Origin of the sequence: Sphingobium sp. KCTC 72723, assembly GCF_014280435.1 — a bacterium.
In the GTDB taxonomy this organism is placed as follows: domain Bacteria; phylum Pseudomonadota; class Alphaproteobacteria; order Sphingomonadales; family Sphingomonadaceae; genus Sphingobium.
Map to the genome: position 1 here is coordinate 4,246,864 of NZ_CP060388.1, position 110,343 is coordinate 4,357,206.

Consider the following 110,343-nt stretch of genomic DNA (forward strand, 5'->3'; position numbering starts at 1 on the left):
CCCGACGACCGGAATAGAATCCGGCGTGCCGCGATTCGTCCAATGGTATCGCGACTATCACAAGAATGGATGAAGTCCGTGTTGCGGCGCACAAGAAGCGCGGCAGGAAGGCGTAAAGGCGCGTCTTTGGCTTTGCGCCTGCTATCCCGACATTCGCGACGATGCGAAGCAATTGCACGTTGGAAACATTTCCGCACTTGCAAAATGGTTTGCCATAAGTAGCTGAAACAGCGTAGACAGACGCCCGTGCTGGTTTGGTAAACTGGTTAAGGGGTCGCGGAACAAGGGACGTTACGACGCACCGTTTACGGTGCTTCGTCACCGTGCAAGGCAACCGGATATCCGGTGCTGGCGTGCGGAAAAAAGGGCAAGCGCGTGTCGACACTAGCATCGAAAATCGTCCCGTTCGGATCGGGGGGACGGATCATCCAAACTGCATGTCGCAGCCTTTCCGTGGCGGCATCAGGTCTCAATGCGCTGGAAGCGCAATTTGCCGATCGCGATTTTTCCGCCACTTTCCTGCGTTTGATCGGCATATTCATCAATGTGCGCGGCCGCGTGATCGTGACCGGCATCGGCAAGAGCGGCATCGTCGCGCGTAAGATGACGGCGACGCTGACCTCCACCGGCACGCCTGCCATTTTCCTGCATCCCGCCGACGCGGGGCATGGCGATCTGGGCATGGTGACGCCGGACGATGTCGTGTTGATGCTGTCCCATTCGGGCGAGTCCACCGAACTTGGGCCGATCATCCAATATTGCAAGCGCTTCGCCATCCCGTTGCTGGCGATGACGGCGCAGGCCAACAGCACCGTGGCGACCGCTGCCGATGTGTGCATGTTGATGCCCGACGTGCCGGAAGCCTGCCCCGCAACGATGGCCCCCACCACGTCCACCACGGTGCAGATGGCATTCGGCGATGCGCTGGCCATTTCGCTGATGGAAATGCGCGGATTTTCCGCCGATGATTTCCACAAATTCCATCCCAACGGCAAATTGGGCGCGCAACTGATCAAGGTGCGCGAATTGATGGCCAAGGGCGATGCTGTGCCAAGCGTGGGCGAGGAGGCTTCGCTGCTGGACGCGACCATCGAAATGACGCGCGCCCGGCTGGGCGGCACGGCGGTGGTCGATTCCACCGGCGCGCTGATCGGCGCGTTCACGGACGGCGACCTGCGCCGTGCGGTGACGGGCAAGCAGAACCTGACCGAAGCGGTGGGCCGGTTCATGACGCCGACGCCGCTGGCGGTCGGGCCGGAAGAACTGGCGCAGGAAGCGTTGCTGTTGATGCACGAACGCAATGTCATGCTGTTGTTCGTGTGCGATCGCGGGCGGCTGGTCGGGGCGGTCCATATGCATGATTTGTTGCACGCCGGGGTCGCCTGAGCCTTCTGGTCGTCATTCCCGCGCGGGCCGGGTCGTCCCGCCTGCCGCGCAAGCCGCTGCGGTCGATCGCCGGGCGCACGCTGCTCCATCGCACCATTGCCATGGCACGCGCGGCCATTGGTGCGCGTGACGGCGTGGCGTTGACCGTAGCGACGGATGATGACGAAATTGCCGATCATGTTCGTGCGGTCGGGTGCGAGGCAGTGATGACCGACAGCGCGATTGCGACCGGGTCCGGGCGGGCGCTGGCCGCCGCGCTGGCGCAGGACGTCGTGCCGCAATTTATCGTGAATTTGCAGGGGGATTCGCCCTTTCAGCCGACCGGGGCGCTGGGGGCGGTGATCGCTGCGCTGGAAGCGGGCGCGCCAGTTGCGACGCCGGTGATCGCGCTCGACTGGCGCGCGCTCGATGCGTTGCGCGATCATAAGACGCGCTCGCCGTTCAGCGGCACCACCTGCGCCCGCGCGCCCGATGGCAGGGCGCTGTGGTTTTCGAAAAACATCATTCCCGCGATTCGGGGCGAGGACGCCCTGCGCGCCAGCCAGCCACGGTCGCCGGTGTGGCGGCATGTCGGCCTTTATGGCTATGCGCTCGATGCGTTGCGCGCGTTCGAGGCAGCGCCGCCGACCGTGCTGGAGGAATTGGAGGGGCTGGAGCAGTTGCGGCTGCTGGAACTGGGCATCCCGGTGATGACGGTGCCGGTCGATCCGCCATCCTTCGATAGCAGCGGCATCGATACCGAGGCGGACATTACCCGTGTCGAGGCGCTGATCGCGCTGCATGGCGACCCCACGCCGCCGCTGTGATGCGCCGCATCTTCATCATTCGCCATGGCAATACATTTGCTCCCGGCGAGCCTGCGCGCCGGGTGGGCGCGCGCACCGACATTCCGCTGGTGGAAAGCGGGCGGGCGCAGGCGCAGCGGCTGGGCGCGTGGTTCGCGGGGGAGGGGGTGCCGGTCGCGCGGCTGCTGACCAGCCCGCTGCTGCGCGCGCGCGAAACGGCGCAGGCGATTGCGCAAGCGTGCGATCATGCGCCCGACGGCACGCGCGACTGGCTGGGCGAAATCGACCATGGGCCGGACGAGAATCGCGTCGAGGCCGATGTGGTCGCGCGGATCGGCGCGCAGGCGATTGCCGACTGGGACGAACGCGGCATCGCGCCCGATGGCTGGCTGGTCGATGCCGATACCCGCATCGCGGCGTGGCGGGCGTTCTTTGCGGAGGATGGCACGGGCGCGGACCTGCTGGTGACGAGCAACGGCGCGGCGCGATTCGCGCTGCTGGCGGCGGGGCGGCCGCTGGCCTCGCTCAAGCTGCGGACCGGCGCGTTCGGGGAGCTGGTGGTGGAGAAGGGCGCGGTGCGGGTGGTGCGGTGGGACGTGCGGCCATAGGGGGGAGCGCTCTGACTCGTCATGCCAGCGCAGGCTGGCATCTCAGGCGGTAGCGTGCGCGCAATGCCTGTTCGCCCTTCTCAAGCCTCATCCTGCTATCGCCTGAGACCCCAGCTTTCGCTGGGGTAACGGTATAAGGGGTGGGGAGTGGACGCCCCCTCTCCGTCATGCCAGCGTAGGCTGGCATCTCAGGCGAAGGTGCGCAACAATAGGGCATGGCGCGAGGCGGCTTCACTTACATCATGACCAATAAGGCAAGGGGCGTCCTGTATATCGGCGTCACGGCAGACCTTGCCGCGCGGGTCGAACAACATCGCACTGGCACGGGTTCTGCCTTCTGCAAGAAATATGGCCTGACGCGCCTTGTCCTTGCCGAACCGCATGATGACATCATATTCGCCATTGCCCGTGAGAAAGCACTCAAGGCATGGAAGCGTGCATGGAAAATCCGGCTCATTGAGGAGAGCAATCCCGAATGGCGTGACCTCTCAGACCTTATCATGTGACCGCCTGAGACCCCAGCCTGCGCTGGGGTGACGGAGAAGGGGCATCCGTTCCCAGGCAGAGAAGCGAAAAGGTGCAATGACCCCAAATGGTCGTTTTTTGCCATCCTCCCCTCGCAGGAGAGGATTTTTATTCCCTGCACATCTCGTAACCAACCAACGTCAATTCCTCCGCTGCGGCACCGTGAACGTCCCCGTCACGCGCCCGCCGCCGCTACCCACGGCACCCGGCGCGCCGCCCGATGCGCGACCATCGACCGTGGAGCGCCCGGTGTTGAGGTCCATGACCAGCCGTCCGCCGGTCAACCGGTTGGCCCCTTGCGTCAGCGACACATTGCCCAGCATGGTGATCAGCTTGCTGTTGAGGTCGTAGATGGCGACATTGCCGCGTGCGGTCTGGTCCGCCTTGGTCACGACGACATTGCCCGATGCGTCGATGCGGTCGATGTCCACGCCATTGGTGCCGCCGCTTGGCTGCTTGCTGTAGGCGACGGTCATGCGCGCGGCGTTGAGCGTCATGCCGGCCTGCGTCACTTCGACATTGCCGGACACGACGACGCGGTCGGCGCGGTCCTGTACCTCGATCCGGTCGGCGTTGAAATTGACCGGGGCGTTGCTGTCATGGTTGCGCATCACCTGCGCATCGGCACCAGCGAACATGGCACTGGCGAACATCAGGCCAGCGGCACCCACGGCACCGATCGGCAGGAGGAATATGGAGGCTTTCATCACTTCCGCCCTTTGAGGCCATTTTGTTCGATGCGCAAGCTGGCCCGGCCATTCAGGGTCACCGTGCGCGCGGCCATGTCCGCTTCCAGATGGTCGCCGCTGAACGTGCCAATGGGGATGCGCCCGTCGACCCGGCCCGCGCTGCGCATCCGCCGGGTTTTGAGGTCAATGCCCACGTCGCGCGTGGTCAGGCGATATCCGCCCGCCGCTTCGAATTGCACCGGGCCTTCTATGCCCACCCGCTCGGTTTCCATGTCGTAGCGGCCCTTTTGCGCGGTGAGCGTGGCGGGGCCATCGGACAGGAGGATGCGCGCGGACATGCTGTTCAAATCCACGACCGGCTCGCGCGAGCTTTTCTGCACGGCCGATCCCGCGCGCAGGGAAAAGGGCTGCCCCTTGCTGTCCTGCCCGCGATAGAGCGCTTCGGTCACGCGCATCCGTTCCTTGGCCACTTCGACCTTATTCTTGTCGAGGACGAAGCTGACCTTGTCGCCGCCGGTGAAGGGCGCGGTGGCCAGCAGCGCGCTCAGCACGCCGACCGCCACGGGCAGCCAGTTTTTGAGCGTGCCGACCAGACGGTCATGGCTGCCCCCCGGCTGCGCCCATTGACGGCGCACATCGCGTTGCTGATCGGCCTGAACGGACATGATGGCGAGCGCTCGCTTCCCTTACATATGCGCGAAAATGTCGATCTCCGGCCAACCGGCCAGGTCGAGCGCGGCGCGGTGCGGCAGGAAATCGAAACAGGCCTGCGCCAGTTCCATGCGGCCTTCGCGGATCAGGCGCTTGTCGAGTTCGGTGCGCAGCGCGTGGAGGAAGCGCACGTCCGACGCGGCATAATCTTTTTGCGCGTCCGACAGATTGGGGTTGCCCCAGTCGCTCGACTGCTGCTGCTTGCTGATGTCCTGGCCCAGCAGTTCGCGGACCAGTTCTTTCAGTCCGTGGCGATCGGTATAGGTGCGAATCAGGCGCGATGCGATCTTGGTGCAATAGACAGGCGCTGCGACCACGCCCAGATAATGCTGGATCGCGGCAATATCGAACCGGCCGAAATGATAGAGTTTCAACCGTTCCGGGTCGGCCAGCACGGCGCGCAGGTTGGGCGCGGCATAATCGCTGCCCGCGCTGAACCGCACCAGATGTTCATCGCCCTTGCCATCGCTGATCTGGACCACGCACAGGCGGTCGCGCGGGGTGATAAGCCCCATGGTTTCGGTGTCTACGGCGATCGGGCCGGGGGCAAGCACGCCTGCGGGCAGATCTTCTTCATGGAAATGGACGGTCATGCCACCCCCCTATGCGTAAAGCGGCGCGCTCGCAATCGGCGCGTTCGGTCGGGGTTCGCGCGGCGCGATATATCGCGTTAAAAACACAAGGTGACGTGATCGGTGAAAATCATTCGCGCTGTCCCGAAAAGTTGATATAGTGATTCCCAAACCCGCCTTACGCGGTGGATTGTGCATGTCATTCGCCCGACATGTTTTGTCCGATTGGTCTTGGGGCGAAGCGAAAGTGACTAACAGGGCATGAGTTTTGACAGAGGTCGCCGCGGCGGGCGCGGCAAGGATAAGCGCGACGGTTTCGGCGACGACAACTTTTACGACCAGGGCGCTGGCGGCGGTGGCGGTGGTCGCGGCGGTTTTGGCGGCGGCTTCGGCGGCGGTGATCGCTTCGGCGGCGGTGGCGGCGGTGGCTTCGGCGGCGGTGATCGCTTCGGCGGCGGCGGCGGCGGTGGTGATCGCGGCGGCTTCGGCGGCGGCGCGCCCCGTGGCGGCGGCTTCGGCGGCGGCGGCGGTGGTGGTTTCGGCGGCGGCGGTGGTCGCGGCGGAATGCCGGCCCAGGTCGTTGGCGAAGGCACTGGCGTCGTTAAATTCTTCAACGGGCAAAAGGGCTTCGGCTTTGTCGTGCGTGATGATGGCGGCGAAGACGTGTTCGTACACATCAGCGCAGTCGAGCAGGCTGGCCTGACCGGCCTGGCCGAAGGTCAGCAGCTTGGTTTCACGCTGGTCGATCGTGGTGGCAAGGTGTCGGCGACTGACCTGAAGATCGAAGGCGAACCGCTCCCCGTCACCGATCGCGGTCCGCCGCGTGAACCGCGCGAACCGCGCGCCGGTGGTTTCGGTGCAGCGCCCGGCGGCTTTGGCGGCGGTGCGGACCGTGGTGGCCCGCAGCGTCAGCTGACCGGCGAACGCTCCAGCGGCACGGTGAAGTTCTTCAACGCGATGAAGGGCTTCGGCTTCATTCAGCGCGATGACGGCCAGCCCGACGCATTCGTCCACATCAGCGCCGTCGAACGCGCTGGCATGGCCGCCCTCAATGAAGGCGACCGTCTGGACTTCGAACTGGAAGTCGATCGTCGCGGCAAATATGCTGCGGTGAATCTCCAGTCGAAGGCCGACTGAGCCAGCGACGGATCATCCCTGTCCGCAGGGAGAGAGATAAAGAAGGGTCGTCCGAAAGGGCGGCCCTTTTTTTGCGTTCGAGGGTCGGGGATGGGATCCCCCGGTCCGCTGCCGAGGACCGATGTTTTAAGATGGCGGAACTTGCGCCGGTATGACTGCGTATGGATTTGGGCGCAGGGCCAAAAGCGCCCTTCCTTTGCGATGCAGGGGCGGCTTCCATGTGCTGCAATCGCGAACAAAGCCTGTCCGCAAGCATCCTGCTTCGTAAGAAAATGTTGCTTTATCGGGCTATTCGCCGCGTACGCACGCCTGCTGCGGCACAGCAATATTATCTTACATCCCGGCCACGCATCCATCTTGCCGACTTCCTAGTTTGGATGAACGCAACACAGGATGGAGTGCATAGTCATGAATCAGTCGGACAATAAGGATCGTCGCACGCTGATCGAGAAGGCGGCAGGATCGCTCATGCTGCTTTGCTTCGGTCTGGGCAGCCTGGCCTTTCTGATCGCGATCGACCGGGCCGAATGGTTTGCGGTGCGTCCCGCTTCGGGCGTTGCTTTGGCGATGGCCAATGCGTCGGATAAATATGCCGATAATGCGACGGAAGCAGCCAGCGCGGCGTCCACCGGCGCGTTTCGCGCGACGCAGGGCGCTGCTGTCGGCGCGAACTGACGCGGTGTATTTGCCCCGTCAGCTTCGTCCAATTCGGCAACAGGCCATATCATGATCGTCACCGCGACTCCGGGCATCAAGCAGATCATCCGCGAGGTATGGAAGCCGCTGGCGCTGCTGTTCGTGTGGGACGTGATCGTCACGGTCACCTATTTCCTCATGCCCTTCACCGCGCCGTCGCTGCCTTTGACTCTGTTCGGCTCCGCGCTGGTGCTGTTTTTGGGGTTCCGCAGCAATTCGGCCTATCAGCGCTGGTGGGAAGGGCGCGGGCTGTGGGGGCTGATGATCAACGCCAGCCGCAATCTGGCGCGGCAGGCGCGTAATTTCCTGCCCGAGGAGGCGCGGACAGAAAAGCGCGGACTGGTCAAGCGCCAGATCGCCTATGTCCACGCGCTGCGGTGCCAGTTGCGGCGGCAAAAGCCCGATAGTGACGTGGCGCGATTTCTGTCGAAGGGTGACGCGGATCTGGCGCTGGCGCGCGTGAATGTCGCCAACGGCATATTGGACGGCACCGGGCGGCGCATTGACGAGGCGCGGCAGCGCGGCTGGATCGACACGATTCAGCAGGCGGCGATGGAAGCGGTGCTGGTGGACATCGCCAATGCGCAGGGCGGGATGGAGCGGCTGAAGAACACGCCGTTGCCGGTGCAATATCGTTTCTTTCCGACGCTGTTCACCCATTTGATGTGCATCTTGCTGCCGATCGGGCTGGTCGAGACGATGGGACTGGCGACGCCGCTGGGGTCCACGCTGGCGGGCCTGATGTTCCTGGCGGTGCTGGCGATCGGCGATGATCTGGTCGATCCGTTCGACAATAGTCCGCATGATTTGCCGCTGAGCGCCATGTGCCGGACGATCGAGATCGACCTGCTTCAGGCGATTGGCGACGATGCGCCCCCGCCAATGCGGCCCGACAAGGAAGGGATATTGTGGTGAGGCGCGTCCGTCACACCCGCCGGAACGGGAAGGGCGCGGCCGTCCGTTCATAACTGTGCAGGTCCAGCGCGCGGGTGACGGGCGGCAGGGCGCGGTCGGGGCAGGCGCGGCGTTCGCACAGGTGACAGGTCGGGCCGACCTCCGTTGCTTCATCCTTGTCCATGTCGATGCCGTCGGCATGGGCGATGCGCCCGCCATGCTTGGCCTCGCACCCCAGCGCGATCACGGATCGACTGCGTGCGTCCGGCGCGTTGCGGGGCAGCGCCATTGCCAGTGTGACGAAGCGGCGGCCGTCCAGCGTCTCGATCAGTTGCGATTCGACCCGGTCCACCGTGCGGGCGTCCTGCGCGTCCCAGCGGGGGCAGGGGCTGCCGTAGCGGGCGAAGGGCCAGGCTTCGCCATCGAACCGTTTGGACACGATGCCCGCCCGGTCCATCTTGACCATGAAGAAGGGGATGCCGCGCGCGCCGGTGCGATTGAGGCTGGTCAGGCGATGGGCCAGTTGTTCGGTCGACACGCCGAAGCGGTCGCGCAGCAGCGGCAGGTCGTGGCGGCTGTGTTCGGCGGCCTGGCGGAAACGGTCATAGGGCATGACCAATGCGGCGGCGGCATAGTTGGTCAGCGCGATGGTGGCGAGGCGGCGGCTGTCCTCGTCCGGCGGACTGGCGCGCGCGACCTGCGCGGCGATGGCTTCGGCCAGTTCCTGCGCGCACAGATGATAGGCGATGGCGAACAGCCGCCCGGACGCAGGCAGCCGTTCGCTAAGCATCAGGCGGCGGCGGTGCATGTCATAATGGCGCAGCGTTCCGGCCAATATGTCGGCGCGCACGACCTGAACGGCCATGCCATGCCGGTCCTTCAAGCGGGCGCGCAATTCGGCCTGGAGCAGGGCGGGGTCGTCGCTCATGGATGCAGCGATGCTTTCCGCGCCTGCGTCGATTTCCGCGAAATGATTGCCCGCGCGCGCGATGGCTTCGCGCAGCCAGTCGACCGGGGCAACCAGCGGGGCGGGACCACGATCCCCCGCCAGCGATTCGCCGGGCAGGCGGCGCAGGTCGGCCAGCGCGCGGTAGAAACGGGCAATCGCTTCGCTGACGCCGGGATAATTTTCGGCGACTTCCAGCACTTCGTCGCGGGCAATGCCGATGTCGCGCACCAGCGCGTCGGACAATATTTCGCCCAGTTCATGGGCGCCGCCCTCCACCGGGGACGCGGTGAAGTCACGAATGTCGATGTCATAGGTATTGGCCAAGCGCAGCAGCATCTGCGCGGTCAATGGCCGCTGGTTGCGCTCCAGATGGTTGAGATAGCTGGGGGAAACGCCCAGCTCCTCGGCCATGCGGGTCTGGTTCAGGCCCAGTTCGCGGCGCAGCACGCGCAGCTTGGGGCCAAGATAGAGTTTGCGGTCGGTCAGCTCTGCCATATAGTCATAATGTCATAGAATGACAGTTATACCAAATCCTATCATGACATGCGGCCACCAATCGTCCTTCGCAAACGCGAATCTATGTCTATGTCGGTGTCTATCAGCCGCACCGACGGCGCAACGAAAGGACAGGATCATGACCACCCAGACCATGGATGACACCACCGGCCATCCCCAGCCCGCCCGTTCGCGCGCGGTGTTCTCGCCCGAAGATTTCGGCCTGATCCGCACGGCCATTGCCCATTATCTGCGCGAGGTTCAGGACCAGCCTGAATCGGTCAAATATGCCAATCTCTATCACCGCCTCGGCCGGGTGGCGTAATCTGGCTTCAGCATAACTGAAGCAAGCCCGCACCGGCCCTTTCCCCACCCGACCGCCCACAGAATATCCTGAATAGGCGGTCGGGTGGGGGAGAGGGCCGGTGCGGGCCTTCCGATCAAAAAAGAAGAGTCAGCCAGTAAAAGCCTGCGCCGATCGCGGCGGCGGCGGGCAGAGTGACGACCCAGGCGACGACGATGCTGGATGCGACGTTCCACCGCACCGCCGACAGTCGCCGTGACGCGCCCACGCCCACGATCGCGCCAGTGATGGTGTGGGTGGTGGACACCGGAATGCCCAGATGGGTCGCCAGGAACAGGGTGATCGCGCCGCCGGTTTCCGCGCAGAAGCCCTGCGCCGGGGTCAGCCGGGTGATTTTCGACCCCATGGTGTGGACGATTTTCCACCCGCCCAGCAAGGTGCCGACGCCCATTGCCGCCTGACAGGACAGCACGACCCAGAAGGGAACGTGAAACTCCCCCTGCAACATGCCCTGCGAATAGAGCAGCACCGCGATGATCCCCATCGTCTTTTGTGCGTCATTGCCGCCATGGCCCAGCGAATAAAGCGACGCGGACACCAGTTGCAGCTTGCGGAATACCCGGTCCGCGCCCTGCGGCGTGAAGCGGCGGAAGATCCAGCTGATCAACAATACCAAAAGCAGCGCCAGCATGAGGCCGATGGCGGGCGACATGACGATCGCCGCGCTGGTCTTGAACACGCCGCTCCATACCACCGCGCCAAGCCCCGCCTTGGCCGTGCCTGCGCCCAGCAGGCCGCCGATCAGCGCGTGGCTGGACGAGGACGGGATGCCCAGCCCCCAGGTGATGAGGTTCCAGACGATTGCCCCCATCAGCGCGCCGAATATGACTTGGGGCGTGATGATGCTGGCTTCGACAATGCCCTTCCCCACGGTTTCGGCGACATGCAGGCCAAAGAAGAGGAAGGCGATGAAGTTGAAGAAGGCGGCCCAGGCGACCGCATATTGCGGTTTCAGCACGCGCGTCGACACGATCGTGGCGATGGAGTTCGCCGCGTCGTGCAGGCCGTTGAGAAAATCGAAGGCCAGCGCGACGCCGATCAGTGCGACCAGCAGCGGAAAGGCGATATGGGCTTCCATGGGATCTATCCGGTTCCGGCAGGATCAGGCGTGGTCGATGACCAGGCCGGAAATTTCGTTGGCGACATCCTCGAACCGGTCAGTGACCTTTTCCAGATGGGAATAGATTTCGTTGCCGACGATGAAGTCCATCGGATTGCCCAGCCGCGCCTGCGCATAGAGCGCCTTCAGCCCCGATTCGTGCAGCGTGTCGGCATGACCTTCCAGCTTCACCAGCCGCTCGGTCAATTCATGCAGCCGCGTGGCGTTGAGGTTAAGCGAGCGCAGCAGCGGCATGGCTTCGGCGGTGATGCGCGCACATTCCACGATGATGGCGCTCATATCCTGCATCTGCGCTGAAAATTCGGTGACTTCGAACAGGGCGATCGCCTTGGCGGTCTGGTTCATCTGGTCGATGGCGTCGTCCATCACACCGATCAGGCCAGTGATGGCACTGCGGTCGAAGGGGGTGACGAAGATGCGGCGCACGTCCTGCAACACTTCGCGGATGATGTCGTCCGCCTCATGTTCGCGGTCCGAAATGGTCTTGATATGGTCGGCCATGTCGGGACCGCCCTTGAGCAGGCGGGCGAGCGCGTCGGCACCGGCCACCAATGTGACAGTGTGCGCTTCGAACTGTTCGAAAAAGCGGCCCTGTTTGGGCATCAGCGCATGAAACCAGCTGAACATAGCCGTCCTTTCATTTTGTTTATCTCTGAACCACAGCAGCATCGCAATGAACCGACCCGGCTGGCGGGGCGGTTCGCGGAAGGCGGCTATGATGGCCTGAAGATCGGGTTCGTCGACCGCGCTTGCAGCGTCGCGCACGGAAAACCAGCGCAATTCCCGCTGCCCCTTTTCGGGCCAGTGCGCCAACTGGCCCGTGACCGCGAGCGGGAATACTTCCACCGTGGCTTCGCGGGCGTTGCCGTTGCGCTTGCGCTTGTCGTAACGGTAGCGGCCAAGGGACGCGGGGCAGGCAATGCCGTGGATGCCCGCTTCCTCATAGGCTTCCAGTTCGGCGGCGCGGTGGCCCGACAGCCCCTTGATCCGGTTGCCCTTGGGAATCACCCAGCGGCCGGTATCGCGCGATGTGATCAGCAGGATCTGCATCGCGCCATCGGCACTGGTGGTATAGGGCAGGGCGGCGATCTGACGCATCGCTGCACCCTGTAACGATATTGTCACAATGTGCAATCGGGGCGGTATCGCACCGCCCCCGATCCGAGTCGCATTCTGTTTTGGAAGCACGGTTCCGGCCCGCTCCCCCGCCCAGCCACCCGACAGTATGACTCTGGATCGGGTGGTTGGGCGAGGAAGCGCGCCGGAACGTCCCGTTACAGCGAAAAGCGCGCCGTTACGCGGATGTCGCGGCCCGCTAGCGGGGCGAAGTCCTTGAGGACGCTGGCATGACGGCGGGCGTCCACGTCGAAGATATTATTGGCCGACAGCATCAATGTGGTGCGGTCATTGCCCCTGAACGGCTTGATCGAGAGGGATGCGTTGACCATCGTATAGCCATTGGTCGTGGTTTCCGACGCGGCGATGCGATCCTGATCGAACACATGCTCCACTTCGCCGCGCAGGCTCAGCCGGTCGCCCTGCGCTTCCAGTCCGCCCAGCAGACGCAGCGGCGGGATGCGCGGCGCAGGGCCGCTGCCCTTGATCGTGGCGCGGACATAATCGGCCACGCCGTCGAAATTGATCGCATAGCTGCCGACCTGCGCCAGCTTGAGCGTGGCTTCCGCCTCGAACCCGTAATAGCGTGCGTCCGCCTGCGCATAGGCGTAGCAGGGAAATTCCAGGTCCGCGCCGCCATTGGCCCCCTGACACACGCTGTCGGCGACGATCGCGTCGTAGATATAGCCGTTGAACCAGTTGTGATAGGCGGCCAGGCTGATGCTGTACCCTTCGCCCTTGCCGCGCAGCGTGGCTTCGACGCCCCAGCTTTTTTCCTTGGTAAAATCGGGATCGCCCAGTTCGAACGCCTGCGTTCCGGCATGATTGCCGCGCGCGAACAATTCTTCCGCCGATGGCGCGCGTTCGCTGCGTGAGGCGTTCAGGCCGATGCGCCAGCCCGGCACGACCGCCTGGCTGATGCCGAGCGACCCGGACAGCGCGTTGAAGCTGCGCCGCGCCCCTCCGGTGAACAGGTCCGCATCGGCATTGGCCGACAGGTCGGTATGTTCGTAACGCGCGCCAGCCTCTAGCCGGATGTCGCCCAGATCCAGCGATTGCAGAGTGAACAGGCCCAACTGGTTGGTTTCATTCTTGGGCAGGAATTTCTCTTCCCCGATCGCCTGAAAGCGGCGGGTGAAAAATTGCGCGCCGAACGCGCCGTCCCATCCGCCCCGGCGGGACTGGATGAATTCCAGCCGGCTTTCCATCGACTGGTTGTAGAAGGTGGTGCCGACTTCGCCCGATGGTTCGATTTCCTGATGCTGGTAATCGGCCCAGCCCGCGCGCAGGCGGATGGTGTCGAGGAAGCCGCCATTGGTCGCGATTTCGCCGCGCAGGTCGGCGCGGGTCTGGCGCATGGCCAGCGTTACATCCTCATGGCTGTGGCCTTCCTCTTCCCCCGCATGATCGTCCGACAGGTCGAAGCGTGCTGGCACGCCATAGCGATTGTCGGTGTGGGAGACGGAGATGCCCAGGCTGCCGCGATCGTTGATATAGGCAAAGCCGCCCGCGACTTCCCATGTCTCCGCCGCCGTATTGGGCAGCTTGCCTTTCAACTGGCCGTCCGCCCGCACTTCGGCGTCGTCCGACGCAGCGGCGATGGCGCGCAGCGGTTTGGACAGGATATAGCTGCCGGTGCGCTGGTCGTCGCTGCGGTTGTAGCTGCCGTCCAGATGGATGACGAAATTCTCGCTCAAGGGCGCTTCGATTTCGCCGCCGACGGTGCGTTCGTTCGCGGCGCTGCCATAGGTGGCGATGCCTTCGACATGGATGGGTTCGTCCGGCACGCGGCGCGGGATGCGGCTGTCGATGACATTGACCACGCCGCCGATGGCGGACGATCCATAAAGTAGGGCGGCAGGGCCACGCAGCACTTCGATCCGGTCGGCAGTCAGCGGGTTGATGGCGACGGCATGATCGACCGAGGTGTTCGACACGTCGAAGCTGCCGATACCGTCGGTCAGGATGCGGACCCGCTCCCCCTGAAAGCCGCGCAATATGGGGCGCGATGCGTTGGGACCGAAGGAGGTAGAGGAAACGCCGGGCTGCCGCGCCAGCGTTTCGCCGATGGTGGAGCGCAGTTCGCGCGTCAGCTTGTCCCCGGTGACGACGGTGGTGCCGGATAATATGTCGCCCTGCCGCCGGGGGATGAGCGCAGTGACGACGATGTCGGCGCGATTGTCATGATAGGCGCTCTGGTCGGCCTCGTCGGCAGGTGCCGTCTGGGCCATGACGGGCAGGGCGATGGAGAGCGCACACAGGGCGCAACCGGCGCGAAGCGACAGCGAGAGAGACATAGGTGGCGGATACCCTGAAATGATGCGAATGAGACTGTGTAACACGATGTTACATCATATCAACTTCCGTTCGTCGCTTTTTTGCCGCGCTGCGTCATAAAAGGGCGATTAGAGGAACAGAAATTTCGCCAATGCCTCGACTGCGGGGGTTTCTGCCGCGCGGGGGCCAAGCGCCTGCCGGATTTCGACGGCGGGCAGCGGCATGTCGAGCGCCAGCCGCCTGATACCATCCATCCGCCCCAGATCGCGCGCCAGCGGGCCGAAGGCTGCAAAGATGCCTGCGCCTTCGCGCAGTGCGGCAAGAATCGCGAACATATTGTCGCTTTCCAGTGCGACGGGACCAGTGTCGGCGCGGCCCCGGACGAGGGCAGCTTCAATGATGGCGCGCATGGCATTGCTGCGGTCCAGCGCGAGGGCGGGCGTGATGGCAATGTCGGCGCGCGATACGACGTCGGCGCGGGCAAGCGGATGATTGGTCCCGGCATAGAGGCTGACAGGTTCCGACCAGCCATAGCGGGACGGGAGGTCGGCCGGTTCCTCCAGCGCGTAGAAATAGGCGATGTCGGCACGGCCGGACTGCAAGGCGCGCGCCGCATCCGCTGATGAAAGGACGTGCAGGTCGAGCGCGATAGCGATGTCGTCATTTGCAGCTTCGAACGTAGACAGTGCGTCCTGCACCTGGCCGAATACCTGGGCGGGGGCGGCCAGGGTGATCGTCTGGCGCGGGGATGCGGGGGCAGGTACGGGGACCGGCAGGGTAGGGGGATCGACCTGGACCGCGTCCCAATCTTCCGGTGCGTCCTGCGACAACAGCGTCATCGCCTGCGCCGTCTTGCGCCCGGCAGGGGTCAGCCGCGCCGCGCCGGTCAGATCGTCGAACAGACGATAGCCCAGTCGCATTTCCAGCGAGGCCATATCGCGCGCGATCTGATCTACCGACACGCCCATGTCACTGGCGCAGCGCGTGATGCTGCCTGCCGCCACCATCTGCGCGAATATGTCCAGCTGGCGCAGGGAGGGGGTATCCATCCCGGCGTGATAGAGGAAATGCGGGGCCGGGTTAAGGGGCGATCTTCGCGCGTTATCGGCGAGTGGCGACGATCGCATAGCCCAGGCTGTCGTCTTTGGAACCAAGCCCAAGCGCCATGCTGAGATGGGCCATCAGCAGGAAGACAAGAGTGACGGGGAGCAACGGCAGCAGCAGCGGCCATTGGACGAGCATGTAGCGCGATGGTCGCACCATGCGCATGGCCAGCACGATCAGCTTGTTGGCGATGACGGCAATGTCGTTGCCGCGCTCCGTGATTTGGACGTTGGCGAATGTGCCGAACATCCGCGCCAGCGCGTAGCGGGAGAAGCGGTGGAAATCATAGGGCGCGTAATGCACTCGCGCGGAAAAGGGGACAGTCGCGATCAGGGTGCCGCCCGGTTTCAGCACCCGCTCCATTTCCGCGATCAGCGCGGCAGGTTCGGGCGCATGTTCCAGCACTTCGGTACACAGGACCGTATCGAAACTGGCGTCGGGGAAGGGAATATATGCGCCGTCGAAGGGAACGACTTCTGCATTGCCCGCCATGCTGAAGGCGCTGGCCTGCGGCACGTCTATGCCGGTGTAGCGCACCGATGGCGGCAGCAGGCGGCGATAGGGCATTTCGCCGCACCCCACGTCGAGCAGGTCGCCGCGCAGCGGGGCAAGGCGGGGTTTGAGGAAGGACCAGATGGTGCCGAGTTGCAGGTCGATGAGGCAGCGCAGGGCAAAGAGGATGCGCGAGAGCATGGACGCATCGAACCGCACCGGGATCGGGCGGAAATGTTCGCTGTCGGTCGATGCGGTCATGCGCCGCACTTCCATCGCGATAGAGGGGCAGGCACTGCGATCACAGCGGCTTGAAACCCCAGCTCATATAATTGCCGACATTGACGGACAATTTGCGGCTGTCGAGCCATGATCCACGCAGGGCGCGGGTCAGGCGTTGTTTCAGCGAGTCGGGCATCGGCATCAGGCGCAGCCAATAGCTGGGGCGGTAGCGGTTGCGGAAACTGGCCCCGCCGACGGCGTTATAGCCATGCTGCTGCAACAGGCGCCGGGCGCTTTGGGCCGAGAAAAGCTGCATATGTTCGATATCGACGATCGGCGAGCGTCGCCCCAGCAGGCGGTTGAGCCATGCGCGCCGGTCATGGGTGACGCCCACGAACACGCCGCCGGGTTTGAGCAGGCGATGGGCCGCCGCCACCAGTGCGCCGGGATCCTGCACATGTTCCAGCGTCATGAAGCAGCAGATGAGGTCGAGGCTTTCGGGCGCGACATCGGCGTCCTCGAAAATGCCTTCGTAAATCCAGGGGCGGCGATGGGCAGGGGCAGCGGCGATCGCGGCGCTCGACGGTTCGATGCCGATCAGTCGGGTGAAGCCTGCGTCGCCCAGCCGCTCAAGGAAAGCGCCGGTTCCGGTGCCGATTTCCAGTGCCGAAACGCGGCTGTTCAGCAGCGCCAGCACCGGGCGAACCGCAACGGCATAGGCGTCGGCGGCATCCTCCGCTTCCTCCGCGCTGTCATAGTCGGCGGCATGATAGCTGGCGGCGAGCGTGGCGACGGCGGGTGGCCGATCGACATAGGCCAGGTCGCAGGCGCGGCACCGGACCATGGCGTGGCTCATATATTCCGGCACCTTGCGCGAGGCAAAGCTGGATGCGCTGACCCGGCTTTCGTCGCGCGTGTCGGACAGGAAGGGTTCGGCCTGATCCGGCCCTGCGCCGCAAAGGGGGCAAGCGCGGGCAGCGATGATGGGTGCGTGCTTCATGCGCATGGCCTAGCCGAACATGGTTGATGAAATCTTAACCATATCTGCCGAAGGTGCAGGCATGAACGACACAGATTTTATCGCGGCCGCGCCACAGGACACACGGTTGCTGGCGCAGCGAATCCGGTGTCAGGCGCTGCGCATGGTGACGCGGGCGAAGGCTTCGCATATCGGATCGGCGCTTTCGATAACCGACATCATGGCCGTGCTTTATGGCGGGGCGCTGCGAGTCAGCGCCACTACGCCGGACCATCCTGACCGCGACCGTTTCATCCTGTCCAAAGGTCATGCCTGCGTCGCGGTCTATGCCGCGCTGGCCGAAACCGGGTTCATCGATCGCACGCTGCTGGACAGCTATGGCACTGACGGGTCGATGCTGATGGCGCATATCAGCCATAAGGTGCCGGGGTCGGAATTTTCCACCGGCGCGCTGGGGCATGGATTGCCGTTCGGCACCGGCAAGGCGCTGGCGGCCAAGCGGCGCGGCATGGGGTGGCGCACGGTCGTTTTGACCAGTGATGGCGAATGGGGCGAGGGCAGCAATTGGGAAGCGGCGCTGTTCGCTGCGCATCATGGTCTGGATAACCTGTTGTGCATATTGGATTATAACAAGTTGCAGAGCCTGCGCAGCGTGGACGAAACGCTGCGGCTGGAACCGCTCCATTCCAAATTCGCGGCCTTTGGCTGGGCCGTGCGCGAGGTGGACGGGCATGATCATGACGCGCTGGCGCAGGCAATGACGGGCGCTGCGTGGGATCCGGGCAAGCCGATGATGCTGATCGCCCATACGACCAAGGGCAAGGGGGTCAGCTTCATGGAAAACAAGGTGGAATGGCATTACCGCAACCCGACGCCGCAACTGCTGGAAGCGGCACTGGCCGAAATTGAAGGCGAAGGCCGGGAGGCGCAGGTTCATGCGTAATGCCTTTATCGACGAACTGGTGACGCTGGCGCAGGCGCATGACCATATCGCCCTGATCGTCGGCGACCTGGGCTATAATGTGATCGAGCCATTTGCCGATCGCTTCCCCGACCGTTTCGTCAATGCCGGCGTCGCCGAACAGAATATGACCGGGCTGGCCGCCGGGATGGCCAGCGAAGGCTATCATGTCTTTACCTATTCGATTGCCAATTTCCCGACATTCCGTTGCGCCGAGCAGATCAGGAACGATGTCGACCATCACCGCCTGCCCGTGACCGTGGTCGCGGTGGGGGGCGGGGTGTCCTATGGCGCGCTGGGCTATTCCCATCATGCGGTGCAGGATTATGCGCTGATGCGGTCGATGCCCAATATGGTCATTGCAGCGCCCGGCGATCCGATGGAAACGCGCGCCTGCCTGCGCTGGCTGGTCGCCAATCCCGGCCCGTCCTATCTGCGGCTGGGCAAGGCGGGCGAACCGCAATTTCATGACGCTGTGCCAGATGTTGCGCCGGGCCGCTGGGTCAGCGTGCGCGACGGCGGGCAGGCCGATGTCATGCTGTCCACCGGCGGGGCGCTGGGCGCGGCGATCGGGCGGGCGGATGGCCGGGCCGTCTGGTCGCTGCCGCTGTGGGGCATGGCGGCCAAGCCGTTGCAGCCCGACCAGATCGCCCGCCATGGCAGCGTGACGACGCTGGAGGATCATCTGGCCGATGGCGGCTTTGGTTCCTGGCTGACCGAAGCGGTAGCTGGCACCCCTGCCGCCGCCTGCATCCGCCCCATCGCGCTGTCGGCGGAGATTTGCGACATGGTGGCCGGTCAATCGACGCTCAACCGGGTCGGCGGGCTGACCCTTTAACGGGCGCTTTAACCCTTTCTTCACCACGCCTGTTCATAGCTGGGTCCATGAAAGCGATCATCCTTGCAGGGGGCTTAGGCACCCGTCTGGCCGAAGAAACATCGGTCCGGCCCAAGCCCATGGTGGAGATCGGCGGCAAGCCGATCCTGTGGCATATCATGAAGATATACGCCCAGCATGGCGTGACCGAATTCATCGTGTGCCTTGGCTACAAGGGATACATGATCAAGGAATATTTCTTCAACTACGCGCTCCACATGTCGGACGTGACCATCGACCTGCGCACCGGCACGACGAATGTGCATCGCAATGCGTGCGAGGACTGGAAGATTTCGCTGATCGACACCGGCGCGGAAACGATGACCGGCGGTCGGCTGCGGCAGGCGATGCAATATCTGGGCGATGACCAGGATTTCTGCCTGACCTATGGCGATGGCGTCAGCGACGTGGACATAGGCGCCGCGATCGCCTTCCATCGCGGGCATGGCCGCAAGGCGACCGTTACGGCGGTGCGCCCGGCCAGCCGTTATGGCCTGCTGGATCTGGATGGGGACCGGGTTGCGGCCTTTGCCGAAAAGCCAGTGGAAGAAGGCGGCTGGATCAATGGCGGCTTCTTCGTCCTGAACCGGGAAATCGAAAACTATCTCGATAAATCAGATGGTTGCACTTGGGAGCGCGAGCCGCTCGAAGGGCTTGCCGCTGACGGGGAGCTTCGGTCTTTCTTCCATAACGGCTTTTGGCAGCCAATGGACACGCTGCGCGACCGGCAGATGCTCGAAGGCATGTGGGAGCGGCACGAGGCACCATGGAAAAGCTGGCACTGACATACGGATCGCATCCCGCTGCGCCCGACCCGGCTTTCTGGGCGGGGCGGCGCGTGCTGGTGACGGGCCATACCGGCTTCAAGGGCAGCTGGCTGCTCGTCCTGCTCGACCTGCTGGGTGCGCGAGTCACGGGCCTGGCGCTGGAACCCGATACCGATCCGTCGATGTTCACCCTGATAAAGGGCGCGTCGCTATGCGACCATCATATCGCGGACATTCGCGATGGCGATGCAGTCGCGGCGATCGTCGCGCGCGCGCAACCGGACATCGTGCTGCATCTGGCGGCGCAGCCGCTGGTGCGCCTGTCCTATGCCGATCCGATCGGCACCTTTGCGTCCAACGTCATGGGGACGGCCCATGTGCTGGAAGCGTGTCGCAACACGCCATCGGTGCGCACGATCATTTCGGTCACGACCGACAAATGCTATGCCAATGACGGCCGGGTGGAAGGTTATCGCGAAGATGCGCCGCTGGGCGGGCATGACCCCTATTCCAACAGCAAGGCGTGCGCCGAACTGGTGAGCGCGTGTTGGCGCGACAGTTTCTTTGCCGCGCAGAGCGTCGGACTGGCCACCGCGCGGGCGGGCAATGTCATCGGCGGGGGTGACTGGTCCGCCGACCGGCTGGTCCCCGACGCGATCCGTGCCTTTTCCGCCGGACGCCCGCTCCAAATTCGCAATCCCGACGCGGTGCGCCCGTGGCAGCATGTGCTGGAACCGCTGACCGGCTATCTGCTGCTGGCGGAGCAGCTGGCACGCGACCCTGTTCGATTTGCGCGCGGCTGGAACTTCGGTCCGGCCCCTGCACATATGGCCAGCGTGCGCGATGTCATCGACAGGCTGGCGGACCAATGGGGCGCGACGCATCCGTGGGAAAGACAGCCGGGCGACCATCCGCATGAAGCGGCCATGCTGACGCTGGATTCGACCGCTGCCGCCGATGCGCTGGGCTGGCGTTCGCGCCTGTCGCTCGAACGTGCGCTGGCGATGACTGCCGACTGGTATCGGGCGGACGACAAGCGCCGGGCGACCCGCGCTCAGGCGGATGATTTCATCGCTCTGGTGTCGGCATGAGCCGCATCCTTGTCACTGGAGCGAGTGGCTTCGTCGGTGCCGCGGTTGCCGATCTTGCCGCGCGGGAAGGGCATGACGTTACCCTATTGGTCCGCAACCCTGATGCCCCGCGCGTCGTGGCGCTTGCCCGCAGTTGCGCCATAGCGGTCGCCGATCTGGCTGATCGCGCGGCGGTGCGTGATGCCATGCAGGCGCGGCCCGATATCGTGATCCATTCCGCCTGGGAAGGCGTGGGCGGTCCCAACCGGGCAGGCGATGTGCAACTCGACAATATCCGCACGACCGTAGCGCTGCTGGACGAAGCGATCGCGGCGGGAGCCAGCCGCTTCATCGGCATCGGCAGCCAGGCCGAATATGGCCGCCACGACCGGCGCATCGACGAAGATGCAGCGACGACGCCCTTCCTGCTCTATGGGGCGGCCAAATTATCCGCTTTCCACCTGACGCGGCAGCGCGCGGCGGAGGCGGGGATCGGCTTTGCCTGGCTGCGGCTGTTTTCACCCTATGGTCCCGGTGACAATGCCAACTGGCTGATCCCGTCCGTCGCCGCGCAGATCATTGCGGGCCGGACGCCGCGCACCAGCGCGGGGACGCAGAAGTGGGATTATCTGCACATTGACGACACGGCGCGCGGCATATTGGCCGCTGCGCTGACAGATGGCGCGCAGGGCGTGTTCAACCTGTCGAGCGGGCGGGCGGTGACGGTGCGCTCCATCGTCGAACGGATCCGCGACATTGCGCATCCGGGCCTGCCGCTGACATTTGGCGAGATCCCCTTTGTTCCCAACCAGATCATGCATCTGGAAGGGGATAACAGCCGCCTGACCGCCGCGACCGGATGGACGCCGGGCATCGGAATCGAGGACGGCCTCATCACGGTGGTCGATGCGTTGAGGCAGGCGGCATGATGGCCCTGACGCGCGATCGCCGTTTCTGGGGTTATCTGGTCGCGGGGGGCGTCAACACGCTGTTCGGCTATGGCGCCTATAGCGTGCTGGTGCTGCTGGGCGTGCTGCCCCATGTCGCGGTCGTGCTGGGTGGACTGGCGGGGATCGCGTTCAATTTCCTGACCACCAGCGTCGTTTTCCGGTCGCATGATGTCCGCCGCCTGCCCCGCTTTCTGCTGGTCTATGCGGTGATGTTCGGCCTCAACATCCTGTTGCTCGACATGCTGATGCGCGCGGGGCTTGGGCCGTTGGCGGCGCAGGCGCTCGTGCTGCCCATTTTTACGCTTACTTTCCTTGTCATGCGCCGCTTCGTCTTTGCGGCCTTGCCGGAGCAGACCCCATGAAAACCATCTCCATCGTGACGCCCTGCTTCAACGAGGCGGATAATGTCGAGGCGTGCCATGGCGCAGTCGCCGCGCTGTTCGCGCCGGGCGCGCCGCTGGAAGGCTATGGCCGCGAACATATATTCGCCGACAATGACAGCAGCGATGGCACGCAGGATATATTGCGCGCGTTGGCGGCGAGCGATCGTTCGGTCAAGATCATCCTGAACGCGCGCAATTACGGCCCGTTCCGGTCCAATTTCAACGCCCTGCGCGCCGCGACCGGGGATGCGGTCGTCGTGTTCCTGCCCGCCGACCTGCAAGACCCGGCGGAAATGATCCCCGAATTTGTGGCGCTGTGGGAAAGCGGCGTGGAAGTGGTCGCGGGCGCGCGGGTCAACCGGCAGGAAAGCCTGACGCTGCGGGCGTGCCGCGCCATATTCTATCGCACCGTGCGTCATTTGAGCGATATCGACATTCCATTGAATGTCGGCGAATTTCAACTGCTGGACCGCAAGGTTTGGGAAGCGGTGGTCAGCCATGACGACCATTATCCCTATATTCGCGGCATCATCGCGTCGGTCGGTTTTCGCCGCGTCATCGTCCCCTACACATGGGCGGCGCGCAGCGCGGGCATATCCAAGAATAACCTGCCGCGCCTGATCGACCAGGCGCTCAATGGCATTTTCAGCTTTACCAACGTGCCGATGCGCCTTTGCACCTTTGCCGGGGTCGTCATGTCGGCGCTGTGCCTGCTTTATGCGGTGGCGTCGGTTGGCCTGTACATGATCTGGCCGACGATGGCCCCGCGCGGCATGATGACGCTGATCGTCGCTCTCTTCTTCCTGTCGGGCGTGCAACTCGCCTTTCTGGGGATATTGGGCGAATATGTGACGTCGATCCATGCACAGGTGCGCAAGCGCCCGCTGGTGGTGGAGCGCGAGCGGATCAATATGGACGAGGCCGTTGCCGCCGCCGACCTTCCCGTCGTGGATAATCCCGTCCACGCCCTTCAGCGCAAGCTGGACGCAGAGGCGGCGTGACACCGTCGCCGGGGCAGATCGCATCGGTCGACGCCCATCCTGACCCACGCGCATCTGTGTCCCTGCGCACGCTGACGGCGGCGCTGGTCGCTCTGTTCGCGTTTGACAATATCGCGCTGCTAGCGCTGTTGGGCCTGTCGCCGCCGGTCGTCGCGGCGCTAGCGCTGGTTTTGCCCGGTGCGTTGGCCTTTTTGTGCTGGAAAGCCATGCCTGGCGTGGCGCGGGTCAGTTTGCGCACGCTGCTGTTCTGCCTTGCGATCGCATTTGTCCTGTTGATGCTGGGGGGGGAGGGGCGTCTTTTCTATGCTCCGCCCGACTGGCAGATTCGCGATGCGGTGCTGGCCGACATGGGCAATCATCGCTGGCCCTTTGCCTATGGGATCGATGGGAAAGAGCAGCTTTTGCGCGCGCCGGTCGGCATCTATCTGGTCCCCGCGCTGTTGGGCGGGGCCAGCCAGATGGGGCGCGACTGGACGCTGCTGGCGCATAACGGGCTGATCCTTGGCCTGTTGCTGGCGCAGGGGGCGGTCCTGTTCGACGGCGCGCGCGCGCGGCTGATCGCGCTGGTCATATTCGTGATGTTCAGCGGGTTCGACATATTGGGCGTGGTTCTGGCAGAGGCGGCGACCGGGGACGCGAACTGGAACCATATCGAACGCTGGGCCAGCAATTATCAGTATAGCGCCCATATCACCCAGCTTTTCTGGGCGCCGCAACATGCGCTGGCGGGATGGACCGTGGCGCTATTCTATCTGTTGTGGCGCACCGGGCGCGCGCCGGTCGGCCTGTTCGCCGCCAGCCTGCCGCTGGTCGCGCTCTGGTCGCCGCTCATCCTGTTCGGCGCGCTGCCCTTTGCGGTGTTCGCGGCCATTCGCGTGCTGGCGACGCAGGACTGGCGCGCGCGCGATGTGCTGATCGCCATGTTCGCCGCGCTGCTGGCGGTTCCCGCGCTGGTCTATCTGTCCGTGGACGCAGCGGCCATCGGCGCGCATCTGCGCCCGCCTACGCTGCTGGGCTATATCCTCATCCTGCTGTTCGAAATACTGCCCTTCCTCCTGCCGTTGCTGAGTGATCGGACCGGCGGCACCGACCGGGTGACGATCCTGATCGCGGGGCTGTGCCTGTTGCTCATGCCGCTATGGACCATGGGCATCAGCAATGATTTCCAGATGCGTGGTTCCATCATGCCGCTGGCGCTGGTCGCTATCGCCTTTGCCCAATGGGCGGGGCGGGTGGACGTGCGGGGGCAGAAGATGGCCGTGGTGGCGATCATGGCGTTGGGTTCGGTGACGGGCATCGTTGAAATCTCGCACGCTTTCCGCTTCGCCGCGTCGCCCCCGCCGCTCTGTTCGCTGGCGGGCGCGTGGCAGCGGCAGGCGATCAGCGGCGTGCCTTACGCATCCTATCTGGCGGCGCGCGATGCTTTTCCGGTCGGCATCCTTCCCAGGGACCGCGTCGGCGGCGCAACGCCAGCGACCTGCTGGGACCGGCGATGGGACATGGCGGGGGCGCGGCCATGACATCGTCGCTGACCCTGATCGCGCTCTATGGCCTGCTGCTGGCGACCGTGCTGCTGACGCCCTATGCGTCGCTTTGCCTTGGCGCGCGGCTGGAACGGCACTGGTCGCCGGTCTGGATCGGGATATGTGCGGTGATGATGGCGGGTGCGCTGGCGCTGACGATCGCGCGCGATGGCAAGGTGCTGCTGCTCTGCGCCTTCCTGTTGTTGCCGCTCATCGGCCTTGGCATGGGCGCGCTGCTGGGCGGGATGGCGGCGATATTGCTGTTCGTCACGGTGACATGGTGGACGGCCGACCTGCAACTGGGTCCGGTGGCGGGCAGCATCTTTGTCCTGCTGGCGCTGTGGGCCGGGCTGCTGGCACGGCGGGGCGGGCGGCCTTCGCCCGATATTGCCCTGCGCTGGCCGGTGCTGCTGTGCGTCCTCATCGGCCTTGGCGCCGGGCTTTTGACGGCGCCGTTCGAATCGACCGACCCGATCCTGTCGGCCTGGCATCACTGGAGCGCCTATCTGTCGCCGGTGGAAGCATGGCGGGGCGGGGGCGTTCCTTATCGCGACTTTCCGATTCAATATGGGCTTGGCCCGACCGCTTTGCTGAAAGCGGCGTGCGGCAATGATTGCTGGCGCGGGCTATATTGGACGGCGATCAGCGCCAATGCGCTCTATTTCGCGGTGCTTGCCGGGTGCGTGCTGATCCTGACCATCGGGGCGTCGCGCGGGCTGCGGTGGCTGGGGCTGGTCGCGCTGTTTTGCGCCTGCTTCATCTGGACCGGCTATCCCGTGCAATTTGCCGGGCCAGCAATGACGCCGTCGGTCGCGGGGCTGCGCTTCATGTCGATCGCTGCCTTGTTGCTGCACATTCTGCGGGCCGAACATCGTGATGCGCCGCGTGACCGGGTGGGGCATGGCATCTGGCTGATCAGCCTGTTCTGGTCGGTCGAAGCGGGTCTGTTCGCCACGATATTATGGTGGCCCTATCTTGCGTTGCGTGCTGCCGGGGCGGCGCAGGGCGGGCGTGGCATCATGGTCGCACTGTTGCGCATCGTGGCGCAGGGGGCGTGTGCGCTGGCGATCGGGGTGTCGGCGCTTGTCCTGACATTATGGCTGGTGTCGGAAGGCGGCATCACCGCAACGGACTTTTTCGCCTATGTCCAGCATCCGCCCGGAACACGGCCGGTCAATGGCACAGGCACGATCTGGATCGCGCTGGCGTCGGTCGCGCTGGCGCTGCCGTTGCTGGCGCGACAGGGATATTCGGCGCGCGGCCGGTCGCTTTATGCCTGCATCACTGCCTTCGTCGTGGCCGGAACCTATTATATCAGCCGCAGCCACGACAATAATATCCTCAATCTCTTTCCGCTGCTGGTCCTGCTGCTGCTGGCGATCGCCGCGAACCGGAAGGACAGTGGTGATGCTTCGCCCGGTTTTGCGGGCGGTTTCGTCATCGTCACGCTGGCGGCCATGGTCGCGTTCGTGGCGACATTCAATTTCGGGCCTTGGCGCGAAGGCATTGCGCGGACCGGATTGCTGACGGTCGGGCCGGATCGGCTGCTGGCGCATCTGACGCCCCGGCGGGGCGACATTCCCGTCGTGACGCCACCCGATGGCGTCGCGGGCCTGGACTATCTGCGCGCGCGCAATGCGGGGATGGTGGTCCTGTTCGACAGCCGCAACGTCATGCCCAGGGGACCGGGCGGGACGGCATGGACCGGGGTCAACAGCATCGCCAATTTCGCGCCTTTGCCGCGCCCAATGATCCTGCACTATATGGCACGCGGAGCCACGGCCTATCGTCGGCCGGGCTGGATATTGGCCGACGCGGCGCATCGCGACTGGGTGCGCGATTTCCAGAGCGTCTATGCCATCGGGGAGCAGCACCGCTTTGGCAGCTATACCGCTTATTATATGGTGCCGCGCTAAAACGGATTGCGATTGCCCTGCGGCACCGACGCGCCAAAATCCGCACGCACCATGTTGACGACGCGGCCATCGTCGTGGCATTGGGCGAGCGTCCGATAGGCCGGAAGCGCAAAACGCCCGGTCGAATATCAGGCTCTACGGCACCAGGCCGTTGAAATGCGGGTATAGCTCAATGGTAGAGCACTAGCCTTCCAAGCTTGTGATGCGGGTTCGATCCCCGCTACCCGCTCCAGCCCTCACCACGACCCAGGCTATTCACACCGGCCCGGAACTGCCGCGTTCGATCAGGGTGAACAGGAATTCGGGCGCTTCGATCGGGCCGTTGGCCAGCGCGTCGATGACGGATCGGCCCATATCCTCCAACGGCTGGCGCACGGTCGTCAGCGGGGGCCAGGATGTGGGGCTGGCGGGGGTGTCGTCAAAGCCGACCACGGACAGATCGTCCGGCACGCGCAGGCCGATGCGATGCGCCAGCGTCAGCACGCCCAACGCCATGTCGTCATTGGTGGCAAAGATGGCGCTGGGGGGATGAGGCAAGGCCAGCAGCGCTTCGCCAGCGGTGATGCCCGACGCGAAATCGAAGTCGCCACCCACGAAATATTGTTCGTCGATCGCGATCTGCGCGGCGGTCAGTCCGTCGCGAAACCCCTCCACCCGGCGCAGCGCGGCGCGGTGGGAGGCGGGCGGGGTGATGACGCCGATGCGACGGTGGCCAAGGCCCAGCAGATGATCGGCGACCATGCGCCCGGCGGCGCGTTCGGGCGTGTGGATGGTAAAGCCCGCCGCGACCACCGACCCGGCGATGCGCGCGCAGGGCAGGCCAAGCTGTGCGATGCGCGCCAGCAGCGCTTCGTCATCGGCCAGCGGTGGCACCAGCAATATGCCGTCGGGGCGCAGCGCCGCGACCAGTCGGTCCAGCACTTCGAAACATTCCTCGCCACTCGGCGATATGGGTTCGACCACCAGATGATAGCCAAGGTCGCGGCAACGCGCCGCTGCGCCGCACTGGATGCCGCTGGTATAGCCGGGTGCGGGATTGCTGTAGAGATAGGCGATCATGAAGGACCGCCCGCCCGCCAGCCGCCGTGCCGACTGGTTGGGGCGATACCCCAATTGGTCGATCGCCGCCTGCACCCGGCCGCGCAGGTCGGGGCTGACATTGCTTGCCTTGTTGACGACGCGCGATACCGTCTTGATCGAAACCTGGGCCAGGGCAGCGACGTCGTGGATGCTCGTCATGGGGTGGATCGGCTCGCAACTAAGGGGACAGGGCTGTCATGGGAGGGGAAGGCGGCGCTTGGCAAGACGCCATTGTCGCAATTATGAAGCAATGATCGGGCGGGATGGACAGGGAAGGGCAGGCAAATGGGTGATGTCGTCAATTTGACGCAAGCGCGCAAGGCCAGGGGCAGGGCGGACAAGGCACGCATGGCGGACGCCAATCGCGCTAAATTCGGGCGCAGCAAGACGCAGCGTCTGGCCGATGAAGCGGCGAAGGAAAAGCAGGCTTTGATCGTCGATGGGGCTTTCCGGGAAAGTCGCGGTGAAGATGATCGGCAGCCTGAATAAGAAATTATGGCGCTATCTGTAAATATGACATTCATCTGAAAATGAATGATCATTAATCTTGATCGTTCCATCGCTCCTTGCCAACCATTCGTCGCGAAATATGACAAGGTGTTGCAGTCGATTGACCAGTTCGACTGTTGATCCTTCACTATGACTGAACATATTCGCAATATCCGCCCCGCCAGGGCCGCGATCGCCGCTGTTCTGGCTTTGAGTGCAACCCCTGTGCTGGCGCAGGTCGCCGCGCCGCCCACGATAGCGCCGACCATCGCGCCCGCCGTGCCGGATACGCCCGCGCCGACGGTCGCATCGCCGACGGCACCTGCGTTCGCGGTTAGCCAGCCGGTCGTGCAGCAGACGGCTTCGGTCGAAGACCGCCGCGCCGCATCCATTGCAGCGGCAGAGGCCGAAGCAGCCACGAAAGCGGCTGCGCCTGTAGCGCCCCGCGTCGTCCGCCCCCGTGCCGTCGAACGCATGGCTGCGCCCGTTGCAGCCGTTGCCGCACCGATTGCAGCGATGCCCGTGACGCCGTCACCCGTTGTTGCGCCCGAACCTGTCGTCGCGCCAGCACCCGCCGTGACGGAAGCTGCACCCGCGCCGGTAAGTCAGGCGGTCGCACGCACCGACGATGCCCTGCTGTGGGCCATGGGTGGATCGGCGCTGCTGCTGCTGGGCCTTGGCGGCGCTGCCATGGCGCGCCGCCGCCGTCCGACAGAAGCGATCGAGGAACGCGAAACCTTCATCGAACCCGCAGTTGCACCTGTCGGAGTTACGCCCGTCGTAGCTGCGCCCGTGGTGGTTCCGGTTGCGCGCCCCGCCTTTGCTACCGCTCCGTCCGCGTCGCATGAAGATGCCACGCTGGCCGCAATGGTCGCTGCGCCGCCGAGCGAGGATAATCCGTTCCTCACCCATGCCAAGCGTCTGCGCCGCGCCCGCATATTGCTGGCGCAGCGGGAGGCCGGTCATGCGCCGGTGATGACGCAGGCGCAAAGTCAGGCACAAATTGCAACGCCCGCGCCCGCGATGGACCGCAGCCAGACCGTCTACCGCTTCGGCGGGGAAGTCGCCCGTCCGGGCCTGTTGCGTCCACGCACCAGCTAGGCCGCTGCGCAATCCGCGCCCAATGACTCCGAAGGGGACGCAAGCCTTGGTGCCTGCGTCCCCTTCTTGTCGGGACATCCGGCTTCTTGCGCTGATCCGGTTGCGCTTTTACCCCCTGACTGATACCGGCGCGCGCATATCCGCGCCCTCACCTTGCGAAAGAGTCGCTTCATCATGTCAGACAAGATCAACCGCATCGTCCTTGCCTTTTCCGGTGGCCTCGACACCAGCGTGATCCTGAAATGGCTGCAACAAACCTATCAGTGCGAAGTCGTGACCTTCACGGCCGATCTGGGGCAGGGTGAAGAACTGGAACCCGCACGGGCCAAGGCGCGGCTGATGGGGGTCAAGGAAGAACATATCTTCATCGACGACCTGCGCGAAGAATTCGTGAAGGACTATGTATTCCCGATGATGCGCAGCAATGCGCTGTATGAAGGGCTGTATCTGCTCGGCACGTCGATCGCCCGGCCGCTGATCGCCAAGCGCCAGATCGAAATCGCGAAAATGGTAGGGGCCGACGCCGTATCGCACGGCGCGACTGGCAAGGGGAATGATCAGGTCCGCTTCGAATTGGGCTATTATGCCCTGTCACCCGACATCAAGGTGATTGCGCCCTGGCGCGAATGGGATCTGACCAGCCGCACCCGACTGATCGAATTTGCCGAACAAAACCAGATTCCCATCGCCAAGGACAAGCGCGGCGAATCGCCTTTCTCGACCGATGCGAACATGCTGCACACCTCGTCCGAGGGCAAAGTGCTGGAAGATCCGTGGGATGAAGTCCCCGACTATGTCTATTCGCGCACCGTCAACCCGGAGGACGCGCCCGACGCGCCCGAATATATCACCATCGATTTCGAACGCGGCGATGGCGTGGCGATCAATGGCGTGGGCATGTCGCCCGCGACGTTGCTCGAAACGCTCAACGAATATGGCCGCAAACATGGCATTGGCCGGCTCGATCTGGTCGAAAACCGCTTCGTGGGCATGAAGTCGCGCGGCATGTATGAAACGCCGGGCGGCACCATCTATCATCTGGCCCATCGCGGCATCGAGCAGGTGACGCTGGATCGCGGCGCGGCGCATCTGAAGGATGAACTGGCTCCCAAATATGCCGAGCTGATCTACAACGGCTTCTGGTTCTCGCCAGAGCGCGAGATGTTGCAGGCCGCGATCGACCATAGCCAGGAAAAGGTCACCGGCACGGTCCGGCTCAAGCTGTACAAAGGCGGAGTCTATATCGTCGGGCGCAAATCGCCTTATTCGCTCTACAGCGAAAAGGTCGTGACGTTCGAGGATGACGCCGGTGCCTATGACCAGCGCGACGCGGCAGGCTTCATCAAACTGAATGCCCTGCGCCTGCGGTTGCTGGGGCGGCGGGATCGGTAAGCCCCATCCGTCATGCCAGCATTCGCTGGCATGACGGATGCAGGTTACAAATTGCGACAGTTTCCCCGTTGCGCTGACACAGTTGCAGGACAAGTCTGGCCGATAAGCATCTTCAAGGACGGCGACGCCGTTCGTGACAGACACTTGGAAGGAAACAGGACATGATCCGCAAATTTTTCGGCACGGTGGCGCTGGGTTCGTTGTTCGTCGGTGGCCTTGCCGCATCGCACCTCGCCTTTGCCCAGCCCGGTCCCGGCGCTGCTCCCGGCCCGCGTGGCGGCATGATGCAACAGGCCGACACGAACCAGGACGGCAAGATCAGCAAGGCGGAACTGACCGCCGCGCTCGAAGGCCGCTTTGCGAAGATGGACGTCGACAAGGACGGCAAGCTGACCCAGCAGGATCGCGATGCGATGAAGGCTCAGCGGATGGACAATCGCTTTGCCAGGCTGGACGCCGACAAAAATGGTCAGGTCAGCAAAACGGAGTTCACAGCCGCCCATGAAGCCCGCGCCGACAAGCGCGCCGAACGCCGCGCCGAAGCGGGCAAGCCCGGTGAGCGCGAAGGGCGCGGCTGGGGCGGACGTCGCCATCATCGCGGTCCCGGCAAGGGCGGCATGATGATGGGCGGTCCGCGCGGCGAAGCGAACAAGGACGGCACCGTCACCAAGGCCGAGTTCATGGCCGGACCGCTGGCGATGTTTGCCAAGGCCGACACCAACAAGGATGGCAGCGTGAGCGCCGAGGAAATGAAGGCAGGCCGTGAAGCGATGCGCGGCGCGTGGAAGGACCGCAAGGCTCCCCCGCCGCCCGCAGGTTGATCCTGCTCTCCCGTTCGCGGCCCGGCCCGATCATCCCCCCGATCCCTGAACCGGGCCGCGCATAACTGGAAGGGCGAAGGCTGCCCCCTTGCCTTCGCCCTTCCAACCTTTCTTCAGCCGTGACAGACAGGCGCAATGAGCGATAAACCCCATCTCCTGCTCGTCGATGACGAGCGTTCGATCCGCGAGCCGCTGGCGCAGTATCTCTCCCGCAACGGCTTTCGCGTGACTGCCGTGGACAGTGCGGCGGATGCGCGGGTGCGGCTGAACGCCAATGCGATCGACATGGTGATCCTCGACATCATGATGCCGGGCGAGGACGGGCTGTCGCTGTGCCGCCATATCCGCGAAACGAGCGAGATTCCGGTCATCCTGCTGACCGCCCGCACCGAAGAAACCGACCGCATCGTCGGGCTTGAAATGGGCGCGGACGATTATGTGCTGAAACCCTTTTCTCCGCGCGAACTGGTCGCCCGTATCAAGGTGATCTTCCGCCGCGTCGCGACTGGCGGTCAGCGCGTCACCGCGCCCGATGGCGCGAATTACAGCTTTGCCGGCTGGCTCCTCAAGACGCAGGAACGCACGCTGGTGGACTCAGAGGGCGTGTCGCTGCCGCTGTCGACCGCCGAATATAATCTGATGCTGGCCTTTGCCACGCGCCCCAATTCGGTGTTGAGCCGCGACCAGTTGCTCGACATCACGCAGGGGCGCGAAGCCAATGCGTTCGACCGGGCGATCGACAACCAGATCAGCCGTTTGCGCAAGAAGATCGAGCCGGACCCCAAGAACCCGACGCTGATCAAGACCGTGTGGGGCGGCGGCTACACATTGTCGGCGGAAGTCCGCAAACTGTGAAGCGGTTTCGCTTGTGGCCGCAAAGCCTGGTCGGCCAGATCATCCTGCTCGTCGCGCTGGCGCTGTTCGTGGCGCAGGCGATCAATTTCGCTCTGCTCTATCGCGAACGGGTCCGGCTGGAGCTGACGGCCCAGACCGCGCCTGCGGTCTATCGCGTGGTCGATGCGCTCGACAACCGCCCCGACCGCCCCGGTCCCGACCGGATGCGCGCGCGCTTCGTGCAGGGCGCGCCCCCGCTCGAAGGACAGCCGCGCCCGGACATCGAAAAGCGCGCGACGGCCATGTTCGAGGATATCGGCCTCACCATCCTGACCGTGCGCGTGGTGCAGCAGGATGCGGTGATGCCCATGCGCCGCTGGGAAAGGATGCGGATTCGCGCCGATGGCGCACGGCCCCATGACCATCGCGTCGCGGCGCTCACGCTGGCGGCGGAATATGAAACGGGCAAATGGGTGGTGGCGCAGGCGCGCACCGGCAACCGCGCGCCGCGCTATGGCGGCTGGCTGATCGGCCAGACGCTGATCCTCTATGTCATCGTATTGTTGCCGCTGTTGTGGGTCGGGCGGCGGCTGGCGCGGCCATTGAAGCAACTGACCGGGTCGGCGCAGCAATTTGCCCGCACCGGCGCGGCCGATGCGGTGGACGAACGCGGGCCGGGCGACGTGCGTGACCTCACCATGGCGTTCAACGCCATGCGCGCGCGCATCATCGCGATGCTGGATGAGAAAGACCGGATGCTGGGCGCGATCGGCCACGACCTGCGCACGCCGCTGGCGTCGTTGCGGGTGCGCGCCGAATCGGTCGAGGATGATGCAGAGCGCGCGCGCATGTCCGAAACGATCGACGAAATGAACCGGATGCTGGAGGATATCCTCTCGCTCGCCCGCGCCGGGCGCAGCACGGAAGCGGCACAGAAGGTCGATCTGGCGAGCCTGGCCGACGCGGTGGTGGAAGATTTCATCGAACTGGGGTCGCCCGTCGACATGACCGACAGCGACCGCGCCGTCGCCTTCGTCCGCCCCCAGCAGATCCGCCGCGCGGTGCGCAACCTCATCGAAAACGCCGTCGTCTATGGCGATCGGGCGCATGTGTCGGTGGTGCATGGCGACGGCACGATCCGCATCATCGTGGCCGATGACGGGCCGGGCATTGCGCAGGACCGGATGGCCGAAATGCTCGAACCCTTCACGCGCCTGGAAGGATCACGCAATCGTGAGACGGGCGGGGCGGGCCTTGGCCTTGCGCTCGTCCGCGCGATCATGGCCGAACATCAGGGCGAACTGCGCCTGACGAACCGCCCGGAAGGCGGACTGGAAGCGAGCCTCGTGCTGCCGGTGTGAAGGGCGTGGTTGTTCCCCCTCCCGTTTACGGGAGGGGGTTAGGGGGTGGGCCGGACGGTGCGATTGCCCACCCCGCTGCGACTAATGCGCTGCGCGCATAAGTCTCGCTGCCCCTCCCGCTCGCGAGAGGGGAAACACCCACTCAATGCTTGCCGGGCTTGGCCGACGTGCCTTTCGCGCCGGGATTGAGCAGCTCCACGCCGGAGGGCAGGCCGGTGCCGCCCATGTCGAGCGCCTTGGCTTCGGACCGGGCCACATGCATCGGGTCGTCGCGTTCCCTGATCGCGGCCTTGGTTTCGGCGTCGTCGCCTTCATCCTCGCCGCTGCTGCCGCCACGGGTCCAGCCCAGGATGATCGACATGCGCCGGTTGCGCGGATCGTAACTGTCACCCTTGATGAACGGTTCGCGGTCGGCCACGCCCTCGATCCGGGCAAAGCGGGCGTTGCCGATGCCGGATTGGCTCAGCGCCTGTCGCGTCGCTTCGGCGCGGGTGGACGATAGCAGCCAGTTGTTCATGGTCCGCCCCGACGCATAGGGCAGGCCATCGGTATGGCCCCGCACGATCAGCGGGTTGGGCATGGTTTGCAGCACGGTGGCGACTTCGCCGATCAGCGCGCGGGCCTGCGGCACCAGCCGGTCGGTCCCCATCGCGAACATCGCGAAATCCGCTTCGTCGATCAGGTCGATGCGCAACCCTTCACGGGTTTCGGTGAAGCGCACATTCTTGCGCAGCTTCGCCATCCCCTTTTGCCGCGCCATGCGGGCTTCCAGTTCCTTCTTGATCGATTCGAATTTCTGGCGGTCGGCGGCTTTCATCGCCTTGCCGCCCTGATCCTTCGTCCCGCTGGAATCGCGCGGAATGGTGATGGCCAGATTGCCCTGACCACCCGTGGTCGGATAGCTTTCCTTCGCCATCATGCTGTCGCCACCGAACAGGCCGTTCGACCCGGCGGAGTTTTCCTTCATCTGCACTAAAGTGGGCGTGAAATAGTCGGCCAGCCCCTTGCGCTGCTTTTCGGTGGTCGCACCCAGCAGCCACATCAGCAGGAAGAAGGCCATCATTGCCGTCACGAAATCGGCATAGGCGACTTTCCAGGCGCCGCCATGATGGCCGCCATGCCCTTCGACGATGATTTTCTTGACGATGATGGGCCGGGGTTCCGGCTCGTTCCCGCCGCGCTTTTTTTCCGCCATGGCTTATTTGCCCCGCATACCGTCGAACACTTCGGCGAAGGCGGGCTGGTTGGCATGGATCAGGCCGGACCGCGCGGCTTCGATCACCAGCGGCTGCGGGTGGCCGTGGAGCGATGCGATGATGATCTGCTTGACGACATGATAGATTGCGCCGTCCGCCTCGATCACGCTGCGGCACCGGGTGGCGAAGGGGTTGACCATGCCATAGGCCAGCAGAATGCCAAGGAAGGTGCCGACCAGTGCGGAGCCGATCATCGCACCCAGCACGGCTGGCGGCTGGTCGATCGACCCCATGGTCTTGACCACGCCCAGAACCGCCGCGACGATGCCGAGCGCGGGCAGCGCGTCGGCCAGTCCTTGCAGATTGTCGGCAGGCTTGATCGCTTCGTGGTGATGGGTCTTGAGGCTGTTGTCCATCACCTCCTCCACCGCGTGCGGGTCCAGCGTGCCGGACGACACGACAACCAGACGCAGCGTATCGCTGATCAGGTGGATCAGCGTCTTGTCCTTCATCAGCTTGGGATATTCGGTAAAGATGGTCGAACTGGCCGGATCCTCGATATGGGGTTCCAATGCCACTGGCCCTTCGACTCGCAACGTCTTCATCAGTTTCGACACCAGAAAGATGCAGTCCAGAAAGTCCTGCTTCTTATATTGTGCGCCCTTGAACACTTTGGCGAAGCCGCCGCCCAGCGCCTTGAGGTCGGAACCGCTGTTGCCGATGACGAGCGCGCCTACGGCCGCGCCGCCGATGATCAGCATTTCGTGGGGCAAAGCGTGCAGCACGGGGCCAAGATCGCCGCCGGTAAAGGCGAATCCGCCAAATACCATGACGATCAGGATGACAAGGCCAATGGCTGCGAACATGGAAATCCCCAAGTAAAACGTCTGGAGCCGGCGGCTCCACCGGCACCGCGCACGGTGCCTGTCCTGTCATTAATACGGAATGGTTAGCGTCCGGTTTAGGATGACGCGGCTTTTTGCGCGCACTCCCTTGCCGTGGGTCAGCTGATGAGGTCGAACAGCGTCTGCTGGTTGATCCGGGCAAAGGCCGATTGCGCGGCTTCCAGCTGCAACAGCTGCGCCTTCACATTCGATATCACTTCGGTCAGGTCCGTCGATTCCAGAGACGCACGCCGTTCGGTCAGGTCGAGGTCCACGTCGGTCAACCGCGTGCCGATGACGTCCAGCCTGTCGCTGCGCACGCCCTGGCGGGTCTGTTGCACGACGATGTGGTTCTGCCCCGTTTTAACGCTGCCCAGCGCCGTCGCGATGCTGGCGTCGTCGCCGCTTTGCACTGCGCTGATCGCCTGCGCCAATATGGCGTCGATCGACATCGGCGTGCCATCCACGTCGATCCCTTCGGACACGTCCTGCCGCGTCCCCACGACCGCCAGGTTCAGCCCCCGGCTGACCGGCACCAGCACGCTCTGGCCATCGTCGAATACCGGCGTCCCCTGAAAATCCTTCTGGTTCAGCAATTCGTTGATGGTCGCGCGGATGGTCGACAATTCTTCGGCGATCGCGGTCTGGCCGGTGCCGTTCAGCGACCCGTTGCGTGCCGACGTCACCAGTTCCTGGGTGCGGGTCAACAGGTTGGTGACTTCCGCCAGATTGGCTTCGGCCGTGACCGCGCGCGACGTGCCATAGCTGACATTGCTTTGCCATGCGGCCTGTTGCGCCTGCGCCCGGCCCAGGTCCGATACCTGCACCCATGCCAGCGCATCGTCGGACGGTTTGTTGAGCGTGACCCCGGTGGAGATCGCGGTCTGACCATCGACGATGCTCTGCGACAATTGCTGTTGCCGACGGATTTCGGCGAGCATGATCTTGTTCGTAATGCCTACCATGGCTCAGCCCTTTCCCGTTCAGATGATCTGAAGGATGGAATCGACGGTTTCTTTTGCGACCTGCAATATTTTGGCGGAGGCCGAATAGGCTTGCTGGATGCGCAGCAGGTCGGCGGCCTCCATGTCGAGGTCGACGCCGCTGACGGCTTCGCGCGCGGCCACGGCCTGATCGCTGCGGCCCAGCGCGGTGACATTTTCCGCCTTGGTCGATGCCAGCAGATTGGCGTGAGTCGCGATCAGCGATGTCCAATTCTGTTCCACGCTGCCGCTGCCGCGCAGCGTGCTGTTGACGGTCAGCAAATTGCCGTTGAGCGTGCCGTCGGCCGATTTGAGCGCCAGTGCGGCGGGATCGGTTATCAGCGCGGCGATGGTCGCGGCGCTGCCGCCATAGGACAGCAGCGCGCCACCCGCTGCGTTCGCGTCGGTCAAACCCTGCGCGTGCCAGTCGTTCATGGAAGTTACGAAATTTTCGGCCAGCGTGTCGAGGCTGTCATGGCGTTGCGCCACGGTGCTGGCGGCGGAAAACAACCCGCCCAGCGCCCCGTTGGCCGGGGTGGAAAGGGCGGTGCCATCGGTCAGCGACAGGGCCAGCGTGCCGTCGCTGTTGGTCGCGACGGACAGGTTGGACGCGACATTGCCCTGCACCAGCACCTGACCATTATAGCTGATTTGCGCGCTGTCATGCGCGCCGAAGCTGATGTCGACATTCAGATTTTCGGTCAGCTCGCCCAGCGCCGAATCGCGGCTGTCGAGCAGTTGGGCGTAGGCCGACGTGCCGGGTTGCGCGCGCAACAGGCTGTTATTGATGTCGGCCAGCGCGTTGAGCGCCTGGTTGACGGTATCGACGGCCGCGCCCGCTTCGGTGGCAATGCCCGACGCCACGGTATCCAGATCGGCGGCGGTCTGGTTGAATGCTTCGGTCACGCGGCTGATACTGTCCAGCGTAGTGACGCGCAGCGACTTGTCGGTCGGGTTGGCGGCCAGCTTTTCCATATTCTGGAACATGCCGGTCATCAATGTGCCGATGCCGATATTGGTGTCGTTAAGCGCGGTTTCGGTGTCGCTCAGCCAGCGCAGGCGCGCGTTGGAACTGCCCAGCGCCATGCCGGTCATGCGCACGCTGGCGTCCAGATAGGGGTCGGTGGCGCGGTTGACGCTCATCACCTGCGTCCCGCCGAAATTGGCGCGCGTGGTGTAAGTGGCCATGGTCGCGGTCGATGCGCCCGATTCCGCCGTGGTTACGGAACGGCGGGCATAGCCATCGGTGCTGGCATTGGCGATATTTTCGCCGATCGCGGCCATGGCGGTGCGATAGGCGCGGGTGCCGGACGCACCGATGATGAACAGGTCGCTCATGGCGCGTTGGCCGTGGTCGGTGCGTCAGGCGCAACCCGTTCGCCAAATTGCCGCATCAGCAACTGGGCGATGCCCATGGAATTGCTGCCCGCCAGCGCGTCTGCGGTGCGCGAATCGGCCATCGACTGAAATTGTTCGGTCGCACTGGAATCGCTGATCCCTTCGGCCAGATTGGCCGATCGCATCGCGCCGATCATCTGGCGCAGGAATATCGCCTCGAACTGCTGCGCTGCTTTTTGCAGGCTGGCCCTGTTTCCTGCGGCGCTCGATGCGGCGGCCCCTGACGGCGCTGTCGCGGGGGATGTCGTTCCTACCTGCATCACAGCACCACCAACTCCGCTTTCATCGCGCCTGCCTGTTTCAAGGCTTCGAGGATCGCGACCATATCCGCCGGGGAAGCCCCAATCGCATTGACCGCCTTGACTATATCGGCCAGCGACGCCCCACCTTTAAAATTAACCATAGGTTTCTTTTCCTGGTCGATGCTGATGCTGCTCGATTGCTCGATGGCAGTCTCGCCCCGGCTGAATGGTGCAGGCTGCACCACGCGCGGGCTTTCGTTGACACTGACGGTCAGCTTGCCATGGGCGACGGCGGCGGGGTGAATGCGCACCGCGCCGTTGATGACGACGGTGCCGGTGCGCGCGTTGACGATCACCTTGGCCGGCGCTTCGGCAGGCGAAATCTCGATATTCTCGATCATGCCCATCATCAGGATGCGGTCCTCCGCCCCCGGAATGGCGTCGATCGTGACCGACACGGCGTCCATCGCGCGGGCGCGGCGGTCGCCAAAGGCGCGGTTGATGCCGTCTGCGACGCGCAGGGCAGTCGTCAGGTCCGCTTCGGCCAGGTTGAACGTCAGCGTGGGCGCGGTGTCGAACCCGGTGGCGACGGCCCGTTCCACGGTCGCGCCGCCGGGGATGCGCCCGGCAGAGGGAATATTGACCGAAACCTGGCTGCCATCCGCGCCTGATACGCCCAGGCCACCGACGGCCAGATTACCTTGCGACATGGCATAGATTTCATTGTCCGCGCCGCGCAGGGGCGTTAGGATCAGCGTGCCGCCCCGCAACGACTTGGCCTTGCCCAGCGCCGACACGGTAATGTCGAGCCGCTGGCCGGGCTTGGCAAAGGCGGGCAGATCGGCGGTCACCAGCACGGCAGCCGCGTTCTTGAGCGCAGGATTGATCCCCTGCGGCAGCGTCAGGCCAAAGCGCGAAACAACGCCCTTCATGCCCTCAGTTGCATATTGCAGGCTGTCGTCACCCGTCCCGGCCAGACCCACCACAATGCCATAGCCGGTCAATTGGTTGGGGCGGACGCCCTGAAAAGTGCCAAGATCCTTGACCCGTTCGGCATGGGCCGGGGTAGCGATCAGCGTGAGGAGCGGCAGAAGAAAGCGCAGCAGGCGGATCATGGCGAAGGGACGCTCCATCAGAAGGGGCTGATCATCGAGAAGAAGTTCTGCAACCAGCCTTGCTTGCTGGCGCGGGCGATTTCGCCCTTGCCGGTATAGATGATCCTGGCATCGGCCACGCGGGTCGATGCGATGCGGTTGTCCGGGCTGATGTCGGCCTGGCGGACAAGGCCGCTGATCTGGATGAACTCGTCACCGCGATTGAGTGTCAGCGCCTTTTCGCCCTTCACCAGCATTGTGCCGTTGGGATAGACTGCCGCGATCGTCACGGTGATCTCGCCCGACAGGGCGTTGGACTGCGTCGCGCCGCCTTGCCCGGTAAACTGGTTCTGGCCGCCCATGGCGACATCGCTGGCGGAAAACAGCTTGGACAACACACCAGTGGACGGCGGGGTCAGGCCGACATTGCCATTGCGGCTGGTGTCGGCGCTGTTGCTCTTGGTCGCCTGCGTCCGTTCGACCAATATGATGGTGATGATGTCGCCCACGGTGGTGGCGCGCGCGCCGCTGGTCAGCGGGGTATAGCCGACCGACGCCTGAAAGATGGATCCGTTGGCGGCGGGCGGTGCGGGTGCCGGCGCGACGAGCGTCGGCGCATAAAGCGCGCGTTCGGCCTCGCGCTTCTTGCCCGCAATGGCGGGGGAGGCAGCAAAAGCGACCAGCGTGACGCCGATCAGGGTGGCAAGGGTGATGCGCATCAGTCCGATCACATATTCTGGTTTACATATTGCAGCATCTCGTCGGTCGCCTTGATCATCTTGCTGTTGACCTCATAGGCGCGCTGCGTCTCGATCATGTCGACCAGTTCCTCGACGATGTTGACGTTCGACGTTTCCAGATAGCCCGAACGGATCGCGCCGCGCCCTTCCAGGCCCGCGACGCCGACCTGCGGCGCACCGCTGGCGGCGGTTTCGACCAGCAGGTTGCCCCCGGTCGATTGCAGGCCCGACGGGTTCATGAAACTGGCCAGTTCGATCTGTCCCAGCTGGGTCGGTTCGCTCGTCCCCTGCAATGTGGCCGATACGGTCCCGTCATTGCCGATGGTGACGGATGTCGCCCCCTGCGGCACGGTGATCTGCGGGATCAGCGGCAGGCCGTCACTGGTGACGACCGTTCCTTCGGCGGTAGTGCTGAAATTGCCCGCGCGGGTATAGGCGATGGACCCGTCGGGCTGCTGCACCTGGAAATAGCCCGAACCCTCGACTGCCATGTCCAGCACATTGCTGGTCTGGGACAGGGTGCCTTGCGTGTTGATCTTGCTGGTGCCTTGAAGCGAGACGCCGGAGCCAAGGTTCAGGCCAGTGGCGAACTTGTTTTCGCTGTCCGAATTGGCCCCCGCCGCAATCATCTGCTGATAGGCGAGTGTTTCGAAATCGGCGCGGTCCTTCTTGAACCCCGTCGTGTTGACGTTCGCCAGATTGTTGGCGATCACGCGCATCTTCGTGTTCTGCGCGTCGAGGCCGGTGCGGGCGACATGAAGGGCGGCGTTGCTCATCGTCTCATCTCCGTGCAGCGTCGCTGTTGAAGGACGCCTGTTGCCTCAATCAAAAGCAAGGTTCGTGCCAGTTTAGCTATCCAGCCGCATCAAGGATGCGCCGCCGTCATCCAGCTGCTTGGCGGTGTCGATCAGCTTGACCTGCGTTTCGAACGCGCGGCTCGCCTCGATCATCTGAACCAGCGCGGCGGTGGCGTTGACGTTCGATCCTTCGACCGAACCCGACGTGACGGTCGCGATCGGATCCTGCGGCAATGCGCCGCCATTGACTTCGCGGAACAGGCCGTCAGTGCCTTTGGCGATGCCCGATCCGACCGGACTGACCAGCTTGAGCCGGTCGATCAGTTGCGGGTTGGCCGGATCACCGCCCTGCGGCACGCCCCATATGCTGCCATCCTGCGCAATCGACAGGCTGTCCAGCTGGGGCAGGGTGATAGGCCCGCCTTCGCCCAGCACGGGCAGGCCGTCGCCGGTGGTCAAAAGCCCGCTATCGCTGACTTTCAGGTCGCCGCGCCTTGTATAGGCTTCGCCGCCATCGGTCCCCTGTACAGACAGCAGCGCGTCGCCGTTCATCGCCACGTCCAGCGCATTGCCGGTGGTGGTAACGGCGCCCTGCGCCATATCGGCGGCGATCACCTGTTCGGACGCCTGCGCCCGCGTATTGAATTCGTCACCCTTGATCCAGCGCGTCTCGGCATTGGCGATTTCCGCGCGAAAGCCGACGGTGTTGGCGTTGGCGAGGTTGTTCGCGATCGACGCCTGCCGCGCCATCGCGCCGCGCATTGCCGTAAGTGCCGTGTTGACGAGCCGGTCCATGGGGTGATCCTGACAGTTGGAAAGCCGCACCGGCCCGCGCCCGGCGATGCGGGCAGGGGCCGGTGCGGATCACATATTATGAGCGCAGGTTGACGATGGTGGTGGTCAGCGTGTTTGCTGCCTCGATCGCCTTGCTGTTCGCTTGGAAATTGCGCTGCGCGGAAATCAGCGCCACCAGTTCTTCGGTAATGTCGACGTTCGACCGTTCCAGCGACCCGCTGTTGACCGCGCCGAACATGCCGGTGTTGGCGGTGCCAAGGATCGGCGTGCCGCTTGCCACGGTGGAGGTCCAGTGTGCGTCGCCTTCCTGGCGCAAACCTTCCTGGCTGTTGAACGAAGCCATGGCGACCTTGCCCAGATAGGCGGTGCTGCCATCAGCATAGATGGCCGATACCAGACCGTCCTTGGCCACGCCCACGCTGGTCAGCTGCGCGCCGCCTGCAACGCCCAGATAGGTGGTCGGGATCTGAAGGTCGGTCAGATCGGCCGGGGTGCTGGTCGTGGTCGGCGTGGTGGTCAGCGTGCCGGTGGCGGCATCGACCGGCCATACCTGAATCCGCGATCCGGTCGTGTCGACGGCATAGCGGTCGTCATCGACGGCGAACGCGCCGTTGCGGGTGTAGCTAATCGTGCCATCGGGCGCTTCGACCGTGAAATAGCCTTCGCCGGTGATGGCCAGGTCCAGCGTCTTGTCGGTGGTTTCGACCGTGCCTTGCGTGAACTGCTGGGTAATGCCCTGAGTGCGCACGCCTTGCCCGGCAATCTGGTTGGTGGTCTGCATCGGCGCGGCGGCGAACATGTCGCCAAACTGCGCCTTGCTCTTCTTGAACGCGGTCGAATTGACGTTGGCGACGTTGTTGGCGATCGCCGACAGGTCGGCCTGCGAAGCCTTGAGGCCGGAAAGCGAAGTGTAGAAGGACATGGCGTTGCTCCTTTGGGTGAGAAGGAAGGGTAGGAAAAAGAAAGGATTACATCAGGCTGAGGGCATCCGACGGGCTATAGCTGCCCAATGCGGTGATGAGTTTGGAGGAGGATCCGTCCGCAGGCGATTGCACCGCTGCGATCGTGGCCCAGGTCGCGACCTTGCTGGGGCTGGCCCCGTTGACCTTCACCTGAAGCGTGGATGTGGCGACGGTGTCGCCCGCGTCATTCTTGCCATCCCAGTAAAAGGTGACATCGCCCGCCTGCTGCGAACCCAGGTCGATCGACTTGACGACATTGCCGCTGGCATCGACCAGGTCGACGCTGGCACCATCGACGGCGGCGGGCAGGGTGATCTGGCCCGCATACATGCCGGTCGCGTCGGGCGCGGCGATATTGCTCTGCACCAGCATCGACTTGCCGATCCAGCTGGCCGCGTCGCCCAGGCGGCTGCCGGTCAGCTGTTCCTTGATCGACGTCAGATTGGCATTCATTTCGGCGATGCCGCTCGAATTGGTGATGGTCGCCATCTGCGACACCATTTCGGCGTTATCGACCGGCGCGAACGGATCCTGCGTCTGCATCTGTGCGGTCAGCAGGCGCAGGAAATCGGCCTGGCCCATTTCCGACTTGCCCGTGCCGACGGTCGACGTCGCGTTATAGACCGACAGCCCGGCGGCGTCCGTGGATGTGGAAATCGCGCTCATTTGCCGATCCTTATGGTTTCGAGCATCAGGGATTTGGCGGTGTTCAGCACCTGCACATTGTTCTGGTACATGCGCGCCGTCTCGATCATGTCGATCATCTCGGCATTGCTATCGACGGCGGCTTCCCACACATCGCCATTGGCATCGGCCAACGGATGATTGGGGTCATGCCGCTTGGTGGGCTGCGCATCGGTGGTGACGACGTTCGACACCTTGACCGTCGACACGCCGGGGCTGTCGGTGACGGACGTGAACACCGGCTTGATCGCGCGATAGGCTTCCGCCGCGCTGCCGGTGACGTTGCCGGCGTTCGCCATGTTCGAAGCCGTGGCGTTCAGACGCACCAGCTGCGCACTCATGGCGCGGCCGGCAATATCGAACACATTCATGGGGCCAGAGCCACTCATGCTCATTCTCCCTTCAGCGCGCGGTTGATGGTGTTGATGCGGCCCTCAAGGAAAGAGAGGGTCGTGCGATATTTGACCGCATTTTCGGCAAACAGCGTCTGTTCGGTGGACAGTTCGACGGTGTTGCCGTCCAGACTGGGCTGAAGCGGCACGCGATAGCCCATGGCATCGTCCACCGCCTTCGACATGTCGGCGGCCGAACCGCTGTTCGCCTGCGTGGTGGCGGTTTTCAGCGCGGCATCGAAATCGATGTCGCGGGCCTTGTATCCGGGGGTGGATGCGTTGGCGATGTTGGACGCGAGCAGGGACAGGCGTTGCGAGCGAAGCGCCAGCGCCTTTCCATGTATCCCGAACAGACTTTCTTCCACCGACATGCACTTTGCCCTTCATCAGGCCTAAAAGTTGGTCGACCGCTGCCGTTCTGTTGCCTGATGGCGTTCGATACGGGCGATCCAGCCTGACATCCGCAAGAGCCGTGCCAATTTGCGTGGGTGACGCAACGGCAAGGCGAAAATCCCCGGAATACGGGGCTTTTGCGGGTACAGGCGGCAAGGACGGCAAGAAATTGCCGGTCGGCGGCAGTGCTTTGCCGCCGGTTGGCGAAGCAGCGGGGACCAACAGCGCGTGATCACCATTATAGGCCATTTGTTCGATCCGCTGACGCTGCTGGCGATGCTGGGCGGCGTCTTTCTGGTCGCCTGTTTTCAAAATGGCGCGGCGGCGCTGGGTCGGGCGCTGGTGGCGTTGAAGCCGCTGGTGACGGCCGATCCCGCGCGGGATCGGGATGCCGCCCGCGCCGCGATGCTCAAGATCGACCAGGTCGCGCAATTGCGTGGCCTGTCCTGCACCGACCGGGTCAAGACCGCCAATCCCTTCCTGACCGACGCCGCGCGCAAACTGGCGAACAGCGAACGCAGCGACCTGTTCCAGCTATGGGCGAGCCAGACGCTGGCCGACCGCGCGCAACGGCATGGCGCGGTGCATAAGGCGTGGCTGTCCATCGCCGATGCGGCGCCAGCGCTGGGCATGGCCGGGACGATCATTGGCCTTGTCGGCATGTTCGCGGCGATGGATGATCCCGCCGCGCTTGGCCCGGCTATGGCGCTGGCGCTGCTCACTACCTTTTACGGCGTGGTCATCGCCAACATGATTGCCGCGCCGGTTGCCGCGCGCCTTGCTGACCTGTCCGAACGCGAACTGGCCTGGCAACAGGAAGTCGTCGCGCGGATGCTGACCATATCGCGCCGTGAAAATGCGCCGGTGCGCCGGGCGTCGATCCGCGAAGTCGCATGAGCGCATCCTCCCTCGCGGCCGCGCGGCGCAACCGATGGGCAATCAGTTTCGCCGATCTGCTGCTGCTGCTGCTTGCTTTCTTCGTGCTGTTGCAGGCCAGCGGCGCGCGGCGTGACGCCATGCTGGCGCAGGTCGCCCAGCAATTTGGCGGCCGTGCGATGCGGCCGGGCGTGGAATTGCGCGCGGCCGATCTGTTCGTGCCGGGCGAAGCGCTGCTCAGCACGCAGGGCCGCATCCGCCTGACGCAAACCGCACGCAATTTCGCGCGCGAAGCGGGCGGGTTGGAAATACGGAGCCACGGCTCCGACCGCGCGCACCAGCGCTTCGACGACTGGGATCTCGCCGCCGCGCGCCTCGGCGCAGTCGCTCGCGCGCTGCGGGCGGACGGCATCGCGCAGGACCGTCTGCTGATCCGTGGGCTTGACCAGGCCGATGGCAAGGGCGGGCAGGGACAGGTGATCCGCATCGCGCCGGGCAAGTCCTGACGCTTTTTGGGAATGGCCTTCGCCCATTCCCTCCGCACCGGCCCGCTCCCCCACCCGGCCATCCATTCAGGATATTCTGTGGGTGGCCGGGTGGGGGAGCGGGCCGGTGCAGCCTTCCAAAAATGCGCCCTTCGCGCATTTTCAAAGACTCTGGCACGCTATTTGCTTTTATCTCCACAAAGATCCTTTCGTCTTTTCAGGAGACAGACCGTGTTTCGAGCCAGAACCGTCCTTCTTGCCCTTACAGCCATGGCAGCGGCCCAGCCCGCCATGGCGCAGCAGAAGTTCGAGAATCTCGATCGTATCGACAGCCTGGTCGCAATGACCGTCGGCGCCAATCGCGGCGAACCCGGCGGCCCGGTCGCGCCAGTCGACCGCCGCCTGCGCCTTGCCGCCTGTCCGGGGACGCCCAGCGTCGATGGCCCGGTGTTCGGCGCAGCGATCGTCAAATGCGACGCCCTTGGCTGGCGCATCCGCGTGCCATTGGTCGCGGGCGGCGCTGCCGCCGCATCCGGTCCGGTCCCGCGTCAGGCATCGGCCAGCCGTTTCGCTCCGCCCGCCCCATCCGTTCCAAAGGACAATGTCGTCCGGCGTGGCGATCCGGTGCAGTTGATGGCCGGCAACGCCGTGTTCAGCGTCTCGCGCGTCATGGTCGCGGATGAAGATGGCGGCATCGGCGATACGATCCGCGTGCGGGAAGACAAGAAATCCGCCCCCATATTTGCCAAAGTCGTGGAAATGGGGCTTGTGCGCATTCCAGGGTTTAATGATTTTTGAACTTGTCCGTTATAGGCATAGTGGGATGAGTGAAGGATATGAGCGATGATTAAGTCAGTCGGCCAGAGCATCAGCGCTGCCATAGAGGCGACCCGCCTGCGCGAAAGCGGCAAGACGCGCGCGTCCACGGCAACTGGCCCCACGGGTTCGGCTGCGTCTGCATCCTCTGCCAGCCCCGCTGCGCGCATGGCTGCGGAAGGCGCGCCGGTCGACATGGACCGCATCGCCGCCATCAAGGCTGCGATCGCTTCGGGCAATTATCCCGTCAATCCTTCGGCCATTGCCGAACGCATGGTCGCGCTCGACCTGTCGGCCGCCTGACAAGGGTTTTACACATGCCGCTGGGCCTTGCTGCACTCGATGATCTGTTCGAAGCATTTGAAGGCCTGCGCGATGTCCTTGACGGCAGCGATGCCGGCGCAATCGAACAGGCCAGCAACCGCGTCAGCCACGCAGTCGCCTCCGTGCGCGGCATCGGCGCGTGGCGTTCCGATCCTGCCACCGTCGCGCGCCTGACGGCCCTGTTGCCGCTGCTCGACAGCGCGCGGGTGCGCGTGAACGTCCTTGCCGATTATGCGAATCAACGGCTGGCGATGCTCGCTGTCCGTGGATCGTCACATGCGCCGCTGACCTACGGCCGCTGAATTTATTTTCATAAAAGATTTAAGCGGCGCCATTTGGCGCCGTTTTTGTTGATGTCGCGTAATTTCATGAAGCGACGTTAACCAAATCTTGGCACAACCCTTGCTCTAATGATCCCTGCAATTAGTGGGGAATAGGGTTCAAGTGTCCGCCTTCGCAGACATATCGGCTACTGGGGTATCGACCGGCAATCGCGTGACCAACGCGATTGCGATGGCGAGCCGCCGGACAGGCGTGGACTTTTCCTACCTGCTGGGTCAGGCGAAGATCGAGAGCAGTCTTAACCCCACCGCCCGCGCCACGACATCGTCCGCCACCGGCCTCTATCAGTTCATCGACCAGAGCTGGCTGGCCGTCATCGACAAGCATGGCAGCGAATATGGGCTTGGCTGGGCATCGGATTCGATCAGCCAGGGCAGCAATGGCCGCTATTATGTCGCGGACCCGGAATTGCGCCAACAGATACTCGACCTGCGCAAGCATCCCGAAACAGCCTCTGTCATGGCGGCCGAACATGCCGCCGATAACAAGGCCTATCTGGAACAGAAACTGGGCCGCGAAGCCGAGCCGGTGGACCTTTACCTCGCCCATTTCCTGGGCGTTGGCGGCGCGGCCAAATTCCTGTCGGTCCATGACCGCGCACCGCAGGCCAGCGCTGCGTCCCTATTCCCCTCCGCCGCGCGCGCTAACCGCTCGATTTTCTACGACCGCTCCGGCAACGCCCGCAGCTTCACCGACATTCGCGATCGGTTCGCGTCCAAATTGCAAAAGGGCTTCGATAGCCTGGGCGGCGACGTTCAATATGCGTCCGCCGCTTTGCCGGACGGCGCAAAGACGGTTCAGCCCGCCGACTATGTGCGGATCGAAACCCAGCGCCTGAGCGAACAGGTGGATGTCGGCATCCGCCCGCAACCGCAAACTGCGCGTCTCGCCTATCTCATGCTTGCCACCCTCGGAAGGTAACGGCCCATCATGTCTCCAACCCAAGTCAAAGCGAAGATATGGATGAGCGCGGCCAAGGGGGCCGCCTTGCCCTTCGCGACGCTGATGGTCGTCATGTTCATGATGGTGCCGGTCCCCGCGATCATGCTGGACATCGGGTTCATCACCAACATCATGATTTCGCTCGCGGTGCTGATGGTGGCGCTGAACGCGGCCAAGCCGCTCGATTTCTCCAGCTTCCCCACCGTCCTGCTGTTCGCCACGCTGCTGCGCCTCGCGCTCAACGTCGCGTCCACCCGCGTGGTGCTGGTGCAGGGGCATGAGGGGTCGGACGCAGCGGGCCAGGTGATCGAGGCGTTCGGCCATTTCCTGATCGGCGGCGACTATGTCGTGGGCATCTTCGTGTTCGCCATCATCATGATCATCAATCTGGTGGTCATTACCAAGGGCGCGGGTCGTGTGTCCGAAGTGTCGGCGCGCTTCACGCTCGACGCTTTGCCCGGCAAGCAGATGGCGATCGACGCGGATCTGAACGCGGGCCTGATGACGCCCGAAGAAGCCAAGCTGCGCCGGGTCGAAGTCTCGACCGAAGCGGACTTTTACGGCTCCATGGACGGTGCCAGCAAATTCGTGAAGGGCGATGCCGTCGCAGGCATCCTGATCCTGGTCATCAACATCGTCGGCGGCATCATCCTGGGCGTGGCCAGCCACGGCCTGTCGATGGGGCAGGCCGCCGAAACCTACATCCTGCTCGCCATCGGCGACGGTCTGGTCGCGCAGATCCCCGCGCTTTTGCTCTCCATCGCGGCGGCCTCCATCGTCACCCGCGTCAAGAGCGAGCAGGATCTGTCGGGTCAGGTCGCCAGCCAGTTCGGTTCGGGCCGCGCATGGGTGCCAGTCGCCGTCATCATGGGCATCTTGGGTTTGCTGCCCGGTATGCCGCACTTCATCATCCTGCCTGCCGCAGCGGTCGCGGGCCTCATCGCCTGGAACCTGCGCAAGGCCAGCCAGAAAAAAGCCGCCGAACCCGCCCCCGCGCCGCCGCCCGTCAATCCGGCGGTCATCGAATGGAACGACGTGTCGGACGGCGCGCTGCTCGGCCTTGAAATCGGCTATGGCCTCATCGGGCTGGTGGACGAACGCAAGGGTGCGCCGCTGATGGCGCGCATCACCGGCATCCGTCGCCAACTGTCGAAGGAACTGGGCTTTGTCGTGCCGATGGTGCGCGTGAAGGACAATCTGGCGCTGGAACCCAATCAATATCGCATCACCATTGCGGGCGTCGTCGTCGGCGAAGATGAAATCTGGCCCGAAGACCTTCTCGCGCTCGACAGTGGCGCACTGGAAGGCACCGTTGCCGGTCGCGCGGCCAAAGACCCGACCTTCGGCCTCGACGCGGTCTGGATCAGTCAGGCCAAGCGCAGCGAAGCGGTGGTCGCGGGCTATACCGTGGTCGATCCGCCAACCGTCGTCGCCACGCATCTGAACCAGTTGATCGCCATGAACGCGGCCGAAATGTTCGGCCTGGACGAAGCGCGCAAGCTGCTCGACAATCTCAAGGACGCCGCCCCCCAACTGGTCGATGGCCTGACGCCCGGCACGCTCAGCCTGACGCAGATCAGCGCGCTGTGCCGAGCATTGCTGTCCGAAGGGATCGCGCTCAAGGATTTCCGCCGCATCTGCGAAGCGATGGTCGACGCCGCCCGGCCCGACATGAGCCACGAGGCTCTGGTCGAAGCGGTGCGCCAGCGGATCGGCGCGCTCATCATTCAGGGGCTGGTGCCGGTCAAGATGCCGTTGCCCGTCATCACGCTGGACGGCGATCTCGAAGCGATGCTGGCGCAGGCGATGCGCGTGGCGGGCGATGCCCGGCACCCCATCGAACCCGCGCTGGCCAACCGCATCGTCGAAGCGGTGGTGCAGGCCGCCCGGCCGCTGCTGGGTCAGGCGCGCAACTTCGCCATCGTCACCTCGCCGGTCGCCCGGCGTGCGCTGGCCCGGTTGTTCAAGCCGCATCTGCCCGAAACCCCGGTTCTGTCCTTCCTCGAAATCCCTGATGGCAAGGGCGTGGAAGTCGCCGCCGTGGTCGGCGGGGAACAGCGCCCGACGCCCCGCCACGACCCCGCACCGCGCCATGAGCCGATGGCCCAGCGCGAACGGGTTGCTTGAGGAAAGGCTGACCGATGTACATGAACAAGATCACGTCCGGCGCCCATACCTATGCCAAGCCGGGGGATAACAGCCCGGAACGGCTGGCCCGCCAATATATGCCGCTAGTGCGCAAGATCGCCTGGCACGTCCATGGCCGCGTATCGACCGCGATAGAGGTGGAGGATCTGCTCCAGATCGGCATGGTCGCTCTGGTCGAGGCCGCCAACAGTTTCGAGGATCGCGGCTTTGGCTTTGCCTCCTACGCGCAATTGCGCGTGCGCGGCGCGATGATCGACCATCTGCGGCGTCAGGCGACGCTGTGCCGGTCGGGCATGGCGCGGCGCAAGGAACTGGCCAAATGCCGCAACATGCTGGAACAGAAATTGGGCCGCCTGCCCACGGAAGCGGAAATGTCTGCCGAAATGGGGCTGGACCCGGCCGATTATCGCGAACTGGCCGACAGCGCCGAAATGGTCCAGCACACCAGCATGGACGAAGTCTATTCCGACCAGTCGATGTGGTTCGCCGATGTGGAGGATCGCGCCGACGACATATTGGAACGCGAATCGCTGAAAAAGGCAGTAGCCGCCTGCATCGGCGAACTGCCCCCGCGCGAAGCGATGGTCCTGCAACTTTATTTCGTCGAGGAACTCAATCTGGAGGAAATCGGCCACACGCTCGACATCGGCGCGGCCCGTGTCTGCCAGATCAAGAAAGCCGCGCTCGACAAGCTGCGCGAAAAACTGCGCGACTGGGATTAGAATAGCGACAAATCCTGCTCATCCTCCCCTTGCAGGCGGCTATAGCATTTGAAACTGCCCCTTCAGTCATCGTCATGCTGAACTTGTTTCAGGATCCATTTCTCGTCACGAGCAGTCGCTTGTGTGGCACAATGGATGCTGAAACAAGTTCAGCATGACGCAATAAAATGCGGTATGTTTCATATGCGATAGTCCTCCCCTGCAAGGGAAGTAGCGGCGTCTCACTTCACTCGTCATTCGCCGCCAGAGCGCTCACCCGCCGTTCTTCCGCCGTCGGCCAGCGAAAGCGCAGCGGGCGATAGCTTTGCGTCCGCCACCACGGGTCGGCGACCTGGAACAGCCCGCTTTGTTCGGCCCGGCGGCCCAGATCCTTGCGCGCGGTCAGCGCCGCCAGCGCAGGCGCGGTCAGCAGCCCCGCGACCACCGGGATGATCCAGCCCAGCCCTCCGGCCTGCACCGCCATCGCCGTCAACACTATGCCCAGCAAGATATGCCATTTGAACAGCCAGATCGCATCGACCGCGCCCATGCCGTCGCGGTCGCGGGTCTGGCCGTTCCAGCTGCTCTTGCGGCCCATCAATATGCCGAACAGGTTGATCGTCTGGGTCAGCATCGCCACCGGCGCCATCAGCATCGACAGCGCAATGTCGGCCAGCACCCCGCGCGTCATCCGCACGCCCCCGCCGAACCCGATCCGCCGCGCCGGATCGGACAAGGCCCAGATCATCGCCAATATCTTCGGCCCGAACAGCAACGCCGCCGTCACTGCCAGCAGCCCGCCCGATGGCAGCACCGCGCTCGGCGGCCACAGCCCCGCTATAGCCCCGCCCAGCACCACCAGCATCAGCGCCAGCCATGCGGGCGACGTGCAGTATGCCGACGCGCCGACCAGCAACTGGAACCGGCTGACCGGATGCAGCCCCTTGATGCGGAACAGCAGCGGCACATGCTGGATATTGCCCTGGCACCAGCGCCGGTCGCGGGTGAACAGGTCCGGCATGGCGGGCGGAAATTCTTCGAAACTATCGTCGGCGGTGACCATATGCACGTCCCACCCGCGCCGCCGCAGCAATGCCGCCTCCAGCATGTCGTGGCTCATGATATGTCCGCCAAAGGGCGCACGCCCCGGCAATTCGGGCAGGCCGCAACTCTGCGCAAAGGCGCGCACCCGCACGATGGCGTTATGGCCCCAGAACATCCCTTCCGACCCCGCCCACCATATCATACCAGCGGCGGAAGTCGGCCCGAACAGGCGGCTGGCAAATTGCTGCCAGCGCGCGAACAATGTCGCTGCGCCCATCACGGTCGGCACCGTCTGGATCAGGCCGACATGGGGGTGCCGCTCCATATCGGAAGCCAGCCGCGCCATCGTCTGCCCGCTCATCACGCTGTCTGCGTCCAGCACGACCATATAGTCGTACCCGCCGCCAAAACGCTCGATCCACTCGGCGATATTGCCCGGCTTGCGCCCGATATTGCGCGCGCGGCGGCGATAATAGACCGGGCGGGAAAAGGCGCCCCGCATCTCCAGATAAGCGCGCTTTTCCGTCTCGCCGCTGTCCGCATTGGAATCCGACAGGATGAAGAATTCGAACCGTTCGCCACCCATCACCTGCGCCAGCGACCGTTCCATGATCGACAGTCGGCCCAGCACGCCCAGAAAATCCTCGTTACATACCGGCAGCAATATCGCGGTTCGGCCCTGCAATGGCGCTGCAGCGTGCATCGCGCGCGGCGTCACGCTGCGCCCCTTGCCCACGGTCAGCAGCAGAAATCCGATCAACGCGGTCGCAAAGCCAAAGGCAATCCACGCGAACAGGGGAATGAACAGCGCCAGATAGACGCCCTCCCACAGGGATATGCCGTCCAGCCCGATCGACCGGCGCATTTCATGCGCGGCCATCGCGGCCGGGATCAGCGCCAGCAGCACGACCAGCAATCGGCGCGCCCACAGGTCGATGTTGAACCGGCGGCGCACGACCAAAGGCGGCGCGACGGAAAAATCCTGCACCGGCATCGCAATCGGCGTTTCTGGCGGCACCTGTTCAAAGGCGCGCGCCAATGGCTTGTCTCCGGCGGCGGCATCACCCGCCTGCACGCCTCCCGTCACATGGATTTCCAGACCTGTTTGATTGACCCGATTATCAGAACCTGTGGCGACGCCGCCGGTTCCCTTCACACGCCCATCGGATAATGCACATATTCGCTCAAAGCGCGAGCGCCCGCCCGTAATTGCACCCGAATATCCGCCGACTTGCCCTCCTCAAGCTTTATGTCGAGGACGACGCGATACAGGTGATCGCGCCCCAGCACCGGATAACCCGCCGTCTTGACGATCGCCCAGCCGCTGCTGTCGGTCCAGATGTCGGGCTTCCCGTTCGGCAGCGGCCCGGCAAAATCCACCACCAGCCGCTCGATCCCCGGCTGGTCGCCCCGCCCACGCCAGATATTGTCGACGATGGCCATGTCGCTGCCCGCTGGCGTCTTTGCCGCCGACCAGTCGAGCCGATAGTCCAGGTCGATCCGCGCGCCGGGGCGGGGCGGGGCATCGGGGGTCCAATAGGCCGCAACATTGTCGGTATATTCGCTGTCGGTCGGAAAAGTGTAGAGCCGAACTTGCCCTGCGCCGAATGGCTTGGCCGGGGTGGCCCATAAAGATGGCCGCCGGTCGTAAAACACGCCATCATCCTGATAATGGGTAAAATCCCGGTCGCGCTGGATCAGGCCGAACCCCTTGGGATCCCGCTCGACAAAGCGGCTGACCAGCGGTCGTGCCGGGTTCACGATCGGGCGGGCATGGGCCGTCCCGTTCGCACTGGCGATCGACAGCATATCGCTGTCATGGATTTCGGGCCGCCAGTCTGTGCCTGTTCCCCGGTTGGCCTGATCGTACCAGAACATGCTGGTCATCGGCATCAGGCCCAATTCGGGGATCGCCCGGCGCGGAAACAGAGCGGCGGTCACATCCTGCCGCACCCCATCGGGTCCAAGGCTACTGACGAACCGAAACGCCCCGCTGATCGACGCCCCATCCAGCAGCGCGTGGATCGTCACGCTGCTATTGCCGGTCCGCTCCAGCCAGAAATGGGTGAAGCGGGGAAACTCCTCCCGCCCCGGCAAACTCGTGTTGATCGCGATCGCGCGCGCCGACAGGCCGAACTGCTTGCTCGCGCCGGGCGCCCGGAAATAGCTGGCCCCCAGAAACGACAGCCAGTCGCCGTCCCGCGCCGCGTTCATGATGCGAAAGCCCGCAAAACCGGCGTCGGCTGGCAGCGCCTTGACCGGATTGCCGGACGGGGCATCGAACATGGCGGGGTCGTAACGCAGCGGGATCGCGCGTCCCTTGTCCACCAGCGCGATCTGCACCGGCTGGGCGGCGTTGCGACTGAGCGGAAACAGGCGAATACCCGTATCGCCGGGCAAGTCGCCCCAGATCGTCGCTTCGTCGCGAAAGCGCGCTTCGTGCAGCGCCATATAATCGACGGCCTGCGCACCGGGATGCAGCGGCGTTTCGACAAAGGGCGCCCGCGCCATCCGCTGCGCCTGCGCAACCAGCCGCTGCCACGAAAAAGGCGCGCCGGGCGTCTGGGCCAAAAGGCGGGAGGGCAGCAGCAGCGCCGCGCCGGTGGCGGCGATCATCGCGCGCCGGTCGATAGGGTTCATGGCCTTCATCATGATAGGCATAACCGGCAAAGCCAAGACCGTATCCCTCAAAACACATATTCGCGTCGCACCGGCCCGCTCCCCACTCGGTTACCCCATGGCAATATCCTGTGGGTGGCCGGGTGGGGGAACGGGCCGGTGCGGACTTCAACCGTAAAACGCGATGAAGCCCCCGTCCGGGGGGACGAGGGCTTCACTAAAGCTGGCCGTTCTGATCGAAGATGTCTCCCCCGGCGCGGTGGGGACTGTTGATGCGCCGGGGGCGACATGGACGGTTGCAAGGTGACCAATACCTCAACCGCCCAATCGGGTAGTCCTGACTTAGCCGATCAGCTTCAGCACGCCCTGCTGGCTCTGGTTGGCCTGTGCCAGCATCGCGGTCGACGCCTGGCTCAGGATCTGCTGCTTGGCGAGCGCGGTCGTTTCGGTCGAAAAATCGGCGTCTTCGATGCGGCTGCGGGCGTCGGTCAGGTTCGTGATGTTGTTGGTCAGGTTATTGACCGTCGATTCCAGGCGGTTCTGCACCGCACCAAGGTTGGCGCGGGTGGTTGCAACAGCGGCCAGCGCATCGTCGAAGGTCGTCAGGTCAGCGGTCGTCGCGGCGGTGGCGTCGACGGCCAGGGCGGCAGTGACGTCGGCATTGCCGGCCACGTCGTCCAGGGTAATCGTTACAGCGTCGGCAGCGTTGGCACCGGCCTGGATGTTCACCGTGGCGGTCGAACCGTCGAACAGCTTGGTGCCGTTGAATTCGGTGTTGGCCAGCGTGTCGGTGATCTGGGTCTGAAGCTGCGTCATTTCAGCCTGGATGTTTGCCTGGGCATCCGTGTCGTTGGTGCCGTTCAGCGTCTGGACGGTCAATTCACGCATACGCTGCAACATGTTGCTGACTTCGCCGAGCGCGCCTTCCGCCGTCTGCGCCAGGCTCATGCCGTCGTTGGCGTTACGGACGCCCTGGGTCATGCCCCGGATCTGCGACGTCATGCTCGAAGCGATGGCCAGGCCAGCGGCGTCGTCCTTGGCGCTGTTGATGCGCTTGCCGGTCGACAGGCGTTCCATCGCGGTGCTCAGACCCCGGCTGGCCATCGAAGAAGCGTTGGCGGAGCGCAGAGCGGCGGTGTTGGTTCCGATAACAGTCATGGTGTTCCCTTTCTATCCAATATCAGGTCGCTGCCATCCGTCGGAGCGTCTGCGGCCTCGAAAGGGGATAACGGCGGGATGCGCCGGGCTTTTAGGGGCCATGTCGTTTTTTCTGCATTTTTCGTCTTTTGCCGGTGCGAACGCCCCTCTCTCGCGCGCGCGTAGAGTATGAAGTGGTTCCGCCCTGGCCCGGACTTGCCGCCTTGCGGAAAAAAATTGCCGGTCAGCGGCAAGCGAAGGCGGCAATTAACCATTTGCTAACCATGGAAGCGCACATTGTGGTCATCGAAGAAGGCCGGGGCGCACGGGGGTGCAAGTCGGCCAGTCATTTTGGGGACATCACATGTCATCGCTCGATATGAGCCGTGGAGTTTGCGCGTTGGTGCCGGGTTTGCAGCACTGGCTGGAAAACGCGCTGTTCGCCGTCCGGGTCGTGGACGCCGCTGCCCCGCGTGAACGCGACAGCCGCCGCGTGCTGCTGGCGACCGAAATCGGCCACGCTACCCATCGCGATATTCTCATCACTCTGGTCGATGGCGCACCCTCGCTGGTCGCGGCGGCCAATGGCCTGCCCGCCCGCGTCGCATTCGGCCTGGAAGATATGGGCTTTGCCTTTGCGCTGATCGCCGAACTGGCCCGTCCCGCCGCCATCCCCGCCGTCGGCGACGCCGCCAGCGTCCGGCTGATGACGCTGGCCGGGCGAGTCGCGCGCAGCGATGCCACTGTCCTTATTCAGGGCGACACCGGCACCGGCAAGGAAGGCATGGCACGCTTCCTTCATGCCCAGTCGGGCCGCACCGCCCATGACTTCATTGCCGTCAATTGCGCCGCGCTGCCTGAAACCATGATGGAAGCGATGCTGTTCGGGCATAGGAAGGGCAGCTTCACCGGCGCGGCCAATGCGTCCGAAGGGCTGTTTCTGGCTGCCGACGGCGGCACATTGTTCCTCGACGAAATCGCCGAACTGCCGCTGACCTTGCAGGCAAAGCTGCTGCGCGCGCTTCAGGAAGGCGAAGTGCTGCCCGTGGGCGCGACCCATGCGGTGCCGGTCAATGTCCGCGTCATCGCCGCGTGCAACCGCAACCTGGCGGTCGAATGTGCCGCCGGGCGCTTCCGCGAAGATCTCTACTGGCGGCTCAACGTCATGCCGCTCGAACTGCGCCCGCTGGCCGAACGCGGCGGCGACATCAGCGCGATCGCCGCGTCGATGCTGCTGCGCCATCAGGACGGCGGTCGCCAAGGCTTCGTCTGGCCCACTGCCGCTGCGATCGACAAGCTGGCCGCCCATGGCTGGCCCGGCAATGCCCGCGAACTGGGCAATGTGCTGCAACGCGCACTGGTGCTGCGCGACGGCGCGCGGATCGAGGCGGACGACCTGCATCTGACCGGCGCGCCGACTGGCAACGTCCAGCCGCTGCGCGTCGTCGCCTCGCCGCTGGCGCGGGTCCAGTCCGAACCCGTCCGCCTGCGCGACGTGGCCCGCCATTCCAAGCTGGAGGCGATCCGCATTGCGCTCCGCGAAACCGACGGTCATCGCGCCGCCGCTGCCGCAAAGCTGGGTATTTCAGAACGCACGCTGCGCTATCGGCTCGCCGAAATGCGTGAGCTGGCTGCGGCATAAGGGGGGAGCATAGGATATGACCGGCATTTCCCCCACCGACAGCGTGATGGCGATCCGCAACGCCATCCTGCAAAAAAACGCGGCCCTGCGCGACGTTGCATCGACCGGCCCGGCCGGTGGCGCTCCCGGCGCGAACGGCATCGCAGGCACCGCGCCCGGCGACTTTACCAAGGCGCTGAGCAACGCGCTGCAACAGGTCAACGGCCTTCAGGACAAGGCAGGAGAAGCGTCTGCCGCGTTCGAACGGGGCGAAACCACGGACATCGCTGCCGTCATGCTGGCCAAACAGCAAGCCTCGGTAGGCTTCGAAGCGACCCTTCAGGTGCGCAACAAACTTCTGTCCGCCTATAAGGACATTATGAGTATGCCGGTCTAAATCATGAGCGACAACGCACTCACCATCGATGGCGGCGCAGCTGCCCGGCCCAACCTCCCGGCTGCTGCTGGCAACGCCAAAGGCGTGGACGCGCTCAAGGCGCGCTTCACCGGCTTCATCAAACAGCCTGCGGTGGCCAAAAGCCTGCCGCTGCTCGGCCTGCTCGGCACCGTGGCGATTGCCGGGGCTGCATGGCTGGCGCTGCGCGAACCGCCCCAGCGCGACCTGTTCCGTGGCCTGCCCGACACCGACAAATCGGCCGTCGCGCAGATACTGGACCAGAATGGCATCCCTTATGGCTTCGACTCCTCCGGCGCGATGACCGTGGGGGAGGGCGATTATTTCAAGGCCAAGATGATGCTCGCCGCGCAAGGGCTGCCCAAAAGCGCACCCGACGGCAACAGCATGATCGACAGCCTGCCGATGGGCGCCAGCCGCGCGGTCGAGGGCGAGAAATTGCGTTCCGCCCGCGAAATGGACCTTGCCCGCACGATCGAGGCGATCGACAGCGTCGAAACCGCCAAGGTGCATCTGGCCGTCGAAGCGCCCAGCGTATTCCTGCGCGACCGGGCCAAGCCATCGGCATCAGTGATGCTGCGCCTGTCGCAGGGCCGCAGCCTGACCGACGCGCAGGTCAGCGCCATCGTCCATCTGGTGGCATCGTCCATCCCCGAACTGTCGCCCGACCAGATTTCGGTCGTGGACCAGAATGGCCGCCTCATCAGCAACAACGACAGCGACAGCACCGACGATCGCCAATTGGCGGTCCAGACCAAGATCGAGGATCGCTATCGCCAGTCGGTCGTCGCGCTGCTCACGCCCATTCTGGGCGCGGACAATTTCTCGACCGAAGTGCGCGCCGAACTCAATTTCGCCGAACGGCAGGCCACGCGCGAAACCTATCCGCAGGACGAAGCGCGGCTGCGCACCGAACAAGGCACCTGGGCGTCCGACCCGCGTGGACAAGGCACTGGCGAGGCAGGGGGCATCCCCGGCGCACTCAGCAATCAGGCGCCCGTCAACCCGACCGTGACTCAGACCAACCCCAACGGGCAGGCCGTGCAACAGGGTCAGACTGCCGCACAAACCCCCGGCACTCCGCCCAACCCGCTGCTCAAGACCGAAGAGACGTTCAACCGCAGCTTCGAACTGGGCCGTGAAGTGTCCGTCACCCGCGACGCCATCGGCACGGTCAAGCGCCTGTCGGTTGCCGTCGCGCTCGACAACGCGCCCGATGGCAAGGCCCGCACGCCGCAGGAAATCGCCGCGCTCGAAGCCCTCGTCAAAGGCGCGATCGGCTTCGATCAGGCCCGTGGCGACGTGGTCGCGCTCTCGTCGCGCAGCTTCCTCAAAGCCGAAGAAGTCAAGCCGCTCTGGTATGAAGCCGAATGGGTATCGCCGCTGGTCCGCAATGTCTCGGCGCTCCTTGTCGCGCTGCTGGTCATCTTCGGCATCGGTCGCCCGCTGCTCAAGCGTCGCGCCGCCGCGCAGGAAAGCGCCGCTGCCGAAACCGTCGAAACGGAACAGAAGATCGGCCGCGAAATTTCCGGCGAACTGACCAAGCAGGCAATCGAAGCGCCCGATCCGGCCAAGCCGATCACGCTCGACATGATTTCCTCCACCTATGACTATGCCCAGCGCGCCGACCTCATCCGCAACTTCGTGAAGCAGGATCCCGACCGCGCTGCCCTTGTCGTCCGCGACCTCCTGAAGGAGGGGAAGAAGGAAAATGCCTGAGATCGTCCCCGGTCGGCCCGAAGCGCTCAAGGGCAGCGCCGCCGCCGCCGTCCTCCTGATGCTGTTCGATGAAGATGAAGCCGCGCAGATCCTCGCCCGTCTCGAACCCGAAGAAGTGCGCCAGCTTGGCTATGCCATGTATGATGTTGCCGATGTCGACCCGGAAGAAGTCAACGAAGCGCTCGACCATTTCGTCAACAAGGCCAAGAAGCGCACCACCATCGGCTATGGCGCAACTCGCCATATTCGCGGCGCGATGACCAAGGCATTGGGCGAGGAACGGGCCGAAACCATCCTGGCGCGCATCACTCCGCCGACCCGCTCGACCCAGCTTGAAATGCTCAAATGGATGGATGCCAAGGAAATCGCGGCGCTGATCGAAGCGGAACATCCGCAGATCATGGCGATTGTGCTGGCCCATCTCGAAGCGCCCGTGGCCGCCGACGTGCTGCAATTGCTGCCGGTCGAATATCAGGAAGAAATCGTCTACCGCATCGCCACGCTCGGCCCGGTGTCGAACGAAGCGCTCGATGACCTGGAACAGCTTTTGATGCGCGGCCCGGCGAAGAAGCAGGGCGCAGCCTCGCAACGCGGCGGCACGGTCGAAGCAGCGGCGATCATGAACAATGTCCGCAAGGATAATGAACAGCGGATCATGAAGGCCGTCGCCAAGCGCGACAAGATGATTGCCCAGACGATCGAGGAGGAGATGTTCGTTTTCGACAACCTCATCGACATGGACGACAAGAATCTGGGTGCCTTGATGCGCACCGTGGACAGCGCCGTGCTGGTCGTTGCGCTCAAGGGCGTGAACGACATGCTCAAGGGCAAGATTTTCAGCTGCATGTCCGCCCGCGCGGCGCAGGCGATCGCCGACGAGATCGAGGAACGCGGCCCCATCCGTCTGGCCGAAGTCATCGACGCGCAGAAACTCATCATCGCCACCGCCCGCCGCATGGCGGACGCCGGCACCATCATGCTGGGTGGCAAGGGGAATGACTTTGTCTAAATTTTGGGCGGCAGAAGTCGCGCAGGACGTCGCGCCTGTATCCATGGCGGGCGTGCGTCAGGTCGAAAGCGGCGGTTTCCGCAGCCTCTACACCGCCCATCCCGGCGCGCAGACGGCCACGATCCGCGCCGCCATGATGGACGAGCCGGAAAGCGATCCGATCGAGGACGCGCGGATGGAAGCCTTCACCATGGGCTTTGACGAAGGCTGCCGCATCACCGCCGAAACGCACAAGGCCGACGCCGACATCCGCGCCCAACTGGCCGAATCCCTCAAATTGCTCGCCCCCGCGCCCAGCGGCATGTTGTCCACCATGTTGTCGGCCACGGTCGTGCGGCTGGTGGAACAGATTGTCGGCGAAGTCGAAATCGACATCGAACGCCTGCTCCAGCGCTGCGAAACCGTCGCGGCCTTTATCGAGGATAATGATGAGAAGGGCGCGCTGCACCTGCATCCCGACGACATCGTCATGCTGGAAGGCGAAGAAATCGGCGTGAAGCTGATCGCGGACAAAAGCCTGCATCGCGGCTGCGTGCGGCTGGAAACGGCCGATGGCTGGGTGGAGGATGGCCCGGACGTGCGCCTGTCCCGCCTGCGCGCGATGATCGACGATATGGAGGGGAAAGCGTGATCGGCGCGTCTCTCGCTCAGGCCGAAAGCCTGTTCGACCATTTGCAGGTGCAAAACCGCGCCCCCCGCCATGTCGGCCGTCTGGTCAGCCATGATGCAGGGATGCTCGAAGTCACCGGATTTCGCCGCCCGATCGGCGCCAGCGCCCGCGTCATCGCCAGCGACGGCACCATCGCCCGCGCCGAAGTCGTCGGCTTTCGCGGCGGGCGCACCATCATGGTCCCGCTCGACAGCGACGCCCCGCTGGAAAATGGCGCGCGCGTCGAACCGGATAGTCAGGCGAACATGGTGCAGGTCGGCGAAGGGCTGATCGGTCGCGTCGTTGACGCCATGGGCCAGCCGCTCGACCGCAAGGGACCAATCATCGCAGGCGGCGTCTGGCCATTGAACGGGGTCAAGGGCAACGTCCTCGACCGGGGCCGCGTCACCGAACCCTTTGACCTTGGCGTCCGCGCCGTCAACGCGCTGCTCACCGCCGGGCGTGGCCAGCGTATCGCCATCATCGCTGGCTCCGGCGTCGGCAAATCGGTGCTGATGGGCCAGATGATCGCCGGGGCCGAAGCCGACATCGTCGTCGTCGGCCTGATCGGCGAACGCGGCCGCGAAGTCAGCGACTTCCTCGAAACCAAACTCAAGCACACGATGCACAAGAGCATCGTCGTCGCTGTCCCTGCCGATCATCCCCCGGTGCTGCGCCTGCGCGCCGCCGCCCGTGCCACCGCCATCGCCGAATATTTCCGCGCCCGTGGCAAGAAGGTGCTGCTGCTGATCGACAGCCTGACCCGCTGCGCCCATGCCCAGCGCGAAATCGGCCTGGCCCTTGGCGAACCGCCCGCAATGAAGGGCTATCCGCCCTCGGCCCTCGCGCTCATCCCGCGCCTGGTCGAACGCGCGGGCGTTGACGCCCGCACCGGCGGCTCGATCACGGCGCTCTACACTGTGCTGGCCGATGGCGACGACACCGACGATCCAATCGTGGACGCCGCCCGCGCCATTGTGGACGGCCATTTCGTCCTGTCCCGGCACCTGTCGGAACAATCCATCTTTCCCGCCATCGACGTCGGCAAATCCCTCTCGCGCGTCATGGCCGACGTGGTGCCGGACGATCATCGCATGGCGGCGGCCAATTATCGCCGGCTATGGGCCGCCTATGAGGAAAATCGCGATCTCATCCTGATGGGTGCCTACCGCCCCGGCAATGATCCGGTGATCGATGAAGCGGTCCAGCGTCGTCAGGAAATTCTCGACTTCATTCGGCAGGATCAGAAAAGCCGGATCGACATCGACACCAGCGCCGACGCGCTCATCGCCGGGTTCGGCGCATGAAGGGGCTGGTCACGCGCCGCCAGCGCGTGCTGCGCGTGCGCCATGTCCAGCACGCCATGGCCGTGGCCGACGCGGCCCATGCGCGGGACGAAGCGGACGGCCTTGCCCGCAATGTCGATCGCCTGCGCAAGGTGCGCGGCGAATTGTTCGAGACGGAAGGGGCGGCCACCGGCGCGTCCTTTGCCGCGATGCAGGAACTGGCCACCCGGCTGGAACAGGCGGGGCGTCAGCTCGACGGCGCGCTTTATGATGCCCGGCGCAAGGTAGCGGCCAAGGAAGGCGTGACGCTGGCCGCCAACCGCGAAAAGGAAATTGCCACCCGCCTCAAGGACCGCGCCCGCGCGACTCTGGAAGAATGGCGCGAAACCAAGCTGGCGGCGCTGCCGCGCTATCGCCGGATTCAACGCAATGGGGATGTCTGACATGAATATGCTGTCCAATATCAAAGCGTTGCTATTCGCGACGCCGGGTGCTTCGACGGGCAAAGGGGCGGGCATATCGCCCGTCCCGGCCCCGTTCGATTTCGCCAAACTGATGAACGTGGCGGCCCCGGTTTCGAGCGCTGTCATGCCGACGCCGGGCGCAACGACCCCCTTGCCGAGTGCAACGACCCCAGTGCCGGGCATGGCGACCGCGCTGCCGGACTCTGTGCCAACGACGCCATCTGCGCTGCCGACCGACGCCCTGCCTATGGACGCACCGGACAGGCCCGCTACGGATCAGCCCGCCATGACACAGCCCGCCGACCTGCCAGCGGCCCAGCCCGATGACCTGTCGCAATTTTCGCTCCTGCGCCCGCTGCCTGTGGAAACCTCCGCGCCGCCCGTGAAGCTGCCGATCGATGCAGGTGATGACCCGGTGGCAACGGCCCAGCCCGCGCCATCACCTGCCGCTGCGCCGCTGCCAGCCCCGGTCGCGGCTGACAGCCCGCCCGCCATGGCCGGGGTCGCCCCGCCGCCAGTCGCACCCATCCCCATGGCCGCCGAAAGGACGACAGCGCAGGAGGCCGCCAGCCCCGCGCCCGTCGCAAATCTGCCATCGCCCGCTGACACAGCGATCGCCGCGCCCATGGCCGCTGCGCCGGTCATGGCCAGCGAAACAGACGGCGAAACAGACATAGTAACAAACGTTACAGTTTCGTCGGACATCGCCGAGTCTATGTCCATCTCGCTGTCTACAAACAGCGCGCCCGAACCTGTCCCAGCACCCGTCCCATCGCCCGACCCGGCCCTCGTCGCGGCGCTGGTTCCAATGCCACTCGCGCCGCCTGCGCAAGCCCCCGCTGCGCCGGTCGAATCCGCTATTCCGGCTCATCCCGTTCGCGCCGCGCCGCAACCCGAAACGCCTCTCCGCCAGGAACCAGCGACCCCCGATCGCCCGGCGTTGGAAGACGCGGTCAAACCGGCCGACGATCTGCCACCGCCCGCGCCGCTCCCCGACGCCAGCCTTGTCGCCGCCCTCATGCCGCCCATCAGCGCCGCGCCAGCGCCAGCGCTAGAGCCTGCGCCCGCGTCCGTTGCAGCGCCCCTGACGGCAGCGCCCGTTGCCCGCTTCATGCCCACCCCGCCGACGCCCCAGGCGCCCACCGGAACGGAACCACAGCCCATCCCGGCCGCCTCCTTGCCTGCCGCCACGCCGCTACCAGCCGCAGCCCAAACTCCCGTTCAGCCATCCGTCCAACCCGCTGCCACAAGCCCGGCCCCAAACCCGGCCCAAAACCCGGCAAGGGCCGAAGCCGTGGCGCTGCTGCAACTGGCGCGCGATCATCTGGCGGGCCGCGTCGCGTCCCGGCCTAAGGCGGACGGCGTCTCGCCTGTCCGCGCCACTTCCGTCACCGACATCGCAACGCCACTCTCCATTGCGTCGCCCGTTGACAGTGTGGTGACGCCATCGGTCATTGCCCCGACCATTCAGCCCGCCACCATGGCCCCGCTCGCGCCTGCCGCCCCGGTGATCGACCTGTCCGCCAGCCTTGGCGCGCAGATGGTCGATATGGGCGTGTCGGGCCAGTGGATCGACTCTCTGGCCCGCGACATTGCGGGCCTGTCGGCCAATGGCGCACAGGGCCGCTTCAACCTTACCACAAGCCAGCTTGGCGCAATTCAGGTCGACCTGCGTCAGGGCGACGCAGGCATGGCGATCAGCCTGACCGTGGAAACGCAGGCCGCCGAAGCGGCGTTGCGGCAGGACAGCGACCGGCTGCGCCTCGACGCGGGACTGGCCGCCCTGCGCATCAGCGACGTAAAGATCGAACGCGCCCCCGTCGCCACCGATCCGGCCCGTTCCGAAACGACGGGGCAGCAGCCTTCGAACCAGCAGCAACAGGGCCAGGGCGCAGGCCAAGGCCTGGGGCAGGGCGCACCGCAACAACAGGGCCGATGGCAGGCGCGCGAAAATTTTGCGGCCACCCATAAAGCCTCCGGCGACGCGGCCGTTATTAACCATGGACCATCGGGCGATGCGCCGGGCGAACCCGTTCGCGCGCGCTATGCCTGACCCGCGCTATCCTGGGGGACTGACCGATGAGTGAAGAGCCGAAGGCCAAGAAGAAAAAAGGCGGGGGCATGAAGATGATCCTGCTGATCGTCGTGGCCATGGTCGTGGGCGGCGCTGGCGCGGCAGGCGGACTATATGCCGCCGGTTTCTTCAGCCCCAAGGAGGAAGGGCCAAAGGAAGACCCCAACAAGCCCGTTCTGGTGCTGGCCGGGGAAAGCGCCGAAGAGATCGCCAAGGCCCATGCCGTCCCGCATGGCGACGCAGCCGCCGCAGCGGCGCATGGCAGCGCGCATGGCAAGGGCATCGACCTGCCCACGCCTGCCAACCCCACGGCCTATCAGGCGACCTATTTCCAGCTTCAGCAACCCTTCACGTCGAACATGTCGGACACCGACGCCTTTGCCCAGATTTCGATCGCGGTATCGACCTATTACGACCTGCGCGTGATCGACGCGATCAAGACGCATGAGATGGCGATCCGCAGTCAGGTGCTGATGATGCTCGCGCAACAGCCGCAGGAGTCATTGTTGACGCCGGAAGGCAAGCGGGCGCTTCAGGGCAGGATAAAAGGCATAATCAACGATATTTTGAAGCAAAAGACGGGTTTTGGCGGGGTCGATAACGTTTACTTTACCAATTTCGTTATTCAATAGCACTGCCCAGAAAGGCCGGGAAGTCCCCCGGTCCGCAGGGCAGGGGACTATGATGGACGACGTTCAGACCTACGCCTTCGGGCGGGGGGAATCGCAGGCACCGGTGATGCTGTCCGGTCTGGACCGGCTGGGCGACAAGCTTGGCCGGCGCATCCGTGCCTTGGTGGAGCCGATCTGCGGCGTGCGCCCCCATGTGGAATCGCGCGACGCCCAGTTGATGGAATTTTCCGCCTGGTCGGACGATGTGCCAGCCTTCGCCAGCATCTCGGTCTATCGCCTGCTCCCGCTCAAGGGGCAGGTGCTGCTGCGCATGGACGCGGCGATGATTTCCACGCTGGTCGATTGTTTCTACGGCGGCATCGGCAACCGCCCGCTGCCCCCGCGCGGCGAATTTACCCCGACAGAGGACCGGCTGATCGCCCGCCTGTCGGAATCCATCATCGCTCGCCTGACCGAAAGCTGGGCCGACATCCTGCCGCTCGATGCGGGGCTTGTCGTGCGCGAAACCGGTGTGGGCTTTGCCGCCGCCGCGCAACCGGGCGACCAGATGGTGGTGCAGCGTTTCATGGTCACCATCACCCGCGACCAGTCCTGGCCGATCGACCTTGTCTTTCCCCTGTCCGCCCTGCGCGCCGTCGAACCGCTGATGGGGTCGAAAATGCCCGCCGATGCGGATCAGGCCGACCCGGTGTGGCAGGCGCGCATCGCCCGCCGGATGCGCGACATCCGCTTGCCCGCCCGCACCGTGCTTGCCCGCCCCAATCTTTCGCTGGCGGAGCTGATGCAGCTCAAGACCGGCGACATCATCCCCGTGACGATCGGCCGCTCGCTGCCGCTGATCGTCGGCAACCGCATCGTCGCCCATGGCACGATCGGCGAACAGGACGGCCGCGCCGCCTTCCAGATTGAAAAACTCGTACAAGGACCAGATCAATGAGCGACATGAGCGAAGCCCCCCGCATGGAGCGTGGCGAAGACCCGGTCGGCCGCATGACCAACAACCATCATTTCAAGCTGCTGGCCGACATCCCGGTCCGCATGTCGGTGGAGGTCGGCTCCACTTCGCTGCGTCTGGCCGAAGTCATGGACCTGGCCGAAGGCAGCATCGTGGAACTGGACCGTCAGGCCGACGACCTGCTCGACATCATGGTCAATGGCGCGCTGATCGCCAAGGGTGAGGTCGTGACGGTCAATGGCCGCTATGGCATCCGCATCATCGACATTGCGGCCACCGAAACCCGTCTGGCGGGTATCGAACGGCGCGGCTGAACGCAGAACCCATTTTTGCGCTTGCCTTGGCGGTAGAAACTGCGGATCGCTGGCGCCAGGTTAACCATAATGCGCGGGCGGCTCGATCATGTTCTGGTATTTCGTCAAATTGCTGATCCTGCTGCCGCTGGTGGGTGCCATGGCCTTTGGTGCGCTATGGCTGTGGCGCAAATATCAGCCCGGCATGATGGGCAATCAGGGCGAACGTTCGCTCAAGCTGCTCGAAGCGCTGCCCATGGGCGCGTTCGGCAAGCTGGCCGTGGTGGAATTTGAGGGCAAGAAGATCCTGCTGTCGGTCACGCGCGGCCGGATCGAAAAGATCGCGGAAGGCGACCATGCCCGCCTGCGCTGAACCCTTGTCCGGGCGAAACGTCAGGCCATGGATCTCCGCTGCTGCGGGAATAGCCATCCTGATCCTGCTGGCCCTGCTATGGATCCAGCCCGCCTTTGCGCAGGCCGCTCCCGCCGCGCCGGTGGACAATGGCGGCGCGCTGACTCGCGCCATGGGCCAGATTTCGGGCGACGGCCGCCCGCTCTCGCTCAGCTTGCAAATCCTCGTCCTCATGAGCCTGCTGACGGTGCTGCCGTCGCTGGTGCTGATGATGACCAGCTTCACTCGCATCATCATCGTCCTGTCGCTGCTGCGGCAGGCGCTGGGCCTGCAACAGACGCCGCCCAATCAGGTGCTGGTGGGCCTCGCCCTCTTCCTGTCGCTGTTCGTGATGCGCCCGGCGATCGACCAGATCAACGGGCAGGCGTTCGACCCCTATGGCCGGGGCCAGATCAATATCGAGGAAGCGGTCGGTCGTTCGGCCAAGGTGCTGCATGGTTTCATGACCAAGCAGACCCGCGAAAGCGACCTCAAACTGTTCGCCGGGCTGGCCAAGGCACCCGCCTTCGCCACGCCTGCCGACATTCCCTTCACCATCCTGCTGCCTGCCTTTGTCACCAGCGAACTCAAGACCGCCTTCCAGATCGGCTTCATGATCTTCCTGCCCTTCCTCATCATCGACCTTGTTGTCGCGTCCACGCTGATGGCGCTGGGCATGATGATGCTGTCGCCCACGATCATTTCGATGCCGTTCAAGCTGTTGCTGTTCGTGCTGGTCGACGGCTGGGCGCTGACCATGGGCAGCCTCGCCGGGTCGTTCGCGACATGACGGCCCGATCCCCTGTTCCGTTCGGGCTGAGCCTGTCGAAGCCTTCAGCCGAGCGGAGCGAGGCGGAACAGCACCCTTCGCTTCGCTCAGGCGCACCCCTCGACTTCGCTCAGGGCGAACGGGTATAGGATGGAAAACGCCGACTTCTTCCTGGGCCTGGCGCAGCAGGCGCTGTGGATCACCGCGCTGGCCGCTGCGCCGGTGTTGATCCCTGCGCTGATCGTCGGGCTGCTGATCGGCATGGTGCAGGCAGCGACTTCGATCAACGAACAGACGTTGAGCTTCATTCCCAAGATCATCGTCGTCGGTGCCATGCTCGCGATTTTCGGCGGGTCGATGCTGGTGCTGATCGCCGATTTCACCCGCGAAATTTTCGATCGCATACCGGACCTGCTCCAATGATCGCGCCCGGTTTCGCCGGGGTCGAATCCCAATTGTGGGTCTGGCTGATCGCCATGATCCGGCCCGGCGCGGCCTTCATCGCGGCCCCCGTGTTCGGCGCGCCTGCCGTGCCGGTGCAACTGCGCCTGATCCTCAGCCTCGCGCTCGGCCTTGCCGCGCTCAACACCGTCACCATTACGCTGCCGCAGGATGGCGTCGCCAGTTTCGAAGGCATCATGCTGGTCGCGGGCGAAGTGCTGGCGGGACTGGCGCTCGGCTTTGCGGTCCAGATCGGTTACGCTGCCGCCTTCGTCGCGGGGGAAACCATCGGCAACGCGATGGGGCTGAACTTCGCCGCGATGGTCGATCCCTCGTCGGGTCAATCGACGCAGGTGCTTGGTACTTTTCTGTCGATCCTCGCCACCTTCCTGCTGCTGGGCATGGATGGGCATCTGCTGCTCGTCAGCTTCGTGGTGCAAAGCTATCAGGCTATTCCGCCGGGCGCGGCGATGCTGTCCAACGATACTGTCTGGCACCTCGTCGAATTTGGCGGGGCGTTGCTCGGCGCGGGGGTCGTGGTCGCGCTGCCGGTCGGTTTCGCGCTGGTGCTGGTACAGATCATCATGGGGATGCTGGCGCGGGCCGCACCCTCGCTCAACCTGTTTGCGGTCGGGATGCCAGTGGCGATGCTGGCGGGCATCATCCTGCTGGCCATTGCCGCGCCGATCATGGCCGAAGGCATCACGGCCTCGCTGAAAGCTGGCCTCGACCATGCCCAATCGATCGCGGAGGGGCGCTGATCCATGGCGGGCGGCAACGAAGGCGGCGAAAAGACCGAGAAACCAACCCAGAAGAAACTGGATGATGCCGCCAAGAAGGGCGACATTCTCCAGTCGCGCGAACTCGGTACGGCACTGGTCGTGATGGCCGGGATCGGCTGGCTGGCGGTCATGGGACCATCGCTGATCGACGCGCTGTCCGACATGCTGGTGGAAGCGCTGCGTTTCCGCCGCGACGACATTGCCGATTTCTCGCCCGCGCGGCGTGGCCTTGCCCTGCTGACCGGCATTGCCCTGCCTGCTGCGGGGGTGATGCTGGCGACCTTCATCGCCGCCATCGCTGCGCCTGCCTTGCTGGGGTCGCTCGGCTTCCGCCCCGGTGCCTTTGCGCCCAAAGCGTCGAAGATGAACCCGGCGGCAGGCCTGAAAAAGATTTTCGGCACGCAAGGGCTGATCGAACTGCTCAAGTCGATCGCCAAGGTCGGCCTGCTTGGCAGCATCGGGGTATGGCTGATCTGGGATCGGCTGACGGAGATTGTGGGTCTGGGCAAGACCGGCATCGGCCCGGCCATGGCCGACCTTGGCAACATGTTCATCTTTACCTGTCTGGTGATGGCGACCGGCCTGTTCCTGATCGCAGGGATAGACGTTCCCGCGCAGATCATGCAGCGGGCCAAGCGGCTGGGCATGTCGAAACAGGACATCAAGGACGAACATAAGGAAAGCGAAGGCTCGCCAGAGCTGAAGGGCCAGATCCGCCGCCGCCAGTTCGAAGTGCTGAACAATTCCACCCGTCAGGCCGTAGCCGAAGCCAGCGTCATCATCACCAACCCGACCCATTTCGCGGTCGCGTTGCGTTACAAGCCGGGCGTGGATGCCGCGCCGGTCGTGGTCGCGCGCGGCTGCGATGCGGTGGCCGCCTCGATCCGTGAACTCGCCGACCAGAATGGCGTGACGGTGCTGCAGTATCCCGACCTCGCCCGCGCCGTCTATTTCACATCGCGCACAGGGCAGATCGTCAATGAAGGTCTGTATATGGCGGTGGCGACCGTGCTGGCCTTCGTATTCCGGGTCGAAAACCGGATGGCGAACGAAATGGACCGGCCTTTCATCACTGTGCCGGACGACCTGCGATTCGACGCCGATGGACGCAAGCAATAGCGCGATGGCGCAAAGGCTGCGCATCCTGTGGGTCGGAGCGGTCCTGCTGCTGCTGGTCTTTGTCCCCGCCTATCTATTCACCCTGACGCCCGGACACGGCATCCCGCGCGACGGCACGTCGCTGGTGGTGGGGCGCGATTTCCTCAATATCTGGATGTATGGCTGCGCGGCCTGGGGCCACGATCCGGCGCGCTATTATCAGATGGCCGAATATCACGCGGCGCTGGGGCAGGTGGTCGGCGCGGGCTATCCCGGCCAGCTCTGGTCCTATCCGCCGGTCGCGCTGCTGGTCGCCGCGCCGTTCGGCCTGCTGCCCTACCTCCCGGCGCTGGCGCTATGGACCCTGTGCGGGATTGTCGCTCTGGTGTGCGCGCTGCGCCTGTGGACGCGGGACTGGCGCGTGATCGCGCTGCTGCTTGCCTCGCCCGCTGCGCTGTTCGGGATGATGTCCGGCCAGTTCGCGCTGTTCGCCGCCGCCATCCTGCTCGCGGTCCTGCGCTGGCGGACAGGCCGCCCGATCCTGGCGGGCTGTTTGCTTGGCCTGCTGCTGGTCAAGCCGCAACTGGCGCTGCTGCTCCCGCTGCTGTTTCTAGCGACCGGCAACGGGCGCGCTTTCGGGGCCGCTGCGCTGTCCAGCCTGTCGCTGGTGGCGATCGTCGCTGCGATCTGGGGCGTGGATATCTGGCGCATCTATCTGGCGGCGGGCATCGCCAACCAGTCGCTGGTGCTGAGCGATCCCGATCATCTGGCCGGGCCGTTCATGCCGACTTTGTTCATGAACCTGCGCGTTATGAGCGTTCCCGTGCCAGTGGCCAGCGCGCTCCAGATAGCGCTGGCGCTACTGGCGGCGGCATTGGCATGGCTGCGCTTTCGCGCGCGTCCCGCGCCCGGCGACCTGACGGCCAGCATGATCTTCCTTGCCTGCGCGGCGTCGGCAACGCCCTATATGCTGTCCTATGACACGCTGGCGCTGGCCGTCATGGCGGTGCTGGCGCTGGCGGCGGGGCAGGGGGGGCGGGGGATTGCGCTGCTCGCCTTCTTCCTGCCCCTGCTTCAGATGGCAGCGGGCATGGCCGGGCTGCCGGGGCCGGGGCTTGTCCCCATCGGCATCGCAATTGCCCTGATGCGCGAATATTATTTGCATGGTGAATTAAAGTTTAGCCGCGCTCGTCCGTAATCTCTTCATGGGGACGCATTATGATGGTGCGTCATGAACGACTATGTTTCACGCAGCGAACTATCGCCGGTCGAACGGACCGCCCCGCGTGCGGCATCGCCCGTGCCGGCCGTTCAACCTGTATCCGCCAGTCGGCAGAGCGCCGATCGGCAGACGTCCGACACATATGCCACCGCATTCCGGCGCGATGGCGCAGCGATAGACGATGACGTCGCCAGCGCGGCCGAATATGCCAAGGTGCATGTCGAGATTGCCGACATATTGGCTGACCTGCGATCGGCCGGGGCTACAGCGCCCGGCGTCGATGCGGCGGCGGATGCGATTCAATCGCTGATGCCGGTGCCGATCATCCTGGTTCCCCTGCCCCCCGCCAGCAAGGAAGCGGTCGAACATGCCGCCGTCATTGCCCGGCGTATGGTGGAGCAGGCAGCATATGCGCACGCCGCGCAGGCACAATTGCGCCGTGGCACGGTGGACCAGGTGCTGGCTTCCGCCAACTGACTGGTCCCTGACGCTTAAAAACGGCGTCGCAAAAATCATTCCTAAAGGTCTTGCCCCTACCGCCGTTCTCTCTTGTGAAAGGACGTCGATATGCCATCGGTCAGCAGCAGCATTACAACAGCGCTCGGCATCGGGTCCGGTATCGACACCGGATCGCTCGTCACCAGCCTGGTTGCCGCCGTGCGCGATCCCAAGGAACAGGTGATCACCAATCGCCAGAGCCTGACGACGGCGCGCATTTCCGCGCTGGCTTCGGCCTCCAGTTCGCTCGACACCTTTGCCGATGCGTTGTCCAGCCTGCTGTCCGGCACCGGCTATGCGGGGACACCGGCATCCAACGATCCCAGCATCGCAAATGTCAGCCTGCTGCCCGGCGGCGTGCCAAAGGGCTTGCCCGCGCAGCTTGAAGTGCGCCAGCTTGCCACCGCCCGCACGCTTGCATCGACCCCGGTATCGGGTGCGACGGCCGCAACGGTGGTGGGCGAGGGCGAATTGACCCTGACCGTCGGTGGCCAGAGCGCGACCATCACCATTGGTTCTGCCAACAACAGCTATACCGGCCTTGCCGCGGCCATCAACGGCGCGGGCCTGGGCGTCACGGCATCGGTCGTCACCGATACGCAGGGGACGCGGCTGGTGATGAAGGGCGCGACCGGCGCGGCCAATGATTTTTCGCTGACATCGGTCAGTGGCGACGATCTGGCGGATTTCGCCTGGGCCGGAACGGACAGCGCGACCATGGTGTCGATGGCCGCCCCGCAAAATGCGATCATCAAGATCGACGGGGTGGAACAACATTATGCCAGCAACACCGTCGATACCGCCATCGCCAACCTGCGTATCGACCTGAACAAGGCAGCGCCCGGCACCACCGTCACGCTGGCCACGAGCGAACCGACCACGACGATGCGCGACCTGATGGTCGAATTTGTCGAGGCCTATAATACGCTGATGAAGGGGCTGAACACCGCGACGGCGACCGGCGCGGATTCCACGTCATCGGGCGTGCTGAACGGTGAAGCGTCGATCCGCGACATGCGCCGGCAACTGGCGACGATGACGTCCACGTCGCTGACGGCGACCGGCAGTTACAAGACGTTGTCGGACCTGGGTATCGCAACCAACCGCGACGGCACGCTGAAACTGGACACGGATATATTGGACAAGGCGATCGCTGCCGATCCGTCGGCAGTGGTGCAGATGCTGAACCCTGCGGTATCGTCGACCACCAATCCGGGGCTGGCGGGCATGATGGATGCGGTGCGCGACAAGATTCAGCAGAAGGACGGTTCGCTCGCTATCGCGACCAGCAAATATAAGGATCTGGCCGAAAAGCTGACCGAACAGCTCGAAAAGCTCGACACACAGATGACCAATTACGAAGCGCAGCTCACGACCGTCTATTCCAAGATGGAAACGCGGCTTACCGCGCTCAAGGCGACACAAAGCTATCTCGAACAGCAGATCGAGATCTGGAACAACAGCGATAGCTAAAATCGGTTTCCAACCGGAAACCGCACGAAAACAGACTTCCATACCGGGGACGCCAGGACGATGTTTTATAATCAGGGTTATGCAGGCAACACGGCGGCACGGCGCTATGCGGCGGTCCATTCGGGCAGCCGGACCGAAGGGGCAACCCCGCACGCGCTGGTCCGCATCCTGTTCGACGAATTGCTGATCGCAATGGACGCAGCGGCACTGGCCGAACGCAATGGCGACCGGATGAAAGTGTCCGACAAGCAGGCGCGGGCCATGTCCATCCTGTTCGCGCTCGAATCGAGCCTGGATTTCGACAAGGGCGGCGACATTTCGGTCGGCCTCGCCCAAATCTACCGCGAAGCACGCCGCCTGCTGCTCGTCGGGGCCAAGGAACGGTCGGCAGAGCCTGTCGATCAGGCCCGCCTGCTGGTGGCGGAGATCGCCGACGCCTGGAACCAGATCGGATAGGTCCACCCAGCCTTGACTGGCCCATGTTGCGGGGTTGCACCCCCAACATGGCCTCTGTATAGGCGATGCTCGCAAAGGGCGGCCCGGCGGGGGCCGCCTTTTTGCGTTCTACTCCACGTCCTTCGTGCAAGGACGCGCATCAAGCCCAGAAAGGGAAGGCTCATGTCGATTACGCCGCTCATGCCCGTTTACCCCCGGTGCGATGTTCGTCCGGTCCGAGGCGAAGGCTGCCATCTGATCGGCGAGCGCGGCGAGCGCTATCTGGACTTTGCCAGCGGCATCGCGGTGAACCTGCTCGGCCATGGCCATCCTAAGCTGGTCAAGGCCATTGCCGATCAGGCTGCAACGCTGATGCACGTCTCGAACCTTTACGGGATGCCGCTGGGCGAGAAGTTCGCGCAGAAGCTGGTCGACACGACCTTTGCCGACACGGTGTTCTTCACCAATTCGGGCGCGGAAGCGGTGGAGTGCGCGATCAAGACCGCGCGCCGCTATCACTATGCCAATGGGGAACCGCACCGGCACAAGATCATCAGCTTCGACAACGCCTTTCACGGGCGGACGCTGGGGACGATTTCGGCCACCAGCCAGCCCAAGATGCGCGACGGGTTCGAACCGCTGCTGCCCGGCTTTGCCGTGGTGCCGTTCAACGATCTGGACGCCGCGCTGGCGCAGATTGACGATAACACTGCCGGTTTCCTGCTGGAACCGATCCAGGGCGAAGGTGGCGTCACGCCCGCCACGCACGAATTTCTGACCGGCCTGCGCCAGGCGTGCGACGAACATGGCCTGCTGCTCATCCTCGACGAAGTCCAGTGCGGCTATGCCCGCACCGGCGCTTTCTTCGCGCATGAACATTATGGCATCACACCCGACATCATGTCGGTGGCCAAGGGGATTGGCGCAGGCTTCCCGCTGGGCGCGTGCCTTGCCACCGAAGAAGCGGCCAAGGGTATGGTTTTCGGCACCCATGGCACCACCTATGGCGGCAATCCACTGGCGATGGCGGCGGGTCTGGCGGTGCTGGAAGAAGTCATGTCCGAAGGCTTCATGGAGCATGTCAACGCGATCGGCGCGCGTCTGCGCGCGGCGCTGGAACAGTTGATCCCCAATCATGACGGCCTGTTTCAGGACGTGCGTGGCATGGGGCTGATGCTGGGCGTCAAGCTCAATGACAGCGTTGAGGCACGCAGCTTCGTGGCGCATCTGCGCGACAATCATGGCCTGCTGACGGTGTCGGCGGGGCAGAATGTCGTGCGCATCCTGCCGCCGCTGGTGATTGACGAAAGCCATATCGCCGAATGTATCGAAAAGCTGTCCGCCGGCGCGCGCAGCTATGCGGAGGCCCAGGCGGCCTGATATCAAACTCCGTTCGCCCTGAGCGAAGTCGAAGGGTATCGCCGAGCGAAGCGAGGTGCCTTCACTTCGTTCAGGTGAGGGCTTCGACTTCGCTCTCCTGAGCTTGGCGAAGGGCCGAACGGATTAGGGGTTGTTACCAATGACCAGACATTTCCTGAACCTGTCCGACGCAGGCGGCAACGCGATCGCCGCGATGATCGCCGACGCCATCGACCGCAAGGCTGCACGGGCCAGCTGGCCCAAGGGGCGCGTCGACGCTGACGCGCCGCTGGCGGGCCATACGCTGGCGATGATCTTCGAGAAGAATTCGACCCGCACTCGCGTGTCGTTCGACATGGCGATTCGCCAGCTGGGCGGCACCTCGCTCATCCTGGATGGCGCGACCAGCCAGTTGGGCCGGGGCGAGACAGTGGCGGACACGGCCCGCGTGCTGAGCCGCATGTGCGACGCCATCATGATCCGCACCGACGACCATGCCAAGATCGAGGAAATGGCCCATTATGCCACGGTCCCGGTCATCAACGGCCTGACCGACCTGTCGCATCCGTGCCAGATCGTCGCAGACCTGCTGACCGTGGTGGAACATGGGCTGGCATTGCCCGGCAGCCAGTGGGCGTGGCTGGGCGATGGCAATAACGTCCTCCATTCGATCATTGAGGCGGCGGGCCTGCTGAAATTCGACGTCCGCATCGCCGTGCCGGAAGGCTATGATCCCGATCCGGCCTTTGCGGCGGCGGCGCAGGCGCTGGGTTCGCGCATCACGCTCACGCGCGATCCCGTGGCGGCTGTGGCGGGCGCGGATGTAGTCGTTACCGACACCTGGATTTCGATGGGTCAGTCCCATGCGGAAGAAAAACTGGCAGCGATGATGCCTTATCAGGTGACGCCTGCACTGATGGCCGGGGCAAAGGCGGATGCCCGGTTCCTTCATTGCCTGCCCGCCCATCGCGGCGAAGAAGTGGTGGAAGCGGTGATCGACGGCCCGCAGTCGCTGATCTGGGATGAGGCGGAAAACCGCATCCATGGCCAGAAGTCGGTGCTGCTCTGGGCGCTTGGAAAGCTGTAGGCCCGCCCTATATCGGCGCCTTCGCATGATCGCTGTCCTGACCGGACGGAACAGAAGGATTTTCGATTGAACCCCGCTCCCACTGACCAGGCCATCGGCTTTACCATCCCGTCGCGCCACGCGCGCGGGCGCATCGTGCGGCTGGGTCCGGTGCTGGATGCGGTGCTGGCCGCCCACGCCTATCCGCCGCCGATCGAACGGCTGCTGGCGTCGGCGCTGGTGCTGGCGGCATTGCTGGGCAGCACGCTCAAACAGGCCGATGGCCAGTTGACGTTGCAGGCGCAGACCGAAAATGGCGTCGTCAAGCTGCTGGTGGCCGACTATAAGAATGGCGACCTGCGCGGCTATGTTCAGTTCGATGCCGACCGTCTGGCAGAACTCGGCCCGGACCCGACCTTGTTCGGGCTGTTCGGCAAGGGCTATCTGGCCATCACCTTCGACCAGTCGGTAACCGGCGAGCGCTATCAGGGCATCGTCCCGCTGGAGGGCGAATCGCTGGCGGCGGCGGCGGAACATTATTTCTTCCAGTCCGAACAGATCCCCAGCGTCATCACCATCACGACCCGGCATGAACGGGGGCAGGGCTGTCTCGCGGGCGGCATGTTGCTTCAGCATCTGCCCGAAGGGGAAGTGGGGCGCGAACGCCTGCACGTCCGCCACGATCATGCCGAATGGGAACATGTTCAGGCACTGGCGGTCACGCTGGGGAAGGATGAACTGACCGACGATGCGTTGCCGCTGGCCGATATCGTCTGGCGCCTGTTCCATGAGGAACCCGAAGTGCGCGTGACGCAGCCCACGCCGCTGGCCAAGGGGTGCCGATGCGATCTGGACCATATCCGCGACGTGATTGGCCGTTTCCCGGCGGACGAACGCGCGCATATGGCCGACGATGATGGCGTTATCGGTGTCGATTGCGCTTTTTGTTCGCGTGTTTTCCCAATCGCGCTGGACAGTTTCGTCACCCATTGAAATCCCTCGTTACGCTAACGACATTTGTAATTTGGGCAGGGCGGTCGGTTCGCGCTATCAAAATGCCGTAATTGGACGGCATCGCCACATATCAGGCGCGCGGTGAACCGACCGGCACCCATGGCGGGACAAGGCTATCATGATGACCATGAAACTGCGGGCGCTCTGCGTCGCGGCGGCAATGATGACGGCGGGTTGGGCCGGTGCGGCCATCGCACCCCCACCCATGGCCGCGCTGCGCACGCTGGAAACGGGTGAATGGGAATTGCGTGGCCGGGGTGAGGGCGCGGAAACGCAAAAGCTGTGCGTCACGGACCTGCGTCAATTGCTCCAGGTCCGCCATGGCCGCGCCTTGTGCCGCAGCTTCGTCATCAGCGACGCGGCGCAGGCTGCGACCGTCACTTATGATTGCGCGGCGGCGGGCAATGGCCGCACCGAATTGCGCGTGGAAACGACGCGGCTGGTGCAGATCAGCTCGCAAGGCGTGGCCCAGGGCGCGCCTTTCGCCTTTGTTGCGGAAGGGCGGCGCATTGGTTCCTGCCATTAAAAGCATCGCGATCGCCATCGCATCCGGTCGCGCGATGCTTGCGCCGATGCGTCGCGGGCGGTAGCGCGGGGCCATGGTTGCCAATAACGGAAAATTCGCTGTCGTCCTGCTGTCCGGCGGACTGGACTCTATGGTTGCAGGCGGGCTGGCGCGGGAAGCGGGCTATCGCCTCCTTGCGCTGTCGATCGACTATAACCAGCGACATCGCGTCGAATTGCGCGCTGCCGCGCGGGTTGCGCAGGCGTTGAACGCGATGCGCCACATCGTCCTGCCGCTGGACCTGACGGCGTTCGGCGGATCGGCGCTGACCGCCGACATTGCCGTGCCAAAGAGCGGCGTGGGGACGGAAATCCCGGTCACCTATGTGCCGGCCCGCAACACCATCTTCCTGTCGCTGACGCTGGGCCTGGCCGAAGTCGCGGGCGCCAGCGACATCTTCATCGGCGTCAACGCCCTCGATTATTCCGGCTATCCCGACTGTCGCCCCGAATTTATCGACGCTTTTCAGCAGATGGCGATGCTGGCGACCAAAGCAGGGGTCGAAGGACGGCCGATCCACATCAACGCCCCGTTGCAACATATGAGCAAGGCGGACATCGTGCGCGAAGCCGACCGTCTGGGGCTGGACCTGGGGATCAGCTGGTCCTGCTATGACCCGACGCCCGATGGCAAGCATTGCGGCCTGTGCGACAGCTGCCGCTTGCGGTCCAGGGGGTTCGAGGAAGCGGGCCTGCCCGACCCGACCGTCTATGCCGTTCATCCCTGAAAGGCGTAACCCATGAGTTATGCGGTAAAGGAAATGTTCCTGACCCTACAGGGCGAGGGGGTGCAGGCCGGGCGGCGCGCGGTGTTCCTGCGCTTTGCCGGGTGCAATTTGTGGAGCGGGCGGGAGCAGGATCGCGCCAGCGCCGTCTGCCGCTTTTGCGACACCGATTTCGTCGGCACCGATGGCGATGGTGGCGGCAAATTCGCGGATGCTGATACATTGGCCGACGCGGCGCTGGGTTTTTGGGGAGAACGGGCGGACGGCCGCTATATCGTCCTGACCGGCGGCGAACCGATGTTGCAGGTGGACGATGGCCTGGTCGATGCGCTGCATATGCGGGGCTTTACGATCGCGATCGAAAGCAATGGCACCTTGCCCGCGCATCCCGGCATCGACTGGGTCTGCATCAGTCCCAAGGCGGGCAGCGACGTGGTGCAGCGGTCAGGCGACGAACTCAAACTGGTATGGCCCCAGCCGGGCGGTGGCCACAGCGTCGTCGATGTCGCGGCGATGGAGCAATGGTCCTTTGCCCATCACTTGCTCCAGCCGCTCGACGATCCCCATGCGGTCGACAATGCCCGCGCCGCCATCGCGCTGGTCATGGACCGGCCGCGCTGGCGGCTGACGGTGCAGGCCCATAAATATCTGGGCCTGCGATAGGCGCGATCAGGGCTTGATCCCGGCCCGCTCATTCCATTGCTGCTGGCAGGCAGGCAGCATGACGCCCTTCTTCCAGCATTGGGCATCAAGCGAGGGCAGGGCGACGCTATAGTCATAGCCCGGCGTGCCATAATATTGCTCGCCCGCCAGCACGAGCGACTTCTTGATCGAACCCAGGCCATTGCGCGCGACTTCGTGCAGCGTGCCGCGATCGGCAAAGATGGCGTTACGGCCCACCACCGCTGTCGCCTGGCAAAATCCCTTTTGCGCCTGCACCGTCGAATAGCCCGAATAGATGCGCGTGCCATAACGGTCGGACGCGGCCTGGCCCGGCTTTCCCTTGCCCACGGTGCGCATGAAATAGTCCAGCAGCACGCCCTGCGCCGCATCCAGCTCAGCATCATGATGGGCGATCATCGCATTGTAATTGCTGATCGCCAGCACGGTCGGTTCGAACTGGCATTGCAGCGCCGACACGTTCAGCGCAGCGCGCAGGTTCCACACCAGCCCCGCCTTGACTTCGGCGGCATTGGCACCGGGCAGGCCCAGAGCGGTGGCAGCGGCATCATCGGTGAGCGGGGGGGCAGACAGGTCCGGCGGCGACCAGAAAAATTGCGCAGCGGCGGGCTGCGCGATCATCGGTGCAGCGACCAGCGCCAGAACCGCAATCGTGCGGCGCGCCGGGAAACGGAATGTCATCAACTATACCCTCTTCCGAAATGATGCACCGTCCGGGCGCATCGCTATATTCACCGTGACGCCCGTGGGGTCTGTCGGCTTTATCGTCCCTGAACGCTCCGGCTGCTATTATTGGTCCGACAATATTTCCGCATCCTCGCCCCTGTTCGCTGCCGGCTTGTCGGCAGGCGCACTGGCATTGTCGGCGGCGTTGTTGCCGGGCAGGGTGACTGCCGTGCCTTCGCTCTGCACCCCGTCCAGATCGGTCATGGCGTCGCTGGCGGTGCCATCGACGACTTCCATGTCCTTCATCTGCACGCTGTTGCTGCCCTTGTCACTGCCGCCGCAGCCCGCCAGCGCGGCGCATCCGCTCAGCAGCGCTGCGATCAGGACAGTCTTTGCGTTCCGGGGCATCCGGTTCTCCGTGGCTTGAGCGGTCATGGCGCGGCGTTGCGTGCCGACGAAGGGCGTGACCCTAACGATCCGTTCAGCATTGCTCAACCCCCGTGCCGCAACGGCTCAAGCCACGGAGAAATGCGGGGAAATGCGCCCGCAGCGCATTGTCCAGCGCAGGCATGGAAGCGTTGCCGCCCAATGCCGCGATGCTGGTGACGGGATAGTCGCTGATCCCGCACGGCACGATGCCGGTAAAATGCGACAGGTCGGGATCGACGTTGATGGCAAAACCGTGCAGCGTCACCCAGCGCCGCACCCGGATGCCCAGCGCGCCGATTTTGGCTTCGCGCCCGTTGGGGTCGTCGGTCCAGATGCCGATCCGCCCTTCCGCCCGGCGCGCGGGGACACCCATGTCGCCCAGCGCCGCGATCATCCAGCCTTCCAGATGATGGACGAAATTGCGGACATCCTTGCCCCTTTCGCCTAGGTCGATGTTGAGATAGCCGATCCGCTGCCCCGGCCCATGATAGGTGTAGCGCCCGCCACGCCCGGCATCATGCACCGGGAAACGCGGGTCGAGCAGCTCGGCCGGATCGGCGCTGGTCCCGGCCGTATAGAGCGGGGGATGTTCGATCAGCCAGACCCGTTCGCGCGCCTGCCCTGCATGGATTGCGGCCGCGCGCGCTTCCATGTCGGCCAGTGCGTCAGGATAGGCGACCGGCGCTGCATCGATTCGCCATTCGATGGCGTCGGCATTGGCGGGCAATTGCGTCATGGCGATTCCTTGACTTGGGGCGGACGAGCGATCAAGTCTCCCCGATATTTTTACGCGACTATATGGGCAGGCATTAACAGATATGGCGACGATCTCCATCGGCAAGGCTTGGGAGGAGGCTGTGGCTTTCGTCGCGCGCGAAGCGACGCTGCTGCTGCCCGTTGCGCTGCTGTTCGTGGCATTGCCTGGCCTCATCCTTGGGGAAATGACGCCACCGGAACTGGCCGCATGGTTTGCCGCGCCCGATCCCAAGGTCATTCCCACCATGCCGCCGGGCATTGCCCTGGCCATGTTGATCACGATCATATTGATCTGGTTCGGATCGCTTACCCTGTTCGCGCTGGCGCTGCGGCCCGGCATCAGCGTGGGTGAAGCCTTGCGATTGAGCTTTGGCCGCCTGCCAGTGCTGATCGGTACGGCATTGATCGTCGTAGCAGGTGTCATGGCGGTCGCCACGGTGGCGATCATCGTCATGTTGGTCGTTTCGGCGGCATCACCTGTCGCTGCTGCGGGACTGGGGCTGATGCTGGGGTTTTTGGCGGCGATACTGGTATTTTTCGCCAGCGTCCGGCTGATCTTGCTCAACCCTGTGGTGATAGACGGGACGGCGGGTGTCGTCGCGTCGTTGCGTCAGGCATGGGCGCTGACGCGCGGTCATTTCTGGCGATTGCTGGCTTTCCTGATCGTCATCACCCTGTTGTCGGCCATCGTGGGAGCAGCGGCGCAGACGATCTTTGGCCTTTTGGGCAGCGTGATCGGCGGGCCGGACGCCGCGCGGTTGGCGGGCGGCATCGCGGGTGCTGCGGTGTCGAGCATCATCCAGGTCTATATGCTGGTGATGATCGCCCGGATCTATCGTCAGGCGTCGGCTGGCTGATCCAGCAACGGCACATGGGGCGCGCAATCGCGGGGCAAGATCCCGGCGATGCGGGGGTCGGCGAAGGTTTCGACTTCACGCGCCACGGCCACGAAGCCGGACTTGATGTAAAATCCCAGCGCCGCCGGGCTGTCGAGCGTGCAGGTGTGGACCCAGACGCGCTCCACCCCCTTACGCCAGGCCAGCGACTTGGCCTGCGCCATCAGCCACCGGCCCATCCCCTTGCCGTTCAATTGCGGCACCAGCCCGAAAAAGCCGATCTCGCAATCGGGCATCTTGCGGAAATCCAGTTCCAGCAGCCCCACCTCTATCCCGCGCGGATCGGTGACGGCGTAAACTTCGACAGCCGGATCATGGATGATCGCAGTGAGCGATTCGTCGGACATGACCAGCCGCGAAAACCACAGCCATGGTTCGCCGACCCGGCGGAACAGCGCGCGATAAATGTCGGGCTTTGCGGCCTGCCACCGGGCCAGCCGCAACGATGCGGGCGGAATCGGCGCAGGGCGGGGCTTGTCGCGCATTTCCAGATGGGTGACGATCGCCGCCACCATGCCCGGTTCGACCGCGATCAGTGCCATGATCTCAGCTCCAGCTTGCCATCGGCGGCAGGCTCATCAGGATGGCGTCGATATTGCCGCCGGTCTTGAGGCCGAACAGCGTCCCCCGATCATGCACCAGATTGAATTCGGCATAGCGACCGCGCCATTCCAGCATCGTCTGATAATCCGCCTGGTTCCATGCTTCGTCCATCCGCCGCCGCACTATCGGCGGAAAAGCCTCGAGGAAAGCATCGCCCACCGCACGGGTCAGCGCGAAATTGGCGTCGAACGCGGCGTCGTCGGCACATTCCAGATGGTCGTAGAAAATGCCGCCCACGCCGCGATGCACGCCCCGGTGCGGGATGAAGAAATAATCGTCGGCCCATTTGCTGAACCGGGGATAATAGTCCGGGTCATGCGCGTCGCACGCGGCCTTGAACACATCGTGGAAATGCGCGGTATCTTCTGCGCGCGGCAAGGGCGGGTTCAGGTCCGCGCCGCCGCCGAACCAGCTTTTGGTCGTGACCAGATAGCGCGTGTTCATATGGACGGCCGGAACATGCGGGTTGGCCATATGCGCGACCAGGCTGATGCCGGTGGCGAAGAAAGCCGGATTTTCCGCCGCGCCATGAATGCTCTGCGCGAATCCGGGGGCAAGATCGCCGCCGACGGTCGAAATATTGACGCCGACCTTCTCGAAAATCTTGCCCTTCATCACGCCGCGCACGCCACCACCGCCTTCGCCCGGTGCCTGGCCCTCGGCTTCGCGGTCCCATGCGACATAATCGAAGCGCGCATCGCTGCCTGCTTCGCGCTCGATCGCCTCGAACTCGGCGCAGATGCGATTGCGCAGCGATTCGAACCAGCCGCGCGCGGCGGTCTGACGGGAATCGAGGGGAAAGGGGATGGTGGGAACGGGATTGGTCGGGATCATTGCGGGAAACTTCCGGTCTGGCGCAGGGCTTCGGCGACGGCGATGCCCGTGGAAACGGCGATGTTCAAGGATCGAAAGCCCGCAGCCATGGGAATCCGCACGCGAATATCGGCCAGATCGCGCACATCGTCCGGCACGCCCGCGCTTTCGGACCCCATCAGCAAGACATCGTCGGTGCGAAAGGCGACATCGGGCAAACGTTGCGACGCATGGCTGCTCATCAACAGCAGGCGGCGGCCCTGCGCGCGCCGTTCGGCGTCGAACGCCGCGAAATTGGCGTGGCGCACCACATCGGCTGATGCGCCATAATCCATGGCGGCCCGCTTCAATCGCGCGTCGGAAAAGGCAAATCCGGTCGGCATGATGATGTCCACCGGGACGGCAAAACAGGCGGCCAGACGCAATATTGCGCCGACATTGCCTGCAATCTCTGGTTGGTAAAGGGCGATGCGCATGGGGCGGCTCATAATGCAGTGCGGCAAATTGTCATAGGGTGTGTGACTTTGCTGTTGGCAAAGACCGCGCTATCCGGTTATCAGGCCCGCGAACCACGCCGGGGGGAAGGCGGGGGCCATTATGTATGGCATCCCGAATTTCCCCGATAAACAGGGCCGATTACGGCATTGCGGCGGGATCAGGGACGTTCTTGCAAGGGTTGAGGTGCATGGCGATCGTTGAACATACAGACAGCACGGGTCTATCCGGCGAAGATGGGGTGCGTCGTCGCGATTTCATCAACATCGCCGCAGTGAGTTTTGCAGGAGTCGGCGGCATCGCCGTCGTCCTGCCGCTGATCGACCAGATGAACCCCAGCGCCGACGTGCTGGCGCTTGCATCGACGGAAGTCGATCTTTCGGCGATTCAGCCGGGGCAGGCCATCAAGACGACTTTCCGCAGTCAGCCGCTGTTCGTGCGGCAGCTGACGCCCAAGGAAATCGCCGAAGCCGACAAGGTCGACCCGTCCACGCTGCGCGATCCGCAGACGCTGGCGGAACGCACCGTCGACGGCAAGACACAGTGGCTGGTGACGATGGGTGTCTGCACCCATCTGGGCTGCGTGCCGCTGGGCGCGGGCGAAGGTGAGAATAAGGGTGAATATGGCGGCTATTTCTGCCCATGCCATGGTTCGTCCTACGACACCGCCGCGCGCATCCGCAAAGGCCCCGCGCCCAAGAACCTGGAAGTGCCGAAGTTCAGCTTCACTTCCGACACCGCCATTCTCGTAGGCTGAGGTAAGAAACCATGAGCTTTCCCTGGGCTGAGCAATATACGCCGAAAAATCCGGTGATGGTGTGGATCGACGAGAAGCTGCCGCTTCCGCGTCTCGCCTATAACGCTGTGGGCGCGGGCTATCCCGTGCCGCGCAACCTCAACTATTTCTGGAACTTCGGCGTGCTGGCCGGGCTGGCTCTTATGATCCAGATCGTCACCGGCGTGATCATGGCGATGCACTATGGTGCCAATGATCTGGTCGCGTTCAGCACCGTCGAACAGACGATGCGCGACGTGAACGCAGGCTGGCTGATGCGCTATGCGCACGCCAATGGTGCCAGCTTCTTCTTCATCGTCGTCTATCTCCACATCTTCCGTGGCCTCTATTTCGGTTCCTACAAGGCGCCGCGCGAAATGGTCTGGCTGCTGGGCCTCGTCATCTTCCTGCTGATGATGGCGACTGCCTTCATGGGCTACGTGCTGCCCTGGGGTCAGATGTCCTATTGGGGGGCGAAGGTGATTACCGGCCTGTTCGGCGCGATCCCGGTCGTGGGTGAACCGATCCAGACCTGGCTGCTGGGCGGTTTTGCTCCTGGCAACGCCTCGCTCAACCGCTTCTTCTCGCTCCACTTCCTGCTGCCCTTCGTGATTGCTGGTGTCATCATCCTGCACATCTGGGCGCTGCATATTCCGGGTTCCTCGAACCCGACCGGCGTGGAAGTGAAGGGGCCGCAGGACACTGTGCCTTTCCATCCCTATTACACCGCCAAGGATGGCTTCGGCGCGGGTATCTTCCTGATCGCCTTCTGCACATTGCTGTTCTTCGCACCCAACTTCCTGGGCCACCCGGACAACTATATCGAAGCGAACCCGCTCTCGACCCCTGCGCACATCGTGCCGGAATGGTATTTCTGGCCCTTCTACGCGATCCTGCGCGCCTTCACGGTGGACTTCTTCTTCGTCCCTGCCAAGCTGCTGGGCGTGCTGGCGATGTTCGCGTCGATCCTGCTGCTGTTCTTCCTGCCCTGGCTCGACACCTCGCCGGTGCGGTCGGGCAAATATCGGCCGACCTTCAACAAGTTCTTCTGGATTCTCGTCATCGACGTGCTGATCCTGGGCTGGTTGGGCGGCGCGCCGGCGGAAGAACCCTATGTCATGATGAGCCAGGTTGCGGCGGCCTATTATTTCGCCCACTTCCTGATCATCCTTCCTTTGATCTCGCGCTTTGAAAAGCCGCTGCCGCTGCCCGGCTCGATCACCGAGGCCGTGCTGGCAAAATATGGCAAGACCGACGGCGAACCCGTCGCGGTCCCGGCCGAATAAGGGGTAGATAAGACCATGGTTCGCATTGGCGCATTCCTCGTCGGCCTCTTCTTTGCAGGCTGGCTGTTCATTTCCTTCCTGATCGGTGCGGTGGCTTATGTCTCCGAACCGCCAGTGCCCACCGTGGAACATGAGTTCCACGAGGCACCCAAGCATGTGTCCTATTCCTTCGACGGACCGCTTGGCCATTATGACCGGGCGCAGCTCCAGCGCGGCTTCCAGGTTTTCAAGGAAGTCTGCTCGGCCTGCCACAGCCTCAAGTTCGTGGCGTTCCGCGACCTCGAAGCGCTGGGCTATAACGAAGCCGAAGTGAAGGCGATCGCCAAGCAATGGGCGATCAAGACCCCGTCGGTCGATCCGGCCACGGGCGAAGCTTCCACGCGCGAGCCTGTGCCGTCGGATTATTTCCCCAAGCCCTTCGCGAACAATGTCGCGGCGGCGGCGGCGAACAATAATGCGATCCCGCCAGATTTGTCGCTAATGACCAAGGCTCGCCATCATGGCAGCGCCTATGTCTATTCGCTGCTGACCGGCTATCAGGCACAACCGGCCGAATTACTGAAGGAATTTCCTGATGCCAAGACGCCCGAAGGCCTGCATTACAACCCCTATTTCGCCAACCTGAACCTGGCGATGGCACCCCCGCTGTCGGCGGAAGGTCAGGTCACCTATGGCGACGGCACCAAGCCGACCGTCGATCAGATGGCGCAGGATGTTTCGGCGTTCCTGACATGGACCGCCGAACCCAAGCTGGAAAACCGCCGCCGTGCGGGTCTGGCGACGCTGATCTTCCTGCTGATCGCCACGGGTCTGGCCTATATGTCCTACCAGAATATCTGGGCGGACAAGAAAAAGGCCGCCTGACGGCAAGGGTCCGAACGGACACGGATATGAACGGGGCGCGGTTTCAAATGGGAACCGCGCCCCTTTTCGTTATGGAGACGGCATGAGCATCGACGCGCTGACCGCACTGGTCCGCACCATCCCTGACTTCCCCAAGCCAGGCATCCAGTTCCGCGACATCACGACATTGCTGGCCGACGGCGCGGGACTGGCCGAACTGGTCGATCGCATGGCAGCCATCGCCCGGCCGCTCGACCCGGACCTGATCGTGGGGATCGAGGCGCGCGGCTTCATCCTGGGCGCGGCGCTGGCCTTGGCACTGGGCAAGGGCTTCGTTCCGGTGCGCAAGGCGGGCAAGTTGCCCGGCAAGACGGTCGGCATCGACTATGTCCTTGAATATGGCACCGACCGACTGGAACTGCATGAAGGGCAAGTGCCGCATGGCGCGCGCATTTTGCTGGTCGATGATCTGATCGCCACAGGCGGCACGGCGATCGCCGCCGCGCAACTGTTGCGCGAACAGGGGGCAAGCGTGCTGATGGCCCTGTTTGCGATCGACCTGCCCGACCTTGGCGGCATGGCGGCGCTGACGGCGGATGGTATCGCGGCGCAGGCGATCATGGCGTTCGAGGGGGAATAAGCGAAGCGAATCGCATCCGCGACGGCGTTCGCACCAAACCGGGCCAGTTAGCGGGCCAACGCATCCGGCAACAAATCCACTGCCGTTGCAAGCCGTTCGTCCAGCAGGCCCAGCAATTCCATCCAGCCATGGATATGTTCCAGCTCGCCCGGTCCATCCGATACGCCGCGCAACCCCATTATCGGCACGTTAAACCGCGCGCAGGCGCGGGCCACGGCGAACGTCTCCATATCCACCATATCGGCGTCGATCGCGGCATAATCCTCGCCGCCCACGATGTTCGCGCCCGTTGATAGCCGCGCCGTCGGCAAGGCGAGCGGAGTCACCAACGGCACATCGACCGGATGATCGACAAAAGGGGTGACGCCCTTGGTAAAACCCAGCCGGGACGCATCCATGTCGCGCCAAGACACGCTGCCAATCTGAAATATCTCGCCCAGCGGGCAGAGGCGCGATCCGGCCGATCCCAGGCAGACGACCAGGTCCGGCAAGGCATCGGCGCGTGCCATGTCCTGCAAAGCGATGCCGGTCACCAGTGCCGCTTCGATCGGGCCGACGCCCGTCATCAGTGGGGCAAAGCGCGCGCGCAAATGCGGGCCATATTCGGCCTCCACTGCCATGATGAACAGCAGGCGTTGACCGGCAATCGTCTCGCAAGATGGCGTCATCACAGGCTCCCCGACCGTCTGGCGCCGCCATAGAGGTTCCGCGCGCGGCTGCCAAAGATAAAGCCCGCCAGTTGAAATCAGGCAATCGGCTTGTTCATTTTGGAGGTGGCAGGAATCGAACCTCCGCGCCTGCGACATCGCCTCTGAAGATGGGACGCAAATTGATATATTTTCATTTTTCCGGCTGCTCGCGGCCCCGCCAGAACCCGCAAATCGTTCGTTCGGACCGCGTCGATCACGCTAAATGCCGTTGAAATCATGCCGTTTATCCAGCGATCAAGGCAATGCATTTTCTGCCTTTTTTTCGGCCGCTGGTAAGGAAAAGATCGTGTCCCACAGCGTGGTGTAGGTTCGCCGGGATAGCCACAGCGACCTCCGGCTAAGCCGGATTGATCATGCTGCCATGGCAGGCAACGTGATGATGGGATTATCGCTTAAACCTGAGACGCTCTCAAGTGTCATGTAGCGGCAGCGTTGGACGGCCCATTCGTCGTTCTGTTCCAGAAGGATAGCGCCGACGAGACGGGTAATCGCCTCTTCGTTGGGGAAGATACCGACAACATCGGTGCGCCGCTTGATCTCGCCATTGAGCCGCTCGATCGGATTGTTGCTGTGCAACTTCGTGCGGTGTTGGGCTGGGAAGGTCATGTAGGCCAGCACATCCTCCTCGGCGCTGTCCATCAGAGTAGCGAGTTTTGGCACGGTAGGGCGCAATTGATCGGCGACGCTACGCCATTGGGCCTTTGCGGCCTCTGGAGTTTCCTGGGCGAAAGCGGTGGCGATGAATGCCGACACGACCCGGCGTCCACTCTTGCCGGCATGGGCCAGCGCATTGCGCATAAAATGAACCCGGCATCGCTGCCAGGTGGCGCTGAACACTTTGGCGACGGAGGCTTTTATGCCTTCATGGGAATCTGAGATCACCAGCTTCACGCCGCGCAGACCGCGACGAGCAAGGCTGCGTAGAAACTCGGTCCAGAAGACCTCCGCTTCGGAATGACCGATCGCCATGCCGAGCACTTCGCGCCGGCCATCGCTGTTAACGCCAACGGCAATGATGACCGCGACAGAGACGATGCGACCGGCTCGCCGCACTTTGATGTAGGTCGCGTCCATCCAGAGATAGGGCCAGTCGCCTTCGATCGGACGATCGAGAAAGGCCTTCACCCGCTCGTCGATCTCCACGCACAGTCGGCTGACCTGGCTCTTTGAGATCCCACTCATGCCCATGGCTTTGACCAGATCGTCCACAGAGCGGGTCGAGATCCCCTGGATATAAGCTTCCTGGATGACGGCCGTCAGTGCCTTCTCTGCCATACGGCGGGGCTCCAGAAACCCTGGAAAATATGTTCCCTTGCGCAGCTTGGGGATCCGCAGCTCGACCGTCCCTGCTCGCGTCTCCCAGTCCCGATCCCGATAGCCGTTGCGCTGCGCGAGGCGCTCAGGATCTTTCTCACCATAGGCAGCGCCGGTCGCACCGCCCACTTCCAGTTCCATCAGCCGCTGCGCGGCAAAGCCGATCATGTCGCGTAGAAAATCGCCGTCGGCTGTCTTCCCAACCAGAGCGTGCAGGTCCATCTTGTCATTGGTCATCGGAGGTCTCCGTAAGTTGAGCTTCGCAACCCAAACTTATCCGAAGTTCGCCGGTGACCACCCGCGAAACTGACCGGCCGCTACAGACCGTATGTTCGCTCGGCGGAGTTGGCCCACCCTCGTGGTAAGCAAGGATCGGGGGTCACGCCGGAAGGGCCGGCGCCTATCCCCATGCTTAAGCGAGGGCGGACCATGGAAGATTATAGCGAACTCTTCATCGGACTCGATACATCGAAACTGAAGATCTCGGTTGCGGTGGCGGAAAGCGTACGGAATGGCGAGGTCCGATTTTACGGCGACATCTCATCTGAACCATCTTGTGTGGCGTCGATGGTAGCAAAGTTGGCAAAGCACGGTGCCAAGCTGCATTTCTGCTATGAGGCTGGCCCGACCGGATACGACCTCCATCGCCAGCTCATTGAGCTGGGGCACGACTGTCAAGTGGTAGCCCCCTCGCTCGTGCCCAAGTGCCCAGGCGACCGTGTGAAGACCAATCGGCGCGATGCCATAAGCCTGGCCCGCCTTCATCGCGCGGGGGAGCTGACTGCGGTTTGGGTTCCCGATGAAGCACATGAAGCGGTTCGCGACCTGGTGCGTGCACGCGAAAGTGCCAATGACGCGCTGAAGAAGACCCGCCAGCACCTGCAGGCATTTCTGTTACGCCATGGCCGGATTTACACCGGCCGTACACCGTGGACGCGGGCACATAGTCGGTGGCTGGCAGCGCAGAGCTTTACCCATCCGGCTCTTCACATCGTCTTGGCCGAATACATTCAGGCCATAGAAGATGCCGGCGTCCGGTTGGAACGGCTGACTAAGCAGGTTGCTGAGACAGCCGCCACCTGGTCCATGGCGCCGGTGGTCGACGCCTATCAGGCCATGCGCGGCATCGCCTTCATTTCGGCCGTCACCTTTGTAGTGGAAATCGGCGATGTGCGACGCTTTGAGACAGCGCCGCAGCTCATGGCATATCTGGGCCTTGTGCCGACCGAAAGCTCGACGGGCGAACGGGTGAAGCGCGGTGGCATCACCAAAGCCGGCAATAGCCGCGCGCGCCGCGTGCTGATTGAGGGCGCATGGACCTATCGCTTCCCCGCGCGGGTAAGCCCGGCCATCCAAGCGCGCCTGGATGGCCTGCCAAGATCAGCACGCGAAATCGCATGGAAGGCGCAGATCAGACTGTGCGCCCGCTATCGTAAGTTGATTATGGCCGGCAAACTCAAGACCGTCGCTGTCACCGCTATCGCACGCGAAATGGCCGCATTCCTATGGGCGATCGGGAAAGAGGTCGCGCCGACCACGCAAGTTTGAAGAGCTGTCAGCCATACATCGAAAGAAAGGTGCGCGGCGACAACTACGATGGCCGGTTGAGCGGCGACTATGATGGCCGGTAGGATCGGTTGTCTGGTCTGATCGTAGGGAGGGGCGCAGCCCCGACCGGAGAGCGGACCAGACAACCGGTGGCGATCTTTTTCCCCTTCTTTCGGGGGGCAGATCGGGGCTGTGGCGGGCGGTGGTATCGGAACACTCATCGAACAACGAGCGATGGGTTTGCGATGCCGGGCCACCACATTTCCGATCAGCAGGTATTTCTCTTCATGACCCATCGTCGCCAACACACCCAGGCCGTCGCGGCTGCCAAGGCCGGTATCAGCGAACGCAGCGCACGCCGGATCGAGAACGATCCGCAGCTTCCGTCCCAGAAGAAGAAGGAGCGCCACTGGCGCACCCGCGCCGATCCGCTCGAGCCATTCTGGCCACGTATAGAGGAGTTGCTCCAGATCGACGGTATCATTGCCGTCACGGTCTTCGAGACGCTCCAGGACGAGTTCGGCGAGGATGCTGTTCCCGATGCGATACGACGAACACTGGAACGCCGGATCGCCCGCTGGCGGGCACTGCACGGCGGCGAGAAGGAGATCTTCTTCCCGCAGCATCATGAGCCCGGTCGGCAGGGCCTGTCGGATTTCACGGTATGCGACAGTCTCAAGGTCACTGTTGCCGGCGAGACCCTGGCCTATCGCCTCTACCACTTCCGCTTGGCGGCGAGTGGCTGGGAGCATGCGGCTGTCGTGCTGGGCGGGGAGAGCTTTGCCGCCCTTTCGGAGCACCTGCAGGATGCGTTGTGGAAGCTGGGCGGTGCGCCGGCCGAACACCGCAGCGATTCCCTGTCAGCCGCCTACAAAAACCTCGACGCCGATGCGCAGCGGGATTTCACCCGAAGCTATGACGAGCTGTGTCGTCATTACCGCATGCTTGCTACCCGCAACAACCGCGGCGAGGCGCACGAGAACGGATCGATCGAAGGTCCCCATGCCCATCTCAAGCGACGGCTCGATCAGGCCTTACGCCGGCGGGGCAGCCGCGATTTCGTCAGCATCGAGGCCTGGCGCGAGTTCGTTGAGGCGCAGGTCGCCAGACAGAACCGGCGGCATGCTGCGCGCATCGATGCAGAACGCAGGGTACTCAAGGCGCTGCCCGCAAGGCGAACCACCGATTTCGCCATGGTCACCGTCGATGTCACCCGCAACGGCACCGTCGCCATCGATCGGGTTACCTATTCGGTGCCTTCCCGCCTCGTCGGACGGCGCCTCAACGCGCATCTCTTTGACGATCGCATCGAGCTCTTCCTCGGCCCGGACAGGGTAATGTCCACGCCGCGTGTGCGGATCAGTCATCCCCACCGGGGGCATAGCATCGATTTCCGGCACATGATCGGTAACCTGCGCCGCAAGCCCGGTGCACTGCGCAACCTCGTCTACCGCGAAGCCCTCTTCCCCGATCACGCCTACCGGCGGGCCTGGCAAGCCTTCGATGCCCAACTCGATGGACGGCAGGCCTGCCGCGATGCCGTCGCGCTGCTCGATATCGCCGCCAGGGGCGACTGTGTCGACGTGCTGGCCCGGCGGATCGATGAGGCTCTCGACAGCGGGCGCTTGCCCGATGTCGATGCGCTCAGGGACGAGTTCCTGCCAACCGCAAGATCGCAGCGCGATGTCGCTATCCCGCCACCCGATCTGCACAGCTACAACAGCCTGATCGCCAGCGGGGAGGTGCACTGATGACCCGCACCAAGGATCAGGCCGCCGCCGTACTGCCTACCCTGCTGAAGGCCTTGCGCCTGCCGAGCATCAACCGCAACTGGAAGCGCCTCACCGACACCGCCGATCGCGATGGCTGGCCGGCCGCCAACCTGCTGGCCTCGCTTCTCGAGATCGAGATGGCTGATCGCTCCTCCCGGCGCATCCAGCGCCATCGCGACCAGTCCGGCTTGCCCGCAGGCAAGACCTTCGCCACCTTCGATTTCGACGCCGCCCCCGGCATCCGCAAACCGCACCTCTTGTCCCTCGCCGCCGGTGACGACTGGATCGAGAACGGCGGCAACCTGCTGCTGTTCGGCCAGAGCGGGACCGGCAAGACGCACGCAGTTGCCGCCATTGGCCATGCCCTCATCGACACGGGGCGGCGCGTCCTGTTCTGCTCCACCACCGACATGGTCCAGAAGCTCCAGTCCGCGCGCCGCGACCTCAGCCTGCCCGCCATGCTCGACAAGCTCGACAAGTTCGATCTCATCGTGCTCGACGATCTGTCCTACGTCCGCAAGGACCAGGTCGAGACCAGCGCCTTGTTCGAGCTCATCGCCCACCGCTACGAACGCCACTCGCTCGCCATTACCGCCAACCAGCCATTTTCGGCATGGGACAACGTCTTCCCTGATCCCGCCATGACTGTCGCCGCGATCGACCGCCTCGTGCACCACTCGACCATCATCGAGATGAACGGCGAAAGCTACCGCAAGCGTTCCGCCGTCGCCCGCATCAACGCCGGCGATTACGACCCGCCCAATGGCGCCCCGGACCGGCCATCATAATTGTCGCTGGCTTCGCGCTCGGGAGCACCCTTGCTGAGGCAACGGGTAATTGTCGCCAGCGGCAATTACATGCCAACCATCCCATGCGCTTCAAACCCTCGCTTCCGGCCAGCGCCAGCGACAATTACCCAGCGTCGTAATTGTCGCTCGACGGTTGCTCCTCGCAACAGCAAATGGTAGCCAGAATTCACCAACCGGCGCGGCCACCTATCGGCCATCAAAATTGACGCCGACCGGACTCCGTAATCGTCGCGCTACAGAAAGGAGCAAATACGATCAGCACCACCATCTGCTCGATGTGTACAGTCGGATGCAGGGCCCCGGTGAGGAATCCTCGTAAGCGCTATGGGCAAATTATATATTCACGCCCGACTACAGACCGAGGCAGCCTCAGACGAACCTACGGAAATGCGGTACCAACCCGCGGATAAGAGTATGCCAACCGTCGTCTAACGCCCTGCATCCTACTGTGCACATCAGCTTCAAACCTCAGCGCTTCGTCTCAATCGACGGAAAGGATACATCATGCCGAAGGCTCTTGATCAGGAACATAAGAGCGCTTTATCGATGAGCGCGCGTCCGGTCAGCTTCGCTACCCTCAAAACCTACACCACGCGCCGGGACACGACCAAGGAAAAGTTTACGATGGTCCGCAACGTAGCTTTCAGGTCTTGGCCTTAACACCCGACAGGACGGCAGGGGCAGCCGCTCGGGGAGTTCTATCTGATGACAACCTATTATGTCGATTCTGTGGGCGGTTCTGACGCAAATCTGGGGCAGTCGGCCGAACAGGCGTATAAGACGATCGCTGCACTATCGCAGATTTCGCTGAAGCCCGGCGATACTGTCCTGCTCGCGCGCGACAGCGTCTTTGCAGAAACGCTGACGTTGACCAAGTCCGGCAAGGAAGGCGCGCCGATCACCATTGGAGCCTATGGCACGGGTGAGGCGCCGACTTTCAGCGGCAACATCGGGATCCTCGGCACCAAGACCGCCTATATCGTGGTCAAGGACATTGCCTTCAACGAAACCACCGGCGCTGCCATATATGGCAACAATGTCAAAAACTGGACGATCGACAATGTCTCGTTCACGGACACCGGCACGCTGACGGGCATCGGCGGCGTCTTTTTCAAGACCGGCTCGAACGTCTCGCTTACCAACAGCAGCTTCGATGGCGTCGCAGGCGACGGACTGTTCGTGATGAATATCGACGGGCTGAACGTCAGCAATAACAGTTTCACCGGCCTTCACGGTGCCGCGGCCGACGGGATCCAGTTTACCGATTCCAAGAATGTCACCGTTGTCGGCAATCATATCGATCAGTCGACCAGCCCTGACACCACCAAGGGCGGGATTGTTGGGAACAACGTCCAGAATGTCGTCATGTCCGACAACGACATCCTCGGCGGCAGCTTTGGCATGAGCATCAACGGCCAGCATATCACGCTGGATGGCAACAACTTCACCGGCCAGGACAAATATACTTGGTCCGCCTCCATCCTGATCGGCGGCAATTGGGATCTGGTCGATTATACGATCACCAATAATACGTTCACCGACAGCCGGTTCGGCATATCGCTGACCGGATTACGTGATGACGATGTGGTTCGTACCGACATCAACATCACCAACAATGTGTTCGACAATATGGAGCGCAGCGCGCTCAAAATCGACAAGCCCAGCACCGGCACCTTCGCGGACAATATCCTGATCGAAAGCGAAGCCGTCATCGTCAAGGGGGAGGGTTTCGACGCACCCTATGCCGTTGGCACGAATCTGGCGCTCACCGCAGAACAGGCGATCGAATATTTCGCGCCAAAGGTCGTCGAACCCGTGGTGGAGGCACCCATCAAGGTTGTGGCGCCGGTCAAACATGCCGATAATATCGCGCCGATAGCGGTCAATGACATGGTGCGCCTGGACCTGAAAAACGACTCCATCAGCGGCAACCTGCTCACCAACGACATCGACGCGAATGGCGATACGCTGATGCTGCGGACGGTCGGCAGCCAGAAATTCTCGAACGGCCATCTGGATCTTGCCGGCCTATACGGCACACTGACCGTGCAGGAAAATGGCGATTATACTTACCATCTGTATGACGATGCCTTCGGCATCAAGACAAGCGCCACCAAGATAACGGAAAAATTCCAGTACAAGATGTCGGATGGCGTTGCCGTCGACACAGCAGCACTGGTGATCGACGTGACCGACTTCATGAAGGCCCATGTCGCCGCCGACCTTTTGGTTTGAATGGCCTATCCTCCGCCAATGTCAGCGCATTTCGAAAGGCTCCCTTCAATGTCGAAAGTCACTGGAGGGAGCCTTTCTATTCCCTCAACACCGCATGACGCTATGCAAACGGCTTATCGCGCCCTAAAAACCATTCATCGCAAGCAGGACATTGCAATGACATATGGGGAGGGCGAGGAAAAGTCGGGACACCCGACTGCATTTGCCGATTCAATGCAGTTTGATGGCGTCGCGAAACAGTCGATCTGGTTCCGCCTGATGGCTAAAATCGGTCTGACGCCTGAAAATCTTTGCACCAAAGGCGACGGCAAAAGCCTGTGCCGGGACTGTGAAGATAGCTGGTCCATCCGTTGAGCCGGAATTTCGCCCCGACAGCGTGATCTGCTGTAAACTGCGTCAACCCGGCTGCCGATCGCATGGCCCGTCACAAGGGCGCACTGGCACCCCCGGTCGGCCAGATCGAAGCCGTCCCGTGGAACCACGCGGGAAGCGACACAACCATTCCATAGTGCGAATATAGAAAAACCCGGCTAAGTCTTTCGACTTGCCGGGCTTTTCCATGGTGGGCGTAGCAAGGATTGAACTTGCGACCCCTGCGATGTCAACACAGTGCTCTACCACTGAGCTATACGCCCACGGGAGATGGGCCTTTAGCCGGGCGAATCCGGACGCGCAAGCGGGAAAATGCGGCCCCTGCACATTCTTCTGGACAGGACAGGGGCGGCCCATATGCTGCCATGCAAACAGGGGACGCCAACACTTATGCTGCCATCGCCATCCGCGCCGATCCAGACGGCGCCGCGCCTGCCCTGGTATCGCCAACTCTATGTCCAGGTGCTGGCCGCGATCGCGCTGGGCGTGGCGATCGGCCATTTCTTCCCCGATGCAGGGGTCCAGTTGAAGCCGCTCGGAGAGGCCTTCATCAAGCTGGTGAAGATGATCATCGCCCCGGTCATTTTCCTGACGATCGTCACTGGCATTGCGGGGATGAAGGAACTGGGCGCGATCGGCCGGGTCGCGGCCAAGGCCTTCGCCTATTTCCTGACCTTTTCCACGCTGGCGCTGATCGTCGGGCTGATCGTCGCCAATGTGGTGCAGCCGGGCGCGGGGCTGAACATCGACCCGGCAACGCTGGATGCCGGGAAGGTGGCCAATTACGCCCATCAGGCGCATGACCGCACGCTGACCGGCTTTTTGATGAGCATCATCCCCGCGACCATGGTGTCGGCGGTGGCGGACGGCAATATCCTTCAGGTGCTGTTCGTCGCCATCCTGTTCGGCATCGCGCTGACCATGATCGGGGATAAGGCGCAGCCGTTGATGACCGTGCTGGAATCGGCCAGCCATGCGATCTTCAAGCTGGTGGCGATATTGATGAAGGCCGCGCCGATCGGCGCGTTCGGGGCGATGGCCTTTACCATCGGCGAATATGGCGTCGGCACGCTCGCCAATCTGGCCGGGTTGGTCGCGACTTTCTACCTGACGTCCTTGCTGTTCGTGCTGGTGGTGCTGGGAACGGTGGCCCGGTTCGCCGGATTCAACATTCTGCACCTGATCCGCTACCTCAAGGCCGAATTGCTGCTGGTGCTGGGGACATCCTCCTCCGAAGCGGCGCTGCCCAGCCTGATCGAAAAGATGGAGCGGGCCGGGTGCCGCAAGTCGGTGGTCGGGCTGGTCGTGCCGACCGGCTACAGCTTCAATCTGGACGGCACCAATATCTATATGACGCTGGCGGCGCTGTTCATTGCGCAGGCATGCAATGTCGATCTTACCCTTCAGGAACAGATCCTGCTGCTGCTGGTCGCGATGATTTCGTCAAAGGGAGCCGCAGGCGTTACCGGCGCGGGCTTCATCACCCTGGCGGCAACTCTGTCGATCGTGCCGTCGGTGCCGGTTGCCGGCATGGCGCTGATATTGGGGGTCGATCGTTTCATGAGCGAAGCGCGGGCGCTCACCAACTTCGTGGGTAATGCGGTCGCGACGATCGTCGTTTCGGCATGGGAAAATGGGCTGGACCGCGAACGACTCGACGCAGCGATGGCGGGCATCCCGCTCGATCCGACGCCCGATATGGAAGAAGTCGTGCCGGACTGAGCCTGTCAGTTCAGCCCGGTCAGGCTTTCGCTGCCGAACATGCGTTCGACTTCCAGCACCAGGTCGCGCAGGTGGAAGGGCTTGGACAACACCTTCGCCTGCGGCACGGCCTTGCCCGCTTTCAGCGTCACGGCGGCAAAGCCGGTGATGAACATGATGCGCATGTCCGGTGCCACCGACGCGGCGTGCTGCGCCAGTTCGATGCCATCCATTTCGGGCATGACGATGTCGGTCAGCAACAGGTCGAACCGATCCGATTCGATATGGGGCAGGGCGTCGGTGCCTGTTGCGACCGCCACCACTTCATAGCCCGACCGTTCCAGCGCACGGGCCAGATAGGTGCGCATACTTTCATCATCTTCGGCCAACAAAATGCGCATCATCGCCCCTGTTACTTTGCTATCCCGTTGCCGGGCCAGACCCCCCGCCGCCCGTCGGGGCAACGTCTTTCACTGACGCTCGCCCGTCAGGGTGGCGTCCATGTCCGATATATGCGACAAGGTGTAAATATTATCCAGCCGGGTAACCATTTTTGGTGCGCCGGTGAAAGGAGCCTCGTTGGATCATCCTGCGCCGCGCCCTCCTGTGCTGAGCGAGCCGGGCTTCGACCTCTATGGTCCCTTGTCGCCTGATCGTCCCGTCATTCTTTCCGTCCCCCATGCCGGGCGCGATTATCCGCCCGCATTGCTGGCGCAGGCGCGGGTGCGACCACAGCAACTGGCGCGGCTGGAGGATCGCTGGGTAGACCTTATCGCCCATCCGTTGATTGCACGGGGATATAGCGTGCTGGTGGCACGCGCGCCGCGCGCGATGATCGACCTCAACCGGCATGAGCGCGAAATCGATCCGGCGATGGTGACGGGCATACCGCGCGACATCGCCCTGCACAGCAGCACCAAGTTGCGCGGTGGATTGGGCCTTATCCCCCGCCGTTTGCCCGGTGCGCCCGAATTGTGGCGCGGGCCTTTGTCCTGGGTGGAGGTGCAGCGGCGCGTCGAGGGGCTGCACCGGCCCTATCATGCGATGCTGGCGCGGTTGATGGGGGCAGCGCGGGAGGCGCACGGCCATGCGATCCTGCTCGACCTCCATTCGATGCCGCCCTTGCCGCCGCCCGCCGCCGGGCTGCCTGCGCCGGGGGTTGTGCTGGGCGATCGATTCGGGCGGAGTGCTGCGACGCGGCTGGTGACGCTGGCTGCCGATGTGGCGGCGGGGCATGATATTCTCGCCGCGCAAAATCATCCCTATTCAGGCGACCATCTGATCGACCGGCATGGCCGGCCGGAACGGGGAATGCACGCCATCCAACTGGAGATCGACCGGGCGCTCTATCTGGATGCGACGCTGGACCGGCCGGGACCGGGCATGGCGCGCATCCGCGCGCTGGTCGCCGCGATGGTGGAAGCGCTGGCGGTCGAGATGCCCGGCGCACATTATGCGCTGGCGGCCGAGTAAGGTTCAGCCGCCTTTGGCAACGACCAGCCGCGCGCCAGCCATGTTGAGATGGTGCGAATCGAAATAGAGCGGTTTGCCGTTCTGCATGATGGCGCACCGGCGCGCGTCACATAGCGCGGCCATCGGTTCGATCACGCGCACGCCGCGCGCTTGCCAGCGCGCGAACAGGGCGCGCAGATGGGTGGTGCGCGCCTCGATCCGCGCCCGCTCCACCCCTTGCGCCTGCGCCAGTTCGCCCGCGCGGGCGAGGTGGGCCAGGCGGCGTGGCACGTCGAAGGGTTGCGGTGGCACCGGACCGATCAGCACAATGTCGCGCCCTTCCGCCCGGATGGCGGCGATGGTGCGGTCCAGCTTTGCAACGAAAGCGGGATCGTCGAACAGGCCGTTGGCCCAGAAGGCGACCAGATAGACGCGGCGGATGGCAGGATCGGCCCGTAGCGCGGCGAAGGCTGCCTTGTTCGCGGCAGCGCAGCGGGCGTCCTTCGGATCGTCATAGGACAGGACCGGAGGGCAGCTGGACGTGGTGCGCTCGATCAGGGCGCGGCCTTCACGGCGTGCCTGTTCGCCCAGCGCATAGGCCAGTTCGACGCCATGGCTGTCGCCCCACAGCATCGCGTCGGGAGGGGTGGTTGCGCCCAGAACACAGGGCTGCGCGTCGCGCGCATATATGTCGTGGCATCGGCCGCGTTGCGGGCTGATGTCATGGCGCGCTGCTGCCAGTGCCAGCACGTGCGGGCCAAGGCGCGATGGCCAGCCGTCCGTGGCAAGCAAGGCCAGCGACAGCACGCCGATCAGCGCCATCGCGCCCGCCGTGAAGCGGAAGATGGCGACGGCGGCTATGCGATGCGAATCGCGGAAGGGGCGTTCGACAAAGCGCCAGGACAGCGTCGCAGCGATCAGCGATGCGGCCATCACGGCAATGCGGGTCGCGCCTGCCAGCGGCAGATCGGTAGCATATTCGGTAAAGACGATGAGTGGCCAGTGCCACAGATAGAGCGAGTAGGAGATGAGGCCCACCCCCACCAGCGGTCGCCAGCCAAGCAGACGTCCGGCGCTGGTGCATGGTGCTGCGTGGATCAGCGCGGCTGCGCCAAGGACGGGGGCGAGCGCAGCGATGCCGGGGAACAGCGTGTCGCGATCATAGCAGGCGACGGCCAGCGCTATGGCGGCCATTCCTGCCCACGCAATGGCTTCGCGCGCCCAGCGCTGGCGGATGGCGGGGACGCATCCCAATGCCAGCAGCGCCCCGGCGAGCAATTCCCAAGCGCGGGTCGGCAGCAGGTAAAAGGCGAAGCCGCTGGTGTCCCGCTGCATGAAAACAGACAGGGAGATGGACAATATTGCGATGCTTGCCACAACCAGATTGCGCCAGCGTGGGCAGGCGCGGACGAGCAGCATCAGCAGGATCGGGAAGCCAATATAATATTGTTCCTCCACCGCCAGCGACCAGGTGTGGAGCAGTGGCTTGACGTCTGCGCCGCCCGCGAAATAGCCGGTGTCAGTGAAGAACCACAGGTTCGAGACAAAGAACGTGGCCGCCAGCGCGGATTTGGGGACACTGGCCAGATCGCCGGGCAAATAGAGCCAGGCGGATGCCGCCAGCACCGCCAGCATCATCAGCGCCAGCGCAGGCATGATGCGGCGGAAGCGCCGTTCGTAGAAACGCAGGATCGAAAAGCGACCCTGATCGACTTCGCGGGCGATGATGCCAGTGATGAGATAGCCGGAAATGACGAAGAATATATCGACGCCGACATAGCCGCCGGAAAAGCCGGGGACATGGGCGTGGAACAGCAGCACCGGCAGGATGGCGAACGCGCGCAATCCGTCTATGTCGCGGCGGTAGCGGTCGGCCGTCGTTGGCATCGTCAGGGGTGCAGATCCGTGCATCGGGCGGGGATAGCGGCAAAGCCCTGATATTTGCTTTACCGTCGCGACTCGCATTCCACGCAATGGTAAATCAGAAATTTACGCTTTCCGTAGCGGAAGGCATCACTCGTTCCGCAAGCGATTGCAATTTGTGCAACCGCCATTTCATCCTTCGCATTTGCGAAGAATCGCCCCGTCCGCCAGTAGGAGTGTGCCTTTCAGGCATCCTCTCCTAAACTTTTCGGGCTGATCTCACGATCAGCCTTTTTTTTTACGCAAAGTTGCGCTAGGCGGATTGGGCTAAGGCGCGCCATATAACATGTTTCTGGAGAGGGGCCGCCGGTAAGACCGGCAAGGCGAGCCAAGGCACCGGGGGATCGAGCATCGACATGCTCTCCCCCATTTAACGTCCCAAATTGCTGCATCAATATCGAGCGGACCGATCGCCAGTCGGCCCGGTCAGCCCTCACCCGTTCCAGGCATGTTTCGGGAACCAGAAGTCTGATTTGCTGACCCGCCGCCCTGTCCCCCGGCCTGCGCCGGGGAACAGAATTGCAGCTGGCGTGCGTCAGGTCAGCGCAGCGCGTCGCTTCACGCCATTTCGCGGCCATAGGCCGTGACGGTTTCCACTTCCGCGCTGTCGCCCAGCACGACGCCCAGCCGCTGGTGCAGGCTGGTTGGCGCGATGTCCATGATCGGGCCGAAGCCGTCGGTGGCGGTGCCGCCCGCCTGTTCGATCAGATAGCTCATCGGATTGGCTTCATACATCAGGCGCAGCTTGGCCTTGCCGGGCGAGCGATGGTCGTAGGGGTAGAGGAAGATGCCGCCGCGCTTGAGGATGCGATGCACGTCCGCGACCATCGAAGCGGTCCAGCGCATGTTATAATCCTTGCCGCAGGGACCGGCCGTCCCGCTGACGCGCTCCTCGACATAGCGAGCAACGCCGGGCGACCATTGGCGGCGGTTGGACATGTTGATGGCAAATTCGCACTTGCCCTGCGGCATGACCATATTGGCGTCGGTCATGACCCAGCTGCCAACTTCGCGGTCGAGGGTAAATTCGTAAACGCCCGTGCCGACACTCAGCACCAGCAGCGTTTGCGGCCCATAAATGGCATAGCCTGCCGCGACCTGCGCCCGGCCCGATTGCAGGAAATCCTGCTCGGTCACCTGACGGCCCGCGCAATCGTCGGGGGCTTTCAGCACCGAAAAGATCGTGCCGACCGACAGGTCGACGTCGATGTTGCTGGACCCGTCGATCGGATCGAACAGCAACAGATATTCGCCCTTGGGATAGCGGTTGGGGATGAGGTGGATCGTCTCCATCTCCTCCGAAGCCATGGCGGCCAGATGCCCGCCCCATTCATTGGCGTCGAGCAGCAGTTCGTTGGCGATCACGTCCAGCTTCTTTTGCACTTCGCCCTGCACATTTTCGCTGTCCAGGCTGCCCAGCACCTCGCCCAGCGCACCTTTGCTGACCGAATGGCTGATCGTCTTGCACGCGCGCGCGACGGTTTCGATCAGCAGGCGCAGTTCAGCGGGCAGCGCATTGGCCAGCCGTTGCTGTTCGATCAGGAAGCGGGTGAGGGTCGTTCGAGCCATCGGGGCGCCTTTCGCAGAGGAGCTTTAAGACCCGGCAGGACGCCGGGGCGAGGAATGAATCTTCGCTAGGGCAGAGCGCCAGCCTAGTCCAGCTATGCGCACCGTTCCTGCCCACCTGTTAGCGTTGTCATGTTACAAAGCATGTATGGCGTCTGTATGAGGGAACCTGTGACGCCGGTTTTTGGTTTCGCGTCCGTGCCGAATCATTCGATGTAAGGACCGCCATGGACAGCCTGATAACCGCCTTTACCGATCCGACTGCCCTGGCCGCGCTCGTCGCGCTGGTGGTGATGGAGGTGGTGCTGGGTATCGACAATCTCGTCTTTATCTCCATCCTGACCAACAAATTGCCTGAAGCGCAGCGGCCCAGGGCGCGCAAGATCGGTATCGGGCTGGCACTGGGGATGCGCCTTGTCCTCCTGTCGATGATCGCCTGGATCGTCGGGCTGACCGCGCCGGTGTTTGATCTGGGTATCAGTGGGCCACTGGACCAGCATGGCGCGCCGACATTCGAAACCGATTTTTCCTGGCGCGATCTGATCCTGATCGCGGGCGGGTTGTTCCTGATCTGGAAGGCGACGAAAGAGATACATCACACCGTCGATCCGGCGGGAGGCGACGATGTGCTGGACAAGAAAAGCGTGGCGACCATCACCTTTGGCGCCGCCATTACGCAGATCATCCTGCTGGACATGATCTTCTCGCTCGATTCTATCCTAACCGCCGTGGGCATGACGGACAATCTGGCAGTCATGTATATCGCCGTGATCGTGGCGGTGACGGTGATGCTGATCGCGGCCGATCCGCTGGCCAATTTCATCGCGCGTAACCCGACGGTAGTGATGCTGGCGCTCGGCTTCCTGCTGATGATCGGCGCGGTGCTGATCGCCGACGGCTTTGGCGTGCATGTGCCAAAGGGGTATATCTATGCGGCGATGGCCTTTTCCACGCTGGTGGAGTGCCTCAACATCTTTGCCCGGCGGGCGCAAAAGGGGAAGGGCGCGGCCTGACCCTATGGCGTGCCGGGTTCGGCACGCCGCCGTCCGTGCAGCGCGTCGATCTCCGCCTGGCGCATGGCCAGATATTCGTCGCGCACGATGGCGTAGACATCGGCATTTTCTTCACGCCGCGCCTTGATCCGTTCATCTTCCCGCGCCCGTTCGTCCAGCGACCCGATCGCCCATTTGCCGATCGCAAAGGCGGGGTGGCTGAACGGACGACCGGCGATGGCAGGCAGGATGGCCAGATCAATGGGGCGGGCCAGCACGTCGCGCAGCGTAGTGGGACCGATCAGCGGCAGGTAGAAATAGGGACCGGACCCGACGCCATAATAGCCCAGCGTATTGGCCAGGCCATTGGCGCGATAGGGCAGGTTGAACGGCTTGCGCTTTGCAATGTCGAACAGGCCCGCAATGCCCAGCGTGCTGTTGATCGCAAAGCGGCCAAGCGTTTCGACGGCCTTGCCCGGTTTCAATTGCAGCAGGTAATTTACGACGACGATCGGTTCGTCCAGATTGTTGATGACGTTGCGCAATCCGTCGCGCGCCGGGTTTGGCACGGCGTCGGCATAGCCGCGCGCGACCGGGCCGACGACGGCCTTATCCACGGCCTGCACGGCTTCGAATGCCTGGACATTGATGGCTTCGACCGGGTCGATCGGGTTGCGTTTGCGCGCGGTGACGACGATGTCCTCAATCGCGTCGGCATCGCTCTGCGTCGGCGCGGGTTCGATGATGGCGGGCGGCGGGGGCGGGACGTCCTGCGGCGTGGCGATCTGGCTCGCGGCGATCAGCGGGATGGCAAAAAACTGGAGCGGCACGCGGCGATTCCCTTGGTGATGGGTTGTTCAGAGGGTCTTTGCCCTCGCCTCTCCTATGTGCGCTCTTTCATGCCACGCATGGATGGCAGGTGAACGGTTGCGATAGCGTCACAAAAAATATGGCCGCACCTGTCGGGCGCGGCCATATTTCGTAGTGACGGGAGCGAAAGGTCAGGCGGCGGCGCGCCGTTCCTTCAGTTCCTCGTTCAGCATTTCGGCGAGCAGGAAGGCCAGTTCCAGGCTCTGCGCCGCGTTCAAACGCGGATCGCAATGGGTGTGGTAACGGTCGGCCAGACCTTCGTCGGTGATGGCAATCGCGCCGCCGGTGCATTCGGTGACGTTCTGGCCCGTCATTTCGGCATGGATGCCGCCACCAAAGCTGCCCTCGGCGCGATGGACGGCGAAGAAGCCGCGCACTTCGGTCAGGATGCGTTCGAACGGGCGCGTCTTGTAGCCATTGGCCGCCTTGACGACATTGCCGTGCATCGGGTCGCACGACCAGATCACGGGATGGCCTTCGCGCATGACCGCACGGACCAGCTTGGGCAGGCCCGCCTCGATCTTGTCATGGCCATAGCGGGTGATCAGCGTGATGCGCCCGGCTTCGCGCGCCGGGTTCAACGTGTCGAGCAGGCGCAGCAGCGCATCCGGTTCCAGCGTCGGGCCGCATTTCAGACCAATCGGATTGCCGATGCCGCGCAGATATTCGACATGGGCGGACCCTTCGAAGCGGGTGCGGTCGCCGATCCACAGCATATGCGCCGACGTGTCATACCAGTCGCCGGTAAGGCTGTCCTGCCGCGTCAGCGCCTGTTCGAACGGCAGCAGCAACGCTTCATGGCTGGTATAGAAGCTGGTCCCGCCAAGCTGCGGCACCGTTTCTGCCGACAGGCCGCAGGCGCGCATGAAGTCGAGCGCCTGGCCGATCTGGTCGGCCATCTGTTCGAACTTCGCGGCCCATGGGGAACGGCCCATGAAATCCAGCATCCAGCCATGGACGCGGTCCAGGCTGGCATAGCCGCCGGTCGAGAAGGCGCGCAGCAGGTTGAGCGTCGCGGCCGACTGATTATAGGCCTGCACCATCCGCTGCGGGTCCGGCTCGCGCCCTTCCGCCGTGAAGGCGATGTCGTTGACATTGTCGCCGCGATAACTGGGCAATTCGACCCCGTCGATGACTTCGGTATCGGCCGAGCGGGGCTTGGCGAACTGGCCCGCCATGCGGCCGACCTTCACCACCGGCAGCTTCGACGCGAAAGTCAGCACGACCGCCATCTGGAGCAGCACGCGGAACGTGTCGCGAATGTTGTTCGGGTGGAATTCCGCGAAACTTTCCGCGCAATCGCCGCCCTGCAACAAAAAGGCTTCGCCGGCCGCGACCTTGGCCAGGTCGGCCTTCAAATTGCGTGCCTCGCCCGCAAAGACGAGGGGCGGAAACTGTCCGAGCTGGGCCTCTACCGACGCCAATGCGCCTGCATCCCGATAAAAAGGCATTTGAATGCCCTTTTGGCTCCGCCAGCTATCCGGCGTCCACTTCGCCGCCACGTCGAGTCTCCTTAGGTCACGTTAAAATAGGGGGCGCACCTACGCTGTCACGGATGGCAAGGCAAGATTGTACCAGTTGGACCATGGAGCCGCGCAATAATTTGTCTGTTTCCGCGATGTGCCTATTTCTGGCAGGGGTAGCGTTCGTTGAGCGCCACGCTGACCAGCACCGACGCGGGGCCGCGCCGCTGGTCGGGCAAGCGTTCCAGATAGGCGACGACCGCCCGCCGGGCGTCGTCCGCGCTCATCCGCTGGGGCCAGCAGACCTGCCGCCCGCGCCCGATGAACAGATCCTTGCGGATGCCGTCCACCACGCCGACGATATAGGCCGTGCAGGCCAGGCTATATTCGGGTGCTTTGTTGCGGCATTTGGCCAGCAGGCTGGTGCCGCTTTCGAACATGAAGGGGGCCGTCGGCGAATCCGCAGCGGTGAGGGGGGACGCCGCCAACAGGGCAGCGGGCAACGCAACGAAAAGTGCGCGCATAGGGTAGATGTTCCTGCGACCGGAGTGTGTCGGCCATTGGCATGGCCTTTGTCCGACCATGCGCGCGTCTGCCGATCCTGTCCAACCGTTCCGGCGCATCGCCGCAACGGTCCGGCTCAGGGCGAACGGCGCAAGATTTACTGCGGAGCCTTGGCCGTGAAGGCGAAGGTCAGCGCCACCTGTGGCGCAAGGCCGGTGCTGCTGTCGCCATTGCCCACGCCAAAGGATGCGCGGGCGATAGTGGCGCTGCCCGATACCTTGCGGGTCGGACCTTCGCCGGTCAGGGTGAAGCGGATGCTCTGCGCTTTGCTGATGCCTTTCAGGCTGAGCAACCCCCTTGCCCGGTAGGCGTTGGGTCCGGTGCGTTCCGCGCCCTTTGCGGTGAAGGTCGCGGTCGGATGCGCGGCGATGCTGAAAAATTCGTCGCCCGGCAGCATCCCGTCCTTATAGGCGTCACCCACGCTGGCGCTGGCCATGTCGATCGTCACCTTGATGTCCGCGCTGTCGGGATGGTCGGGGTCCATGACGATCGCGGCGGTCCATTTGCCAAAGCTGCCGCTGATGGTTTCGCCGTCATTGCCGACGGAAAAGCCGATCCGCCCGCCCGGCTGCACCGTCCATGCCGGTGGTGGCCCTGCGGCTTCTTCGACAGGTTCCGCAATGGCATTTGCGACAACGTTTTCAGGCGTGGCTTCGGCGACATTGGCCGGTTCGGCAATGGGTTCCGGCGCGACTGGGGCAGGAGCCGCCACGCTGGCAGGCGCTGCGCCGGGCAGGATGGCACGACCGGCCAGAAAGCCGACAAGGATCAGCGCAGGCAGGCCAATGAGCAGCGCGGTCGACCGCCCCGGCACCATCCGCCAGATCAGCCCGTCGCGCATCAGGAAATGATGGCGCAGCGCCCCGGCGACATGCAGCGCGACCAGCGCGATGCCGATCCAGGCGATCAGGCCATGGCTACCCTTCGCCAGCCCATGGACGGACGCAGGCAGCGGAAGGTGGGGCAGGGGAATGGCGCCAAAGATCAGCGTCGGCACCTTGACCTTCGCGGTCGATACCAGCGCCCAGCCGGTCAGCGGCCCGGCAATCATGAAGGCGTAAAGGCCCAGATGCACGCCCGACGCCAATGCGCCCTGCCAGCCGCCCTCCAATTTTGCCGGGCGCGGTTTCCAGTAACGCACCGCGACCCGCACCAGCGTCAGGGCCAGGATCATGATGCCGACCGACTTGTGCAGTTGATAGAGCGAAAAGCCGCGCGCCCCCAGACCCTCCAGCGCCCAGCCGACGCTGATCTGGAAAGCGATCAGGGCAGCGATGGCCCAGTGCAGGATGATGGCAGTCAGGCTGTAGCGTTGCATGTAAGGTTCCGGGGATCGTGGCGCAGGCGAAGCTATGGTGCGGGCGGACCCAAGTCCATCGGCCCAACTGGAAACATTGCGTTGCCGCTGCGCAATCGCCATTGTGTCATAAAGGTCGCAACTCCTGCAATTTTACCGGCGCGATTGCATCACTGGCTGTCGCGGGTAAGAGGCAGGCAGAAAATAGTGAGGGAAAATCAGGACATGGCCAAACCCGAATCCTGGCGGTTCACTCCGCAAGCCTATCGCTTCGTGACCAGCATCGACACGCGGTTTCAGGATCTCGATACGATGGGTCACATCAACAATGTGGCGATTTCCGGCATTTTCGAAACCGCGCGCATCCGGTTTCACCATCATATGGGCCGTCATCCGCAGGAACAGGGCGTCCGCTGGCTGGTCGCCAACGTCAATCTGAACTTCATCGAGGAATCGCACTTCCCCTATCCGTTCGAGGTGCATTGCGCGATCGGCCATATCGGCCGCACCAGCTGGACGATCAGCTCGGCCGGGTTCCAAAAGGGCGTGTGCGTCGCGACCTGCGACACCACCGTCGTCACCCATGGCACCGAAGGCCGCCGCGAAATCGACGAGACGCTGCGCGAAGCGATGGAACTGAACTTCATCCGGCAGCCTGAATAGAGTCGGTTTTGTGGCTATTACTTCGCGGCGCTCGCAAGGATGCCGTCACCGAAAACCGTGCATCCGCCGTGCCCATTGGAATGCGATGACGGCACCCTTGGCCGGCTGAATCATCGCAGCGGCCAATAGCACCGCCAGCGTCGGCCAGATCGCGGCCTGCCACCCCAGCGGAATGGAAAGCGCGCTGTTCACCTCGATCATCAGCGGGACCAATATGTGGCCCAGCAACAGAATGACGATATAGGACGGAAAATCGTCGGCCTGATGCGTGTCCCAGCGCTGGCCGCAATGGGTGCAGGCGGGCGTGGGTTTCAGGAAACGGGCAAACATCCGCCCTTCGCCACAGGCCGGGCATTTTCCGCGCAGCGCAAGGGCCAGCGCTGGCCCGAACGGGCGGTCTGGTGCAGGATCGGGTGGCAGGCCAGTCATGGGCGCGGGGGTAGGGGTTCGCCCGCGATGACGCAACATGGGATAATCCCCGATGGCCCTTCCGCCCTGCGCAAAGCCTGTTAAGACACCGCCATGCGTCTGCCCGGCCCGTCCGAAATCTTTGCCCTGTTCGATGATGCGCGCCCGCGTGGTGCGGCGGCGGCGCGGCTGTATCGCGATCCTGTAGAGGTTATCGCGGCCTATAGCATGGCGCAGGTCCAGCCCGCGCTCGACCGTCTGGCCGACGCGCGGGAGGCCGGGCTGCATGTCGCAGGCTATATGGCCTATGAAGCGGGTCTGGCGCTGGAGGACCGGCTGGCGCCGATCGCGCGCCGGCGGCAGGTAGATGCGCCTGATGCAGCGCCTCTGCTGTGGTTCGGTCTGTTCGAAGGGGTGCGCCTGATCGCGCCTGATGCGGTAGCCGCGCTGCTGCCCGATCCGGCGGATGCGCAGGTGGGACCGTTGCGGCCGCTGGTGGATGAAGCAGCCTATGGCGCGGCCTTTGGCCAGGTGCAGGATTATATCCGCGCAGGTGACATTTATCAGGTCAACCTGACCTTCCCCTGCGAAGTGGATCTGTCGGGCGATCCGATGGCGCTTTATGCCGCGATCCGCCCGCGCGGCGCAGCGGGCTATGGCGGGGTGATGCGCACCGGGGATCAGGCGATCCTGTCCTTTTCGCCCGAACTCTTCTTCACGCTGGTACGCGGCCAGTTGACCGCGCGGCCGATGAAGGGGACGGCGGCCCGCCATCCCGATCCGCAACAGGACGCCGCCCTTGCCCGCTGGTTGCAGGACGATGCCAAGCAGCGCGCCGAAAATCTGATGATCGTGGACCTGTTGCGCAACGACCTGTCGCGCGTATCGCGCGCGGGCAGCGTGACTGTGCCGGACTTGTTCAAGGTCGAAAGCTACCCGACCGTTCATCAACTGGTGTCCACCGTGCGGGCGCGGGTGCTGCCGGGGCTGTCGCCGGTGGATGTGCTGCGCGTGCTGTTTCCCTGCGGCTCGATCACCGGCGCGCCCAAGGTGCGGGCGATGGAAATTATCGACGCGGTCGAACCCCATGCGCGCGGCGTCTACACTGGCACGATGGGCTGGATCGACCCGGATGGCGACGCGGCTTTCAACGTCGCCATCCGCACGCTGAGCGTCCGCGAGGGAGCGGGCGTGGGGCGGCTGGGT

Annotated in this window: 116 protein-coding genes and 2 tRNA genes (2 of these 118 cut by a window edge); 74 read left to right on the forward strand and 44 right to left on the reverse strand. The window is 63.8% G+C overall.

Annotated elements, in window-relative coordinates:
- The 5 genes from SPBM01_RS20665 to SPBM01_RS20685 all read left to right on the forward strand — a co-directional run.
- Nucleotides 1-73: the final stretch of an NAD-dependent epimerase/dehydratase family protein gene (locus tag SPBM01_RS20665; RefSeq protein WP_188063315.1), read on the forward strand. It extends 929 nt beyond the left edge of the window; the window shows 73 of its 1,002 coding nt (coding positions 930-1,002); its start codon lies off the left edge, out of view; the stop codon is at nt 71-73.
- 353 nt (nt 74-426) lie between these two features.
- Nucleotides 427-1,386 carry an SIS domain-containing protein gene (locus tag SPBM01_RS20670; protein WP_410483066.1) on the forward strand — a complete coding sequence of 320 codons (960 nt, stop codon included), beginning with the start codon at nt 427-429 and terminating at the stop codon, nt 1,384-1,386.
- A gap of 41 nt (nt 1,387-1,427) precedes the next feature.
- The gene (locus SPBM01_RS20675; protein WP_262504465.1) at nt 1,428-2,192 is read left to right on the forward strand and encodes a cytidylyltransferase domain-containing protein; all 765 of its coding nucleotides are present in this window, start codon (nt 1,428-1,430) and stop codon (nt 2,190-2,192) included.
- Complete coding sequence (locus tag SPBM01_RS20680) at nt 2,192-2,779, forward strand: histidine phosphatase family protein (RefSeq protein ID WP_188065869.1); 588 nt, start codon at nt 2,192-2,194, stop codon at nt 2,777-2,779. The genes SPBM01_RS20675 and SPBM01_RS20680 overlap by 1 nt, the downstream gene beginning before the upstream one ends.
- Before the next feature lie 215 nt (nt 2,780-2,994).
- Nucleotides 2,995-3,285, forward strand: coding sequence for a GIY-YIG nuclease family protein (locus SPBM01_RS20685; protein WP_188063317.1), 291 nt, complete (start codon nt 2,995-2,997; stop codon nt 3,283-3,285).
- A 159-nt stretch (nt 3,286-3,444) separates the two neighbouring features.
- Here the strand turns inward: SPBM01_RS20685 and SPBM01_RS20690 are convergent, their stop codons facing one another.
- The 3 genes from SPBM01_RS20690 to SPBM01_RS20700 are packed head-to-tail and all read right to left on the reverse strand — an operon-like array spanning nt 3,445 to nt 5,297.
- A complete protein-coding gene (locus SPBM01_RS20690; RefSeq protein WP_188063318.1) occupies nt 3,445-4,011 on the reverse strand; it encodes an LptA/OstA family protein in 567 nt (188 codons plus the stop codon).
- Nucleotides 4,011-4,658, reverse strand: coding sequence for an LPS export ABC transporter periplasmic protein LptC (locus SPBM01_RS20695; RefSeq protein ID WP_188063319.1), 648 nt, complete (start codon nt 4,656-4,658; stop codon nt 4,011-4,013). Before SPBM01_RS20695 ends, SPBM01_RS20690 begins: the two co-directional genes overlap by 1 nt.
- A 21-nt stretch (nt 4,659-4,679) precedes the next feature.
- The gene (locus SPBM01_RS20700) at nt 4,680-5,297 is read right to left on the reverse strand and encodes a ribonuclease D (RefSeq protein ID WP_188063320.1); all 618 of its coding nucleotides are present in this window, start codon (nt 5,295-5,297) and stop codon (nt 4,680-4,682) included.
- A gap of 240 nt (nt 5,298-5,537) precedes the next feature.
- Here SPBM01_RS20700 and SPBM01_RS22135 point away from each other — a divergent pair, with 240 nt between their 5' ends.
- The 3 genes from SPBM01_RS22135 to SPBM01_RS20715 all read left to right on the forward strand — a co-directional run bounded on the left by SPBM01_RS22135 (nt 5,538) and on the right by SPBM01_RS20715 (nt 8,024).
- A complete protein-coding gene (locus SPBM01_RS22135; RefSeq protein WP_188063321.1) occupies nt 5,538-6,413 on the forward strand; it encodes a cold-shock protein in 876 nt (291 codons plus the stop codon).
- Nucleotides 6,414-6,821: 408 nt separating this feature from the next.
- Nucleotides 6,822-7,088, forward strand: coding sequence for a hypothetical protein (locus SPBM01_RS20710; protein ID WP_188063322.1), 267 nt, complete (start codon nt 6,822-6,824; stop codon nt 7,086-7,088).
- A 51-nt stretch (nt 7,089-7,139) separates the two neighbouring features.
- On the forward strand, nt 7,140-8,024 hold the full coding sequence (locus SPBM01_RS20715; RefSeq protein WP_188063323.1) for a bestrophin family protein: 885 nt from the start codon (nt 7,140-7,142) through the stop codon (nt 8,022-8,024).
- A 10-nt stretch (nt 8,025-8,034) separates the two neighbouring features.
- On the opposite strand, the gene SPBM01_RS20720 is transcribed toward SPBM01_RS20715, so the two are convergent.
- On the reverse strand, nt 8,035-9,447 hold the full coding sequence (locus SPBM01_RS20720; RefSeq protein WP_188063324.1) for a short-chain fatty acyl-CoA regulator family protein: 1,413 nt from the start codon (nt 9,445-9,447) through the stop codon (nt 8,035-8,037).
- Nucleotides 9,448-9,586: 139 nt separating this feature from the next.
- Between SPBM01_RS20720 and SPBM01_RS20725 the strand changes: the two genes are divergently transcribed.
- Nucleotides 9,587-9,772, forward strand: a complete 186-nt coding sequence (locus SPBM01_RS20725; RefSeq protein ID WP_188063325.1) for a hypothetical protein — start codon at nt 9,587-9,589, stop codon at nt 9,770-9,772.
- Nucleotides 9,773-9,887: 115 nt separating this feature from the next.
- On the opposite strand, the gene SPBM01_RS20730 is transcribed toward SPBM01_RS20725, so the two are convergent.
- From SPBM01_RS20730 to SPBM01_RS20755, 6 genes are all read right to left on the reverse strand, one after another.
- Nucleotides 9,888-10,889 (reverse strand): inorganic phosphate transporter, encoded by a 1,002-nt coding sequence (locus tag SPBM01_RS20730; RefSeq protein ID WP_188063326.1) that lies wholly within the window; start codon nt 10,887-10,889, stop codon nt 9,888-9,890.
- Between the two features lie 24 nt (nt 10,890-10,913).
- Nucleotides 10,914-12,029 carry a DUF47 family protein gene (locus tag SPBM01_RS20735; RefSeq protein WP_188063327.1) on the reverse strand — a complete coding sequence of 372 codons (1,116 nt, stop codon included), beginning with the start codon at nt 12,027-12,029 and terminating at the stop codon, nt 10,914-10,916.
- A 176-nt stretch (nt 12,030-12,205) separates the two neighbouring features.
- On the reverse strand, nt 12,206-14,344 hold the full coding sequence (locus SPBM01_RS20740; RefSeq protein WP_188063328.1) for a TonB-dependent receptor: 2,139 nt from the start codon (nt 14,342-14,344) through the stop codon (nt 12,206-12,208).
- 108 nt (nt 14,345-14,452) lie between these two features.
- On the reverse strand, nt 14,453-15,373 hold the full coding sequence (locus tag SPBM01_RS20745; RefSeq protein WP_188063329.1) for a LysR family transcriptional regulator: 921 nt from the start codon (nt 15,371-15,373) through the stop codon (nt 14,453-14,455).
- 52 nt (nt 15,374-15,425) lie between these two features.
- Nucleotides 15,426-16,181, reverse strand: a complete 756-nt coding sequence (locus tag SPBM01_RS20750) for a class I SAM-dependent methyltransferase (protein ID WP_188063330.1) — start codon at nt 16,179-16,181, stop codon at nt 15,426-15,428.
- Between the two features lie 40 nt (nt 16,182-16,221).
- The gene (locus SPBM01_RS20755) at nt 16,222-17,142 is read right to left on the reverse strand and encodes a class I SAM-dependent methyltransferase (protein ID WP_262504282.1); all 921 of its coding nucleotides are present in this window, start codon (nt 17,140-17,142) and stop codon (nt 16,222-16,224) included.
- A gap of 61 nt (nt 17,143-17,203) precedes the next feature.
- On the opposite strand from SPBM01_RS20755, the gene SPBM01_RS20760 reads away from it, so the two are divergent.
- The 10 genes from SPBM01_RS20760 to SPBM01_RS20805 all read left to right on the forward strand — a co-directional run bounded on the left by SPBM01_RS20760 (nt 17,204) and on the right by SPBM01_RS20805 (nt 26,801).
- Nucleotides 17,204-18,064 (forward strand): transketolase, encoded by an 861-nt coding sequence (locus tag SPBM01_RS20760; RefSeq protein WP_188063331.1) that lies wholly within the window; start codon nt 17,204-17,206, stop codon nt 18,062-18,064.
- Nucleotides 18,057-18,920, forward strand: a complete 864-nt coding sequence (locus SPBM01_RS20765) for a transketolase family protein (protein ID WP_188063332.1) — start codon at nt 18,057-18,059, stop codon at nt 18,918-18,920. Before SPBM01_RS20760 ends, SPBM01_RS20765 begins: the two co-directional genes overlap by 8 nt.
- A gap of 47 nt (nt 18,921-18,967) precedes the next feature.
- Nucleotides 18,968-19,744, forward strand: a complete 777-nt coding sequence (gene rfbF, locus SPBM01_RS20770) for a glucose-1-phosphate cytidylyltransferase (protein ID WP_188063333.1) — start codon at nt 18,968-18,970, stop codon at nt 19,742-19,744.
- Nucleotides 19,726-20,817 carry a CDP-glucose 4,6-dehydratase gene (rfbG, locus tag SPBM01_RS20775; RefSeq protein WP_188063334.1) on the forward strand — a complete coding sequence of 364 codons (1,092 nt, stop codon included), beginning with the start codon at nt 19,726-19,728 and terminating at the stop codon, nt 20,815-20,817. Before rfbF ends, rfbG begins: the two co-directional genes overlap by 19 nt.
- Nucleotides 20,814-21,725: an NAD-dependent epimerase/dehydratase family protein gene (locus tag SPBM01_RS20780; RefSeq protein ID WP_188063335.1), complete on the forward strand. Its 912-nt coding sequence runs from the start codon at nt 20,814-20,816 to the stop codon at nt 21,723-21,725. The genes rfbG and SPBM01_RS20780 overlap by 4 nt, the downstream gene beginning before the upstream one ends.
- Nucleotides 21,722-22,108, forward strand: coding sequence for a GtrA family protein (locus SPBM01_RS20785; RefSeq protein ID WP_188063336.1), 387 nt, complete (start codon nt 21,722-21,724; stop codon nt 22,106-22,108). Before SPBM01_RS20780 ends, SPBM01_RS20785 begins: the two co-directional genes overlap by 4 nt.
- Nucleotides 22,105-23,130 (forward strand): glycosyltransferase family 2 protein, encoded by a 1,026-nt coding sequence (locus tag SPBM01_RS20790; RefSeq protein ID WP_188063337.1) that lies wholly within the window; start codon nt 22,105-22,107, stop codon nt 23,128-23,130. The genes SPBM01_RS20785 and SPBM01_RS20790 overlap by 4 nt, the downstream gene beginning before the upstream one ends.
- Nucleotides 23,127-24,650, forward strand: a complete 1,524-nt coding sequence (locus SPBM01_RS20795; protein WP_188063338.1) for a hypothetical protein — start codon at nt 23,127-23,129, stop codon at nt 24,648-24,650. The genes SPBM01_RS20790 and SPBM01_RS20795 overlap by 4 nt, the downstream gene beginning before the upstream one ends.
- Entirely contained in the window at nt 24,647-26,569 is a 1,923-nt protein-coding gene (locus SPBM01_RS20800) for a hypothetical protein (protein WP_188063339.1), read from the forward strand. The genes SPBM01_RS20795 and SPBM01_RS20800 overlap by 4 nt, the downstream gene beginning before the upstream one ends.
- A 158-nt stretch (nt 26,570-26,727) precedes the next feature.
- Nucleotides 26,728-26,801, forward strand: a tRNA-Gly gene (locus SPBM01_RS20805).
- Nucleotides 26,802-26,824: 23 nt separating this feature from the next.
- Here SPBM01_RS20805 and SPBM01_RS20810 read toward each other — a convergent pair.
- Nucleotides 26,825-27,808, reverse strand: a complete 984-nt coding sequence (locus SPBM01_RS20810; protein WP_188063340.1) for a LacI family DNA-binding transcriptional regulator — start codon at nt 27,806-27,808, stop codon at nt 26,825-26,827.
- 126 nt (nt 27,809-27,934) lie between these two features.
- Between SPBM01_RS20810 and SPBM01_RS20815 the strand changes: the two genes are divergently transcribed.
- From SPBM01_RS20815 to SPBM01_RS20840, 6 genes are all read left to right on the forward strand, one after another.
- Nucleotides 27,935-28,138, forward strand: coding sequence for a DUF4169 family protein (locus SPBM01_RS20815; RefSeq protein ID WP_188063341.1), 204 nt, complete (start codon nt 27,935-27,937; stop codon nt 28,136-28,138).
- A gap of 150 nt (nt 28,139-28,288) precedes the next feature.
- Nucleotides 28,289-29,239 (forward strand): hypothetical protein, encoded by a 951-nt coding sequence (locus SPBM01_RS20820; protein WP_262504283.1) that lies wholly within the window; start codon nt 28,289-28,291, stop codon nt 29,237-29,239.
- A gap of 174 nt (nt 29,240-29,413) precedes the next feature.
- Nucleotides 29,414-30,631, forward strand: a complete 1,218-nt coding sequence (locus SPBM01_RS20825) for an argininosuccinate synthase (RefSeq protein ID WP_188063342.1) — start codon at nt 29,414-29,416, stop codon at nt 30,629-30,631.
- Nucleotides 30,632-30,792: 161 nt separating this feature from the next.
- On the forward strand, nt 30,793-31,452 hold the full coding sequence (locus SPBM01_RS20830) for an EF-hand domain-containing protein (protein ID WP_188063343.1): 660 nt from the start codon (nt 30,793-30,795) through the stop codon (nt 31,450-31,452).
- A gap of 135 nt (nt 31,453-31,587) precedes the next feature.
- The gene (locus tag SPBM01_RS20835; RefSeq protein WP_188063344.1) at nt 31,588-32,307 is read left to right on the forward strand and encodes a response regulator; all 720 of its coding nucleotides are present in this window, start codon (nt 31,588-31,590) and stop codon (nt 32,305-32,307) included.
- Nucleotides 32,304-33,647 (forward strand): ATP-binding protein, encoded by a 1,344-nt coding sequence (locus SPBM01_RS20840; RefSeq protein WP_188063345.1) that lies wholly within the window; start codon nt 32,304-32,306, stop codon nt 33,645-33,647. The genes SPBM01_RS20835 and SPBM01_RS20840 overlap by 4 nt, the downstream gene beginning before the upstream one ends.
- A gap of 142 nt (nt 33,648-33,789) precedes the next feature.
- On the opposite strand, the gene SPBM01_RS20845 is transcribed toward SPBM01_RS20840, so the two are convergent.
- The 13 genes from SPBM01_RS20845 to flgB form a co-directional block, all read right to left on the reverse strand.
- Nucleotides 33,790-34,842: a flagellar motor protein MotB gene (locus SPBM01_RS20845; protein WP_188063346.1), complete on the reverse strand. Its 1,053-nt coding sequence runs from the start codon at nt 34,840-34,842 to the stop codon at nt 33,790-33,792.
- A 3-nt stretch (nt 34,843-34,845) separates the two neighbouring features.
- Complete coding sequence (motA, locus tag SPBM01_RS20850; protein ID WP_188063347.1) at nt 34,846-35,709, reverse strand: flagellar motor stator protein MotA; 864 nt, start codon at nt 35,707-35,709, stop codon at nt 34,846-34,848.
- A gap of 137 nt (nt 35,710-35,846) precedes the next feature.
- On the reverse strand, nt 35,847-36,692 hold the full coding sequence (locus tag SPBM01_RS20855) for a flagellin (protein ID WP_188063348.1): 846 nt from the start codon (nt 36,690-36,692) through the stop codon (nt 35,847-35,849).
- An 18-nt stretch (nt 36,693-36,710) separates the two neighbouring features.
- On the reverse strand, nt 36,711-38,048 hold the full coding sequence (flgK, locus tag SPBM01_RS20860; protein ID WP_188063349.1) for a flagellar hook-associated protein FlgK: 1,338 nt from the start codon (nt 38,046-38,048) through the stop codon (nt 36,711-36,713).
- Nucleotides 38,045-38,368, reverse strand: a complete 324-nt coding sequence (locus SPBM01_RS20865; RefSeq protein ID WP_188065872.1) for a rod-binding protein — start codon at nt 38,366-38,368, stop codon at nt 38,045-38,047. Before SPBM01_RS20865 ends, flgK begins: the two co-directional genes overlap by 4 nt.
- Complete coding sequence (locus SPBM01_RS20870) at nt 38,368-39,483, reverse strand: flagellar basal body P-ring protein FlgI (protein WP_188063350.1); 1,116 nt, start codon at nt 39,481-39,483, stop codon at nt 38,368-38,370. Before SPBM01_RS20870 ends, SPBM01_RS20865 begins: the two co-directional genes overlap by 1 nt.
- Entirely contained in the window at nt 39,483-40,163 is a 681-nt protein-coding gene (locus SPBM01_RS20875) for a flagellar basal body L-ring protein FlgH (RefSeq protein WP_188063351.1), read from the reverse strand. The genes SPBM01_RS20870 and SPBM01_RS20875 overlap by 1 nt, the downstream gene beginning before the upstream one ends.
- An 8-nt stretch (nt 40,164-40,171) precedes the next feature.
- Nucleotides 40,172-40,960, reverse strand: a complete 789-nt coding sequence (flgG, locus tag SPBM01_RS20880; RefSeq protein WP_188063352.1) for a flagellar basal-body rod protein FlgG — start codon at nt 40,958-40,960, stop codon at nt 40,172-40,174.
- A 72-nt stretch (nt 40,961-41,032) separates the two neighbouring features.
- Entirely contained in the window at nt 41,033-41,776 is a 744-nt protein-coding gene (locus SPBM01_RS20885; protein ID WP_188063353.1) for a flagellar basal body rod protein FlgF, read from the reverse strand.
- A 76-nt stretch (nt 41,777-41,852) separates the two neighbouring features.
- Nucleotides 41,853-42,698, reverse strand: coding sequence for a flagellar hook-basal body complex protein (locus SPBM01_RS20890; RefSeq protein WP_188063354.1), 846 nt, complete (start codon nt 42,696-42,698; stop codon nt 41,853-41,855).
- 46 nt (nt 42,699-42,744) lie between these two features.
- Complete coding sequence (locus tag SPBM01_RS20895) at nt 42,745-43,404, reverse strand: flagellar hook assembly protein FlgD (protein ID WP_188063355.1); 660 nt, start codon at nt 43,402-43,404, stop codon at nt 42,745-42,747.
- Complete coding sequence (gene flgC / locus SPBM01_RS20900) at nt 43,401-43,811, reverse strand: flagellar basal body rod protein FlgC (protein ID WP_188063356.1); 411 nt, start codon at nt 43,809-43,811, stop codon at nt 43,401-43,403. Before flgC ends, SPBM01_RS20895 begins: the two co-directional genes overlap by 4 nt.
- A 2-nt stretch (nt 43,812-43,813) precedes the next feature.
- A complete protein-coding gene (flgB, locus tag SPBM01_RS20905; RefSeq protein WP_188063357.1) occupies nt 43,814-44,185 on the reverse strand; it encodes a flagellar basal body rod protein FlgB in 372 nt (123 codons plus the stop codon).
- A gap of 250 nt (nt 44,186-44,435) precedes the next feature.
- Here flgB and SPBM01_RS20910 point away from each other — a divergent pair, with 250 nt between their 5' ends.
- From SPBM01_RS20910 to SPBM01_RS20945, 8 genes are all read left to right on the forward strand, one after another.
- Complete coding sequence (locus tag SPBM01_RS20910) at nt 44,436-45,104, forward strand: MotA/TolQ/ExbB proton channel family protein (protein ID WP_188063358.1); 669 nt, start codon at nt 44,436-44,438, stop codon at nt 45,102-45,104.
- A complete protein-coding gene (locus SPBM01_RS20915) occupies nt 45,101-45,589 on the forward strand; it encodes a flagellar motor protein MotB (protein ID WP_188063359.1) in 489 nt (162 codons plus the stop codon). Before SPBM01_RS20910 ends, SPBM01_RS20915 begins: the two co-directional genes overlap by 4 nt.
- A 249-nt stretch (nt 45,590-45,838) precedes the next feature.
- The gene (locus SPBM01_RS20920) at nt 45,839-46,366 is read left to right on the forward strand and encodes a flagella basal body P-ring formation protein FlgA (RefSeq protein WP_188065873.1); all 528 of its coding nucleotides are present in this window, start codon (nt 45,839-45,841) and stop codon (nt 46,364-46,366) included.
- A gap of 45 nt (nt 46,367-46,411) precedes the next feature.
- Nucleotides 46,412-46,687, forward strand: a complete 276-nt coding sequence (gene flgM / locus SPBM01_RS20925) for a flagellar biosynthesis anti-sigma factor FlgM (RefSeq protein ID WP_188063360.1) — start codon at nt 46,412-46,414, stop codon at nt 46,685-46,687.
- Between the two features lie 14 nt (nt 46,688-46,701).
- Nucleotides 46,702-47,010 carry a hypothetical protein gene (locus tag SPBM01_RS20930; RefSeq protein ID WP_188063361.1) on the forward strand — a complete coding sequence of 103 codons (309 nt, stop codon included), beginning with the start codon at nt 46,702-46,704 and terminating at the stop codon, nt 47,008-47,010.
- Nucleotides 47,011-47,152: 142 nt separating this feature from the next.
- A complete protein-coding gene (locus SPBM01_RS20935; protein WP_188063362.1) occupies nt 47,153-47,971 on the forward strand; it encodes a lytic transglycosylase domain-containing protein in 819 nt (272 codons plus the stop codon).
- 9 nt (nt 47,972-47,980) lie between these two features.
- A complete protein-coding gene (gene flhA / locus SPBM01_RS20940; RefSeq protein WP_188063363.1) occupies nt 47,981-50,119 on the forward strand; it encodes a flagellar biosynthesis protein FlhA in 2,139 nt (712 codons plus the stop codon).
- A gap of 14 nt (nt 50,120-50,133) precedes the next feature.
- Nucleotides 50,134-50,862 carry a sigma-70 family RNA polymerase sigma factor gene (locus tag SPBM01_RS20945; protein ID WP_188063364.1) on the forward strand — a complete coding sequence of 243 codons (729 nt, stop codon included), beginning with the start codon at nt 50,134-50,136 and terminating at the stop codon, nt 50,860-50,862.
- Nucleotides 50,863-51,088: 226 nt separating this feature from the next.
- Here the strand turns inward: SPBM01_RS20945 and mdoH are convergent, their stop codons facing one another.
- From mdoH to SPBM01_RS20960, 3 genes are all read right to left on the reverse strand, one after another.
- Nucleotides 51,089-52,972 (reverse strand): glucans biosynthesis glucosyltransferase MdoH, encoded by a 1,884-nt coding sequence (mdoH, locus tag SPBM01_RS20950; protein ID WP_410483017.1) that lies wholly within the window; start codon nt 52,970-52,972, stop codon nt 51,089-51,091.
- Nucleotides 52,973-53,037: 65 nt separating this feature from the next.
- A complete protein-coding gene (locus tag SPBM01_RS20955) occupies nt 53,038-54,525 on the reverse strand; it encodes a glucan biosynthesis protein (protein ID WP_188065875.1) in 1,488 nt (495 codons plus the stop codon).
- 321 nt (nt 54,526-54,846) lie between these two features.
- Nucleotides 54,847-55,662, reverse strand: coding sequence for a flagellin (locus SPBM01_RS20960; RefSeq protein WP_188063365.1), 816 nt, complete (start codon nt 55,660-55,662; stop codon nt 54,847-54,849).
- Between the two features lie 343 nt (nt 55,663-56,005).
- Between SPBM01_RS20960 and SPBM01_RS20965 the strand changes: the two genes are divergently transcribed.
- The 26 genes from SPBM01_RS20965 to queE all read left to right on the forward strand — a co-directional run bounded on the left by SPBM01_RS20965 (nt 56,006) and on the right by queE (nt 79,258).
- Nucleotides 56,006-57,283, forward strand: a complete 1,278-nt coding sequence (locus SPBM01_RS20965) for a sigma 54-interacting transcriptional regulator (RefSeq protein WP_188063366.1) — start codon at nt 56,006-56,008, stop codon at nt 57,281-57,283.
- Nucleotides 57,284-57,299: 16 nt separating this feature from the next.
- The gene (gene fliE / locus SPBM01_RS20970) at nt 57,300-57,659 is read left to right on the forward strand and encodes a flagellar hook-basal body complex protein FliE (protein WP_188063367.1); all 360 of its coding nucleotides are present in this window, start codon (nt 57,300-57,302) and stop codon (nt 57,657-57,659) included.
- 3 nt (nt 57,660-57,662) lie between these two features.
- Entirely contained in the window at nt 57,663-59,396 is a 1,734-nt protein-coding gene (gene fliF, locus SPBM01_RS20975; RefSeq protein ID WP_188063368.1) for a flagellar basal-body MS-ring/collar protein FliF, read from the forward strand.
- Nucleotides 59,389-60,405, forward strand: a complete 1,017-nt coding sequence (fliG, locus tag SPBM01_RS20980) for a flagellar motor switch protein FliG (protein WP_188063369.1) — start codon at nt 59,389-59,391, stop codon at nt 60,403-60,405. The genes fliF and fliG overlap by 8 nt, the downstream gene beginning before the upstream one ends.
- A complete protein-coding gene (locus SPBM01_RS20985) occupies nt 60,392-61,036 on the forward strand; it encodes a FliH/SctL family protein (protein WP_188063370.1) in 645 nt (214 codons plus the stop codon). The genes fliG and SPBM01_RS20985 overlap by 14 nt, the downstream gene beginning before the upstream one ends.
- Complete coding sequence (locus SPBM01_RS20990; protein ID WP_188063371.1) at nt 61,033-62,361, forward strand: FliI/YscN family ATPase; 1,329 nt, start codon at nt 61,033-61,035, stop codon at nt 62,359-62,361. Before SPBM01_RS20985 ends, SPBM01_RS20990 begins: the two co-directional genes overlap by 4 nt.
- A complete protein-coding gene (locus tag SPBM01_RS20995; protein ID WP_188063372.1) occupies nt 62,358-62,783 on the forward strand; it encodes a hypothetical protein in 426 nt (141 codons plus the stop codon). The genes SPBM01_RS20990 and SPBM01_RS20995 overlap by 4 nt, the downstream gene beginning before the upstream one ends.
- A gap of 1 nt (nt 62,784) precedes the next feature.
- Nucleotides 62,785-64,857: a hypothetical protein gene (locus SPBM01_RS21000; RefSeq protein ID WP_223177754.1), complete on the forward strand. Its 2,073-nt coding sequence runs from the start codon at nt 62,785-62,787 to the stop codon at nt 64,855-64,857.
- Nucleotides 64,858-64,883: 26 nt separating this feature from the next.
- Nucleotides 64,884-65,510 (forward strand): flagellar basal body-associated protein FliL, encoded by a 627-nt coding sequence (gene fliL / locus SPBM01_RS21005; protein ID WP_188063374.1) that lies wholly within the window; start codon nt 64,884-64,886, stop codon nt 65,508-65,510.
- A gap of 52 nt (nt 65,511-65,562) precedes the next feature.
- Complete coding sequence (locus tag SPBM01_RS21010) at nt 65,563-66,447, forward strand: flagellar motor switch protein FliM (protein WP_188065876.1); 885 nt, start codon at nt 65,563-65,565, stop codon at nt 66,445-66,447.
- Nucleotides 66,444-66,779: a flagellar motor switch protein FliN gene (fliN, locus tag SPBM01_RS21015; RefSeq protein WP_188063375.1), complete on the forward strand. Its 336-nt coding sequence runs from the start codon at nt 66,444-66,446 to the stop codon at nt 66,777-66,779. Before SPBM01_RS21010 ends, fliN begins: the two co-directional genes overlap by 4 nt.
- A gap of 88 nt (nt 66,780-66,867) precedes the next feature.
- Nucleotides 66,868-67,131: a FliO/MopB family protein gene (locus SPBM01_RS21020; RefSeq protein ID WP_188063376.1), complete on the forward strand. Its 264-nt coding sequence runs from the start codon at nt 66,868-66,870 to the stop codon at nt 67,129-67,131.
- Nucleotides 67,115-67,939, forward strand: coding sequence for a flagellar type III secretion system pore protein FliP (gene fliP, locus SPBM01_RS21025; RefSeq protein ID WP_262504284.1), 825 nt, complete (start codon nt 67,115-67,117; stop codon nt 67,937-67,939). The genes SPBM01_RS21020 and fliP overlap by 17 nt, the downstream gene beginning before the upstream one ends.
- 129 nt (nt 67,940-68,068) lie before the next feature.
- A complete protein-coding gene (gene fliQ, locus SPBM01_RS21030; RefSeq protein WP_188063377.1) occupies nt 68,069-68,341 on the forward strand; it encodes a flagellar biosynthesis protein FliQ in 273 nt (90 codons plus the stop codon).
- Entirely contained in the window at nt 68,338-69,120 is a 783-nt protein-coding gene (fliR, locus tag SPBM01_RS21035) for a flagellar biosynthetic protein FliR (protein ID WP_188063378.1), read from the forward strand. The genes fliQ and fliR overlap by 4 nt, the downstream gene beginning before the upstream one ends.
- A gap of 3 nt (nt 69,121-69,123) precedes the next feature.
- A complete protein-coding gene (flhB, locus tag SPBM01_RS21040) occupies nt 69,124-70,260 on the forward strand; it encodes a flagellar type III secretion system protein FlhB (RefSeq protein ID WP_188063379.1) in 1,137 nt (378 codons plus the stop codon).
- Nucleotides 70,244-71,437 (forward strand): glycosyltransferase family 87 protein, encoded by a 1,194-nt coding sequence (locus tag SPBM01_RS21045; RefSeq protein WP_262504285.1) that lies wholly within the window; start codon nt 70,244-70,246, stop codon nt 71,435-71,437. Before flhB ends, SPBM01_RS21045 begins: the two co-directional genes overlap by 17 nt.
- A gap of 33 nt (nt 71,438-71,470) precedes the next feature.
- Nucleotides 71,471-71,938 carry a hypothetical protein gene (locus SPBM01_RS21050; protein ID WP_188063380.1) on the forward strand — a complete coding sequence of 156 codons (468 nt, stop codon included), beginning with the start codon at nt 71,471-71,473 and terminating at the stop codon, nt 71,936-71,938.
- Between the two features lie 90 nt (nt 71,939-72,028).
- Nucleotides 72,029-73,432, forward strand: a complete 1,404-nt coding sequence (gene fliD, locus SPBM01_RS21055; RefSeq protein ID WP_188063381.1) for a flagellar filament capping protein FliD — start codon at nt 72,029-72,031, stop codon at nt 73,430-73,432.
- A 60-nt stretch (nt 73,433-73,492) separates the two neighbouring features.
- Nucleotides 73,493-73,888, forward strand: coding sequence for a flagellar export chaperone FliS (fliS, locus tag SPBM01_RS21060; RefSeq protein ID WP_188063382.1), 396 nt, complete (start codon nt 73,493-73,495; stop codon nt 73,886-73,888).
- Between the two features lie 162 nt (nt 73,889-74,050).
- Nucleotides 74,051-75,247 (forward strand): aspartate aminotransferase family protein, encoded by a 1,197-nt coding sequence (locus tag SPBM01_RS21065; RefSeq protein ID WP_188063383.1) that lies wholly within the window; start codon nt 74,051-74,053, stop codon nt 75,245-75,247.
- A gap of 139 nt (nt 75,248-75,386) precedes the next feature.
- Nucleotides 75,387-76,313: an ornithine carbamoyltransferase gene (argF, locus tag SPBM01_RS21070; protein ID WP_188063384.1), complete on the forward strand. Its 927-nt coding sequence runs from the start codon at nt 75,387-75,389 to the stop codon at nt 76,311-76,313.
- A 66-nt stretch (nt 76,314-76,379) separates the two neighbouring features.
- The gene (locus tag SPBM01_RS21075) at nt 76,380-77,285 is read left to right on the forward strand and encodes an Hsp33 family molecular chaperone HslO (protein ID WP_188063385.1); all 906 of its coding nucleotides are present in this window, start codon (nt 76,380-76,382) and stop codon (nt 77,283-77,285) included.
- Nucleotides 77,286-77,424: 139 nt separating this feature from the next.
- Nucleotides 77,425-77,832 (forward strand): DUF3617 domain-containing protein, encoded by a 408-nt coding sequence (locus SPBM01_RS21080; RefSeq protein ID WP_188063386.1) that lies wholly within the window; start codon nt 77,425-77,427, stop codon nt 77,830-77,832.
- Between the two features lie 73 nt (nt 77,833-77,905).
- Nucleotides 77,906-78,598 carry a 7-cyano-7-deazaguanine synthase QueC gene (gene queC, locus SPBM01_RS21085; RefSeq protein WP_188063387.1) on the forward strand — a complete coding sequence of 231 codons (693 nt, stop codon included), beginning with the start codon at nt 77,906-77,908 and terminating at the stop codon, nt 78,596-78,598.
- Nucleotides 78,599-78,610: 12 nt separating this feature from the next.
- Nucleotides 78,611-79,258: a 7-carboxy-7-deazaguanine synthase gene (gene queE / locus SPBM01_RS21090; protein WP_188063388.1), complete on the forward strand. Its 648-nt coding sequence runs from the start codon at nt 78,611-78,613 to the stop codon at nt 79,256-79,258.
- Between the two features lie 6 nt (nt 79,259-79,264).
- Here the strand turns inward: queE and SPBM01_RS21095 are convergent, their stop codons facing one another.
- The 3 genes from SPBM01_RS21095 to lipB all read right to left on the reverse strand — a co-directional run bounded on the left by SPBM01_RS21095 (nt 79,265) and on the right by lipB (nt 81,107).
- Nucleotides 79,265-79,957 (reverse strand): hypothetical protein, encoded by a 693-nt coding sequence (locus SPBM01_RS21095; RefSeq protein WP_188063389.1) that lies wholly within the window; start codon nt 79,955-79,957, stop codon nt 79,265-79,267.
- Nucleotides 79,958-80,065: 108 nt separating this feature from the next.
- On the reverse strand, nt 80,066-80,350 hold the full coding sequence (locus SPBM01_RS21100) for a hypothetical protein (RefSeq protein ID WP_188063390.1): 285 nt from the start codon (nt 80,348-80,350) through the stop codon (nt 80,066-80,068).
- A 73-nt stretch (nt 80,351-80,423) separates the two neighbouring features.
- The gene (gene lipB, locus SPBM01_RS21105; RefSeq protein WP_188063391.1) at nt 80,424-81,107 is read right to left on the reverse strand and encodes a lipoyl(octanoyl) transferase LipB; all 684 of its coding nucleotides are present in this window, start codon (nt 81,105-81,107) and stop codon (nt 80,424-80,426) included.
- 82 nt (nt 81,108-81,189) lie between these two features.
- Between lipB and SPBM01_RS21110 the strand changes: the two genes are divergently transcribed.
- Nucleotides 81,190-81,984: a hypothetical protein gene (locus SPBM01_RS21110; protein ID WP_188063392.1), complete on the forward strand. Its 795-nt coding sequence runs from the start codon at nt 81,190-81,192 to the stop codon at nt 81,982-81,984.
- On the opposite strand, the gene SPBM01_RS21115 is transcribed toward SPBM01_RS21110, so the two are convergent.
- From SPBM01_RS21115 to SPBM01_RS21125, 3 genes are read right to left on the reverse strand one after another with little or no spacing between them, the layout of a single operon-like run.
- Nucleotides 81,966-82,565, reverse strand: a complete 600-nt coding sequence (locus SPBM01_RS21115; RefSeq protein ID WP_188063393.1) for a GNAT family N-acetyltransferase — start codon at nt 82,563-82,565, stop codon at nt 81,966-81,968. The two genes, SPBM01_RS21110 and SPBM01_RS21115, sit on opposite strands and share 19 nt — an antisense overlap.
- A 4-nt stretch (nt 82,566-82,569) precedes the next feature.
- On the reverse strand, nt 82,570-83,460 hold the full coding sequence (gene hemF / locus SPBM01_RS21120) for an oxygen-dependent coproporphyrinogen oxidase (RefSeq protein WP_188063394.1): 891 nt from the start codon (nt 83,458-83,460) through the stop codon (nt 82,570-82,572).
- Nucleotides 83,457-83,927 (reverse strand): tRNA (cytidine(34)-2'-O)-methyltransferase, encoded by a 471-nt coding sequence (locus tag SPBM01_RS21125; RefSeq protein WP_188063395.1) that lies wholly within the window; start codon nt 83,925-83,927, stop codon nt 83,457-83,459. The genes hemF and SPBM01_RS21125 overlap by 4 nt, the downstream gene beginning before the upstream one ends.
- Before the next feature lie 197 nt (nt 83,928-84,124).
- On the opposite strand from SPBM01_RS21125, the gene petA reads away from it, so the two are divergent.
- The 4 genes from petA (at nt 84,125) to SPBM01_RS21145 (ending at nt 87,478) form a co-directional block, all read left to right on the forward strand.
- Nucleotides 84,125-84,691, forward strand: a complete 567-nt coding sequence (gene petA, locus SPBM01_RS21130) for a ubiquinol-cytochrome c reductase iron-sulfur subunit (RefSeq protein WP_188063396.1) — start codon at nt 84,125-84,127, stop codon at nt 84,689-84,691.
- Nucleotides 84,692-84,702: 11 nt separating this feature from the next.
- Nucleotides 84,703-85,995, forward strand: a complete 1,293-nt coding sequence (locus tag SPBM01_RS21135; RefSeq protein ID WP_188063397.1) for a cytochrome b — start codon at nt 84,703-84,705, stop codon at nt 85,993-85,995.
- Nucleotides 85,996-86,010: 15 nt separating this feature from the next.
- Entirely contained in the window at nt 86,011-86,859 is an 849-nt protein-coding gene (locus tag SPBM01_RS21140) for a cytochrome c1 (protein ID WP_188063398.1), read from the forward strand.
- Between the two features lie 82 nt (nt 86,860-86,941).
- The gene (locus SPBM01_RS21145) at nt 86,942-87,478 is read left to right on the forward strand and encodes an adenine phosphoribosyltransferase (protein WP_188063399.1); all 537 of its coding nucleotides are present in this window, start codon (nt 86,942-86,944) and stop codon (nt 87,476-87,478) included.
- A gap of 47 nt (nt 87,479-87,525) precedes the next feature.
- Here the strand turns inward: SPBM01_RS21145 and SPBM01_RS21150 are convergent, their stop codons facing one another.
- Both SPBM01_RS21150 and SPBM01_RS21155 read right to left on the reverse strand, forming a co-directional pair.
- The gene (locus SPBM01_RS21150; RefSeq protein ID WP_188063400.1) at nt 87,526-88,146 is read right to left on the reverse strand and encodes a 5'-methylthioadenosine/S-adenosylhomocysteine nucleosidase; all 621 of its coding nucleotides are present in this window, start codon (nt 88,144-88,146) and stop codon (nt 87,526-87,528) included.
- 393 nt (nt 88,147-88,539) lie between these two features.
- Nucleotides 88,540-89,739 carry an IS256 family transposase gene (locus tag SPBM01_RS21155; RefSeq protein WP_145206734.1) on the reverse strand — a complete coding sequence of 400 codons (1,200 nt, stop codon included), beginning with the start codon at nt 89,737-89,739 and terminating at the stop codon, nt 88,540-88,542.
- Nucleotides 89,740-89,931: 192 nt separating this feature from the next.
- Here SPBM01_RS21155 and SPBM01_RS21160 point away from each other — a divergent pair, with 192 nt between their 5' ends.
- From SPBM01_RS21160 to SPBM01_RS21180, 5 genes are all read left to right on the forward strand, one after another.
- Nucleotides 89,932-91,050, forward strand: a complete 1,119-nt coding sequence (locus tag SPBM01_RS21160; RefSeq protein WP_188063401.1) for an IS110 family transposase — start codon at nt 89,932-89,934, stop codon at nt 91,048-91,050.
- A gap of 287 nt (nt 91,051-91,337) precedes the next feature.
- A complete protein-coding gene (gene istA, locus SPBM01_RS21165) occupies nt 91,338-92,801 on the forward strand; it encodes an IS21 family transposase (protein WP_188062689.1) in 1,464 nt (487 codons plus the stop codon).
- Nucleotides 92,801-93,610: an IS21-like element helper ATPase IstB gene (istB, locus tag SPBM01_RS21170; protein WP_007686496.1), complete on the forward strand. Its 810-nt coding sequence runs from the start codon at nt 92,801-92,803 to the stop codon at nt 93,608-93,610. The genes istA and istB overlap by 1 nt, the downstream gene beginning before the upstream one ends.
- 726 nt (nt 93,611-94,336) lie before the next feature.
- The gene (locus SPBM01_RS21175; RefSeq protein WP_188063402.1) at nt 94,337-95,866 is read left to right on the forward strand and encodes a right-handed parallel beta-helix repeat-containing protein; all 1,530 of its coding nucleotides are present in this window, start codon (nt 94,337-94,339) and stop codon (nt 95,864-95,866) included.
- Between the two features lie 48 nt (nt 95,867-95,914).
- Nucleotides 95,915-96,220, forward strand: a complete 306-nt coding sequence (locus tag SPBM01_RS21180) for a hypothetical protein (RefSeq protein ID WP_188063403.1) — start codon at nt 95,915-95,917, stop codon at nt 96,218-96,220.
- Nucleotides 96,221-96,426: 206 nt separating this feature from the next.
- On the opposite strand, the gene SPBM01_RS21185 is transcribed toward SPBM01_RS21180, so the two are convergent.
- Nucleotides 96,427-96,501, reverse strand: a tRNA-Val gene (locus SPBM01_RS21185).
- A 127-nt stretch (nt 96,502-96,628) separates the two neighbouring features.
- Between SPBM01_RS21185 and SPBM01_RS21190 the strand changes: the two genes are divergently transcribed.
- Nucleotides 96,629-97,960, forward strand: coding sequence for a dicarboxylate/amino acid:cation symporter (locus tag SPBM01_RS21190; RefSeq protein ID WP_188063404.1), 1,332 nt, complete (start codon nt 96,629-96,631; stop codon nt 97,958-97,960).
- A 5-nt stretch (nt 97,961-97,965) separates the two neighbouring features.
- Here the strand turns inward: SPBM01_RS21190 and cpdR are convergent, their stop codons facing one another.
- Nucleotides 97,966-98,343, reverse strand: coding sequence for a cell cycle two-component system response regulator CpdR (cpdR, locus tag SPBM01_RS21195; protein ID WP_188063405.1), 378 nt, complete (start codon nt 98,341-98,343; stop codon nt 97,966-97,968).
- A 175-nt stretch (nt 98,344-98,518) separates the two neighbouring features.
- Between cpdR and SPBM01_RS21200 the strand changes: the two genes are divergently transcribed.
- Nucleotides 98,519-99,412 (forward strand): N-formylglutamate amidohydrolase, encoded by an 894-nt coding sequence (locus SPBM01_RS21200; protein ID WP_188063406.1) that lies wholly within the window; start codon nt 98,519-98,521, stop codon nt 99,410-99,412.
- Between the two features lie 3 nt (nt 99,413-99,415).
- Here SPBM01_RS21200 and SPBM01_RS21205 read toward each other — a convergent pair whose 3' ends face one another.
- Both SPBM01_RS21205 and SPBM01_RS21210 read right to left on the reverse strand, forming a co-directional pair.
- Nucleotides 99,416-101,278 (reverse strand): acyltransferase family protein, encoded by a 1,863-nt coding sequence (locus SPBM01_RS21205; protein WP_188065879.1) that lies wholly within the window; start codon nt 101,276-101,278, stop codon nt 99,416-99,418.
- Between the two features lie 594 nt (nt 101,279-101,872).
- On the reverse strand, nt 101,873-102,883 hold the full coding sequence (locus SPBM01_RS21210; protein ID WP_188063407.1) for a class 1 fructose-bisphosphatase: 1,011 nt from the start codon (nt 102,881-102,883) through the stop codon (nt 101,873-101,875).
- A gap of 224 nt (nt 102,884-103,107) precedes the next feature.
- Between SPBM01_RS21210 and SPBM01_RS21215 the strand changes: the two genes are divergently transcribed.
- A complete protein-coding gene (locus SPBM01_RS21215) occupies nt 103,108-103,893 on the forward strand; it encodes a TerC family protein (protein ID WP_188063408.1) in 786 nt (261 codons plus the stop codon).
- 2 nt (nt 103,894-103,895) lie between these two features.
- Here the strand turns inward: SPBM01_RS21215 and SPBM01_RS21220 are convergent, their stop codons facing one another.
- From SPBM01_RS21220 to SPBM01_RS21235, 4 genes are all read right to left on the reverse strand, one after another.
- Nucleotides 103,896-104,702, reverse strand: a complete 807-nt coding sequence (locus SPBM01_RS21220) for a VacJ family lipoprotein (protein WP_188063409.1) — start codon at nt 104,700-104,702, stop codon at nt 103,896-103,898.
- Between the two features lie 171 nt (nt 104,703-104,873).
- Nucleotides 104,874-106,244 (reverse strand): class II 3-deoxy-7-phosphoheptulonate synthase, encoded by a 1,371-nt coding sequence (locus tag SPBM01_RS21225; RefSeq protein WP_188063410.1) that lies wholly within the window; start codon nt 106,242-106,244, stop codon nt 104,874-104,876.
- Nucleotides 106,245-106,366: 122 nt separating this feature from the next.
- Nucleotides 106,367-106,729 carry a Rap1a/Tai family immunity protein gene (locus SPBM01_RS21230; protein WP_188063411.1) on the reverse strand — a complete coding sequence of 121 codons (363 nt, stop codon included), beginning with the start codon at nt 106,727-106,729 and terminating at the stop codon, nt 106,367-106,369.
- Nucleotides 106,730-106,866: 137 nt separating this feature from the next.
- Complete coding sequence (locus SPBM01_RS21235) at nt 106,867-108,087, reverse strand: cytochrome b/b6 domain-containing protein (protein WP_188063412.1); 1,221 nt, start codon at nt 108,085-108,087, stop codon at nt 106,867-106,869.
- A 204-nt stretch (nt 108,088-108,291) separates the two neighbouring features.
- Here SPBM01_RS21235 and SPBM01_RS21240 point away from each other — a divergent pair, with 204 nt between their 5' ends.
- A complete protein-coding gene (locus tag SPBM01_RS21240; protein ID WP_188063413.1) occupies nt 108,292-108,729 on the forward strand; it encodes an acyl-CoA thioesterase in 438 nt (145 codons plus the stop codon).
- A gap of 45 nt (nt 108,730-108,774) precedes the next feature.
- Here SPBM01_RS21240 and SPBM01_RS21245 read toward each other — a convergent pair whose 3' ends face one another.
- On the reverse strand, nt 108,775-109,158 hold the full coding sequence (locus SPBM01_RS21245) for a DUF983 domain-containing protein (RefSeq protein ID WP_188065880.1): 384 nt from the start codon (nt 109,156-109,158) through the stop codon (nt 108,775-108,777).
- Nucleotides 109,159-109,251: 93 nt separating this feature from the next.
- On the opposite strand from SPBM01_RS21245, the gene pabB reads away from it, so the two are divergent.
- A protein-coding gene (gene pabB / locus SPBM01_RS21250; RefSeq protein ID WP_188063414.1) for an aminodeoxychorismate synthase component I crosses the window boundary here: on the forward strand, nt 109,252-110,343 show its 5' portion. 87 nt of this gene lie beyond the right edge of the window; 1,092 of the gene's 1,179 nt are visible here — the first part of the coding sequence; the start codon lies at nt 109,252-109,254; its stop codon lies off the right edge, out of view.

Excerpts from the sequence above, each read along its gene's own strand:
- SPBM01_RS20680 (WP_188065869.1), top strand. The coding sequence starts at position 2,192 with ATGCGCCGCATCTTCATCATTCGCCATGGCAATACATTTGCTCCCGGC.
- SPBM01_RS20685 (WP_188063317.1), top strand. The coding sequence starts at position 2,995 with ATGGCGCGAGGCGGCTTCACTTACATCATGACCAATAAGGCAAGGGGC.
- SPBM01_RS20690 (WP_188063318.1), bottom strand. The coding sequence starts at position 4,011 with ATGAAAGCCTCCATATTCCTCCTGCCGATCGGTGCCGTGGGTGCCGCT.
- SPBM01_RS20695 (WP_188063319.1), bottom strand. The coding sequence starts at position 4,658 with ATGTCCGTTCAGGCCGATCAGCAACGCGATGTGCGCCGTCAATGGGCG.
- SPBM01_RS20700 (WP_188063320.1), bottom strand. The coding sequence starts at position 5,297 with ATGACCGTCCATTTCCATGAAGAAGATCTGCCCGCAGGCGTGCTTGCC.
- SPBM01_RS22135 (WP_188063321.1), top strand. The coding sequence starts at position 5,538 with ATGAGTTTTGACAGAGGTCGCCGCGGCGGGCGCGGCAAGGATAAGCGC.
- SPBM01_RS20710 (WP_188063322.1), top strand. The coding sequence starts at position 6,822 with ATGAATCAGTCGGACAATAAGGATCGTCGCACGCTGATCGAGAAGGCG.
- SPBM01_RS20715 (WP_188063323.1), top strand. The coding sequence starts at position 7,140 with ATGATCGTCACCGCGACTCCGGGCATCAAGCAGATCATCCGCGAGGTA.
- SPBM01_RS20720 (WP_188063324.1), bottom strand. The coding sequence starts at position 9,447 with ATGGCAGAGCTGACCGACCGCAAACTCTATCTTGGCCCCAAGCTGCGC.
- SPBM01_RS20725 (WP_188063325.1), top strand. The coding sequence starts at position 9,587 with ATGACCACCCAGACCATGGATGACACCACCGGCCATCCCCAGCCCGCC.
- SPBM01_RS20730 (WP_188063326.1), bottom strand. The coding sequence starts at position 10,889 with ATGGAAGCCCATATCGCCTTTCCGCTGCTGGTCGCACTGATCGGCGTC.
- SPBM01_RS20735 (WP_188063327.1), bottom strand. The coding sequence starts at position 12,029 with ATGCGTCAGATCGCCGCCCTGCCCTATACCACCAGTGCCGATGGCGCG.
- SPBM01_RS20740 (WP_188063328.1), bottom strand. The coding sequence starts at position 14,344 with ATGTCTCTCTCGCTGTCGCTTCGCGCCGGTTGCGCCCTGTGTGCGCTC.
- SPBM01_RS20745 (WP_188063329.1), bottom strand. The coding sequence starts at position 15,373 with ATGGATACCCCCTCCCTGCGCCAGCTGGACATATTCGCGCAGATGGTG.
- SPBM01_RS20750 (WP_188063330.1), bottom strand. The coding sequence starts at position 16,181 with ATGACCGCATCGACCGACAGCGAACATTTCCGCCCGATCCCGGTGCGG.
- SPBM01_RS20755 (WP_262504282.1), bottom strand. The coding sequence starts at position 17,142 with ATGAAGCACGCACCCATCATCGCTGCCCGCGCTTGCCCCCTTTGCGGC.
- SPBM01_RS20760 (WP_188063331.1), top strand. The coding sequence starts at position 17,204 with ATGAACGACACAGATTTTATCGCGGCCGCGCCACAGGACACACGGTTG.
- SPBM01_RS20765 (WP_188063332.1), top strand. The coding sequence starts at position 18,057 with ATGCGTAATGCCTTTATCGACGAACTGGTGACGCTGGCGCAGGCGCAT.
- rfbF (WP_188063333.1), top strand. The coding sequence starts at position 18,968 with ATGAAAGCGATCATCCTTGCAGGGGGCTTAGGCACCCGTCTGGCCGAA.
- rfbG (WP_188063334.1), top strand. The coding sequence starts at position 19,726 with ATGGAAAAGCTGGCACTGACATACGGATCGCATCCCGCTGCGCCCGAC.
- SPBM01_RS20780 (WP_188063335.1), top strand. The coding sequence starts at position 20,814 with ATGAGCCGCATCCTTGTCACTGGAGCGAGTGGCTTCGTCGGTGCCGCG.
- SPBM01_RS20785 (WP_188063336.1), top strand. The coding sequence starts at position 21,722 with ATGATGGCCCTGACGCGCGATCGCCGTTTCTGGGGTTATCTGGTCGCG.
- SPBM01_RS20790 (WP_188063337.1), top strand. The coding sequence starts at position 22,105 with ATGAAAACCATCTCCATCGTGACGCCCTGCTTCAACGAGGCGGATAAT.
- SPBM01_RS20800 (WP_188063339.1), top strand. The coding sequence starts at position 24,647 with ATGACATCGTCGCTGACCCTGATCGCGCTCTATGGCCTGCTGCTGGCG.
- SPBM01_RS20810 (WP_188063340.1), bottom strand. The coding sequence starts at position 27,808 with ATGACGAGCATCCACGACGTCGCTGCCCTGGCCCAGGTTTCGATCAAG.
- SPBM01_RS20815 (WP_188063341.1), top strand. The coding sequence starts at position 27,935 with ATGGGTGATGTCGTCAATTTGACGCAAGCGCGCAAGGCCAGGGGCAGG.
- SPBM01_RS20820 (WP_262504283.1), top strand. The coding sequence starts at position 28,289 with ATGACTGAACATATTCGCAATATCCGCCCCGCCAGGGCCGCGATCGCC.
- SPBM01_RS20825 (WP_188063342.1), top strand. The coding sequence starts at position 29,414 with ATGTCAGACAAGATCAACCGCATCGTCCTTGCCTTTTCCGGTGGCCTC.
- SPBM01_RS20830 (WP_188063343.1), top strand. The coding sequence starts at position 30,793 with ATGATCCGCAAATTTTTCGGCACGGTGGCGCTGGGTTCGTTGTTCGTC.
- SPBM01_RS20835 (WP_188063344.1), top strand. The coding sequence starts at position 31,588 with ATGAGCGATAAACCCCATCTCCTGCTCGTCGATGACGAGCGTTCGATC.
- SPBM01_RS20845 (WP_188063346.1), bottom strand. The coding sequence starts at position 34,842 with ATGGCGGAAAAAAAGCGCGGCGGGAACGAGCCGGAACCCCGGCCCATC.
- motA (WP_188063347.1), bottom strand. The coding sequence starts at position 35,709 with ATGTTCGCAGCCATTGGCCTTGTCATCCTGATCGTCATGGTATTTGGC.
- SPBM01_RS20855 (WP_188063348.1), bottom strand. The coding sequence starts at position 36,692 with ATGGTAGGCATTACGAACAAGATCATGCTCGCCGAAATCCGTCGGCAA.
- flgK (WP_188063349.1), bottom strand. The coding sequence starts at position 38,048 with ATGAGCGACCTGTTCATCATCGGTGCGTCCGGCACCCGCGCCTATCGC.
- SPBM01_RS20865 (WP_188065872.1), bottom strand. The coding sequence starts at position 38,368 with ATGCAGGTAGGAACGACATCCCCCGCGACAGCGCCGTCAGGGGCCGCC.
- SPBM01_RS20870 (WP_188063350.1), bottom strand. The coding sequence starts at position 39,483 with ATGGAGCGTCCCTTCGCCATGATCCGCCTGCTGCGCTTTCTTCTGCCG.
- SPBM01_RS20875 (WP_188063351.1), bottom strand. The coding sequence starts at position 40,163 with ATGCGCATCACCCTTGCCACCCTGATCGGCGTCACGCTGGTCGCTTTT.
- flgG (WP_188063352.1), bottom strand. The coding sequence starts at position 40,960 with ATGAGCAACGCCGCCCTTCATGTCGCCCGCACCGGCCTCGACGCGCAG.
- SPBM01_RS20885 (WP_188063353.1), bottom strand. The coding sequence starts at position 41,776 with ATGGACCGGCTCGTCAACACGGCACTTACGGCAATGCGCGGCGCGATG.
- SPBM01_RS20890 (WP_188063354.1), bottom strand. The coding sequence starts at position 42,698 with ATGTCCTTCTACACTTCGCTTTCCGGCCTCAAGGCTTCGCAGGCCGAC.
- SPBM01_RS20895 (WP_188063355.1), bottom strand. The coding sequence starts at position 43,404 with ATGAGCGCGATTTCCACATCCACGGACGCCGCCGGGCTGTCGGTCTAT.
- flgC (WP_188063356.1), bottom strand. The coding sequence starts at position 43,811 with ATGAGTGGCTCTGGCCCCATGAATGTGTTCGATATTGCCGGCCGCGCC.
- flgB (WP_188063357.1), bottom strand. The coding sequence starts at position 44,185 with ATGTCGGTGGAAGAAAGTCTGTTCGGGATACATGGAAAGGCGCTGGCG.
- SPBM01_RS20915 (WP_188063359.1), top strand. The coding sequence starts at position 45,101 with ATGAGCGCATCCTCCCTCGCGGCCGCGCGGCGCAACCGATGGGCAATC.
- SPBM01_RS20920 (WP_188065873.1), top strand. The coding sequence starts at position 45,839 with ATGGCAGCGGCCCAGCCCGCCATGGCGCAGCAGAAGTTCGAGAATCTC.
- flgM (WP_188063360.1), top strand. The coding sequence starts at position 46,412 with ATGATTAAGTCAGTCGGCCAGAGCATCAGCGCTGCCATAGAGGCGACC.
- SPBM01_RS20930 (WP_188063361.1), top strand. The coding sequence starts at position 46,702 with ATGCCGCTGGGCCTTGCTGCACTCGATGATCTGTTCGAAGCATTTGAA.
- flhA (WP_188063363.1), top strand. The coding sequence starts at position 47,981 with ATGTCTCCAACCCAAGTCAAAGCGAAGATATGGATGAGCGCGGCCAAG.
- SPBM01_RS20945 (WP_188063364.1), top strand. The coding sequence starts at position 50,134 with ATGTACATGAACAAGATCACGTCCGGCGCCCATACCTATGCCAAGCCG.
- SPBM01_RS20955 (WP_188065875.1), bottom strand. The coding sequence starts at position 54,525 with ATGAACCCTATCGACCGGCGCGCGATGATCGCCGCCACCGGCGCGGCG.
- SPBM01_RS20960 (WP_188063365.1), bottom strand. The coding sequence starts at position 55,662 with ATGACTGTTATCGGAACCAACACCGCCGCTCTGCGCTCCGCCAACGCT.
- SPBM01_RS20965 (WP_188063366.1), top strand. The coding sequence starts at position 56,006 with ATGTCATCGCTCGATATGAGCCGTGGAGTTTGCGCGTTGGTGCCGGGT.
- fliE (WP_188063367.1), top strand. The coding sequence starts at position 57,300 with ATGACCGGCATTTCCCCCACCGACAGCGTGATGGCGATCCGCAACGCC.
- fliF (WP_188063368.1), top strand. The coding sequence starts at position 57,663 with ATGAGCGACAACGCACTCACCATCGATGGCGGCGCAGCTGCCCGGCCC.
- fliG (WP_188063369.1), top strand. The coding sequence starts at position 59,389 with ATGCCTGAGATCGTCCCCGGTCGGCCCGAAGCGCTCAAGGGCAGCGCC.
- SPBM01_RS20985 (WP_188063370.1), top strand. The coding sequence starts at position 60,392 with ATGACTTTGTCTAAATTTTGGGCGGCAGAAGTCGCGCAGGACGTCGCG.
- SPBM01_RS20995 (WP_188063372.1), top strand. The coding sequence starts at position 62,358 with ATGAAGGGGCTGGTCACGCGCCGCCAGCGCGTGCTGCGCGTGCGCCAT.
- SPBM01_RS21000 (WP_223177754.1), top strand. The coding sequence starts at position 62,785 with ATGAATATGCTGTCCAATATCAAAGCGTTGCTATTCGCGACGCCGGGT.
- fliL (WP_188063374.1), top strand. The coding sequence starts at position 64,884 with ATGAGTGAAGAGCCGAAGGCCAAGAAGAAAAAAGGCGGGGGCATGAAG.
- SPBM01_RS21010 (WP_188065876.1), top strand. The coding sequence starts at position 65,563 with ATGGACGACGTTCAGACCTACGCCTTCGGGCGGGGGGAATCGCAGGCA.
- fliN (WP_188063375.1), top strand. The coding sequence starts at position 66,444 with ATGAGCGACATGAGCGAAGCCCCCCGCATGGAGCGTGGCGAAGACCCG.
- SPBM01_RS21020 (WP_188063376.1), top strand. The coding sequence starts at position 66,868 with ATGTTCTGGTATTTCGTCAAATTGCTGATCCTGCTGCCGCTGGTGGGT.
- fliP (WP_262504284.1), top strand. The coding sequence starts at position 67,115 with ATGCCCGCCTGCGCTGAACCCTTGTCCGGGCGAAACGTCAGGCCATGG.
- fliQ (WP_188063377.1), top strand. The coding sequence starts at position 68,069 with ATGGAAAACGCCGACTTCTTCCTGGGCCTGGCGCAGCAGGCGCTGTGG.
- fliR (WP_188063378.1), top strand. The coding sequence starts at position 68,338 with ATGATCGCGCCCGGTTTCGCCGGGGTCGAATCCCAATTGTGGGTCTGG.
- flhB (WP_188063379.1), top strand. The coding sequence starts at position 69,124 with ATGGCGGGCGGCAACGAAGGCGGCGAAAAGACCGAGAAACCAACCCAG.
- SPBM01_RS21045 (WP_262504285.1), top strand. The coding sequence starts at position 70,244 with ATGGACGCAAGCAATAGCGCGATGGCGCAAAGGCTGCGCATCCTGTGG.
- SPBM01_RS21050 (WP_188063380.1), top strand. The coding sequence starts at position 71,471 with ATGAACGACTATGTTTCACGCAGCGAACTATCGCCGGTCGAACGGACC.
- fliD (WP_188063381.1), top strand. The coding sequence starts at position 72,029 with ATGCCATCGGTCAGCAGCAGCATTACAACAGCGCTCGGCATCGGGTCC.
- fliS (WP_188063382.1), top strand. The coding sequence starts at position 73,493 with ATGTTTTATAATCAGGGTTATGCAGGCAACACGGCGGCACGGCGCTAT.
- SPBM01_RS21065 (WP_188063383.1), top strand. The coding sequence starts at position 74,051 with ATGTCGATTACGCCGCTCATGCCCGTTTACCCCCGGTGCGATGTTCGT.
- argF (WP_188063384.1), top strand. The coding sequence starts at position 75,387 with ATGACCAGACATTTCCTGAACCTGTCCGACGCAGGCGGCAACGCGATC.
- SPBM01_RS21080 (WP_188063386.1), top strand. The coding sequence starts at position 77,425 with ATGATGACCATGAAACTGCGGGCGCTCTGCGTCGCGGCGGCAATGATG.
- queC (WP_188063387.1), top strand. The coding sequence starts at position 77,906 with ATGGTTGCCAATAACGGAAAATTCGCTGTCGTCCTGCTGTCCGGCGGA.
- queE (WP_188063388.1), top strand. The coding sequence starts at position 78,611 with ATGAGTTATGCGGTAAAGGAAATGTTCCTGACCCTACAGGGCGAGGGG.
- SPBM01_RS21095 (WP_188063389.1), bottom strand. The coding sequence starts at position 79,957 with ATGACATTCCGTTTCCCGGCGCGCCGCACGATTGCGGTTCTGGCGCTG.
- SPBM01_RS21100 (WP_188063390.1), bottom strand. The coding sequence starts at position 80,350 with ATGCCCCGGAACGCAAAGACTGTCCTGATCGCAGCGCTGCTGAGCGGA.
- lipB (WP_188063391.1), bottom strand. The coding sequence starts at position 81,107 with ATGACGCAATTGCCCGCCAATGCCGACGCCATCGAATGGCGAATCGAT.
- SPBM01_RS21110 (WP_188063392.1), top strand. The coding sequence starts at position 81,190 with ATGGCGACGATCTCCATCGGCAAGGCTTGGGAGGAGGCTGTGGCTTTC.
- SPBM01_RS21115 (WP_188063393.1), bottom strand. The coding sequence starts at position 82,565 with ATGGCACTGATCGCGGTCGAACCGGGCATGGTGGCGGCGATCGTCACC.
- hemF (WP_188063394.1), bottom strand. The coding sequence starts at position 83,460 with ATGATCCCGACCAATCCCGTTCCCACCATCCCCTTTCCCCTCGATTCC.
- SPBM01_RS21125 (WP_188063395.1), bottom strand. The coding sequence starts at position 83,927 with ATGAGCCGCCCCATGCGCATCGCCCTTTACCAACCAGAGATTGCAGGC.
- petA (WP_188063396.1), top strand. The coding sequence starts at position 84,125 with ATGGCGATCGTTGAACATACAGACAGCACGGGTCTATCCGGCGAAGAT.
- SPBM01_RS21135 (WP_188063397.1), top strand. The coding sequence starts at position 84,703 with ATGAGCTTTCCCTGGGCTGAGCAATATACGCCGAAAAATCCGGTGATG.
- SPBM01_RS21140 (WP_188063398.1), top strand. The coding sequence starts at position 86,011 with ATGGTTCGCATTGGCGCATTCCTCGTCGGCCTCTTCTTTGCAGGCTGG.
- SPBM01_RS21145 (WP_188063399.1), top strand. The coding sequence starts at position 86,942 with ATGAGCATCGACGCGCTGACCGCACTGGTCCGCACCATCCCTGACTTC.
- SPBM01_RS21150 (WP_188063400.1), bottom strand. The coding sequence starts at position 88,146 with ATGACGCCATCTTGCGAGACGATTGCCGGTCAACGCCTGCTGTTCATC.
- SPBM01_RS21155 (WP_145206734.1), bottom strand. The coding sequence starts at position 89,739 with ATGACCAATGACAAGATGGACCTGCACGCTCTGGTTGGGAAGACAGCC.
- SPBM01_RS21160 (WP_188063401.1), top strand. The coding sequence starts at position 89,932 with ATGGAAGATTATAGCGAACTCTTCATCGGACTCGATACATCGAAACTG.
- istA (WP_188062689.1), top strand. The coding sequence starts at position 91,338 with ATGACCCATCGTCGCCAACACACCCAGGCCGTCGCGGCTGCCAAGGCC.
- istB (WP_007686496.1), top strand. The coding sequence starts at position 92,801 with ATGACCCGCACCAAGGATCAGGCCGCCGCCGTACTGCCTACCCTGCTG.
- SPBM01_RS21175 (WP_188063402.1), top strand. The coding sequence starts at position 94,337 with ATGACAACCTATTATGTCGATTCTGTGGGCGGTTCTGACGCAAATCTG.
- SPBM01_RS21180 (WP_188063403.1), top strand. The coding sequence starts at position 95,915 with ATGTCGAAAGTCACTGGAGGGAGCCTTTCTATTCCCTCAACACCGCAT.
- SPBM01_RS21190 (WP_188063404.1), top strand. The coding sequence starts at position 96,629 with ATGCTGCCATCGCCATCCGCGCCGATCCAGACGGCGCCGCGCCTGCCC.
- cpdR (WP_188063405.1), bottom strand. The coding sequence starts at position 98,343 with ATGATGCGCATTTTGTTGGCCGAAGATGATGAAAGTATGCGCACCTAT.
- SPBM01_RS21205 (WP_188065879.1), bottom strand. The coding sequence starts at position 101,278 with ATGCCAACGACGGCCGACCGCTACCGCCGCGACATAGACGGATTGCGC.
- SPBM01_RS21210 (WP_188063407.1), bottom strand. The coding sequence starts at position 102,883 with ATGGCTCGAACGACCCTCACCCGCTTCCTGATCGAACAGCAACGGCTG.
- SPBM01_RS21215 (WP_188063408.1), top strand. The coding sequence starts at position 103,108 with ATGGACAGCCTGATAACCGCCTTTACCGATCCGACTGCCCTGGCCGCG.
- SPBM01_RS21230 (WP_188063411.1), bottom strand. The coding sequence starts at position 106,729 with ATGCGCGCACTTTTCGTTGCGTTGCCCGCTGCCCTGTTGGCGGCGTCC.
- SPBM01_RS21235 (WP_188063412.1), bottom strand. The coding sequence starts at position 108,087 with ATGCAACGCTACAGCCTGACTGCCATCATCCTGCACTGGGCCATCGCT.
- SPBM01_RS21240 (WP_188063413.1), top strand. The coding sequence starts at position 108,292 with ATGGCCAAACCCGAATCCTGGCGGTTCACTCCGCAAGCCTATCGCTTC.
- SPBM01_RS21245 (WP_188065880.1), bottom strand. The coding sequence starts at position 109,158 with ATGACTGGCCTGCCACCCGATCCTGCACCAGACCGCCCGTTCGGGCCA.